Raw genomic sequence first — 113,392 nt, forward strand, 5'->3', positions numbered from 1 at the left:
TTTTGCGCCCATCCCGGCATTTTTTAGCTGCTTCTTTGCCCACCCTCCGGCTCGGCCCTCAACCCCCCGCCCGGCGGGGGGGGGGGGGGGCGGGGGGGGGCCCCGGCCCCCCCCCCGCGGCCCGCTTTCGTTCCGCTCCCCCGACACGCGGGGTGCTCTACAGCCGCTGGCCGCGCAGCAGGAACCATGCCGCCACGGCCGTGGCGAGCAGTACCGCCGCGCCCACGCCCGACGCGAGCGCCAGTCCCTCGACGAAGGCGCCCCGGGCCGAGGACAGCATGGCCTCGGCGGTGTCGGCCGGCAGTCCGGCCGCCGCCTCGACGGCGCCGCCGAGGGATTCACGCGCCGCCTCAGGGGTGCCCGCGGGACCGGCGAAGTCCCGGTAGACGCCGGTCACGATCGAGCCGAGCACGGCGATGCCGAGGGCCGCGCCGAGTTCGTACGCCGTCTCGGAGACCGCGGACGCCGCGCCCGCCTGCTCCTTGGGCACGCTGGAGAGGATCACGTCGGCGGTGACGGTGAACGAGAAGCCCGCGCCGATGCCGACGACCAGGAGCGCGGCGCCGATCAGCGGGTAGCCGGTGGACTCGCCGAGCAGGGTGAGCACCGCGAGCGCCGCGCCCACGGCGGCCAGACCGCCGGAGACGACCGCGCGCACCGAGAAGCGCCGGGCGACCGTGCCCGCGATCAGTCCCGCCGCGACCGCCCCGACCGCGGCCGGGATCTCGGCGAGCCCCGCCTCGAACGGCGCCCGGCCCTGCACGAGTTGCAGGTACTGCGAGAGGAAGAAGACCAGCCCGGACAGTCCGAGGATGGTCAGCAGGTCGGCCAGCACGGCCCCGGAGAACCCGCGGTGGCGGAACAGCCGCATGTCCAGCAGGGGTGCGGGCAGCGTGAGTTGGCGGCGCACGAAGCCGAGGAGTGCGGCGGCGCCCAGCAGGCCGACGCCCGACGACGTCCAGGTGGGCCCGTGCGTGGCGGCCTCCTTGACGGCGTACACGATGCCGATCATGCCGACCAGCGAGAGGACGACGCTGATCAGGTCCCAGGGACCCGGGTCGGGGTTGCGCGACTCGGGCAGCAGCTTGATGCCGACGAGGACGAGCACCGCCATCACGGGCAGGTTGATGAGGAAGACCGAGCCCCACCAGAAGTGTTCGAGCAGGAAACCGCCGACCACCGGGCCGACCGCGGTGCCGGCGGAGGCGGTGGCGCCCCAGATGCCGACGGCGAGACTGCGTTCGCGCGGGTCGTGGAAGAGGTTGCGGATCAGGGCGAGCGTGGCCGGCATCAGGGTCGCGCCCGCGACACCGAGGAGGGCCCGCGCCAGGATCATCATCTCCGGTGACGTGGCGTAGGCGTTGAGCACCGAGATCGCGCCGAACGCCGTGGCGCCGACGAGCAGCAGGCGCTTCCTGCCGATGCGGTCGCCGAGGCTGCCCATGGAGACGAGCAGGCCGGCGATGACGAAGGAGTAGACGTCGCCGATCCAGAGCAGCTGGGTGCCGGAGGGCTGCAGGTCCTCGCTGATGTAGGGCGTGGCGAGGCCGAGGACGGTCGCGTCGACGGCCACCAGCAGCACAGCGAGGACGAGGACGGAGAGGGCGAGCCAGCGCCTGGGGCGCCGCTCCACCTCCGCCGCGACGGTCCGCTGGTCGGTGCTGGTCATGGTTCCACTCTCCGTAGTGCGCCGCCGAGCAGCAGCTCGACGATCATGAATTGGAAGTCGTTGGCGGCCACCCGGCCGTCCATCACGGCCCAGGCACCCGAGCCGATCAGCCCGTAGAGGGCCTCGGTGAGCCAGGCGGGGGTGAGGTCGATGCGGAACTCGCCGCTGTCCTGGCCGCGCCGGAACAGCGCGGCGATGCGGGCGTCGAGCCGGGCCCAGCCCTCGTGCTGGGTGTCCCCCTCGAACAGCTGGTTCTCGGTGACCAGGAACGCCAGCAGGCCGGCCGCCGGCTCGATCTCCCGCACCAGCCGGCGTACGGCCTCGCTGGCGGGCCCCTCGTCCAGCCGGGCCGCGTCGAGCGCCGCCTCGCACTCCCGGATGCCCAGGTCCTCCAGCGCGCGGACCAGGGCGTCGCGCCCGGCGAACTGGCGGTGCAGCGTGGCACGGCTGATCCCGGCCGCCTTGGCGACCTCGTCCATGGTGGAGGTGGCTTTGCGGGTCAGCAGGGCTGCGGCGCTGCGGAGTACGTGGTCACGGTCGACGGCCATGAGACAAGGGTAGACCATATGAGACAACTTTGTCTCACTGGAGGCATGCGGAGCTCACCGTCGCGGGGTGCGGCGGTGAGTCCGGTGCTCAGTGCCAGGGCAGTTGGGCGCGGCGCTCCCAGTAGGCGTACGGGTCCTCGGCGAGCGCGTTCAGCCGGGCGGACTGTCCCTCGTCGAGGGTGACGACGGCCGCGTGCAGGTTGGAGGCGAGCTGGCCGGTGGTGGCCGCGCCGGACAGGACGACGTCGGCCCAGGGCCGGTGCAGCACGGCGGCGAGGGCGACGGCGTCGGCGGTCAGCCCCGTCTCCCGAGCGATGTCCTGGACCGCGCCCGGCGCGTGCGGGGCAGCCAGGCGCCCGTTCGCCATGCCCTCCTTGACGATCACGCCGAGCCCCGCGGCGTGCGCCTCGGCGAGCGCGGGCCCGGCCGAGGTCTCCAGCACGTTGTACGTGGCCTGGACGGTCCGGAAGAGGGGCTCGCCCTCCACCGTGACGGCGAGCGCGGCGCGGATGGCGTCGGCCTGGGCGGGCCCGCTGGTCGAGAACCCGACGGACAGGCCCCCGGCCGCGGCCTCGGCGAGCCGCGCGTGCAGTTCCTTGTCGGTGAGGGCCGGGCTGTCCGGGGTCACCGAGTGGATCTGGTAGAGGTCGAGGCGGTCGCCCAGCAGCGCGGCGGTCTCGGCGCGCTGCCTCTCGTAGGTGGCGAGCCCGTGGTCCTTGACCTCGTGCGCCTCGGCGTCGGTGCGCCAGCCGGCCGTGTAGGTGTAGCCCCACTTGCTGCCGACGACGACGTCGTCGACCTCGGGACGGGCGCGCAGCCAGTCGGCGAGGAACTCCTCGGAGCGGCCGTAGGAGCGGGCCGCGTCGAAGTAGCGCACGCCCTGGGCGTACGCGGCGTCCAGGAGTTCGTGGGTGCGCTCGCGCAGGGCGTCGACGCTGCGCTCCGCCGGCAGGTCGTCCTCGCGGCCGAGGTTGATGTAGCCGGGGCGGCCGACGGCGGCGAGGCCCAGGCCGATGTGGGCGGTGGGCGTGGTCGCCGAGGCGAGTCGGGCGAAGGGCATCGCGGGCTCCGTTGGGGTCGGCTCCTTGACGGCTTGCGACCAACGTAACCCGCGACGCCCTCGCGGACGCGGGGTGCTACTTCTTCGCGGTGGCCCAGGCGTGCTGCGCGGCCAGGTCCGCCTTGACCTCGGCGAGCTGTACGGCGACCGCGCTCGGCGCCGTGCCGCCGCGGCCGTTGCGGGAGGCCAGCGCCCCCGGCACGTTCAGGACACCGCGCACCTCCGGCGTCAGGTGCGGGGAGATCTTCGCGAACTGCTCGTCGGTGAGCCCGTCGAGCTCGACGCCGTCGGCCTCGGCGACCTTCACGCACTCGCCGGCGACCTCGTGCGCGACGCGGAACGGCACGCCCTGCCGCACCAGCCACTCGGCGATGTCGGTGGCCAGCGAGAAGCCGGCCGGGGCCAGTTCCTCCATGCGCTCGCGGTTGACGGTCAGCGTGGCCATCATGCCGGTGAAGGCGGGCAGCAGGACCTCCAGCTGGTCGCAGGAGTCGAAGACCGGCTCCTTGTCCTCCTGGAGGTCGCGGTTGTACGCCAGCGGCAGGGCCTTGAGCGTGGCCATCAGGCCCGTCAGGTTGCCGATGAGGCGGCCCGACTTGCCGCGCGCCAGCTCCGCGATGTCCGGGTTCTTCTTCTGCGGCATGATCGACGAGCCGGTGGAGAAGGCGTCGTGGAGGGTGACGAAGGAGAACTCCTTCGTGTTCCAGATGATGATCTCCTCGGCGATGCGGGAGAGGTTGACGCCGATCATCGCGGTGATGAAGGCGAACTCGGCGACGAAGTCCCGGGAGGCGGTGCCGTCGATGGAGTTGCCGGAGCTGCCGTGCTCGAAGCCGAGGTCCGCGGCGACCGCCTCGGGGTCCAGGCCGAGGGAGGAACCCGCGAGCGCGCCCGAACCGTACGGCGACACGGCGGTCCGCTCGTCCCACTGGCGCAGCCGCTCGGCGTCCCGGGACAGGGACTGCACGTGGGCGAGCACGTGGTGGGCGAACAGCACCGGCTGGGCGTGCTGGAGATGGGTGCGGCCGGGCATCGCCACGTCGGGGTGCGCCTCCGCGAGGCCGACCAGCGCGTCCTGGAGGTCGGCGATCAGGCCGCCGATGATCCGCGCGTGGTCGCGCAGGTACATCCGGAAGAGGGTCGCCACCTGGTCGTTGCGGGACCGGCCGGCGCGGAGCTTGCCGCCGAGGTCCGGGCCGAGGCGCTCCAGAAGGCCGCGTTCGAGGGCGGTGTGGACGTCCTCGTCGGCGATGGTTCCGACGAACTCGCCGGAGGCCACGTCCTGTTCGAGCCGGTCCAGTCCGTCCAGCATCCGTCCGAGCTCGTCGGCAGTGAGCAGGCCCGCCTTGTGGAGCACGCGCGCGTGGGCACGGGAACCGGCGATGTCGTAGGGCGCGAGCCGCCAGTCGAAGTGGACGGACGCGGACAGCTTCGCCAGGGCCTCGGCGGGACCGTCGGCGAAACGACCGCCCCAGAGCCGTACGTCACCGCTGTTGCTGCTCACTTGCTCTGCTCCTCAAGGCTGTGGGTGTGCCGCCGCCTCCCCGCGCGTGCGGGCGGGCGGTGGTCTTCACGCTGTCGGTCGGGCGAGGTCCCGCGTCGCGGCGAGCTTCGGCGACAGGGGTCTCCCGGTGCGCCGGCCGGGGGCGACGGTGGTGCCGGGGCCACCCGGGCGGGCGGTCGCGGCGCGCTCCGTCACGGTGTTCCCTTCGTCGCGCGAACCCTGTCATGCATGAGTATGCAGAACTCTGCATGATTCGTCAATCGAGCACCCGGGAGGGAGCCCGCGCCCTGGTGAACGACGCACCACGGTCTCTCGTATGCCTCATCGGGCGCAGGCGCCACGTTCACACCTCCCGTCGGCCGGGAAGACGGGGCTCCGGCGCCGACGGCTCCGCCACCGCCGCCGGATGCCACCGAGCCCCAGGGACCGGCTCCCTGGCCGCCCGCGCTCCCGACGGGCGCGGGCGCCGTGGCCGCCCCGTGCGCCGGCCGGGGCGGCCACGGAAGGGCCCGGCCCGCCACCACCGGCGCCGACGACCGCCGTTCGCACCCATCGGAGTCGACGCCCGCCACCACCCACGTCGGCACGTCACCGGCCCGAGCGGTCGCCTGACCCGCGGAAACGTAACCCTCAATTCCTTAGACAGGCAAAGGATCGTGCCCGATAATCGTTAGACATGGGAAAGACTTACGAACGCATAGACGGCAGACTGCGCACCTTCATCGAGGCGCAGCCCATCTTCTTCACCGCGACCGCGCCCCTGTCCGGGGACGGCACCGTCAACCTCTCGCCCAAGGGACTCACCGGCTCCTTCGCGGTGATCGACGAACTGACCGTCGCCTACCTGGACTTCGCCGGGAGCAACGCCGAGACCATCGCGCATCTGCGGGAGAACGGTCGCATCACCCTCATGTGGTGCGCCTTCCAGGGCCCGCCGAACATCGTGCGCGTGCACGGCCGGGGAGAGCCCGTCTTCCGCGACGACCCGCGCTTCCGGGAGCTGTTGGCGCACTTCCCGCACATCGACCCGGCGCAGCACGGCCTCCGCGCGGTCGTCGTGGTCACCGCCGCCCTGATCCGGGACACCTGCGGGTACGCCGTCCCCTTCATGTCGTACGACGAGGACCGTGATCTGCACGCCAAGCGCTTCGCCCGCGAGGACGACGCCTCGCTGGACGCGTACTTCCACAAGAAGGACCACGTGGCGACCAGCCTGGACGGCCTACCCGGGCTGCCGTTGCCGCTGCCCCCCACTACCGTCTGAGCCATGCGCCTCGCTGCCGCCGCACTCGCGTCCGCGTCCCTGTTCGCCCTGGCCCCGAGCGGCCCGCCCGCGCTTCCGGAGCTGATGGCGGACACCGGCGGCGGCAGCCAGCTCATCACCGCCCGGGCCGCCCGGACCTCCGCCACGACCGGCACCGTCATCTGGTGGGAGCGGCGCCGCGGGCGCTGGGTCGAGGCCGGTTCCGCGCCGGCCCGCTTCGGCGCCGCCGGGCTGACCGAGGGCGCCTCGCGTCGGCAGGGCACGAACACGACCCCCACCGGCCTGTACGACCTGCCGTACGCGTTCGGGATCGAGGCCGCGCCCGGCGGGACGGCCACCCCCTACCGCCGGGTCCACCGGAACTCGTGGTGGTGCCAGGACAACGACTCCCGCGCCTACAACCGCTGGACCGAGCCCCGCCCCTCCGACTGCCGGGCCGCGGAGTCCGAGCACCTGATCTCCTACCGGGACCAGTACGCGTACGCCTTCGTCATCGGCTTCAACTACGAGCGCCCGGTGCGGGGGCGGGGCGCCGGCATCTTCCTCCACGTCGACGGGCGCGGGGCGACGGCGGGCTGCGTGTCCGTGCCAGCGTCGGCGATGCGGCGGATCCTGCGGTGGGCGGACCCGGAGCGGGAACCGCACATCGCGATCGGGACGGCGGGCGGGGCGACCGCGATCACGCGGTACTAGCGAGCCGTTCGGACGCCCCCGCGGGTGTGCCACGCGCCGGTCCTCGTACCGGACCGGCCCCCGGCGCCGCAGTTGGGCGCGGGACCTCTGAACGGACCGCCGTCGTGGGCCGTATCTCTGGGCCAGGGGGCCACTCCCCTCGCCCCGTCCCCACGGAGGAACACGGAGGAACCGTGTCCACGATCGCCGGTGGTCGCGCCGCGCGGCGCCAGACCATGCGCCGTATCCGCCCTCGACGCTCGCCCGCCGTCCCGTTGCTGATCGCCGTCTGGGCCGGTGCGGCCGGGGTGATCTGGCTGTGGTGGAGCAACACCCCGTCCATCGCGGACGGCAGCGGGAAGGTGCTCAACGCCGGCCGGATCACCGGGCTGCTCGCCGGGTACCTGATGGCGCTCGTGGTGCTGCAGATGGCCCGGGTGCCCGCGCTGGAGCGCCGCGTCGGCTCGGACCGGGTCGCCCGGTGGCACGCGATGAGCGGCCGCTACACGCTCTGCCTGGTCGTCGCCCACCTGGTGCTGATCATGTACGGGTACGCGCTCCAGGCCGGCCGCACCTTCACCGGGGTCGTCCAGCAGACCGTCGACTCGGTCCAGCAGCTGCCGGACATGGGCAAGGCGGCGATCGGCACGGGCCTGCTGCTGTTCATCGGGCTCATCTCGATCGGTCCGGTACGGCGCAGGATCCCGTACGACCTCTGGTACCACGTGCACCTGCTCACGTACGCGGCCGTGTTCCTGACGTTCTGGCACCAGCTGTCCACCGGCAACGAGTTCGCCGTCGAGCCCACCGCGAAGACCGTCTGGTACGGGCTGTACGGGTCGGTGACCGCCCTGGTCCTCTGGTACCGCGTCTTGGTGCCGGTCCGGCTGAACCTGCGGCACCGGATGCGCGTCGAGGCGGTCATCGAGGAGACGCCCGGCATCGTGTCGGTGCTGATCCGGGGCCGCCGGCTGCACCGCATGGGCGCCGAGGCGGGGCAGTTCTTCCGCTGGCGCTTCCTCGCGCCCGGCATGCGGCTCAGCTCGCACCCGTACTCCCTGTCGGCGGCGCCGCGCCCGGACATGCTGCGGATCACCGTGAAGGCGATCGGCGACCACAGCGCGGCGCTGCGCGATCTGGAGCCCGGCACCCGCGTCTGGGCCGAGGGACCCTACGGGGCGCTGACGGCGGCCCGGCGCAGCCGCGGCAAGGTGCTGCTGGTCGCGGGCGGCGTGGGCATCACCCCGATGCGGGCGCTGTTCGAGACGCTGCCCGGCGCGGCCGGCGACCTGACGCTGCTGTACCGGGCCAACAGCACGCAGGACCTGGCCCTCTGGGACGAGCTCGCGGCGATCGCCGAGGAGCGCGGGGCGCGGCTGATGTACGCGGTGAACAGCCCCGACGGGGAGCGCCCGGACATCTCCGCGGAGACCCTGCGGCGCAAGCTGCCGGACATCGAACGCCACGACGTCTTCCTGTGCGGCCCGCCCGGCTTCGCGCAGCAGGTGTACGAGGCACTGCGCGGCGCGGGGGTCCCCGCCCGCCGTATCCATCACGAGTCGTTCGAGATGTGAGCGACGGGAGTCAGGAGCGATGAAGAAGAGCCACCCCATTCGGCGCGTCGTGCTCGCCACCGCCGCCACCGTGTCCGGGATCGTCCTGCTGCTGTCGCTGAAGCCCGCGTCCGATCCGGCCGCCGCGTCGGCGGGCGGGGCGCCCCAGCAGTCGGTGGCGGGGCAGGAGTCGCCGCAGGGCGGCAGCTCCCAGCAGTCGTCGCAGGCCCGTACGGTCACCGGCGCTGTCGCCAGCACCCAGTACGGGCCCGTGCAGGTACGCCTCACCCTCGCCGGCGGCAAGATCACCAAGGCCGAGGCCGTCCAGGCACCCAGCGGCGGACGCAGCACCCAGGTCACCGACGACGCCGTACCCCGCCTCAACCAACAGGCCGTCACCGCCGGAACCGCCGACATCGACACCGTCACCGGCGCCACCTACACCAGCGCCGGATACAAGCAGTCCCTCCAGTCCGCCCTGGACAAGGCCGGTGGCTGACACGGTGGCCGAGCCGGCACGGACCCCCGCCGTGGTGCGGCACGCGGAGGAGGTCATGGGGACCGTCTTCTCCTTCGACGTCCGCGGTGGGGAGCCCGCCGCCGTCGAGGCCGCGCTGCGCGAGGCCGTGGCCGGGCTGCACCGGGTGGACGAGCTGTTCAGCACGTACCGCGAGGACAGCCAGGTCTCCCGGCTGGCCCGCGGGGAGCTGACGGAGGCGCGGTGCGATCCGGTGGTCGCCGAGGTGCTGGAGCTGGGCGCCGAGGCCGAGCGCGCGAGCCACGGCTGGTTCAGCCTGCGGTACGAGGGACGGCTCGACCCGACGGGGATCGTCAAGGGCTGGGCCGCCGAACGGGCCGCCCGGTGTCTCGCGGGGGCCGGGGCGAGCGGGGTGAGCGTCAACGGCGGCGGGGACGTGCAACTGCTCGGCGTGCCCGGACCCGAGCGGTCCTGGCGGGTCGGCGTGTCGGACCCGCTGCGGCCGGGCGGGCTGGCGGCCGTGATCTCCGCCGCCGCCGCGGACGAACTGGCCGTCGCCACCTCCGGCACCGCCGAGCGCGGCGACCACATCGTCGATCCCCGGACCGGCCGGTCCGCGGTCACCGACCTGGTCGCCGTCACGGTCGTGGCACCCCGCCTGACCTGGGCGGACTGCTGGGCCACGGCGGCATTCGCGATGGGCTCGCGGGAGGGCCTCGGCTGGCTGGAGTCCCTGCCGGACGTGGAGGCGCTGCTCGTCACGGCGGGCGACGAGGTGCGCTGCACCAGCGGGCTGGCCGGGCGCCTCGGGTGATCCCGGCCCCGCCGCCTCCCGTTCCGGCCCGGCGGCTGTCGCGCGTCGCGTCCGCCGGCCCCTCTCCCCTGAGTGCGAGCGGCCGGCGGCCCCGGAGTCTCCCGGCCCGGGCTCGGGCAGACGCCCCGCGTCTACTGCCCTCGGCGGCGGCGCCAGTAGTCGCGCGCGCTCGCCGACTGGGCCCACATGGCGAAGGCCGCAACTCCTGGGACCGCGATGATGAGAAGACCGTAGGCCCACTGGTTCATGGCTCCCCCTCCGTTCCGGCTGAGGACACCGGCTTCCTCGTCCGGGACGAGCACGCACCTCTGCCGGCGGGGATCGCCGTCGAGCCCCGTGCGAGCAACTGCCCCCGCTCGCGCCGCCCACGCGGGGCACGGCCGCGTCGCGAAGGGGCCGCCGGGTCAGTGCCCGTTCTGGGCCAGCCGCAGCAGATGGTCCGCCAGGGCCTGCCCGCCGCTCGGCTCCCGGCTGATCAGCATCAGCGTGTCGTCGCCCGCGATGGTGCCGAGGATGTCGTGCAGTTCGGCCTGGTCGATGGCCGAGGCGAGGAACTGCGCGGCACCGGGCGGAGTCCGCAGGACCACGAGGTTCGCGGACGCCTCCGCGGAGATCAGCAGCTCGGCCGAGAGCCGCCGCATCCGCTCCTCCTTCGCCGACTCGCCCAGCGGCGCGCGCGGGGTGCGGAATCCGCCCTCGCTCGGTACCGCGTAGATGAGGTCGCCGTCGTTGTTGCGGATCTTGACCGCGTTCAGCTCGTCCAGGTCCCGGGAGAGCGTCGCCTGGGTGACGGTCAGCCCGTCGTCCGCGAGAAGCTTCGCCAACTGGCTCTGCGAGCGCACCGGTTGCCGGTTGAGGATGTCCACGATCCGGCGGTGGCGTGCGGTGCGGGTCTGCGGCACGGCGGGCCCCGCGTGCTCGTGCTCGTGCTCCTGCGCCTGACTCATCGTCGTCTCATTCTCCGGATCGTCCGTCCCCGTCGAGGGCGTCGAGGACACCGGGCAGGGCCCGGAGGAACGCGTCCACGTCGTCCTCGCCGAGGTTCAGCGGGGGCATCAGCCGTACGACATCGGGGGCGGGCGCGTTCACCAGGAGGCCGGCGTCCTGAGCCGCCTGCTGCGCCTGGGACGCGAGCGGCTCGGTGAGCACGATACCCAGCAGCAGGCCGGCGCCCCGGACGTGGTCGATCAACGGGTGCCCGAGGGACTCGATTCCGTCCCGGAGCCTCTCGCCCGCGCGCTTGACGTTCTCCAGCAGTCCCTCGGACTCGATGGTGTCGAGCACGGCGAGTCCGGCGGCGCACACGACGGGGTTGCCGCCGAAGGTCGTGCCGTGCTGACCGGGCTTCAGCAGCTCGGCCGCGCGGCCGAAGGCGACGGTCGCGCCGAGCGGCAGTCCGCCGCCGAGGCCCTTCGCGAGGGTGACGACGTCCGGCAGGACGCCCTCGTGGGCCTGGTAGGCGAACCAGGAGCCGGTGCGGCCGATGCCGGTCTGCACCTCGTCGAGGACCAGCAGGCTGCCGGTGGCGGCGGTGATGGCGCGGGCGGCCTTCAGATAGCCGGGGGGCGGCACGACGACGCCGTTCTCGCCCTGGATCGGCTCGATGATCACGAGCGCGGTGTCCTCGGTGACCGCTTCGGCCAGGGCCTGCGCGTCACCGTACGGCACGTGGGTGACGTCGCCGGGGAGCGGCAGGAACGGTTCCCGCTTGCCGGGCTGGCCGGTGAGGGCGAGCGCGCCCATGGTCCGGCCGTGGAAGCCGCCGTCCGTCGCGACCATGTGCGGACGCCCGGTCAGCCGGCCGATCTTGAAGGCGCCCTCGTTGGCCTCGGCGCCCGAGTTGCAGAAGTAGACGCGGCCCTCCCGCCCGAAGAGCTGGAGCAGCCGTTCGGCGAGCGCGACGGGCGGCTCGGCGACGAAGAGGTTGGAGACGTGGCCGAGGGCGGCGATCTGGGTGCTCACGGCCTCGACGACCGCCGGGTGGGCGTGCCCGAGCGCGTTGACCGCGATCCCGCCGACGAAGTCGAGGTACTGGTTGCCGTCGGCGTCCCACAGTTTGGTGCCCGCCCCGCGGACGAGGGGCAGGCGCGGGGTGCCGTAGTTGTCCATGAGCGCGCCCTGCCAGCGCTGTGTCAGGTCCTCGTTGGCGGTCATGCGGCGTCCCCCTCTTCCTCGTCCGGCACGACCATCGTGCCGATCCCCTCGTCGGTGAAGATCTCCAGCAGGATCGAGTGCTGGACCCGGCCGTCGATGACCCGGGCGGTGTTGACGCCGTTGCGTACGGCGTGCAGGCAGCCCTCCATCTTCGGCACCATGCCGCTGGCCAGCTCCGGGAGGAGTTTCTCCAGCTGGCTCGCGGTGAGCCGGCTGATCACCTCGTCGGAGTCCGGCCAGTCCTCGTAGAGGCCCTCGACGTCGGTCAGGACCATCAGGGTCTCGGCACCAAGAGCCGCAGCGAGTGCCGCAGCCGCCGTATCAGCATTGACGTTGTAGACATGTCCGTCGTCCTGGGAGCGGGCGATCGAGGAGACGACCGGGATCCGGCCGTCGGCGAGCAGTGCCTCGATCGCGCCCGTGTCGATCTCGGTGATCTCGCCGACCCGGCCGATGTCGACGGACTCACCGTCGATGCGCGGCCGGTGTCTGGTGGCGGTGATGGTGTGGGCGTCCTCGCCGGTCATCCCGACGGCGAACGGCCCGTGCTGGTTGAGCAGTCCGACCAGTTCGCGCTGCACCTGCCCGGCCAGCACCATGCGGACGACGTCCATCGCGTCCTCGGTGGTGACGCGCAGGCCCGCCTTGAACTCGCTGACGATGCCGTGCCGGTCGAGGGCGGCGCTGATCTGCGGTCCGCCGCCGTGCACGACGACGGGCTTGAGGCCGGCGTGCCGCAGGAACACCACGTCCTGGGCGAAGGCGGCCTTCAGCTCGTCGTCGATCATGGCGTTGCCGCCGAACTTGATGACGACGGTCCGGCCGTGGTGCCGGGTGAGCCAGGGCAGCGCCTCGATGAGGATCTGCGCCTTGGGCAGGGCGGTGTGCTTCCGCGTGGTGCTCATGAGGAGTACGCGCTGTTCTCGTGGACGTAGTCGGCGGTGAGGTCGTTGGTCCAGATGGTGGCGGTCGCGTCGCCCGCGGCGAGGTCGGCGACGACGTGCACCTCGCGGTAGCGCATGTCGACCAGTTCGCGGTCCTCGCCCACGCCGCCGTTCTTGCAGACCCACACGCCGTTGATGGCGACGTTCAGACGGTCCGGTTCGAAGGCGGCCCGGGTGGTGCCGATGGCGGACAGGACACGGCCCCAGTTGGGGTCCTCGCCGTGGATGGCGCACTTGAGGAGGTTGTTGCGGGCGATGGAGCGGCCCACCTCGACGGCGTCCTCCTCGCTCGCCGCGTTCACGACCTCGACCTTGATGTCCTTGCTGGCGCCCTCGGCGTCCCGGATCAGCTGCTGGCCGAGGTCGTCGCAGACCGCCCGTACGGCCTCCGCGAACTCCTCGTAGGCGGGCGTGACTTGGGCGGCGCCGGACGCGAGCAGCAGCACGGTGTCGTTGGTGGACATGCAGCCGTCGGAGTCGACCCGGTCGAAGGTGACCCGGGTGGCGTCGCGGAGCGCCCGGTCCAGGGTCGCGGTGTCCACGTCGGCGTCCGTGGTCAGGACGACGAGCATGGTGGCGAGGCCGGGGGCGAGCATGCCGGCGCCCTTGGCCATGCCGCCGACGGTCCAGCCGTCGCCCTGGCGCACCGAGGTCTTGTGGACGGTGTCGGTCGTCTTGATGGCGATGGCGGCCTTCTCACCGCCGTGCTCGGAGAGTTGGGCCGCGGCCAGCTCGACTCCCGGGAGGAGCTTGTCCATCGGCAGCAGCACGCCGATCAGACCGGTCGAGGCCACGGCGACCTCGCCCGCGTTCACGTCGAGCGTCTCGGCGACCTTCTCGGCGGTGGCGTGCGTGTCCTGGAAGCCCTGCGGTCCCGTACAGGCGTTGGCACCGCCGGAGTTGAGGACGACCGCGGAGACGAGTCCGCCCTTGAGGACCTGCTCGGACCAGAGGACCGGCGCGGCCTTCACGCGGTTGGAGGTGAAGACGCCCGCGGCGGCGAGGCGGGGCCCGTTGTTGACCACGAGGGCCAGGTCGGGGTTGCCGTTCTCCTTGATCCCGGCGGCGATGCCCGACGCCGTGAACCCTTGTGCTGCCGTGACGCTCACGGTGCGACTCCGATCGTGGAAAGACCCGTGTCCTCGGGAAGCCCGAGGGCGAGGTTCATGCTCTGGACGGCACCGCCCGCGGTGCCCTTGGTCAGGTTGTCGATGGCGCTGATCACGATGATCCGGTGCGCGGCGGCGTCGAACGCGACCTGGATCTGAACGGCGTTGGAACCGTGGACGGACGCCGTGGCGGGCCACTGCCCCTCGGGCAGCAGGTGCACGAACGGCTCGTCCGCGAACGCCTTCTCGTACGCGGCCCGTACGGACTCGGCGGTGACGCCGGGCAGGGCCTTGGCGCTGCACGTGGCGAGGATGCCGCGCGGCATCGGCGCGAGGGTCGGCGTGAAGGAGACCGAGACGGGCGAGCCCGCGGCCGCGCTCAGGTTCTGGATCATCTCGGGGGTGTGCCGGTGGCCGCCGCCGACGCCGTACGGCGACATGGAGCCCATGACCTCGCTGCCCAGCAGGTGCGCCTTGGGCGTCTTGCCGGCGCCGGAGGTGCCCGAGGCGGCGACGATCACGGCCTCGGTCTCGGCGAGCCCGGCCACGTACGCGGGGAAGAGCGCCAGCGAGACGGCCGTCGGGTAGCAGCCGGGCACCGCGATGCGCTTGGACCCCTCCAGCGCGGCGCGGGCACCCGGCAGTTCGGGGAGGCCGTACGGCCAGGTCCCGGCGTGCGCGGAGCCGTAGAAACGCTCCCAGTCCGCGGCGTCCTTGAGCCGGAAGTCGGCGCCCATGTCCACGACGAGGACGTCGGGACCGAGCCGCTCGGCGACGGCGGCGGACTGCCCGTGCGGCAGCGCGAGGAAGACGACGTCGTGGCCGGCGAGGACCTCGGGGGTGGTCTCCTGGAGGACGCGGTCGGCGAGGGGCAGCAGGTGCGGCTGCAGTGCGCCCAGGCGCTGGCCCGCGTTGGAGTTGCCGGTCAGAGCGCCGATCTCGATCCCGGGGTGGACCAGGAGCAGACGCAGCAGTTCCCCGCCCGCGTATCCGCTCGCTCCCGCCACTGCCGCACGTACCGCCATGAAACCCTCCTCTTGGATGGCATGACTATACGTTTCGCTGCACGTTTATGCAATCCGTTCCGGTGCACGCCGGCCGCGAGACGCACCGGGGCGCGGGAGCCGCCCGCCGGTTCCGCCAGCTCCCGTGGCACTGGGCGCCCGGTGGATTCCGTCGGCGATCACGCGCCGTATCTCGCACGCCTGCACGAGCCCGGCACCCTACGATCACCCGGGAGGGCAGCCGAAGGGGTGGAAATGCCGGAAGACGTGGGTGACGAAGACGGAGCGGCGGCGGCGGTGCGGTTGTCGCACGGTGTGCCGCTCGGGGACGCGCTCGCCGTCGCGGACCCCGGCGCCTGGCTCGCGCTGGACGCGGGAGTGCGCGCGCTGCCCCGTCACCGGTTGCGGCACCTGTCCTGGTGGAACCGGTCCGCGTCGCAGCTCTCCGGCCGGCCCGGGCTCGACGAGTCCCGGCTGGCTCTCGCCCTCTGCCACTGGGACGGGCGGGTCCGTCAGGAGGCGGTGCACCAGGCGGCCGGGTACCCCGGTCTGCTGCCCCTGGTCGTGATCCGCTGCGCCGACTGGGCGGCCCCGGTCCGCGAGGCCGCCCGGCGGCTGCTGCGCGAGGCGCTGGACCTGGACGCGGCCCTCGCCCTCGCACCGCTCGTCCTCCGTGTCGGTCGCCGCGACAGGGGTGCCTTCGGCGTCGACGTCCTCGGCGAGGCCCTGCGCCGGGCACCCCTGGATCGCCTCGAACCGCTCTTCGCCGACCACGACCGGGCCGTGCGGAGGTTCGCCTACGGGCCGGCCGTGGAGGGCCGGCTGATCGGCCCCGCCGAGCTGGCCCGCGTGGCGGCCGAGGACGAGGACACCGTGGTCCAGGATCTGTGCGCCTCGGCGGCGCTCACGGCCGTGGGGGACGAGGACGTGTACGAGGAGGTGCTGCTCCCCCTCTTGTCCGCGCGCAACCCGCGTACCCGCTCGGCCGGGGTCACCGCGCTGCGGCGGGCGGGGCGTCCGGCTGAGGCGGAGGCGTTCCTGGCTGACCGGTCGGCGCTGGTGCGTGCGTGCGCCCGCTACGTCGTACGGCAGCACGGAGGTGACCCGGCCGCCTGGTACCGGAAGCGGTGCGCGGCGCCGGAGGGTCTCGGTCCGCCGCCCGGTGCGGTCAGCGGGCTCGCCGAGTGCGGGGAGGGCGCGGACGCCGGCCTGCTGTGGCCGCTGCTCGCGCACCCGGCGGACGGGGTGCGGGCGCGGGCGGTGGCGGGGCTGCGGGCGCTGGACCGGGTGGACACGCACCGCTTGCGCCCGCTCCTCGACGACCCGGCCCCCGGGGTCGTCCGCGAGACGGCCGTCGCTTTGCTGCCCTACGTGGCGGAAATCCCCGCCGACCTGCTGCTGGAACGCACCGGTTCCGCATGGCCTCGGCACGTCCGCATCGGTGCGCTGCGACTGCTCGACGCGCTGGGCGGCCTCGCGGCGCTGCGGGCGGCGGTCGGTCTGCTGGAGGATCCGGACGAGACGGTACGCACCCGGGCCGGGCGGTCCGTACAGGGCTGGCGGCCGTCCGCGCACCTCCGGTTCCGTGACCCGGAGGTGGGCGAACTCCTGCAAAGAAGCCGCCACTTGATGAGCGAGGCCGCGCTCCGCCGCCGCAAGTGGGAGGCCGGGGTTGGCAGTTGAGTACGGCCACCGGGCGCACCAGGGCCGTCAGCCTCATCACCGGGTGACGCGGGAGACCGGCGGGGACGCGACCGCCGACGGCGCCTGCGGGGACCGAGACCTCTGAAGTCCCGTTCCGTCAAGGCCTGTCAGGCAGGGGCCGGGGGTTCCGCGCCGGGTCCCGCGTGCAGCCAGACCCGGAGGGGGCCGACGGGTTCGAAGCCGTGGCGGAGGGCGGCCGTGAGGTCGTCGCCGTGCTCGTAGCCGACCACCGGCAGGCCGGGATGCAGCCGGTGCAGCGCCTCCAGGACGAACGGCCAGGCCGCGTCCGGGCCGCCCTCCTCGGCGAAGACGTTGGAGACACCGACCACCTGCTCACTCCGGCCGGCCACCGCGCCGGCGGTCACCCGGCCGTCCGGTGAGACCCCGGCCAGCACGTGGACGGCGGGGTCGTCGAGGAGTCCGGGACGGAACACGTCCGCATGCCCGTCGCCGTCGTCCCAGGCCAGCGCCCAGGCGCGCAGGGTGGCCGGGTCGCGGACCACGTGCCACACGGGGCCCGCGACGGGCTCTGCCGGGGCCGTCGCCGGGCGGTGGATCCACTGCGCCTCGAACAGCACCCGGAAGCCCGCGGCGCCGAGGTCGAGGTCGGCGAAGGAGTCCTTGACGGAGGCGCCGGGCGCCGTGGTGTCGATCCGGGCCGTGAGCGCCTCCGGGTCGGCGCCCGGCACCAGGGTCACGGCATCCGGGTAGTACGGCGGCGTACGGGACGGTGAGGCCCACGCCTGTGCGGTGAACTCGCCCGCCAGGCCGTGCGCCCGGCTCATGGCCGCGCACCACTCGGCGTTGTTGCGGGCGGCGGACTCGGCGAGCAGCGGTTTCGGCATCGTCACAAGGGCGGATCCTCGCCCGTTCCGGCCGGACCCGTCCAAGGGTTTTCGGGGACGCCCGGGGTCCCGGGCTTGCCGGTTCACTGGCCGGGGCGACTGGCGGACGGCTTGCGGGTTCACTGTCCGGGGCCCTCGGCGTACGGGACCGGCCAGTTCAATGGCGGCGACGCTCGGCTTGCGGGGCTTGCGTGTTCACTGTCCAGGACACCCGGCGAACGGGACCGGCCGATTCTCTGGCCGGCGCCCTCGGCGTGCGGGACCGTCCGACCCTCTGGTCGGGACACCCGGCTTACGCGGCTTGCCAGTTCACTGTCCGGGCCCCGCGTGCGTCCCGGTGGCGTCCGAGATCACGGGCGCCCGGTGACCAGCCGCGTACGCCACGCCTCATGGCGGCCCCGTGCCCCGAACGCCGGGATCGTACGGCCCACGGTCCCGGCCCGCCGTCGGTGGCGGGCCGGGGCCGTGGGGTCAGGCGTCCAGGACGGCCAGGTCGACCTCGCGGAGGCGGTCCGGTTCCGCGATCACCTCGATCTCGGTGATCCCGCCGTCGGTGACCGTGAAGGCGAGCATGAGGCGAAGCCGTCCGAGCGGAGCCATCGCGAGGCCGACGCGTCCGCCGACCAGCGCCGGCTCGGTGGCCAGGGCGCGCTCCATGGCGGCCATCGCGCCCTTGGCCACGACCTGCGCGCCGCTGACGACGATCGGCTCCGGGCTGGGGATGACGGCCTTGTCGGCCCGGAGCACCACATCGGGGTGGAGCAGGCTGACCAGCGCGTCGAAGTCGCCGCCCCGGGTGGCGGCGAGGAACGCCCCGACCACTTCGCGCTGACGGGCGAGATCGGCCGCGGGAACCGTGCCGCCGCCCCTGACCCGGCGGCGCGCACGGCTGGCGAGCTGCCGCGTCGCGGCCGGCGAACGCTCGATCATCGGGGCGATCTCGTCGAAGGGCACGGAGAACATGTCGTGCAGCACGAAGGCGAGACGCTCGGCGGGCGCCAGTGTGTCGAGCACCACCAGCATCGCGAGCCCCACCGAGTCGGCCAGTTCCGCCTCCCGCACGGGGTCGCCCCCGGACTCCGGCTGGACGACCGGGTGCGCCACCTGCCCGTCGAGGGGGTCCTCGCGGCGGTGTTCACGCGACCGCAGCATGTTCAGGCAGACCCGGGCCACCACCGTGGTGAGCCATCCGCCGAAGTTCTCGACCTTCGTGACATCGGCGCGGCCGGCCCGCAGCCAGGCCTCCTGGAGGGCGTCGTCGGCCTCGCTGAGCGAGCCGAGCATCCGGTACGCCACCGACCGCAGATGGGAGCGCCGCTCCTCGAAGCGCTCCGTCAGCGATTCGTGTCCGTCCACCGTGTCACATTCCTTCGTCGCCGGGTGTCAGAGCAGTAGATCCGCACAGCGCAGTCGAAAGTACCGGGAGAACGGCTCCCGGACCGAACAGTTCAGGAGTTGCCATGACGACCTCCCCGATCCTGGTCACCGGCGGTACGGGCAACCTGGGGCGCCACGTCGTCCCGATGCTGAGGGCGGCCGGCCGCGAGGTACGGGTGCTGAACCGCAGCGGCGGCGCGTCCGGCGACGGCGTCGAGTACGTCGCCGTCGACCTGCTCACCGGCGAGGGCCTCGACGCGGCGCTCGCCGGGGTGGAGACCGTGCTGCACCTGGCGGGCGGCAACAAGGGCGACGACAAGGTGGCCCGGAACCTGGTGGGGGCCGCGCGGCGCGCCGGAGTGAAGCACCTCGTCCACATCTCGGTCATCGGGGCGGACACCGTGCCCCTGGGCTGGTTCAGGACCCAGCGGGCGGCCGAGACGGCGATCATGGACTCGGGTGTGCCGTGGACGATGCTGCGGGCGGCCCAGTTCCACGACCTCGTCCTCATGATGGCGGAGAAGATGGCGCGCATGCCGGTCGTGCCGGTGCCCGGCGGGCTGCGGTTGCAGCCCGTGGACTCGCGCGAGGTGGCGGCCCGGCTGGCGGAGCTGACGCTCGATCAGCCAGCCGGTCTGGTGCCCGACTTGGCGGGTCCGAAGGTGTACCCGCTCGGCGACCTGCTGCGCGGCTATCTTGGCGCGCGCGGCAAGCGCCGCCCGCTGATGCCGGTGCGGATGCCCGGGAAGGCGGGCCGGGCCTACCGCGCGGGCGAGAACCTCGCGCTGCGGGGCAACGACGTGGGCGAGCGGACCTGGGAGGCCTTCCTCGCCGAGCGAGTGGGCTGACACCGCGGGACCGGGCTCCGCGACGGGAACGCGAGCCACCTCGCCCCGGGACTGACGCGGACGCGCGCCTCTCCGGGCGGCACATACGCAGTCACCTCACCCCGGCCCGGGACCGACGGGAACGCACTCCACCCCGGCCCGCCGCCGTCTGGCGGCCGGCCGGCGCCCTGCCACCCGACGGCACCCGGAGGGCCACGCCGACTTCCACGGCTACCGCGTCCCGCCGAGTGGTTCGATGGCACGGACGTCGACCAGCACTTCGAACGGCAAGATAGGGAGGGGGCGGAAGCGCGGTAACAGGGGTTCACCCCCTCGCGCCGTGCCGCCGGTACGCGGGTCGGATGTGACGGAGAGCGGGACGGGATGGGCGAGTTCAGGCCGGTGGCCGACGTGCTGGCGTTTCTGGCCGGAAGCTGGCGGGTGGAGCGCCGGGTGGTGGACCTCGCGGCGGGCACCGAGGGACGGTTCACGGGCACGACGGTCTTCTCGCCCCTGGAGGACGGCGGGGACGGTCTCCTGCACCACGAGTCCGGCACCTTCGTGTGGCAGGGCACGCCCCGGCCCGCGGAGCGGACGCTGTGGTTCCTGCCCGGGGGCCGGGCGGGCACCGCGGACGTACGGTTCTCCGACGGACGCCCCTTCCACGACCTCGACCTGTCCACGGGCCGCCATGTCGCCGTCCATCCCTGCGCGGCGGATCACTACCGGGGCGAGTTCACGGTCGACGACGCCGGTCGCTGGCGCACGGTGTGGCGGGTGGGCGGCCCCGCCAAGGACCTCGTCCTGACCACCGACTACGTCCGGCCGGACCAGGACACCCTCGGCCAGGGCCACGGTCACTGACCCCGGGCTGCCGCGACCGGAGCTACGACACGTACGGCCGGCAGGGCTTCAGACGCGTTGCAGTCCGGACTCAAGACGCAGGTTCCATCGTCCGTTGTGCCCGGTCAGGGTGACCGTCGACAGGGGGCGGACGTCGATGTTCCAGTACGTCGCCGGCTGGGCCTTCAGGGCGTAGACGAGCGCGGCCCGCACCACCGAGGGTTCGGCGACTGCGACGATGCGGCTGCCGTCGTCGGCGGGCCGGGTATCGAGCCAGCCGCCCACCCGGGAGATGAAGGACATCAGGGACTCGCCGCCGTGCGGGGCGGAGCGCGGATCGGCGAGCCAGGAGTCGACTGCCTCGGGTTCGCGCGCCATCGCCTCGCCCAGGGTGAAGCCGCGCCAGCGCCCCATGTCGCAGTCCCGCAGCGCGAGCTGCACCAGCGGCGCGTAGCCGAGCGCGTCGCCGGTCGCCCTGCTGCGCGGGGTGGGCGAGCAGTAGCGCAGCTCCGCCGCGGCGAGCGGCACCAGCTCGTGCGCGGCACGCTGCACCTCGTCCCAGCCGGCCTGGTCCAGCGGCCGGTCGTCCTCGAAACGCTCGGCGAGCAGCGAGGAGCTGCGCGCGGCAGCGACGAAGGTGACCCGAAGATGCATGCGGCGATGGTGGAGTGCGAAAGTCCGCAGGTCAATAGGTGTAACTGAGGGTACTGACGAGAACACGCCACTCTCCCGGGGGCGGTCGGGGCGCCCTCGTGGAGCCACCTCGGCGCCCGGCACGGGTCCGCCGGCCGGAGGGGACCTACAGCACTTCGTCGCAGGCCGCCCGCAGCCGTCGTACGCCCTCGGCGATCTCGCCCGTGCCCGCGACGGCCGCGAAGCTCAACCGGACGTGTCCGGCGGGCGGTTCGGCGCTGAAGTAGGGACGACCGGGCGTCACAGCCACGCCCGCACGTAGGGCGCCCGCGACGAGCGCGGCCTCGTCCGCGCCGTCGGGCAGGCGCAGCCAGAGCTGGTAGCCGCCCAACGGGATGTGCGGCAGGGCGAGTTCGGGCAGGTGCAGGCGCAGCGCTGACGTCATGGTGTCCCGGCGGGTCTTCAACTCGGCGGAAACGGACCGCAGATGGCGGGGCCAGGCCGGGGAGCCCACGAGTTCCAGTGCCGCCTCCTGGAGGGGCCGCGGCACGAAGAAGGTGTCGACGACCTGAATCGCGCGCAGTCGCTCCAGGACCGGGCCGCGGGCGGCGAGCGCGCTCACCCGGAAGCTCGGCGAGGTCGCCTTGGTCAGCGAGCAGACGTGCACCACGACCCCGTCGGTGTCGTCGGCGGCGAGCGGTCGCGGCAGCGGTCCCGCGTCCTCGTGGACCAGCCGCCGCACGAAGTCGTCCTCGACGACGAACGCCCCCGCCGCGCGGGCGATGCGCAGCACCTCACCGCGGCGCTCCGGTGCGAGCACGGCGCCGGTCGGGTTCTGGAAGAGCGGCTGGCAGACGAAGACCCGGGCGCCGGTCGCCCGGAACGCGTCGGCCAGCAGCGCGGGCTGCACCCCGTCCCGGTCCACCGGCACCGGCACGGGTCGCAGGCCGGCGGCGCGGGCGATGGCGAGCATGCCCGGATACGTGGGCGATTCGACGAGGACGGGGGCGCCGGGCGGCGCGAGCGCGCGCAGGGCGGTGGTGAGGCCCGACTGGCCACCCGCGGTGATCAGGACCTCCGCCGCGGAGACGGCTCCGCCGATGCCCCGGGCGAACCACTCCCGCAGCTCGGTGAGGCCCTCGACGGGCGGTCGCGCCCATGCGCCGGGCCGCCGTCCCGCCCGTGACAGGGCCGCGCCCATGGCCCGCTCGGGCTGCAACGAGGGGTGGAGGTAGCCGCCGTTGAACTCGATCACGCCGGGCGGCGGCGCGGCCAGCGACACCAGCACGCCGGAGGCGTCCACGGTGCGCGGGACGAGTTCGGTGGCGGCGTCGGCGCTGAGCGACACGGTCTGCCAGGCGGTGTCCCCGCCGGCGGCGGGGGCGGTGCGCGGCTGCGCCCGGAAGGCCCCGGCTCCCGGCCGCGTGACCACCAGTCCCTCGGCGGCCAGCTGCGCCAGCGCCCGCGAGACGGTCACGGGACTGACCCGGAACCGCTCCACCAGGGCCCGGCTCGACGGCAGCTTTCCACCGGGAGAGTAGCGGTCGAGCTCGCTCCGCAGCCTGCTCGCCAGATCACCCACACTGCTACGCTCTTGCATGACAGCACAGGATAGCGCTACTGCCCCGACATCGATAGCGGTCAGCACCCCCGGCGACACCGAGACCGGCACACTCGGCGCAGCTCGCGGCGCGGGCCCGGAGCACCGGAGCACCACACCCGGCCACGGCGACGCTCGCGCCGACGCCCGCACCGGCACCTTGCTGGCCGCCCTCGGCGTGACGGCGTTCTCGCTCACCTTCCCCGCCACGGCCTGGGGCCTGGAGGGGTTCGGCCCCTGGTCACTGGTCGCCGTCCGCAGCGTCCTCGCGGCGCTGGTCGCGGGCGGCTGCCTGCTGGCGCTGCGGGTGCCGCCGCCCGGCCGCCGACACTGGGCGGGGCTCGCGGTCGTCGCCGGAGGCGTCGTGCTCGGGTTCCCGCTGCTGACGACGCTCGCGCTGGAGACGGCCACCACCTCGCACGCGGCCGTCGTGGTCGGACTGCTGCCGCTGACGACCGCGCTGCTCTCCGCGCTCCGCACCGGGGCGCGGCCCTCCCGCACCTTCTGGGCCGCCGCGCTCGCCGGGGCGGCCGCCGTGATCGCGTTCACCGTGCAGCAGAGCGGCGGCACCCTGACCGGCGCGGACGCGTACCTCTTCGGCGCGCTGCTGGTCTGCGCGGCCGGATACACCGAGGGGGGCCGGCTGGCCCGGCTGATGCCGGGCTGGCAGGTCATCGGCTGGGCGCTGGTCCTGTGCCTGCCGCTCTCCGTCCCCGGCGCCCTGGTCGCGCTGTCGTACGAACCCGTGCGGCTCACCGGGCACAGCGTGACCGGGCTGCTGTGGGTGGCGGCCGGTTCACAGTTCCTCGGGCTGGTCGTCTGGTACCGCGGCATGGCCGCCATCGGCGTCCCCAAGGCCAGCCAGTTGCAGCTGGCACAGCCGCTGCTCACACTGGTGTGGTCGGTGCTGCTCCTCGGCGAGCACCTCACACCGGCCGCGCCGCTGACGGCCGCGGCCGTCCTGGTCTGCATCGCGGTCACCCAGCGGACGCGGGGTTGACCGCCGCGCACGGGCCGGTCCAACCGGCCCCGACGGCCGTAGACTTGCGGCATGGACCGCTACTCCCGCACGTGACGAGGAGGCCCTCACATGCGTGCAACCGTGGGCGACCAGCTGGTGACGCACGGCAGGATCGTCGGCCAGCACGACAAGGTCGCAGAGATCACCGAGGTCATGGGTACGGAGGGCACCCCTCCCTACCGGGTGCGCTTCCAGGACGGGCACGAGGCAGTGATGTCCCCGGGACCCGACTCCGAGATCCGGCACAAGGACTCCATGAACTGACCGGCGGCGCGGCGCCGCGCCGGTCCGCTGCCGGCGCCTTCGGCGCCGGGCCGATCCGGTCCTGCGCCGGGCTCTCGACGTAGGTGCCGTTCCCGTCTGCGTCGCTTCCGCCGGCGCCGGACCGGCCGCTCCCGCGGCGCCGCCCGCATCGACCGTCACCGCGCCCGGGAGGCCCGGGCCCGGCCGCCGTCATGCCGGGATCCGCGGTCCCCCCACCCGCCGGACCTCCCTACCCCGGCGGCTCCGCCGGGCGCCCGTAGTGGTCGGCGACCACCCGGGCCATCGCGCCGATCCGGTCCACCGCCACCTCCTTCGCCGAGAAGAAGACGTGCCCGCGCACCTGCGGAAGCCCGGCGGCGAAGGCGAGGTGCCGGGACAGCTCGGCCGGGTCCTGCCAGGCGGCGGGCTGCGCCGGGTCACCGGCCTTGTAGAGCGCCTCCCCCATGTACAGCCGCACGCCGCTGCCCCTGACGACCTCCGCCCACCAGGGCACGAGCTTCGCGTAGTCGGCGGCGGCGAAGCCGATGTTCCAGTACACCTGCGGGCAGATGTAGTCGATCCAGCGCCTGCGCACCCAGCCGCGGGTGTCCGCGTACAGGTCGTCGTACGTCTGCACCCCGGCGCGGGTGTCCGAGCCGAGCGGGTCGGTCGCCGCGTTGCGCCAGACGGCGAAGGGGCTGATCCCGAACCGGGTCCCGGGCCGGACCCGCCGGATGCCGGCGGCCGTCTCCCGCACGAGCAGGTCGATGTTGTGGCGCCGCCAGGCCGCCCGGTCCGGGAAGCCCGCGCCGTGGGCCGCGTACGCCGCGTCGTCGTCGAAGACCTGGCCCGCGACCGGATAGGGGTAGAAGTAGTCGTCCCAGTGCACGGCGTCGACCGGGTACCGGCGCACCGCGTCGAGCATCGCGTCCTGCACGAACGCCCGGACCTCCGGCAGCCCGGGGTTGTAGTGGAGCCGGCCGCCGTACGGCACGACCCAGTCGGGGTGCAGCCGGGCCGGATGCGAGGCGACGAGCCGCGACGGGTCGGTGTGGTTGGCGATCCGGTACGGGTTGAACCAGGCGTGCAGTTCGAGCCCGCGCGCGTGCGCCTCGGCGACCGCCGTACCGAGCGGGTCCCAGCCGGGGTCCCGGCCCTGGACGCCGGTGAGGTACTGCGACCACGGCTCGTACGTCGAGGGCCACAACGCGTCGGCGGTCGGGCGCACTTGGAGGATCACGGCGTTGAGGCGGCGGCTCACCGCCGTGTCGAGGTGGGTGAGGAGTTCGGCGCGCTGCTCGGCGGCGGTGAGGCCGGCCCGGGAGGGCCAGTCGCGGTTGGCGACCGTCGCCAGCCACATGCCGCGCATCTCGCACGCGGCCCGCGCCTCCGCGCCGGGACCGGCGGTGTCCCGCGCGCGGGGGACGGCTCCGGCGTCCCCGGCCGCCGGCAGACCCGCCAGTGTTGCCCACGCGGCCACCGCGAACGCCCGGCGTGACACCCGTCCCATCCGTCCACCCCCATACGCTGCGGATCCGCTCGGTCACGGATCGTCCCGGCGCCCAGCATGCCCGACCCGGACGATCGATCACCGGGACTTCCGGAGTAACGTGCTCGATCGGAGCAGGCACCGAACAACGGGGGTCCTGCGGGCCCGATGATCAGCGAAAGGGACGATGTGACCGACATCGAACGCGTCGGAGTGGTGGGCTGCGGCCAGATGGGGGCGGGCATCGCCGAGGTGTGCGCCCGTGCCGGCCTTGACGTCAAGGTCGCCGAGACCACCGGCGAGGCGTTGGAGATTGGCCGTACCCGCCTTTTCAACTCCCTCTCCAAGGCGGCCGACCGCGGAAAGATCTCCGCGGAGGAGCTGCAGGCGACCCAGGACCGGCTCACCTTCACCACCGACCTCGGCGAGTTCGCCGACCGTGACCTCGTGATCGAGGCCGTCGTCGAGAACGAGCAGGTCAAGACCGAGATCTTCCAGATCCTCGACCAGGTGGTGACCCGGCAGGACGCGATCCTCGCCTCCAACACCTCCTCGATCCCGCTGGTGAAGCTGGCGGTCGCCACCTCGCGTCCCGACCAGGTCATCGGCATCCACTTCTTCAACCCGGCTCCGGTGCAGCAGCTCGTCGAGCTGATCCCGGCGCTGACCACCTCCGAGGGGACGCTCAGCCGGGCGCAGGCGCTCGTCGAGAAGGCCCTCGGCAAGCACGCGATCCGCGCCCAGGACCGCTCGGGCTTCGTGGTCAACGCGCTGCTGATCCCGTACCTGCTGTCGGCGATCCGGATGTTCGAGTCGGGCATCGCGAGCCGCGAGGACATCGACAACGGCATGGAGCTGGGCTGCGCCCACCCGATGGGCCCGCTGAAGCTGTCCGACCTGATCGGCCTGGACACGGTGGCCTCGGTCGCGTACTCGATGTACGAGGAGTACAAGGAGCCGCTGTACGCCGCTCCCCCGCTGCTCCAGCGCATGGTCGACGCGGGCCGCCTCGGCCGCAAGACGGGCTCCGGGTTCTACACGTACTCCTGAGTCCGGCACCCGGACCTCGGCCGCCGTCGCCTGCGGCCCGTCCGCCGGCCGGACGGCGAGCGCCCGAACCGGCCACGTACGTCCCCGTATTCGGTCACGGCGGCCTGATGACTGCGGCCGTCGACCGCTTTCGGCCACGCTCCGTGACATAGGGGCGTCCGCGGGCCCGGCTCTCTTCCGAGGGCCGGGCCCGTTCCATTCACACACCGTGTGCGCGCCGGGCCCGCATATGCCCCTCGCACACGCTCCCCACGCACCCACCAGGCGAGTTGACTTTCCGTGCACATGTAAGGGATGTGATGACTACGGAAAGGAGCGGTTCTGTGACCGTCGACCCCGAGCATCCCGTGGTCCAAGGGGAACTCGCAGAGTTACGGCGCCGTCTCGACGTGGCACACGCGCGCGTCGAGGGAGGGCTGGCTCTGCTCAGCCACCGCGTCGAACAGACCGCCAAGGAGCTCGACGACCTGAGCGCACGGGTCGTCGCTCTGGAACACACCCGCTGGCCCTTGCCCGCGGTGGCGGCCGTCACGGCCGTGGGCGCCCTCGTCGTGGCGATCTGGCAGGCTCTCGGGCACTAGCCGTCCAGGGCCCGTCCAGGACGCCGGGGGCGATCAGGGCAAGGCGTCCTGCCCGAGCCTGAGGTGGTGCAGGAGAAGCAGCGCGGCTGCCATGTTGGCGGCCGGGACCTCGCCGCGGGCGACCATGTCCGGGACGAGTTTCAAGGGAACCCATTCCCGGCGGTCCGACTCGAAGTCGTCCACGGGATGCCCGATGTACGCGCCTTCGTCCGCCCAGTAGATGTGGTGCCTGGCGTCGGTGAGCCCGTTGCAGGGCTCGACGGTCATCAGCGGGCGCAGGGGTCCCGGCCGCCAGCCGGTCTCCTCCTCCAGTTCGCGGGCCGCCGCGACGGCGATGTCCTCGCCGTCCTCGACGACCCCCGCCGCCAGTTCCCATCCCCAGCTGTCGGTGATGAACCGGTGCCGCCACAGCAGCAGGACCTCGTTGGCCTCGTTCACCACCGTGGCCACCGCCACCGGCCGCAGCCGTATCAGGAAGTGATCGAGATGCCGGCCGTCCGGCAGCTCGACATCTGCGAGATTGACGCTGAACCAGCGGTTTACATACACAGTTTGTTCGTTTCGTTTCGTCCACTGCACGGTTCTGCCACCTTCCGCCGAGTAGATGGCAATATCGCAGCAGGAGCGTCGTGGTAGCAGGCTCACGGCGGTCCGCTCGCAGCGCAGCGGCAGGCTCGGTGGTGCGCACGGGGACGGACGCACGGCCGCCCCGGCTCGGTGGGGTGCTCCCCGGTGATCTCTCCCGCGGACGCGAAGACGGGTCCGCCCGGGTCCTCTACAGCGGTACGCGCAGCGCCCCGTCGATGAGCTCGGCGGCTTCGGACGTACCCGCGCAACCGCTGGTCACCAGGTGTTCGCGTACCGCCCTCAGTCTGTCGCGCAGTCGCTGCGACTCCATCCCCCGCGCCTGCTCCGCCATCTGGACGGCGGTCGCGACCGCCTTGTCCGCGTTCCCCTGGCGCAGCTCGATCTGGCTGAGCATGGCGAGGCGGTGCACCCGGCCCCGGTCGTGCGCCGGTGTGTCCACCGCCGCCGCCGCGTGCTCGGCCGCCGCCACCAGGTCCCCGAGGCTGAGCAGCGCCTCCGCCACCTGTACGTTCACCAGGCCCGGCTGGACATAGCCGGTCTCGTCCGGCTCGTAGCCCCGCCGGATGCGCTCGGCCGCCTGCTCGGCACGCCGGATGCAGGACAACGCGCTGCTGCCGTCGCCGAGATGGGCGTACGCCTTGGCCTGCATCGCGTAGAGGTCGGAGGCGAGGGCCGGGGTGATGTGCCGGCCCGCGGCACGCAGCGCGGCCTCGGCGAAGGCGACGGACTGCCGGTACTCCCGCATGAACAGCGACTGGTTGACGAGCAGCGCTATGACGTAGGCCCCAAGCCCCCTGTCCCCGCTGGCCTTCGCCAGGCGCAGTGCCTGGTGGAAGTAGCGCTGGGCCAGTCCGTGCGCGTCGGAGTCGTAGGCGCAGATGCCCGCGATGGCGACCAACCCGCCGGTGGCGCGGTGGAGTTGGCGGCCGGTCTCGTCGGTGTAGCTGCCGCGCAGCAGGGGCGCGGTCTCGGAGTTGAGGAAGCCGACGATCCGGGTGCGCGTCGCGATCCCGCCCGCCTTGCGGTACATCTGCTCGTAGTGCGCGCGGGCCGCCCGGAGCATCTCGATGTCGGCCATCTTGACGCGATGGCGGCCGCCCCGGGAGACGTCGACGTCCTCGGGCGGGTTCTCCCACTCCCACACGGGCATCACGGCGGGCGTGCCGGTGACGGCCGGGGCGCCGAGGATGTGCGGACGCTGCTGCTCGTCGGAGCGCCACAGTGCCGTGGCCCGCTCGACGAAACCGGAGAGCGAGGTGCCGTGCGGCACGGAGGGCTCACCCGGTACGCCGAGGCCGATGTCGTCGAGGGTGACCGGCCGGTGCAGGCGCCCCGCGAGTACCTCGCAGATCAGGTCCGGTACCTGGCCGCGCGGGCGCTGCCCCTTCAACCACCGCGCCACAGCGGTGTGTTCGTAGCGCAGGGCGAGGCCGCGCGCCCGGCCCGCCTGGTTCACGTGCGCGGCCAGTCCCGCGTGCGAGATCCCCGCCTCGTCGAGGATCGCGTCGAGCAGGGTGTTGGGCTGCATGGAGGCCCTCCGGTGGCTCGGTGCCGACAGCGTAGTGCGGTCGGCTTCACACGGGGTGTGAAGGGAATGCCCGAATCCGCGGAGTACACGCGCTGTCGCGGAGCGTTTCGGGCCGGTTGACTGAAATGCCTCGCAAGAGGCCGGTCGGGCCGCCGGCTCCCCCTCGTACAGTGCGGCGGCCCGGCTCCCGCGCCGTCCGCCCGGCCGCCTGCCCGACACTCCGTGGCGGGGCGGACGGCGCGCCGACCTCACACGACGGGGTGCGCGCGCTGCCCCACGCGCTCGCCGCGCGGCTGGACGGGCCGGCGGGCGTTGCGGAGCACGAGCAGGGCGACGTCGTCGGCGGGGGTGCCGCCGGTGTGGCGCAGCAGCCGGGAGAAGACGGTGCTGAGGACGGTCTGGGGTGAGAGGGGGTGCGTACGGAGGGATTCGGTGAGCGCGGCGGACAGCGAGAAGAACCGGCCACGGGTGTCCCGCGCGTCCTCGACCCCGTCCGTGTGCAGGACGAGCGCCTCCTCGGGCAGGAGACGGCCGTGCCGGACCGGCGCCAGATCGGCGGGGAGCGGGAACGGGCCGAGCGGTGGCAGGGGTTCACCGCACGAGAGCGGCTCGACACGGGCGGGCCCGCCGACCGGCCCCGAGTCGCCGCGCAGGAGATACGGCCAGGGATGACCGCAGTTGAGGACGCTCATCTCGCCGTCGCAGCCGATCTCCAGGAGCAGCACGGTGACGAACTCCTCGGCGACCGGGTTGTCCGGTTCCGCGCCGACGGCGGGGTGTTCGGCCCGCGCCCGCTCCCGCAGGTGCCGGGCCAGGGCGCGGTCGAGCCGGGTCAGCACCCGGGCGAGGTCCGGTTCGTCGTACGCGGCCTCGCGGAAGCTGCCGAGGACGGCGGCGACGGTGGCGATGGCGGCGAGGCCGTGCCCGCGGACGTCGCCGATCACGGCCCGCACCCCGTACTCGGTGGCGACCACCTCGTACAGGTCCCCGCCGACCACGGCGCCGCGGTCGGCGGAGAGCTGGGCCACGGCGATGTCGAGGCCGCCGATCCGCGGTGGCAGCGGACGCAGCAGGACGCTCTGCGCGGCCCCGGCCACCTTGCGGATCTGCCGGAGTTCCCGCAGCAGCGTCTGCCGGACGTGGACGATGAGCCCGGTGCCGACCGCGAAGAACACGGCGCTGGTGACGATGCGGGCACCGAGCCCGTTCTGCTGGGCCAGCGGGCAGGCCAGTTTGTACGTGATGGCGCCGGCGCCCCACAGGGTCGGAAGCCCCAGCGACAGGGCGCGGCGGAGGGGCTGCCGGTCGGCCCGGCGCACCGCGCGGGCGAGCCGCCTCCGTAACACTCCCCCGTGGCCGCCGGACTGGACGGCCGCCCCGGCAGACGGCCGGAAACGCCTGCGAGGCCACACCCTGCGGACAGCCCCAGCCTTGGTACGGATCATGCCGACGGCCCCCCATCAGGCCCTGACTGCGCAGAATGGCCCGCGACGTCCGCCGACGCCTCCTGGGCCGGTCCGATTCTGTCGACCGCATGCCCCGAACGGACCAGATCGCCCGGAGTTGTCACCCGAACGAGTGAGGGGCACATCCGGCAATCCGGACGTGCCCCTCATTCGTCACCTCAGGGGTCACCTCAGGCGACCCGGGACGCTCACGCCCCGCGCAGCACCGCCCCGGTGCGGTCCGCCGCCAGGGCGACGGCCGCGTCACGGGCCGCGGAGGCCTCGTCGACGGTCAGGGTGCGGTCGGCGGCCCGGAAGCGCAGCGCGTAGGCCAGGGACTTCTTGCCCTCGCCGAGCTGCTCGCTCTCGTAGACGTCGAACAGCCGGATGGACTCGAGGAGTTCACCGGCGCCGTCACGCAGCGCCGCCTCCACGTCCGCGTGCGGGACGAACTTGTCGACGACCAGCGCGACGTCCTGGGTGGCGACCGGGAACGCCGAGATGTGCGGGCCCTTCGGCAGGCCCGCGCTCGCCTGCTCCAGCGCGTCCAGGTCGAGCTCCGCCGCGCAGGTGCGCGCGGGCAGCCCCAGCGCCTTGACGACCCGGGGGTGCAACTCACCGGCGTGGCCGATGACGCGCTCGGCGCCGTCGATCACCACGGCGAGCTCGGCGCAGCGGCCCGGGTGCCACGGCCCGTACTGACCGGTGCGCACGAGCAGTTCGGTGCCCGACTCCCGTGCCAGCGTGCGCGCCGCCTCGATCGCGTCGGCCCAGTCGGCCGGCCGGCCCTTGCCCCACCAGCCGGCCTGCTCGCGGGCGCCCGCGAGGACGACGGCGGCGTGCCGGGGCTGGACGGGGAGCGCGGCGGTCAGCGACGCGATCTCCTCGTCGGTGGGACGGCGGTCGACGGGCAGCCGGACCGCGATGCGCTGCTCCTCGCGCGGCTGGAAGACCAGGCCGGTCTCGAACAGCGCGAGGTCGTGGCTGCCCCGGCCGTCGTTGCGGCGCAGGGCCGCGAGCAGGCCCGGCAGCAGCGTCGTACGGAGGGCGGGCTCCTCGTCGGAGAGCGGGTTGGCCAGCTTGACGACCCGGCGCTTAGGGTCGTCGGCCTCCAGTCCGAGCTGGTCGAAGACGTGCTCGCCGAGGAACGGGTAGTTCAGCGCCTCGACGTAACCGGCGCCGGCCAGCGCGCGGCCGAACCGGCGGTGCAGCCGCTGCCGGTCGGTCAGGCCCCGGCCCACGGGGGGCTTGGGCAGGGTGGAGGGCAGGTTCTCGTAGCCCTCCAGCCGGATGACCTCTTCGGCCAGGTCGTTCGGGTCCGTGAGGTCGGGCCGCCACGAGGGCACGGTGACGATCAGCTCGTCCTGCCCGTACACGTCGCAGCCGACCTCCTGGAGGCGGCGTACGACGGTCTCGCGGCCGTACTCGACACCCGCGACCCGGTCCGGGTGGTTCGCCGGGAGGGTGATGGTGTGCGGCGCGGAGGGCGCGACGACCTGGGTGACCCCGGCGTCGGCGGTGCCGCCGGCGAGGAGGACCAGCAGGTCGACGGTGCGCTGGGCGGCGGCCGCGGCGGCCTCCGGGTCGACCCCGCGCTCGAAGCGCCGGGACGCCTCGGACGCCAGCTTGTGCCGGCGCGCGGTGCGGGCGATCGAGATCGCGTCGAAGTGCGCGGCCTCGACGACGACCTCGGTGGTGGTGCCCTCGGTGTCGTCGATCTCGGTGTCGGCACCGCCCATGACACCCGCGAGGCCGATCGGCCCGCGGTCGTCGGTGATGACGAGGTCACCGGAGTCGAGCGTGCGCTGCACGCCGTCGAGCGTGGTGAGCTTCTCGCCCTGCTCGGCCCGGCGCACGCCGATCGCGCCCTGGACACGGGAGCGGTCGTACGCGTGCAGGGGCTGGCCGAGCTCCAGCATCACGTAGTTGGTGATGTCGACGGCGAGCGAGATCGGGCGCATGCCAGCCTTCTGCAGACGGCGCTGCAGCCAGATCGGGGAGCGCGCCTCGGGGTCGAGGCCGGTGACGGTGCGGGCGGTGAAGCGGTCGCAGCCCTGCGGGTCCGAGACGCGCACCGGGTGGCCGAAGGCGTTCGGGGCCGGCACGTCGAGCAGCGCCGGGTCGCGCAGCGGCAGGCCGTACGCGATGGCGGCCTCGCGGGCCACTCCGCGCATCGACAGGCAGTAGCCGCGGTCGGGCGTGACGGCGATGTCGAGGACCTCGTCGACGAGTTCGAGCAGCTCGACGGCGTCGGTACCGGGCTCGTACTCCGGCGGCAGCACGATGATGCCGTGCGAACCGTCGTCGCCCATGCCCAGCTCGTCGCCCGAGCAGATCATGCCGTGCGAGGTGCGGCCGTAGGTCTTGCGCGCGGCGATCGCGAAGTCGCCGGGCAGGACGGCGCCGGGCAGCACCACGACGACCTTGTCGCCGACGGAGAAGTTACGGGCGCCGCAGACGATCTCCTGGGGCTCACCGGTGCCGTTGGCCTGGCCGACGTCGACGGTGCAGAAGCGGATGGGCTTCTTGAAGCCCTCCAGCTCCTCGATGGTCAGCACCTGGCCGACGACGAGGGGGCCCTTGAGGTCGGCGCCGAGCCGCTCGACCCTCTCGACCTCCAGGCCGGCGGCGACGAGCTTGGCCTGCACGTCGCGGCCGGTCTCGGTGGCCGGCAGGTCGACGTACTCCCGCAGCCAGGAAAGCGGGACCCGCATCAGATCTCCATCCCGAACGGCCGGGTGAACCGGACGTCACCCTCGACCATGTCTCGCATGTCTTCGACGTTGTGGCGGAACATCAGCATCCGCTCGATGCCGAACCCGAAGGCGAATCCGCTGTACTTCTCCGGGTCCACGCCGCAGGCGACGAGGACGCGCGGGTTGACCATGCCGCAGCCGCCGAGCTCGATCCAGCCCTCGCTGGAGCAGGTGCGGCAGGGCCGGTCGGGGTTGCCGACGGACGCGCCCCGGCAGACGTAGCAGAGCATGTCCATCTCGGCGGACGGCTCGGTGAAGGGGAAGTAGTTCGGGCGCAGCCGGGTCTTCATGTCGGCGCCGAAGAGCGACTGGACCATGTGGTCCAGGGTCCCCTTGAGGTCGGCCATGGTCAGGCCCTCGTCCACGGCCAGCAGCTCGATCTGGTGGAAGACCGGGGTGTGCGTGGCGTCCAGCTCGTCCGTGCGGTACACGCGGCCGGGGCACACGACGTAGACGGGGGGCTCACGGTCGAGCATGGCGCGGGCCTGCACCGGCGAGGTGTGCGTCCGCAGCACGACACCGGACTCGTCGCCCGAGCCGCCCGCGGGGCCCTGGACGAAGAAGGTGTCCTGCATCTGCCGGGCCGGGTGGTCGGGCGTGAAGTTCAGGGCGTCGAAGTTGAACCACTCCGCCTCGACCTCGGGGCCCTCCGCGATCTCGTATCCCATGGACACGAAGACGTCCGCGACCCGCTCCATGAACGTGGTCAGCGGGTGGCGCGCGCCCGCCGGTACGCGGTCGTACGGCAGCGTGACGTCCACCGCCTCCTCGACCAGGACCCGGGTGTCGCGCTCGGCCTCCAGCTCGGTCTGGCGGGCGGCGAGCGCCTTGCTCACGGCGCCGCGGGCCTGGCCGACGCGCTTGCCGGCCTCGGCCTTGGCGTGCGGGGGCAGAGCGCCGATCTCGCGGTTGGCGAGGGCCAGCGGCGAGGTGCCGCCGGTGTGGGCGACCTTGGCCTCCTGGAGCGCGTCGAGGTCGCCGGCGGCCGCGAAGGCGGCGAGCGCCTCGTCCCGCATGCGCTCGATCTCTTCCGGTTTCAAGGCCTCGACCTCTACAGGGTCGTACGACTTATTCGGTGCCGACATCTCTTCCCGTGCTTCCGGTTGGCTGGCGGATGGTCCCCGTCCCGACTCGGGGGACGCATCGTCCCTGAAACGGGGACGCAAAGGTGCCAAAGGCCGAGTCTAACGGGGGTGGGAGCCTCGCCCCGACTGGGCGTCCGGGCGGGCTCGGGTACGACGGCGCCCGTGGGGCCCGCTCGGCGCTACAGGAGGTACGCCGGGGTGCCCACGGGCAACGTAAATCGGAACTCGGCGCCGCCGCCGGGGGCGCGGCCGACCGTGATGGTGCCGCCGTGGGCCTCGACGATGCCCTTGACGATGTAGAGCCCGAGCCCGGTGCCGCCGCGCTTGCTGCCCCGCCAGAAGCGGGTGAAGACGCGGTTCATGGACTCCTCCGGGATGCCGGTGCCCTCGTCGCTCACGGTGACCGACGTGGCTGCGTTCGCCGTGCCGTCGTCGTCCGCGCGGTCGCGCGGGGACGCCGAGGGCGTGACGTCGATGGTGACGGTTCCCTCGCCGTGGCGCACCGCATTTTCCAGGAGGTTGCTCAGCACCTGGTCGACCTTGTCGGGGTCCGCCCACAGCTCGGGGAGCGGATGCTCGATCCGCAGCAGGAAGCGGTCGGCGGGCTGGCCCGCGGCGACGTACGCCTGGATGTGGCGGCCGACGGCGGCGCCGATGTCGACGGGCTGGCGGCGCACCTCCAGGCGCCCGGAGTCGATGCGGGAGATGTCGAGCAGCTCGGCGATGAGCCGGGTGACGCGGTCCGCGTCGGCGTCGACGGTCTCCAGCATCAGCTTCTTCTGGTCGTCGGTGAAGCGCTCCCACTTGGCGAGCAGGGTCGCGGTGAACCCCTTGACGGAGGTGAGAGGCGAGCGCAGTTCGTGGGCGACTGTGGCGATCAGCTCGGCGTGGCTGCGCTCGGTGCGGCGGCGGGCCTCGGTGTCGCGCAGGGAGACGATCACGCGGCGGACGGGACCGGTGGGCCGGGTGCGCACGTAGCGGGCGGAGACGAGCACCTCGCGGCCGCCGGGCAGCAGCAGGTTCCGCTCGGGCTGGCCGACCCGGATCGCGAGGCCGCCGTACGGGTCGGTGAGCTGCCACCAGCGGCGGCCTTCGAGGTCCTCCAGCGGGAGCGCCCGCTCCAGCCGGCGCCCGAGGGCCTCGGCGGCGGGCACCGCGGTGATCCGGGCGGCCGCGGCGTTGAAGCAGATCACGCGGCCGTGCTCGTCGGCGACGACGAGTCCGTCCGGCAGGTCGTCCGGGTCGATGCCCGGCTCGGCTCCGAGTTCGGCGAGATCACCGTGCCGGGCCGCGGGCGTGCCCCGCACGTCCCGTGCCCCCGGTGCTCTCCTCGTGCCGACACCCATCCCCGTACCCCACCTCTCGTCTGGCGCAGTGGGCCCCCGAGCCCGTCACCCTACTAGCTCTCGGTGACGGAGCGGCACCCTCCGGAGGCGCGCTGTGCACGGGCGGACGCGTAGAGACATACGGCGGCGGCGGTCGCGAGGTTCAGGCTCTCGGCCTTTCCGTGGATCGGGACGCGCACGACGGCGTCCGTGAGCGCGCGGGTCTCCTCCGGGAGCCCCCAGGCCTCGTTGCCGAAGACCCAGGCGGTGGGTCCGCCCATGGTGCCCTTGTCCAGCTCGTCGTCGAGGTCGTCCTGCCCGGCCCCGTCGGCGGCGAGGATGCGCACCCCGGCGTCCCTGAGTCCCTGGACGGCCCGCTCCACGGGCACGCCCACCGCGACGGGCAGGTGGAACAGCGAGCCGACCGAGGCCCGTACGGCCTTGGGGTTGTAGAGGTCGACGGAGGCGTCGGTGAGCACGACGGCCTCGGCGCCGGCCGCGTCGGCGCAGCGCAGGACGGTCCCGGCGTTGCCCGGGTCGCGGACGTGGGCCAGGACGGCGACGAGCTTCGGCCGGGCCGCGAGGATGTCCTCGAAGGGGGTGTCCAGGAACCGGCAGACGCCGACGAGCCCCTGCGGGGTGACGGTGGTGGAGATGTCCGCGATCACGTCCTCGTCGGCGAGGTGCACCCGGGCGCCCGCGGCCCGGGCGTCGCCGACGATGTCGGCGTACCGCTCGGCCGCCTCGACGGTGGCGAAGAGCTCCACGAGGGTGGCGTCGCCGCCGGCCCGGTGCGCGGCCGCCTCGCGCACGGCCTGCGGTCCCTCGGCGAGGAACAGCCGGTCCTTGCCCCGGAAGTTCCGCCTGGCCAGCCGCCGGGCGGCGGACACGCGCGGCGAGCGCGGGGAGATCGTCTCGGGGGCGGCGGGCATGGGTTCACCTTCGGGGTTCACGGCACGACAGGGAGGGTGGCGGAGTCTCACCGGCACGGCGGGTCCGCCTGCCCGGGACAGCCGAGGCGTCGTCCCGGCGCGGGGGCGGTGCGGGGCTGTGCGCCCGGGGCGCGGGGCTCCGGACGCAAGCGGACCCGCAGGCCGTGACGGCCTGCGGGTCCGATGCACTACCGGTTCGAGCCGGCGTCGAGCGTCAGGCGGCCTTCGGCGCGTTGACGTCCGAGGGAAGCGCCTTCTGGGCGACCTCGACGAGCGCGGCGAACGCGTTGGCGTCGTTGACGGCCAGCTCCGCGAGGATCTTGCGGTCCACCTCGATGTTGGCGGCCTTCAGACCCTGGATGAAGCGGTTGTAGGTGATGCCGTTGGCGCGGGCAGCGGCGTTGATGCGCTGGATCCACAGCTGACGGAAGTCGCCCTTGCGCTTCTTGCGGTCGTTGTAGTTGTAGACCAGCGAGTGGGTGACCTGCTCCTTGGCCTTGCGGTACAGGCGCGAACGCTGACCGCGGTAGCCGGAGGCCGCCTCGAGGATCGCCCGGCGCTTCTTGTGGGCGTTGACTGCCCGCTTGACGCGTGCCACTTGTTTAACTCCTTGTAGCGGGGCCGTGGATGTGGTCACACGGCCCGAAATCGATGGGGTCCCGGTCCAGACGTACGGCGCGTGGGCGCCGCCGCGTCACTTGCCGAGAAGCTTCTTGATCTTCTTGGCGTCGCCCGGGGCCATCTCGGCGTTGCCGGTGAGGCGGCGCGTCAGGCGCGACGACTTGTGCTCGAGCAGGTGGCGCTTGCCGGCACGCTCGCGGAGCACCTTGCCGGAGCCGGTGATCTTGAAGCGCTTGCTGGCACCGCTGTGCGACTTGTTCTTCGGCATAGCGCCGTTCTCTCCTCGTCAGTGGCGTTCCGGTGCCCGGTCGTGAAACCGGGCACGTCGGAACGTCATGTGTATGGGTTGGCATCCCTGGACCGCGTCCCGGGGCTCCCGGACTCTCGTCCTGGGGGCTCCGGGGCCGTCGCCCCGGGGATCAGGCCTCGGCGGACGCCTCGGCCGGTGCCTCGGCGGTCTCGGCGCCGGCGGTGGTGTCCTCACCGTCGGCGTCGCTCTCCGCGGCGTTCTGCGACTTGCCCGGGTTGGCCTTCGCTTCCGCCTTGCGAGCCGCCTGGGCCTCACGGGCCTCGGCCATCGCCTCGGTCTTCTTCTTGTGCGGACCGAGAACCATGATCATGTTTCGGCCGTCCTGCTTCGGGCTCGACTCGACGAACCCGAGGTCCTCGACGTCCGAAGCGAGACGCTGCAGCAGTCGGTAGCCGAGCTCCGGCCGGGACTGCTCGCGACCACGGAACATGATCGTGATCTTGACCTTGTCGCCCTGCTTGAGGAACCGGACGACGTGACCCTTCTTCGTGTCATAGTCGTGCGGGTCGATCTTCGGCCGGAGCTTCATCTCCTTGATGACCGTGTGCGCCTGGTTCTTGCGCGCCTCACGGGCCTTCATGGCCGACTCGTACTTGAACTTCCCGTAGTCCATGAGCTTGCAGACGGGCGGGCGAGCTGTCGCCGCCACCTCGACCAGGTCGAGGTCGTACTCCTGAGCAAGCTCAAGGGCCTTGGCAAGCGGAACAATCCCGACCTGCTCGCCGCTAGGACCGACAAGTCGCACTTCGGGAACGCGAATCCGGTCGTTGATGCGGGGCTCGGCGCTGATGGATCCTCCTCGGTAGCACCACACGGCGGTCTGGCGGACAGCCGCGTATGTCTCTGATGACACTTCGACCAACCGCCGTGGGGCATGAAAAATGCCCCGGACGGGACACAGGCGGGGCTCCAAGGGTTACCGGAGCACCGCCGCGGTCGACCGCGGGGCGCACTTCGGGCGACTCCATCGTCCGTACGGAACGATGGGGACCGCCTGACCGGGTGACCCGCCGTCCCGGAGGACAGTCGGGTGGGAGATCGGAGCCTCCACTTGTGGGCCGGAGCACAGGAGTGTCCGACCGGTCGTTACACAAGGTTAGCAGCTTCGGCCGGGCGCGGCTAACCGAGGCGGTCCGGGCCGCCCGCCGCGGCATCGGCGGGCGCCGGAGCGGGCGGGACGGGGCTGGGTGGGGAACCGCGCCGCCGTGGACCTATCGTGGGTGCCATGAGTGACACCCCTCCCCAGAACCCCGACTTCGACACCATGACCCGCGACATCGCCGAGGTCCCCGCGGTCGAGGTGATCGTGACGGTCGCCGTCAACCTGATGAGCGCCGCCGCCGTGAAGCTCGGTCTGACGGAGGAGGGCGAGGAGCACAAGGACCTGGACGAGGCCCGCAAGCTGGTGCACGCGCTGGCCGGGCTGCTCGACGCGAGCACCACCGAGATCAGCTCCTTCCACGCGGCTCCGCTGCGCGACGGCCTGAAGTCGCTCCAGCTGGCGTTCCGCGAGGCCTCCCTCGTCCCGGACGAGCCGGGACAGGGCCCGGGCGAGAAGTACACGGGCCCGGTCTACGGCTGACTCACACCTCGCGTACGTACAGGGGCTCGCCCGGCGGCGTCGCCTCGGCCGGCAGCAGTGCCAGGTCGAGGCCGCGCACCAGGCGGGCCCTCAGTGTCTCGTCGCCCGCCAGCCGCCCGGCGATCGCGCGGACGGCCTCGGCGGGCGCCGCGGACGGGTCGAGGACCAGGGCGAGGGTGCCGTCCGCCCGGCCCGGGCCGAGATGGGCGCGGAGCACGGCGGGCTCGGCCGCGAGGGCCGTCCGCACGGCCTCGGCGACGGCCGGGTCGCGCAGGGGGTCCGTGCTGGTCCGTCCCTCGGCGAGCGCGAGCAGCGCGGGGCCGGTCAGCTCGTAGGGCACCGGCCCGGCCAGGTCCAGCAGCAGTGTGTCCGCCTTCTCGTGCGCCGCGGCCTGCAGGGCCTGGTGCAGCGGTACGGCGACGGGGCGTGCCTGCGGGTCCCAGCGGGCGAGGGATTCCGTGGAGGTGAACGCGGGCAGGGCCGTGCGGTTGCCGGCCTTCAGGGTCGGCACCGCCATGTCGCTGGTCTTCTCGTGGCGCAGTCCGTTCTCGTCCTCCTCCACCTCGCCGAGGACGGCGACGACGGGCACCAGCAGCCGGGCGCCCTTGAGTGCCTCCAGGACCGGGGACTCCGCGCCGCGGTCCTCCGCCCAGGCCGCGAGTGCCGCGCTGAGCCGGGGATCGGCGGAGCCGTCGTCGTCGGGGAAGCCGGAGTCGGGAATGTTCTTGTTCGCCACGGTCACCGACCCTATCGGTGGGCCGCCGGCGCGCTTCCGCGGCCCTGGAAACCCGGTGTTCACACCCCTCACCGGTTTCTCAGGATTCCCTTACACACATCTGACGTCCCGCTGACGGTACGCACAGTCGGCGCGGCCAGCATCGCGGGCATGAGGTCTCCCCGCTCCCGCCCTCGTGCCCGTGCGCCCCGGCGCGTCCTGCTGTACGCCGCGGTGGCCTCCGCCGTGGTCGTCGGCGCCACGGGGGCCGGGACCGCCTACGTGAAGGCCGGGGCGCACGCGGGCACCGGCGCCGTATCGTCCCCGGCGGTGGCCCCGGCGTCGGCGGCGGCCGGTGAGGAGGCGTCGGTGGAACCCGTGGCGGAGCCCTCCGCGGACCGGGACGCGCTGCTGGCCGCGGCCATGCGGGCGGTGAGCGTCGAGGAGGGTGCCGACGTGTCGGTGGCCGTGCTGGACCTGGAGTCCGGTGAGAGCGCGGCGTACCGGGACGGCACCTTCGACACGGCCAGCATCGTGAAGGTGGACATCCTGGCGGCGCTGCTGCTCCAAGTCCAGGACGCCGGACGGCGGTTGACCCCGACGGAGCGGGCGTACGCCGCCGCGATGATCGAGCACAGCGACAACGCGTCCGCGACGGCGCTGTGGGACGCGATCGGCGGAGCGGCCGGGCTGGACGCGGCGAACGAGCGCCTCGGGCTGACCGGGACGACGGGCGGGGACGGCGGGCTGTGGGGGCTGACCCGGACCACGGCGGCCGACCAACTCGTACTGCTCCGGCAGGTGTTCGGGGACGACTCGGAGCTGAGTGACGCGTCGCGGACGTATCTCCGGAAGCTGATGGGCTCGATAGCCGTCGGCCAGGACTGGGGTGTCTCGGCGGCCGCCTCCTCCACCTCCGGGTCGGGCTGGGCGCTCAAGAACGGGTGGCTGCCGCGTGGTTCGACGGGGCGATGGGACATCAACAGCATCGGGCGGATCACAGCCGGCGGGCAGGAGTACCTGGTGGCGGTGCTGTCGGACGGCAACACCACGAAGGAGAAGGGCGTTTCGCTGGTCGAGGCCGCGGCGAAGGCGGCGGTCTCGGCGCTCCGGGAGACGGGCGCGTAGCGCGTACGGTGTCCGCTCGGGCCCTAGGGTCTGTCGTTTGGATCAGGTCGGCCGTGACGGACGGTTCGTCCCGGCCGACCCGAGCGGGGTCTGGTGCGTGCAGCTGCAAGGCGGAGGAGGGAGTCGAAGCGATGGGGGTCCCCCCGCTCGAGCGGAGCCGAGAGTGGGGGAGTCGGCGACCGACGACAACGCCGCAGATGTGCGTGCCAGACCCCGCGACACCGACCTGATCCAAACGACAGGCCCTAGGAGTCGTACCCGTGGGTGGTCCTGCGGCCGCGCCACAGGACGACCGCGGCGGCGAGCAGCACCGCGCCGAGGCCGCCGGCGAGCGGTCCCGCCCAGCCGGAGGAGTCGTCGTCCTCGGCGGCGTCGGGGCCCGGGCCGAAGTACCGCTGTCCGTACGCCGCCGAGCGCAGCCCCTCCGGTTTCAGCCGGCCGCCGGCCTCGATGGCGGCGGCGGGGTCGATGAAGCCGAAGCCGCGGGAGTCGTCGCGGCCGCCGTCGGGCGCGTTGCGGGCGGTGTCCTCCAGGAGCTGCTTGATCTGGGCGGGGGCGAGCCCGGGATGGGCGGCCTTGACCAGCGCGGCGGCTCCGGAGACGAACGCCGAGGCGGCGCTGGTGCCCCAGCCCTCGTAGTACCTGTCGTCGGGGTCCGCGATCACGACGTCGACGCCGGGGGCGCTGACGGTGGCGTACCAGCGGCGGGTGGAGAACGGGGCGCGGGTGCCGACCCGGTCGACGGCGGTGGCCGCGATCACGCCGGGGTAGGCGGCCGGGTACGAGATGTGGTCGCCCTTCTCGCCGCCGTTTCCGGCCGAGGCCACCACCACGGCGCCCTTCTTCAGCGCGTACTGCACCGCCTCGTCCTCGGCGGGTTCGGGGTGGGCGGACTTGGAGTCGTCGCCGAGGGAGAGGTTGATGACGTCGGCGCCGTGGTCGGCGGCCCAGCGGATGCCCTCGGCGAGGGCGTTGCCGCGGGTGTTGCGGGCCTTGCCGCGGGCGGAGTCGCCGTCTTCGAGGATGACGCGGACGGGGAGGATCTTCGCCTCGGGGGCGATGCCCATCACGCCGTCGCCGTTGCCCGCGCCGTGTCCGTGGCCGGCGATGATGCCGGCCATGGCGGTGCCGTGCCGGGCCCAGGCCCGGTCGCCGCGGCGGGCGCCGAAGCCGACCATGTCCTTGCCCGTGAGCACGTTGCCCGCCAGATCCGGGTGCCGGGCGTCGACGCCGGTGTCGAGGACGGCGACGGTGATCCCGGCGCCCCTGGTCGTGCGCCAGGCCTGCTCGGTGTGCAGGGCGTCGAGGGCCCACTGCTGGGCCCGTATGCCGTCGGCGTGGGCGCCGGTGGACGGCAGCAGGGCCAGCGAGCCGGCGAGGAGCAGGGTGAGGAGGCGGCCGGAGGCGCGGTTCACGACGGCCTCCTGGTGACCGTGGTGACCTTCTTGCGCAGGGCGCGCTCGACGCGGTCGGCGAGGCCCTGCGCCTCGTGGCCGAGGCCGGCCTGGGCGGGGGCCGTGGTGGCCCCGGACCGGGTGGCGTCGGGCGCGGGCTGCGGGGTGGCGACGGTGCGGCCGTCGGCGAATCCGGAGACCGCGTAGACGACGACGGGGGCGTCGGTGAGCACCGACACCGTCCAGGAGGCGCGCTGCCGGTCGCCGAAGCCCTCGGCCGGGGTGCCCTTCGCGGCGTACGGGCGGGGCATCAGGTCGGTGCGCCGGTCCAGGCGCTCCCGCCGGAAGCGGTTCTCCAGGGAGGTCATGCCCGCGGCGTCGGCCTTCGTGAACAGCAGCCCGACGGTGGTGACGTGGCTGCGGGTGGCGTCCGTGTAGGTGGCGCGCAGGAGCCGCAGGCAGCCGACGGGGGCGAGGGCCTTGCGCAGCAGCGGGTCGAAGGCGTCCTTGCAGCCGCTGTCGGGGGCGACGGCTATCCGGGTCCACGTGCGGTCGGCGCCGCCGGGTCCCGCGCCGTCGCCGTCGACGGTGGGCGGGAAGAGCGCGTCGACGGGGATGCCGTGCCAGAGGTTCCCGGCGGCCGCGAACGCGCCCGGCGATCCGGCCTCCGCAGCGCTGTCCCCGGTCAGCCAGCTCCCGGTCGCGGCACCGCCGATGAGCCCGAGCCCGAGGACGACGCAGGCGAGGGCCGTGAGGGTCCGGGGCCGAGTGCGGCCCTGCGGGCGCGCGGTGTCGTCGTACGTCTCGGGCTCCCCGAACGACACGTGGGGGCGCCCCTGCGCGGGGTCCGGACGGCGGGCGGCGGGAACGGCCCCGGACGGGGCGGTGCCGTCGCCGGGCCCCTGGTCGCGCAGGGGACGCAGGCGCCGGGTGGTCTCGCCGGGGGCGTCCTCGGGTACGGCGGTACGCCGGGGCGGCGCGGCGGGGGCCGCCGGCATGCCGTTCCGGCGGAGGCGGGGGTCGCTCCCGGCGGCGGCCGAGGGGGGTGCGTCGGGGAAGCGTGCGGAGGCCGGCGGAGGGGGCGGGGTGGTCGGGGTGCCGGTCGACGCGGTCTCCGGACGGCTCCGCGGCGCCCGCGGTCCGTCGGCGGAGGCGGGCCGACGGGCGGCGGTGTCTCCCGCGGACGTCCTCCCGGAGGCGGGCGCCCGGTACGGGGACCCCGGGGCGGGCGCCGGGCGCCTGCCGGGACCGGACGGGTCTCCCGGCGCGGGCGCGGGTCGGTGGCCCGGCCCGGGTCCGGACGGGTCTCCGGGGGCGGGGGCGGGCCGGTGGCCCGGCTCGGCGGTCCCGCCCGAGGCGGGTGCCGGGGTGCGGGGACGGTAGGGAGGCGGGGGCGGGGTCGCCGCCGTGCCGGGGCGGCGCGGGGCGCCGGGGCGGGAGGAGGGCATCGGCGGGACGGCGGAGTCCGCGCCGGGCGTCGGCGCCGGGGTGTCGTCCGCGGTGAAGTCCTCGCCGGGAGGCGCCGGCGGACGGGGCGGCGACGGCGGGCGCGGCGGAATGGACGCGCGGCGCGCTTCCGTGCTCATGCACCCCCCGTTCCTCGTCCCGGGCCATCGGCCCGCGGCGGAGATCGTGCGGGTCGCTTCACACGTGCCGGGAGGAGCCCGTCCGGCACGGTCAGGCATACCCGTGCGGACGCACCGTCACCCCGGCCGCGACCGGCCCGGGCAAGGCCGTTCCTCCCTGCGTGCGCGTCACTCTACGGGTTGACGCGGGCCCGGCGGGAACCAGTCCGCAGGCCCGGGGCATCTGCCCGGAACGTCCCCCTACCCTGCGGTAATCCTGTCTGGCAGGCTTCCTGCATGACCGTCCGCGCCGCAGACCGGGCCCGCTACGACCGGGCCACCGCTCACCTCGACGCCCCCGTCGCGATCGTGGACCTGGAGGCCTTCGACGCGAACGCCGACGACCTCGTCCGCCGGGCGGCGGGCAAACCGATCCGTGTCGCCAGCAAGTCCGTGCGCTGCCGCGGCCTCCTCGAACGGGTCCTGGCACGGGACGGATTCGCGGGCCTCATGTCGTTCACGCTGGCCGAGTCCCTGTGGCTCGCGCGCTCCGGCTTCGACGACGTCCTGCTCGCCTACCCCTCGGCCGACCGGAAGGGCTACGCCGAACTGGCGGGCGATCCGAAGCTCGCGGCGGCCGTCACCGTCATGGTCGACGACCCCGCACAGCTCGACCTGATCGACGCCGCGCGGCAGGGCGGCACCGAAGTCGTCCGGGTCTGCCTGGAGTTGGACACCTCGTTCAAGCTGCTCGGCGGCCGGGTCCGGGTCGGGGCACGCCGCTCGCCGCTGTACTCGGCCGCCCAGGTCGCCGAGATGGCCCGCGCGGTGGTCCGGCGGCCCGGCTTCGAGCTCGTGGGGATCATGGCGTACGAGGGGCACATCGCCGGGGTCGGCGACTCGCTCGCCGGGCGGCCGGTGCGGTCGCGCGCCATCCGGCTCATGCAGGCCGCGGCCCGCAGGGAACTCGCGGAGCGGCGCGCCGACGTGGTGCGGGCGGTGCGGGCCGTCGCGCCCGGCCTGGAGTTCGTCAACGGCGGCGGCACGGGCAGCGTGCAGCACACCGCGGCCGAGGACGCGGTGACCGAGATCGCGGCGGGGTCGGGACTGTACGTGCCGCGTCTCTTCGACAACTACACGTCGTTCAGCGGTCGTCCGGCCGCCCTGTTCGCGCAGCCGGTGGTCCGCAGGCCGGGCGTCGGGATCGTCACGGTGCTGGGCGGCGGCTATCCGGCGTCGGGTGCCCCCGGCGCCGACCGGCTGCCGGTCCCGTACCTGCCCGAGGGGCTGCGGTACGACCCCCAGGAGGGACCCGGCGAGGTGCAGACGCCTCTGCTGGGCTCGCCCGCGGACGATCTGCTCATCGGCGACAAGGTGTGGTTCCGGCACGCAAAGGCCGGCGAACTGTGCGAGCGGTTCGCGGAGTTGCACCTCGTGGAGGGCGACTCCGTGACGGCGACCGTCCCGACGTACCGCGGGGAAGGGCAGACCTTCCTCTGACCTGACGCGACTTGGTGATGTGACTAGGCGTCATGTGACTTGGCGTGATGTGACTTGGCGTGATCTGGGCCCGGGCGCACCCCCGGCTCGGACCGGCTCTGTCCGGCACGGCCAGGGCTGGTCAACTCGGCGTACCCAACGGGCACTTGACTAGACCCGCCGAGCCCTACCGGCCCGGTCCGATGCTGCTGCCCACTCCCCCGCCGGTGTCCGCGTCCCCGACCGGCCGGATTCCCCTGGTGATCTCGTCCATGTCGGAGACGGGCGGTCCCTCGTCCCCGGCGTCGAAGGCGAAGCGGACGATGACCGGCGACTGGGAGCCGGTGCTGGAGGGGAAGGCCAGCGACTCCACGTAGCCGCCGGGGCCCACGCCGGTCCTGACCCGCCAGCGCACGAAGTACCCGGCCCGGCCCGCGACGGCGACCGAACCGGCCTTCACCAGCTCGTGCGACGTGATGCCGCGGAACGGGCGCTTGTCCAACTGGTCGCGGTCGTAGGCGTTGTTCGCCGCTTCCTCGATGTCGTTCTCCGCGAGCGCCTTGGGCGACTTCTCGTCGTTGGAGGTGACCGTGCGCGAGACGACGCGGCCGTGCCGGCACAGACCGGGGTCGCCGGGGCAGTCGTAGGTGCCCGGGGTGGTCATGACGACGTCGTCCTCGGACACGTTCTCGGCCTTCACCCAGCCGTCCACCAACGGCAGGGTGATGCCGTTGAGTTCGTCCACGACGACGGTCGGGTCACCGGCCGTGCTCGCGGAAGGGCTCGGGGAGGTGCCGGTGGGGGCGGGGGTGGGCGAGGCGCTGCCCGGCGCGGTCCTGCTCTGCGTCCCGCCGCCGTCGTCGTCCCGGCCGAGGAGCACGGCGCCCGTCACGATCGAGGCGACCAGGACGGCCCCCGCCGCCGTGAGCGCGACGACCCGGCCACGGCGCGAGCCGCCGCCCGGGGCCGGCAGCGGCCGGGCGAGCGCCTCGGGGAGGGCCTCCGGCTGACGCCGGTGGTCGGTCCACGCGGTCCCGTCCCACCAGCGCTCGGTGAGCGGGTAGGACGGGTCGCGGTACCAGCCGGGCGGGGGCGTCATGCTCATCCCGGCACTCTAGGACGTGACGCGGACACCGGTACACGGGGCTCAGTGGACGGTGTCCTCCTGGTCGGGCACGACCGAGCCGTCGTCCCGCAGGACGGGTCCGCGGCTGCCGTCCGGCCCGTTGTACGCGCTCGTCGAGCACGGGTAGGGGTCCGGCTTCGGCGGAAGGGGGTCGATGAACATCGGGTTCACCACCCAGCGCCCGTCGGCGTCGTCGTACGCCCGGCACATGACCTCGCTCTTGTTGCGGTTGAGGACGAGGTGCGCGCCGGTGGCGTCGCCGACGAAGGTGACGTCGGTGTCGGCGTCCCCGCCGGCGACGGCCGGGCGGTGCCGCCGGTCCTGGCGCTCCCAGGCCGCGGCGCCCTCGACGCCGTAGATCTCCTGGTTGATCCAGCAGCGCTTGCCGTCGATGTACGGGATGGCCTCGCCCCGGTTCTCCGGTACGTCGCCGCAGCCCTGGTTCCAGGTGGTGATCCGCCCGTGCCGGTCGAGGACGGACCGGATGGCGATGGTGTGCCGAGCGTCGACGCCGACGCCGCGCGACCAGACCTCGGTGACGGGTTCGGAGCCGGCGGAGACGATGTAGACGTCGAATCCGGCGCGGCGCAGGGTGCGGATCAGGTCGCGCTGCTGGTCGTAGTAGCGGACGTAGGCCGGGACGGTGTGGGTGCCCAGGGTGCGGGTCGCGCCGACGGGTGCCGCGAGCGCCTCGGCGCGGGCCCTGCGGGCGTACGAGGAGAGTTCGGCGACGGTGTGCCCGGCGAACAGCTGGGGCACCCAGGCGTACTGGGGCACGGTGCGCCGGTGGTTCCAGTGCCCGGCGAAGGCGGCGGCGCCGCTCATGGTCCTGCCGCCCTCGCGGATCTCCAGGATCTCGTCGGTGCAGCGGGGCCGGGTGGAGGTCGGCAGGGGCGCGCCCACCGGCACGTCGGTGCCGCAGGCCTCGGTGAGGGCGCTGTCGGCCGCGTCGGTGAGCCACGCGCTGGTGTCGTGCCAGCTCTCCGGGCGCAGGATCCGGTCGTGCCGCAGGGCCCAGGAGATGGTGGCGTCGGTGACGTCGTTCTTGGTGACCGTGTTGTCCCAGTCGAAGGCGGCGACGGGGTGGCCGCCCCGCCCGGCGCAGCTGCCCCGCTCGTCGACGACCTGCTGGAGGTGGGCGCGGTTGTCGCCGTACCAGGGCAGGTGCCGGGAGAGCTGCGGGCAGGCGGGACGCGGGTCGGCCGGTGCCGCGCCGGCGGCGGGCGCTGCCGCCAGCGCGGCGGCCGCGACCATGGTCCACGCGAGGACGTGTCGGTATCGCATGGAATGTGGACCGTACACCGGCCGGGCGGCCCGGTCAGAGAGGCGTGACGTACGCGCCCGAGATACCGCCGTCGACCAGGAAGTCGGTGGCGTTCACGAAGGAGGAGTCGTCGCTGGCGAGGAACGCGACCGCCGCGGCGATCTCGTCCGCCTCGGCGAAGCGTCCGACGGGGATGTGCACGAGCCGGCGCGCGGCCCGCTCCGGGTCCTTCGCGAACAACTCCTGCAGCAGAGGGGTGTTGACCGGGCCTGGGCACAGGGCGTTCACCCGGATGCCCTCGCGGGCGAACTGCACGCCCAGTTCGCGGGACATGGCGAGGACGCCGCCCTTGGACGCGGTGTAGGAGATCTGCGAGGTGGCCGCGCCCATCCGGGCCACGAAGGACGCCGTGTTGATGATGGAGCCCTTGCCCTGGCGGCGCATGTAGGGGATGGCCGCCTTGCAGCAGAGGTAGACGGAGGTGAGGTTGACCTCCTGGACCCGCTTCCAGGCCTCCAGGCCGGTCTCCAGGATGGAGTCGTCGTCCGGCGGGGAGATGCCCGCGTTGTTGAAGGCGATGTCGACCGAGCCGTAGGTGTCGAACGCGGCCCGGAACAGCGCCTCCACCTCGTCGGGGTCGGTGACGTCGGTCTTCACGAAGATCCCGCCGGTCTCCTCGGCGGCCGCCTTGCCGCGGGTCTCGTCGACGTCGCCGCAGACGACGTGGGCGCCCTCGGAGGCGAGCCGGCGCGCGGTGGCGAGTCCGATGCCGCTGCCGGCGCCGGTGACGACGGCGGTACGGCCGACGAGACGGCGGCAGACGGGTGCGTCAGTCGATGCGGTCACTGTGCGGGGCCCTCCGTGCTGATGAAGACGTTCTTCGTCTCGGTGAAGGCGGTGAGGGCGTCGGGGCCGAGTTCACGGCCGATCCCCGACTGCTTGAAACCGCCGAAGGGAGTCCAGTAGCGGACGCTGGAGTGGGAGTTGACGGACAGATTGCCGGCGCGGACGGCCTGCGAGACGCGCAGCGCCCGTCCGACGTCCCGCGTCCAGACGGAGCCCGCCAGGCCGTAGTCGGTGGCGTTGGCGAGGCGTACCGCGTCGACCTCGTCCTCGAAGGGCAGGACGACGGCGACCGGTCCGAAGACCTCCTCGACGGCCACCCGGGCGTCCGCGGCCACGCCGGTGAGGACGGTCGGCGGGAACCAGAAGCCGGGGCCCTCGGGCGCCTTGCCACGGATGCCGGGGGCGTCGGCGGGGACGTAGGAGCGCACGCGGTCCAGCTGCGTCCGGGAGATCAGCGGGCCCATCGCGGTCTGCTCGTCGGCCGGGTCGCCGACGGTCACGGATTCGACGGCTGGGGCGAGGAGTTCGAGGAACCGGTCGTACACGGAGCGCTGCACGAGGATGCGGGTGCGGGCGCAGCAGTCCTGGCCGGAGTTGTCGAGGAAGGACATGGGAGCGGCGGCCGCGGCGGCCTCGATGTCGGCGTCGGCGAAGACGATGTTGGGGCTCTTGCCGCCGAGTTCGAGGGTGACGCGCTTGAGGCGGGCGGCTCCCTTGGCCAGCACCTGTTTGCCCACGGCCGTCGACCCGGTGAAGACGACCTTGGCGACGCCCGGGTGCTCGACGAGTGCGTTGCCCGCGACCGGGCCCCTGCCGGGGAGGACCTGGAAGAGATGCTCGGGCAGGCCCGCCTCCAGGGCGAGTTCGGCGAGCCGCAGGGCGGTGAGGGGGGTGGTCTCGGCGGGCTTGAGGACGACCGCGTTGCCCGCCGCGAGCGCGGGAGCCGTGCCCCAGGCGGCGATCGGCATCGGGAAGTTCCACGGCGCGATGACCGCGACGACGCCGAGCGGTTCGAGGATCGTGACGTCCAGGCCGCCGGGCACCGGGATCTGACGGCCGGTCAGCCGCTCCACTCCCCCGGCCGCGTAGTCGAGGAGGTCGCGGACGTTGCCCGCCTCCCAGCGGGCGTTGCCGATGACGTGACCGGCCTCGCGGACCTCCAGCCGGGCCAGTTCCTCGAGACGGCCGTCGACGACCGCCGCGAACCGGCGCAGGAGGCGCGCCCGTTCGCCCGGCGCTAGGGCCGCCCAGCGGGTCTGGGCGCGGGTGGCCCGCGCGACGGCCGCGTCGACGTCCTCGGCGGTGGCGGCCGGGACGGTGGCGACGACCTCGGCGGTCGCGGGGTTCAGGACCTTCAGCGTGTCGCCGGCGCCGTGGCCCGCGTGCTGGTCGGACGTGTGGGACAAGGCGGGCCTCACATGCGTTCGAAGGAGCGGCGCAGCTCCCAGTCGGTCACCGCGGCGTCGAAGGCGTCCAGCTCGACCCGCGCCATGTTGCGGTAGTGCGCGACGACCTCGTCGCCGAAGGCGGCGCGGGCGATGGGGCTGTTCTCCCAGAGCTCGGCGGCCTCGCGCAGGGTGGTGGGGACATGGTCGTAGTCGGCCGCGTACGCGTTGCCCGCGCAGGGCTCCGGCAGCTCCAGTTCGTGCTCGACGCCGTACAGGCCGGCCGCGACGAGTCCGGCGACGGCCAGGTGCGGGTTGACGTCCCCGCCGGGCAGCCGGTTCTCGAAGCGCAGCGAGCGGCCGTGACCGACGACGCGCAGGGCGCAGGTGCGGTTGTCGTGGCCCCAGGCGACGGCGGTCGGCGCGAAGGAGCCGGGCTGGAACCGCTTGTACGAGTTGATGTTGGGGGCGTAGAGCAGCGAGAAGTCCCGGAGCGCGGCGAGCTGGCCGGCGAGGAAGTGCCGCATGAGGGGCGACATCCCGCCGGGCCCGTCGCCCGCCATGGCGTTGGCGCCGTCCTGGTCGGCGAGCGAGAGGTGGATGTGGCAGGAGTTGCCCTCGCGCTCGTTGTACTTGGCCATGAAGGTGAGGGAGACGCCTTCCTGGGCGGCGATCTCCTTGGCCCCGGTCTTGTAGACGGCGTGCTGGTCGCAGGTGACGAGCGCCTCGTCGTACCGGAAGACGATCTCGTGCTGGCCTGGATTGCACTCGCCCTTGGCGGACTCGACGGTCAGCCCGGCGGCCTGCATCTCGTTGCGGATGCGGCGCAGCAGGGGTTCGATGCGGCCGGTGCCGAGGACCGAGTAGTCGATGTTGTACTGGTTGGCGGGTGTCAGTCCCCGGTAGTGCGCGTCCCAGGCCTGCTCGTAGGTGTCCTTGAAGACGATGAACTCCAGCTCCGTGCCGACCTGGGCCGTGTAGCCGAGTCCGGCCAGCCGCTCCAGCTGGCGGCGCAGGATCTGGCGCGGTGCCGCGACCACCGGGGAGCCGTCCTCCCAGGCGAGGTCCGCGATGAGCAGGGCGGTTCCCTCGTTCCAGGGGACCCGGCGCAGGGTGCCGAGGTCCGGGTGCATGGCGAAGTCGCCGTAGCCCCGGTCCCAGGAGGACATGCCGTAGCCCTCGACCGTGTTCATCTCGGTGTCGACGGCGAGCAGGTAGTTGCAGCCCTCGGTGCCGTGCTCCAGGACCTCGTCGAGGAAGAAGCGGGCGGCGAACCGCTTGCCCTGGAGCCGCCCCTGCATGTCGGGGAAGGCCAGGACGACCGTGTCGATCTCACCGCCCGCGACGAGGGCGTGCAGCTCCTCGACGGCGAGCGGGGGTGTGCGGTCTGCCACGGGAAGGGCCTCCTTCGGTCAGCCGGAAGCCATAAGGTATTGCGGAGAACCATTGCTTGGGAAGGGGGCACGACCGGATGCCGCAGACGGATTCCGGCGGTGACGCGGGGGGGTTCGCGGACCGGCTGACGCCGGTGCTGCGGCCGGTGCGGGCGGGCAACGGCTTCGAGGAGGCGCTCGAACAGATCCTCCAGGTCGTCCGGCTCGGCCTGGTGCCCGGCGGCGAGCGGCTGCCGGCCGAGCGGGAGCTGGCGGAGCGGCTGGGCATCAGCCGGGTGACGCTGCGCGAGGTGCTGAAGGTGCTCCAGGACGAGGGGCTGGTCGAGTCGAGGCGCGGCCGGTACGGCGGCACGTTCGTACGGGCGCGCGCCGACGCGGCCGGCGAGGACGAGCTGCGCCGCCGCAGCCGGGCGGTCGACATCGAGGACGTGCTGCGCTTCCGGGAGGTCCTTGAGGTGGGCGCGGCCGGGCTGTGCGCGACTCACGGCCTCACCGCGGAGCAGGCGGCCCGGCTGCGCGGGGCGCTGGCGGGCACGCACGACGCCCCGCTGGCGGAGTACCGGCGGCTGGACACCCTGCTGCACCTCACGCTCGCCGAGCTGTCCGGTTCCCCCTCGCTCACGGCCCGGTACGCGGCCGTACGGGCGAGTCTCAACGACCTGCTCGACTGCATCCCCCTGCTGGTGCGCAACCTTGAGCACTCGCAGCGCCAGCACATCGCCCTGGTCGAGGCCGTGCTGGACGGGGACGCGGACGCGGCCCGGGAGATCATGCGCGAGCACTGCGCGGGGACGGCAGCCCTGCTGCGCGGCTTCCTCACGTGATCCACCGGAACCCCGCCAGGACTTGCTTTACCTCCGTCCGTCCCGCAAAGGTATGAACGTGCTCCATTGAATCCCGGAGCATGCGTCCCCTCCGCGCGGGAAGGCCCCGCCGCACCACGGCACGAGGAGAGCAGCGTGGGCAGACCGCTGATCGGCGTGAGTACGTACTACGAGACCGGCGTGCGCTGGGGCGTGTGGACGCTCGACGCCGTACTGCTGCCGGACGGCTATCCGCGTCTGGTGCGGCAGGCGGGCGGGCTCGCCGTCATGCTGCCGCCGGACGATCCGGCCTACGCCGCGCAGACCGTCGCCCGTCTGGACGGGGTGGTCGTGGCGGGCGGCCCGGACGTCGACCCCGCGCGCTACGGCGCCGAGCGCTCCCCGCTCACGGGGCCGCCCGCGCCTGCCCGGGACGCCTGGGAACTCGCCCTGATCGAGGCCGCGTTGGCGTCCGGGACCCCTTTGCTGGGGATCTGCCGGGGGATGCAGCTGCTGAACGTCGCCCTCGGCGGCACCCTCGTGCAGCACCTGGAAGGGCACGTGAAGGACGTCGGCGTCTTCGGGGAGCACGAGGTGCGGCCCGTGCCCGGGACGCGCTACGCGGACGCCGTACCCGAGCCCGCTTCCGTACCGGCCTACCACCACCAGGCGGTGGAGCGCCTCGCCGAGGGCCTGATCGCCTCGGCCCACGCGGACGACGGGACGATCGAGGCGGTCGAACTCCCCGGCGGTTCCTGGGCGCTCGGGGTGCAGTGGCACCCGGAGATGGGCGAGGACCCCCGCGTGATGCGGGCCCTGGTGCGGGCCGCGTCCGCGTGAGCGACGGGCGCCGAGCCGGACCGTCCGCGACGCCCGAGACGGCCGGTGGCGCCACCCCTGACGAGGAAGGACGCCACGGCCGTTTCCGTGCTGCGGCGGACGCGGCCCGTCAGGCGCGTCCGCTCGCCCTGCCGCCAGCGCGCCCCGTGCGCCACGGCCCGGACGGCGGCGAGCACCGGCGCGGCGAGCACGACGCCGCCCCCGGGGCCACCGGCAGCCGGTCCGACGGGAGCTTCGTGGGGCCGGGGACGCCGCTCGGCGGTCCTTGGGCGGCGGGGCTCCGGAGACCCCCTAGGCGCGGCTCCGGGTCAGGGTCAGCAGGTCCCTCGCCGGGCCCGTCGGGCGGTGGCCCGTGGGCCAGACCGCGCGCAGCGACCGGTGCAGCCGCACGTCGGCCAGCGGGATGCCGACCAGGCGGTGGGAGGACAGCTCCTCGCCGAGGGCGAGTTCGCTCAGCACAGCCGGGCCCGCGCCGCTCACCGCCGCCGCCTTGACCGCCGTGGTCGAGGACAGTTCGAGCAGCGGCAGGGCCAGCCCGCCCAGCGCCGCGTCGAGGACCTGGCGGGTGCCCGAGCCCTTCTCACGGAGGATGAGAGGCGTCGCCGCCAGCTCCGACGCCGCGAGCGGGGCACGCCGCCGCGCCCAGGGATGGCTCGGCGCGACCACCACGATGAGGTCGTCGTGCGCGATGACCACCGAGTCCAGCCCGGCCGGAGCCGCCAGCCCCTCCACGAACCCGAGGTCGGCCTCGTCGGCCAGCAGCCGTTCGGCGACCGCCGCCGAGTTGCCCGCGAGCAGCGACACCGCCGTGTCCGGACGCTGGGCGCGCAGCGCGATCAGCCAGCCCGGCAGCAGGTACTCGGCGATCGTCATGCTCGCCGCCACCCGCAGCCGCGAGTCACGCCGGCCCCGCAGCGCCTGCGCGCCCGCGTCGAACGCCTCCGCCGCCTCGACGATCCGCCGCGCCCAGTCGGTGACCAGCACCCCGGCGTCGGTCAGGCGCGAGCCGCGCGGCGAGCGGTCCACCAGGGCGACGCCGAGCTGCCGCTCCATGGATCGGATCCGGCTGCTGGCGGCCGGCTGCGTGATGCCCACCTCACGGGCGGCCCGCCCGAGGCTGCCCAGCCGCGCCACGGCCAGCAGCAGCTCCAGCGCGCCGAGGTCGGGCACCCGGTGCGCGATGCCGGCCGCTTGCGCCGTCCCGCCCGCCGGCTGCGGCTCCTCAGCCATCTCCACCACGCCCACGCTCCTCGCCCATAAACCCAGCTTATGCCCTCATAGACGCATAGTCCCTGGTGGGGGGCCGGTCCCGGCGGCACCGTGGACCCATGGTCACCGCAGCCCAGCCCCTCGCGCTCCTCCCCGCCGCCGAGTCCCGCCGCCCGCGGGCGGTCGCCGTCCGGCACCTCGGGCCGAACTGGTACGCGTGCGTGATGGGGACGGCGATCGTGGCCACGGCGGGCGCGGGGCTCCCCGGGGACGTCCCCGGACTGCGGACCGCCTGCACGGGTGTCTGGGCGCTCTCGCTGATCGCGCTCGCCGTCCTGCTCGGCGCCCGGGCCCTGCACTGGGTCCACCACCGCGACCAGGCTCGCGCGCACCTCCTCGACCCCGCGATGGCGCCGTTCTACGGCTGCCTGGCGATGGCCCTGGTCGCGGTGGGCGGCGGCGCGCTCGTCGTCGGCGAGGACTGGATCGGCACCGGCGCGGCGCTCGCCCTGGACGCCGTGCTGTTCACCGCCGGTACGGCCGTCGGTCTGGCCGCGGCCGTGGCGGTGCCGTACCTGATGGTGACCCGGCACCGGGCCGCCCCCGGCACGGCCACACCGGTGTGGCTGCTGCCCGTCGTCGCGCCGATGGTGTCTGCCGCCGCGGGCCCGCTCCTCGTGCCCCACCTGCCGCCCGGGCAGGCCCGGGAGAGCCTCCTGTTCGCCTGCGTCGCGATGTTCGGCCTGAGCCTGCTGGCCACCGCCCTGCTGCTCCCGCTGGTCTTCGCCCGCCTGCTGTCCGCCGGGCCGCTCCCGCTCGCCCTGACCCCGACCCTGTTCCTGGTCCTCGGCCCGCTCGGCCAGTCCACGACCGCCGCCGACAAGTTCGCCCGGTACGCCCCCGGTGCCGTCCCCGTCCCGTACGAGCGGGGCCTCGGGGTCCTCGCGGTGCTGTACGGCGTCCCGGTCATGGGCTTCGCCCTGCTCTGGCTGTGCCTGGCCGGCGCGATGGTGCTGCGGGCGCGGCGCCGGGGCATGCGGTTCACCATGACCTGGTGGGCGTTCACCTTCCCGGTGGGGACGTGCGTCACGGGCGCCGAGGGGCTCGCCCGGCGCACCGGGCTGGTCGCGTTCGACGCCCTCGCCGTCGCCCTGTACGCGCTGCTCGTGGCGGCCTGGGCGGTGGCGGCCGTCCGGACGGGCCGCGGGCTGGTCAGCGGCGAGCTGCTCGCAGCGCCTCGCCGATGACCCGCGGGGCCTCGGCCAGCGAGGGCCCGTACCAGGTGAGATGGCGCCCGCTGACGAGCGCGCAGGGCGTCCCCGCGAACGCCTCGGGCCCGTCCTCGGCCGTGAAGCGGTAGGGCTCGTCCGGCAGCACCACGAGGTCGGGGTCCGCCTCCCGCAGCTCCTCCAGAGGGACACGCGGATAGCGCTCCGCGTGCGCCGCGTACAGGTGGTCCACGCCCAGCCGGGCCAGCACGTCCCCGGCGAAGGTGTCCCGGCCCAGCACCATCCAGGGTCGCCGCCAGACGGGCACGACGGCCGTCGTACGGCGTGCCGGGCCGCCGGACGAGGCGAGCGGCCCGGGCAGGTCCGGCTCCGACCACGCCGCCTCCGCCTGGTCGAGCCATCGCGGGCGCCCCTTCGCCCCGCAGGCCCGCAGCACGCGGTCCAGTTCACGGAAGGCGCCGGGCACGTCGCGTACCTCGGTGACCAGGACCTCGACTCCGGCGGCGCGCAGGGCGGCGAGGTCGGGCTCGCGGTTCTCCTCCTCGTTGGCGACGACCAGGTCGGGGGCGAGCCGGCGGACCGCGTCGACGTCGGGGTTCTTGGTGCCCCCGATCCGGGCGACGTCGAGGCCCGCCGGGTGCGTGCACCAGTCGGTGGCGCCGACGAGGGCGCCGGGCAGCGTCTCGGCGACGGCCTCCGTGAGCGAGGGCACGAGCGAGACCACGCGGGTCACCGCGCCCCGGGACCCGGTCATGACAGGCGTCTCCTCACAGGGTTCCGCGGACGGCGGAAGAACGGACGGACGGGCCGGGTCAACGGCCGCCGAAGGCGTGCCGGTCCTCCAGCGGGTCGATGTGGTCGGCGACGGCCACGACGACGACCCGCGTGTCCGGCACGGTCGCCCGCCACCGGTGCCGCACGCCGCCCGTCAGGTACAGGGTGTCGCCGCGTCCGAGACGGTGCGCCCGCCCCTCCGCCTCGACCTCCACGGCCCCGTCCGCGACGTACATCAACTGGTCGTTGCGATGCTGGAGTTCGCGGCCCGCGTCGTGGTCGCCGGTGAACTCCGTGGCGTGCAACTGGTGGTGACCGCGCACCAGGGGGCGCACATGGGCTTCGGGAGTGAGTTCGGCACCGTCGGCGCGCACGACGTCGACACTGCACGCCGGGTCGGCGGCGGCGAGCAGTTCACCCGCGGTGGTGTCCAGGGCGCCGGCCACCCGCTCCAGGCTGCGCCTGCTGGGCCTGGCCCGCTCGTTCTCGACCTGGCTGAGGAAGGGCACCGACAGGCCGCTGCGCTCGGCCACGACGGCGAGGGTGAGCTCCAGTGCCCGGCGCCGCCGCCGGACGGCCGCGCCCACCCGCAGGGGCTGTTCTTTGTGGTCGCCCATAGCTCCGGCTCCCTCCTACGCTCGTCGGTCCACCGCTTCCGGCCGATTCTCACCGTGCTGCTTCTGATGAGTTGTCTGCACCCTACGCATGTTCGGCAAACCGTTTCACGCGGCCGTCACATCGCCGTCATGCCGGGGGACGCCCGGGGTCACAGTTCGCGCCAATAGAGGAGCTGTCCCGACTCACCCGGCGCCGCCCCCTCCTGAGGGACGAAAACGCTGACCAGCAGCGCCGGGCGGCCCCTCGGACCTGTGAGCAGGGTCGCCGAGGGGTTGGCGAAGGCGCGGCTGCCGCCGTGGGTGCGCGGGCTGAGCCGGCCGGCCCGTCCGGTGGCGGGATCGTAGGCGTACGTCCGCCAGCTCCCGAAGTCACCGCGGTGGCGCTGGCCCTCGATCAGGACGAGGACGGCGCCGTCGAGCCGGAACCGGGAGCGGTCCCCTATGTTGCCGCCGGTCCCCCAGGACTCCAGGGCGCGGTCGAGCCGCTGGTCGGGACGGGCCCGCCAGGAGGTGAAGTCCGTGAGCACGGCGCTCAGTTGACGGTCGGTGTCGCACGCCGCGCGGTAGTGGCCGGTCAGCCGGCCCGTGCCGCCGCGCACCGAGGTGACGTCCGGCGTGCCCTCGGCGCAGCGGGACAGGGTGCGCGGCGCGTCGAACGACCGGTCGAAGTCACCGGCCGGCAGCGCCGCTCGGGTCCGGTAGCCGCGTACCGCTATGTGGTTGTCCGGATCTTTTTCGTAGGCGAGGACGTAGCCGCCACGGTCGTCGGGAGCGAGGGGGGCTGGCTCGTCCCGGCGCCGAAGTCGTGCCGGCGGGTCCAGGTGCGCAGGTCGGCCGAGGTGGCGAGCGCCGCGTGGAACCGGCCGTCGGCGAGGGCGGTGTGGTAGACGGCGAGGTATCCGCCGCCGGGTGCCTGCACGATCTGCGCGGCGTCCATCGTGCGGCCCGTGCCGTCCCGGGTGCCGTAGGTGTGGCCGTCCGAGTCGCGCACGTCCCCGGCCAGTTCCACGAACCGTGAGGCCGCCCCGGACACGGCCCGCGCGCCGGTGTGGGGCAGCGGGCCGAGCAGCAGCACGACGGCCGCCGGTACCGCGAGGAGGGCGGCGAGCGGCGCGGACCTGGGCGGACGTGCGGTCACGGCGGGCTTCTCACAGGGGCGGGCGTACGGGCGGAGTCGAGCGTACGGAGACTCCCGCGCCCCGGGAACGCCGTGAGGGGTGGGCTTCGCCACACGCACGGGACCGTGCGGCGAAACCCACCCCTCACCACCGGCCGGAGCCGGGCGCGGAGCTCGCGACTACTGCGGCGCCATCCGCTCCACCATGTCCGGGTGCTCCTTCAGCCACGCGGCGACGGCATCCTCCTCGTGCCCCTGGCCGCGGTCCTTGATCTCCGCCTCCAGGCTGCCGAGTTCGTCCTCGCTCATCCTGAAGTCCTTGATCCACTTCGTGAGCTGCGGATACCGCGCGGGGAACTTCTCGCTGGAGATGGTGCGGATCGTGTTGCCCTCGCCGAAGAGCTTCTTGTCGTCCTTCAGCTTGGTGAGGCCGTACTCGCTGTAGGCCCAGTGCGGGGACCACAGGACGACGGCGACGGGCTCCTTCTTGGCGTACGCGCGCTTCAGCTCGGCCAGCATCGCGGGCGTGGAGCCGTCGACGACCTTGTACTCCTTGTCCAGGCCGTAGCCGGGCAGGACCTTCTTCTTGAGGAGGTTCATCTCGCCGGTGCCCGGCTCGATGCCGATGATCTTCCCGTCGAAGGTGCCCGCCTTGCCCTTGAGGTCCTCCAGGGACTTCACGCCCTTGACGTAGGAGGGCACGGCGACCTCCAGCGACGTGGGCTCGTACCAGGTGCCCAGGTCCTTCAGGTCGTCCTTGTGCTTGTCCCAGTAGTTCTTCTGCGCGTAGGGCAGCCACGCGTCGAAGTTGACGTCCAGGTCACCGCTCGCGAGGCCGGTGTAGACCGGGCCGACGTCCATCTGCTTGAGGTTCAGCGTGTAGCCGCGCCGGGCCAGGACGTTCTTCCAGAGGTAGGTGACGGCGACGTCCTCGTCCCAGGGGAACCAGGCGACGTTGACCGCGCGCTTCGCCTCGGCCGGGGCGTCGGACGCGCTCTTGACCGGGGCCAGCTTGTCGACGACACCGGGGTTCCGCTTCAGCCAGGCGCGGACGGCGTCCTGCTGCCTGCCCTTGCCCGCCTTGTTGATCTCCGCCTCGAGACCGGTGAGCTGCTTCTCGGTCATCCGGAAGTTCTTGAGCCACTTGGCGACGACCGGGTCGTCCTGGGCGAAGCCCTTGCGCGCGAGGGTGTGCACCCCGTCGCCCTTGCCCCAGGCGCCCTCGGGGTCCTTGAGCTTCTTCAGCCGGTAGTCGCTGTACGCCCAGTGCGGCGACCACAGGGTGACGACGACCGGCTTCTTCTTGGCGTAGGCGCGCTTCAGCTCGGCCAGCATCGCCGGCGTGGAGCTGTCGACGACCTTGTACTCCTTGTCGAGCCCGTACTCCTTGAGCACCTTGCTCTTGAGCAGGCCCATCATCCCGGCGCTGGACTCGATGCCGGTGATCTTGCCGCCGAACTCGTCCGCCCGGCCCTTGAGGTCGGCCAGCGAGTCGACGTCCTTCATGTACGCGGGCACGCTCAGCTCCAGCGACGTCGGGCCGTACCAGGAGCCCAGGTCGTCGAGCTGCTTCCCGTACTTCTTCCAGTACTCCGCGTGCGTGGTCGGCAGCCAGGAGTCGGTCTGGAAGTCGATGTCGCCCTGCGCGAGGGAGGTGTAGAGCGGTCCCGCGTCGAACTGCTTGGTGTCGACGTCGTACCCGCGCTTCTCCAGGATCTCCTTCCACAGGAAGGTGGAGGCGACGCCCTCGTCCCAGGGGATGTAGCCGATGGTGATCTTCTTGCCCTGCCCGACGTTCTTGCCGTCGGAGGCGGCGGTGGTGCTGTCCCCGGACCCGCCGAAGACGCCCATGCCGCCCGCGACCAGCGCGAGCACGACCATACCGACGACGGCGACGGCCGGGCGCGGGCGGTAGGACCAGACGGTGAGTCCTCGCGCGGCGCGCAGCTTGGCGGCGGCGCGGCGGCCGAGCGGCGAGACCTGGGTGCCCAGGGCGCTCGTCATGCGGTCCAGGTAGATGGCGAGGATGACGATGGCGACACCGGCCTCGGAGCCGAGGCCCACGTTCAGCTGGCCGATGGCCTCGTTGACGTCGCCGCCGAGACCGCCGGTGCCGACCATGCCGGCGATGGCGGCCATGGACAGGCCCAGCATGATGACCTGGTTGACGCCGGCCATGACGGTGGGCAGCGCCAGGGGCAGCTGGATGCGCAGCAGGGTGTTGCCGGGTGTGGTGCCGAACGCGTCGGCGGCCTCGACCAGTTCCTTGTCGACCTGGCGGATGCCGAGCTCCGTCATCCGCACGCCGGGTGCCAGCGCGAAGATCAGGGTGGCCACGATGCCCGCGGGGGCGCCGGTGCCGAAGAAGAGGATCGCCGGGATGAGGTAGATCATCGCGGGCAGCGTCTGCATGAAGTCGAGGACCGGCCGGACCAGTCCGCTGACCCGGTCGGAACGCGCCGCCCAGATACCCACGGGCACGGAGATCACCAGCGCGATGAGCGTCGCCACGAGGACGAGCGACAGCGTCACCATCGCGTCCTCCCACAGTTCGAGGGAGTCGATGAAGGCGAAGCCCACGAAGGTGAGGACACCGGCGGAGGTCCCGCGCAGCCAGAAGGCGATCACGGCGAAGATGCCGGCGAGGAGCAGCGGTTCGGGGGCCTGGAGGACGGCGTCGATGCCGTCGAAGGCGCCCAGGAAGACGGTCTTGAGGAAGTCGAACAGCCACGACATGTGGTTCAGCAGCCAGTCGACCGCGTCGTTGACCCAGTCGCCGAAGGGGATCCTAGGCACCGGCCGTCACCACCTGGACGCCGGTGCCGCCCGGGGCGCCGCAGGACGCGGGCTCACCCTGCTGGTCGCCGAGGAAGCCGACGAGCCGCTGCCGGGGCACGACCCCGACCAGTCCGCGCTCGCCGTCGAGCACCGCGACCGGGTGCGACAGCCGGGCGCTGATCGCGCACAGCTCGGTGAACGAGGTGTCGGGCGTGGCGGTCTCGCAGGAGCAGTCCGCCTCGTCGCCGCGTACGTCCGTGTCCATCACCGATTCCGCGGTGAGCACCCGGGAGCGGTCGACGTCCTGGGTGAAGGAGGCGACGTAGTCGTTCGCGGGGCGCACCAGGATGTCCTCGGCGGTGCCGGTCTGGACGATGCGGCCGTCGCGCATCACGGCGATCCGGTCGCCCAGTCGCATGGCCTCGTTGAGGTCGTGCGTGATGAAGACGATGGTCTTCTTGAGCTTCTTCTGCAGTTCGGTCAGCTGGTCCTGCATGTCACGCCGGATCAGCGGGTCGAGCGCGCTGAAGGACTCGTCCATCAGCAGCAGATCGGCGTCGGTGGCGAGCGCGCGGGCCAGACCCACACGCTGCTGCATGCCGCCGGACAGCTCGTCGGGCCAGGAGTCCTCCCAGCCGGCGAGGCCGACCATCTCGAGCGCCTGCGCGGCGCGCTCCCTGCGTTCGGCGCCCGGCACGCCCTGGACCTCCAGGCCGTAGGCGGCGTTCTCGCGGACGCTGCGGTGCGGGAAGAGCGCGAAGTGCTGGAAGACCATGCTGATCTTCTTCGAACGGACCTCGCGCAGGGCCCGCGGGCTCAGCCCCGTCAGGTCCTGGCCGTCGAAGCGCACGTGTCCGGAGGTCGGCTCCAGCAACCCGTTGAGCATGCGCAGCAGCGTGGACTTGCCCGACCCGGACAGGCCCATGACCACGAAGATCTGGCCCGGTTCCACCGTGAACGAGGCGTCGATGACGGCGGCGGTGGCGCCGTCCTCACGCAGTTCCTCGCGGTCGGCTCCCGAACGGAGCCGTTCCACCGCGTCTTCGGGTCGTCTGCCGAACACCTTGTACAGATGTTCCGCTTCTAGCCTGGATGCCACGGGCGCCTCTCATGTCGAACCACGACGGCCCGCCTCCCCCGCCGGCGGGCCGTGGAGCGAGGCGGATTCCGTCCGCTCGACCGGATGGCATTCGTCAGCAGTTGTTGAACATACGACCGGCTTCGCTCCGGCCCGGCACCTGCCCTTGCTTATGCGGACCAAACGCCGGAGTGGTTCAGTTCACAGGGCGTACACGTTTCCCGTGTAGGGCGCCCGCCGGACACCGGGCTCCGCACGGCCGGTGACTGTCGGTGGCGTACGGCATGATGCGGAGGGTGACCAGACGCCTGATGCTGCTCGACACCGCCTCCCTGTACTTCCGGGCCTACTTCGGGGTCCCCGACTCGGTGAAGGCACCGGACGGCACCCCGGTGAACGCCGTGCGCGGACTCCTCGATTTCATCGACCGCCTGGTCAAGGACCACCGGCCGGACGACCTCGTGGCCTGCATGGACGCCGACTGGCGCCCCCAGTGGCGGGTCGACCTCATCCCCTCCTACAAGGCGCACCGCGTGGCCGAGGAGCGCGCGCTCGGCCCGGACGAGGAGGAGGTGCCGGACACCCTGTCGCCGCAGGTGCCCGTCATCGAGGCCGTGCTCGACGCGCTCGGCATCGCCCGCGTGGGCGTCGAGGGGTACGAGGCGGACGACGTGATCGGCACCTTCGCCGGGCGCGCCACGGGCCCGGTCGACATCGTCACCGGCGACCGCGACCTGTACCAACTGGTCGACGACGAGCGGGGGATCCGCGTCCTGTACCCGCTCAAGGGCGTCGCCTCGCTCCAGCTCACCGACGAGGCGTGGCTGCGCGAGAAGTACGGGGTCGACGGCGCCGGGTACGTGGATCTGGCGCTGCTGCGCGGCGACCCCAGCGACGGGCTGCCGGGCGTCCCCGGCATCGGGGAGAAGACGGCCGCGAAGCTGCTCGCCGAGTTCGGGGACCTGGCCGGCATCATGGCCGCGGTCGACGACCCGAAGTCCCGGCTGACGCCGTCGCAGCGCCGCCGCCTGGACGAGGCGCGGCCCTACGTGGAGGTGGCGCCCAAGGTCGTGCGGGTCGCCGGGGACGTCCCCCTGCCGGACGTCGACACCGCGCTGCCGCACGCGCCGCGCGATCCGTCCGCTGTGGCGGCGCTGGCCTCGCGCTGGAGTCTGGGTGGATCCCTGCAGCGGCTGCTCGCGACACTTCAGGAGTGAGGTGTTAACTGGGGGCAGATGCTAACTTAGGTAAGCCTAAGCACCGACTGGGAGGCCGTCATGGCAGAGCGTCCGGCACGCAGGACCCCAAAACCCCACTCCGCGCGTGTCGTGCGGACCGAGCGCCTGACCCCGCACATGCAGCGGGTCGTGCTCGGCGGCGACGGCCTCGCCGACTTCACCGTCGGCAGTTGCACCGACCACTACGTGAAGCTCCTCTTCGGGGCCGAGGGCGTCACCTACCCCGAGCCGTTCGACATCGAGCGGATCCGCGCGGAGTTCCCGCGCGAACAGTGGCCCGTCACCCGGACGTACACGGTGCGCCACTGGAACGCCGAACAGCGCGAGCTGACCCTCGACTTCGTGGTGCACGGCGACGAGGGGCTGGCCGGCCCCTGGGCGCTGCGCGTCCAACCCGGTGAACCGGTACGGTTCCTGGGCCCCGGCGGTGCCTACGCCCCGGACGCGAGCGCCGACTGGCACCTGCTGGCCGGCGACGAGAGCGCGCTGCCCGCCATCGCGGCCGCGCTGGAGTCCCTGGCCGACGGGGCCGAGGTCCGGGCCTTCGTGGAGGTCTCCGGCCCCGAGGAGGAGCAGAAGATCGACTCGGACGCGGAGATCGTCTGGCTGCACCGCGGTGACCGGCCGGTCGGCGCGGCCCTGGTGGAGGCTGTGCGCGCCCTGGAGTTCCCGCAGGGCCGCCTCCATGCCTTCGTGCACGGTGAGGCGGGCTTCGTGAAGGAGCTGCGCCGGCTGCTGCGCGTCGAGCTGGAGATCCCGCGCGAGGACCTGTCCATCTCCGGGTACTGGCGGCTCGGCCACAACGAGGACGGCTGGCAGGCATCGAAGCGGGAGTGGAACGCGCGGGTGGAGGCGGAGCAGGAGGGGGCCTCCTCCTGACCCGACCGCGGGGCGGGACACCGGCCCCGGCGCTCGTCCCGGTCTCCGGGCACGGCACTCGTCCCGGTCCCCGGGCACGGCATCGGTCGGGCGAAGGACACCGGGTCCCCCGCTTCGGACACCGGGACCCGGCACGCGTCCCGGTCCCCCGGTACGGCATCGGCCGGCCGGAGCACACCGAGTCCCTCGCCTCGGACCCCGGGGCCCGGCTCGGACCCCGGGGCCCCTGAGGCTCACGTCCGTCGGGGGCGGCGTCCGCGCCGCCTCGTACGATTGACCGCGATGAGACGCAAGCCCCGGATCCCGCCCTCCCCCCTGCCGCAGCGCGCGGGGGTGGACCCCGTGCGGATCAGGCTTCCCCAGGGCGGCGGCTGGGCCACCGTGCGCGAGCACCTGGTGGAGCGGCTCGCGGCCGGGGACGGGGTGATCGACGCGATGCTCGGCGACGGGCTGATCGTCGGGGCGGACGGGCGGCCCCTGCGCCCCGACACCGCCTATGTGCCGGGGATGTTCGTGTGGTTCCACCGCGACCTCCCCGACGAGGAGCCGGTGCCGTTCGCCGTCGAGGTCGTCCACCGGGACGAGCACATCGTGGTGGCCGACAAACCTCACTTCCTCGCCACCACCCCGCGCGGCAGCCACGTCGCCGAGACCGTCCTGGCCCGGCTGCGGCGGGACCTGGGCATCCCCGCGCTCGGTGCCGCACACCGCCTGGACCGGCTGACGGCCGGCCTGGTGCTCTTCACCGTGCGCCCCGAGGAGCGCGGCGCCTACCAGACGCTCTTCCGCGACCGGCTGGTCAGCAAGGAGTACGAGGCGGTGGCCCCGTACTCCCCCGGCCTGGAACTGCCGCGCACCGTCCGCAGCCGGATCGTCAAGGAACGCGGTGTGCTCGCCGCCCGCGAGGTCGAGGGCGAGCCGAACGCCGAGAGCCGGATCGAGCTGCTGGAGCACCGCTCCGGTCTCGGCCGCTACCGGCTCCTCCCCCGCACCGGGCAGACCCATCAGCTGCGCCTGCACATGAGCTCGTCGGGTGTGCCGATCCTCGGCGACCCGCTCTATCCGGTGGTGACCGGTCCCGTCCCGGCCGGGGACTTCCGGCGCCCGCTCCAACTACTGGCGCGGGCGCTGGAGTTCACCGATCCGGTCACGGGCCACGATCACCGGTTCACCAGCGACCGGGTGCTCGGCGCCTGGTCCACCCCCGACGACTGGGCTCAGTAGCCGCGCCACCAGCGCAGGAACCGCTGCCAGGCGCCGAGCTGGTGCGCCGGGTCCCGCTGCTCCGGCCGCGCGGTCGGCGCCGCCTCGGGTACGGGGGCGGGCGCCTCCTGCTGCGGCTGCGGCGGCGCGGTCGTGACGTGCCAGCCCGGCCGGGGCGCCGGCACCGGATGCGCGGCGGGACGCTGCTGCACGTCCTGCTGCGCCTTGGGCTCGAACCGCACCGGGAGTTCCACCAGGTGCCGCGAGGAGATCGCGGACGTCCAGCGCAACTCGTGCTCCTCGCACGCCAGTTGCACGTCCGGCAACCGCATCAGCAGCGCGTCGACGCCGGTGTCGGCGATGGCACGGCCGATGTCCTGACCCGGGCACTCGTGTGGCCCGCCGCCGAACGCGAGGTGGGAGCGGTTGCCCTGCATGTTCGCCGAGAGGTCGGGGCGCACGTGGGGATCGACGTTGCCGGGGGCGATACCGAAGAGCAGTCCGTCGCCCTTGCGGATGCGCTGGCCGCCCAGTTCCGTCTCCTGCTTGGCGAAGTAGGCGAACACCGTGCTGAACGGCGGCTCGTCCCACAGGGACTGCTCGACCGCCTCGGGCACCGTCATCTGGCCGCCGCTGAGCTGCGCGCGGAAACGCGGGTCGGTGAGGACCATGCGCAGCACGTTCGCGATGAGGTTCGCCGTGGCCTCGTAGGCGGCGATGAGGACGAGACGCAGGTGCTGGCCGATCTCGTCGTCGCTGAGGCGCGCCGGGTGGTTGATGAGGTGGCTGGCGAAGTCCTCCTCGGGCCTGGCCCGGCGGCGCGCGGTGAGCCGCGTCAGCGCGCCCATGACGTACTCGTTGCTCGCGATGGCCGTCTCGGTGCCCTTGAGCATGTCGCGGGCGGCCTGCACCATGCGCTCGTTGTACTCCTCCGGCATGCCGAGGATGTCGCACATCACGGCCATCGGGAGGTGCTCGGCGAACTGGCTGACCAGGTCGGCGCTGCCGCGCTCGCAGAACTCGTTGACGAGCTGCTGGGTCGAGCGGTTGATGGTACGGCGGATGCCGCGGTGGTCGATGGTCGACATGGCGCCGGTGACCGCGCCGCGCAGCCGCAGGTGTTCGTCGCCCTCGACGTGGGAGCAGATCGGCTGCCAGGTGATGTGCGGGGCGAGCGGGTGGTCGGGGCCCGCCGTGCCGTTCCGGACGGCGGTCCACAGGCGGCTGTCGCGCGCGTACTGCGAGGGGGTGCGCACCATGTGCAGGTTCTCGCTGTGGCCGAGCACCACCCAGATGGGCACGTCGTTGTGCAGCAACGCGGGTGCCACCGCGCCGTGCTCGGCGCGAAGCTTCTCGTACAGCGCCGACAGGTCCTCCGCCTCGGGGCCGTACAGCCGGCGCAGTCCGCCGGGGCCCGTTCCGTGGGCGGGGCAGCCGGGCGGCGGGCCGAGAGCGGGGTCGTCCATACCGGTAAGGGAGTGGGATTCAGACGTCACGGTGGTGGCTCCGAGGCTGAAGTGGGGCTGTTGTCAGGGGGGTTGGCGGATGCGGGCGCAAGGCGGCTACACGGACGTCGACGTCATCGTCAGCGAGTGCAGGAAGCGCATCAGCGTCATCAGGACGTCGCGGCTGGAGGCGCGGCGCCGGGCGTCGCACTTCACGATGGGGATCTCCTCGGACAGGTCGAGCGCCGTCCGCAGGTCGTCGACGGGGTAGCGCGGCGCGTCCGGGAAGTCGTTTATGGCGATGACGAACGGCACGCCTCGCTCCTCCAGGCGGCCGATGACGTCGAAGCTGACCTCCAGCCGCCGGGTGTCGACCAGCACGACCGCGCCGAGGGCGCCCTCGAACAGGCCGTTCCACAGGAACCAGAAGCGTTCCTGGCCGGGCGTGCCGAACAGGTACAGCACCAGTTGTTCCGTGATGCTGATGCGCCCGAAGTCCATGGCGACGGTGGTGGCCGTCTTGGTCTCCGAGCCGTAGTTGTCGTCGACTCCGATGCCGGCCTGCGTCATGGTCTCCTCGGTGGTCAGCGGCCTGATCTCGCTGACGGAGCCCACCATGGTCGTCTTGCCGACTCCGAAGCCGCCCACGATCACGACCTTCACGGCGGCCTGCGCCGTGTGCGGCAGATGGTCCTCGGTGCGAGGGCCCGTGATGGTGTCAGAGCTTTTGAAGTCCATGCATCACCGCTTCGAGGAGGGAACGGTCGGGGAGCGCCGAACGGACGATCGGGGCGCGCGCCTGTACCAGTTCGGCCGCCAGCAGCTCGGTGAGCAGGACGGTCACCACGCTGAACGGCAGATTCAGATAGGCCGAGATCTCGGCCACGGACAGGGGGGCCGTGCAGAGCCGGAGCAGCGCCGACTGTTCGGGCTGGGAGTTGGGCGGGGGCGCGTCGGCGTTCGCCACGATGAGCGTCACCAGGTCGAGCGCGGCCCGCTCACCGCCCTCGCCACCGCCCGTGAGCACGTACAGCCGCTCCGGGATCTTCTCGTCCTGGGCCGCTTTGACGGGCTCCGGAGGCTCTTCCTTGGGGTGGCGCCGCCGGCGTTGCGGAGGAGTCATACGGTCTGCCCGTTGCGCCTGGGCGGACTCGTCAGATGTGCTCCGATCCGTACGACGAGGTCACGCATGCGGTTGCTCATCAGCCCGGCGTCCACGGTCTGGTCGGCCAGTACCGCGAGATAGGCGTTGGCTCCGGCCGACATGAGGTAGAAGTAGCCGCCGTCGATCTCGATGATGACCATGCGCATCCGGCCGTCGCTGTCGGGGATCTCCCCGGCGACGGCTCCGGCCAGGCTCTGGAGCCCCGCGCAGGCCGCGGCCAGGCGGTCGGCGGCGTCCGGGTCGCCGCCGTAGCGGGCGATGCGCAGGCCGTCGGCGGAGAGCACCACGATCTGCTGGGTGCCCGGGACGCCGTCGGAGAGCTCCTTGAGCATCCAGTCGAAGTTGGCTCGCTGCTGGATCACTTGAGGTCCCCCTCGTCGTCGGCCTCGACACGGGCCGGCTGGTTGGTCGTGGCCGCGGCGGCCTGGTCGGGGTCACCGCCCTTGAGTCCGTTCATGAACGCCTCGACCCACAGGCCCGGTTCGGGCTCCTTCTTCTCCGGGGCGGGCTCGGGTGCCCAGGCGGGCGCCGAGGCCCTGGCCGCCTCGGCCGCGGCCTCCGCGGCCCTGGCCTCGGCGACCCGCTGGCTGAACGAGACCTTGACGCGGCTGCGGCGCTGCGGGAGCCCGTTGGGCGCCCACTCGGTGACCTCGGGGGCGTCGTCCTCCATGGCTGCGTCCAGCGGTGCGGGGACGCGGGGTCCGGTGGTCGGGCGGCGCTTCTTGGGCTTGCGGGCGGGTCCCTCGACGCCGCCGGTGTCCATGCGGGGTACGGCGGCGGCACCGATGCCGTGGGCGAGTCCGGGGGCGTCCCCGGTGGTGAGCATGTCGCGCGGCACGACGAGGACGGCGCGGACGCCGCCGTACGCGGACTGCCGGAGCGAGATCTGCATGTTGTACATCTGGGAGAGGCGTCCGACGACGGCCATGCCGAGGCGCGGGGTCTCCCCGAGGTCGTTCAGGTCGATGCCGGCCTGGGCCATCCGGAGCATGTTCTCCGCCCGGCCGCGGGCCTCCTCGCTGAGGCTGACGCCGCCGTCCTCGATCTCGATGGCGATGCCGGTCTGCACCTCCACGGCGGTGACGTGCACCTTGGTCTGCGGGGGCGAGTAGCGCGTGGCGTTGTCGAGGAGTTCGGCGCAGGCGTGGATGAGCGGCTCGACGGAGACGCCGTTGATGGCCACCTCCGCGATCGAGTGGAGCTCGATGCGGCGGTACTCCAGGATCCGGGACATCGCGCCGCGCAGCACGCTGAACAGCGGTACGGGCTTGGGCCACTGGCGTCCGGGACGGCCACCGCCGAGCACCGCGATGGAGTCGGCGAGGCGGCCGATCAGGGCGGTGCCGTGGTCGATGCGGAGCAGGTCGTCGAAGACCTCGGGGTTGCGCCCGTGGTCCTCCTCCATCTCGCGCAGTTCCTTGGCCTGCTGGTGGACGATGGCCTGGACGCGCCGGGCGATGTTGACGAAGGCGCGCTGGGCGGAGTCGCGCAGTGCCGTCTCGTGGTCCACGATGTCGAGCACGGTCCGGACCAAGTCACGCTGGGACTCGGGGAGTTCACGGTAGGCCGGGTCGGCGTCGACGAAGGTGCGCATCACCCCCGAGGGTGATTCTCCGCTGCGCAGCCGGTGCAGCGCGGTCGGCAGGAGCTCGGTGCCGAGGTGCACGATCTCCTGGTCGTGGCCGGCGATGCGCTGCTCCAGGAGCGCGGTCCGGTGCGCGAGGTCGGCGCGCAGCGCGCGGGCGACGCGGCCGCGGCGTACCGCTTCGGCGCCGGTCGCGATCACCAGGAGCGTGGCCACTGCGCCGCACCAGCCGACGGCCGTCCGGGCCGGCTCCGTCACCAGGGCGACGGCGGCCCCGGAGAGCGCGGCCATCAGTATGGCCGGCAGCAACAGCACGCGCGCGTAGGGAAGTTCACGGCCACCGGGAGGCGATTGAACACTCACCATGTATGCCCTCTGAGACAAATCGGCTGGGGGTTTGGGGGGATTGTCGGGACCTTCGGAACCTTTGGGAACAAGCGCACGATTACATCCCAACTCGGTGCGCTGCGGGCGAGCTTAGTCCGACCGGATCATCGCCGTGTCATATTCAGCAAGCCCCTGAATTCGCCCGTGCAACAGGAGTACTCTCGGCTCCATTTACACGCTCAGGTTCCGCTCGCACACGTTGCGTGACCGCGTACGAGCATGCGAAAACCCCGCCGAGGTCCGGCCGTTCCCCTCGGCACGGCCCCCGCCCGCGAAGGGTGACCCCGGGCGTCACGCCCCGGAAAGACGGAAGCGCCGCCCCTCGCGGGGACGGCGCTCCGGACGGCGGGGACGATGACGGGCTAGCCCACCGAGGAGTAGGCGACGACCCCGCGGAGCAGTCCGTCGACCGCCTTGCGGGCGTTCTTGGCGACCGTCGAACTCTGCCCGGACACCGGGGCGGCGGCCGAGATCTGGCCCAGCACGTCGATGACCTGCTTGCACCAGCGCACGAAGTCCCCGGCGGGCATCTCGGCCTCGCGCAGCACCTCGTCCAGCCCCTTGCCGGACGCCCACTGATAGGCCGCCCAGGCGAAGCCGAGGTCCGGCTCACGCTGGCCGACGCCCTCGGTCTGCCTGATCCGGAAGTCCTCCTCCAGACCGTCGAGACGGCCCCAGATGCGGACCATCTCGCCGAGCGCCGCCTTGGCCTTGCCGGACGGCACCTTCGGCGCCATGGCGTCGTCGCCGACCCGGGACTCGTACACCAACGCGGAGACACACGCGGCCAGTTCGGCCGGGCCGAGATCCTCCCAGACACCGGCACGCAGGCATTCACTGGCGAGCAGGTCGAGTTCGCCGTAGAGCCGGGCGAGCCGCTTGCCGTGCTCCGTGACCTCGTCGCCCCGCAGGTAGTCCAGCTCGGTCAGCAGCGCGACGATCCGGTCGAAGGTCCGGGCGATGGTGTTCGTCCGGCCCTCGATACGGCGCTCCAGCTGCGAGGTGTCGCGCAGCAGGCGGTGGTAGCGCTCGGCCCAACGGGCGTGGTCCTCGCGGTCGCTGCACCCGTGGCAGGGGTGCGCCCGCAGCGCCGTGCGCAGCCGGGCGATCTCCCGGTCGTCGGCCGCCGCGGAGCGCTTCTTGTGCAGCCGGTCCGGGACGATGTGCCCCGCCTTGGTGCGCAGCGCGGAGGCGAGATCCCGGCGCGACTGCGGGGAACGCGCGTTGAAGGACTTCGGGATCCGCATCCGCTCCAGCGCCTCCACGGGCACCGGGAAGTCGATCGAGGCCAGCCGCTTGACCTGACGCTCGGCGGTGAGCACCAGCGGGCGCGGCCCGTCGACGTGCTCGAAGCCCCGGTGGCCGTTGGACCGCCCGGCGGGCAGACCCGGGTCCAGCACGAGGGCGAGACCCGCGTACTTGCCCGTCGGCACGTGGATGACGTCGCCCGGCTTGAGCTTCTCCAGGGCGACGGCGGCCTCGGCCCGGCGCTGGGCGGCGCCCTGCTTGGCGAGCTCGGTCTCGCGGTCCTTGAGCTCCCGGCGCAGCCGCGCGTACTCCTCGAAGTCCCCGAGGTGGCAGGTCATGGACTCCTTGTAGCCCTCCAGCCCCTCCTCGTTGCGCTGCACCTGCCGGGAGATGCCGACGACCGACTTGTCGGCCTGGAACTGGGCGAACGAGGTCTCCAGCAGCTCACGCGAGCGGTGCCGGCCGAACTGCTCGACCAGGTTCACCGCCATGTTGTACGACGGCTTGAAGCTGGAGCGCAGCGGATACGTGCGCGTGCCGGCGAGTCCCGCCAGGTGCTCGGGGCTGCTGCCGCGCTGCCACAGCACGACCGCGTGGCCCTCGACATCGATGCCGCGGCGTCCGGCGCGGCCGGTCAGCTGCGTGTACTCACCGGGGGTGATGTCCGCGTGCTGCTCGCCGTTCCATTTGACCAGCTTCTCCAGCACCACCGAGCGGGCCGGCATGTTGATCCCGAGCGCGAGGGTCTCCGTGGCGAAGACGGCCTTGACCAGGCCGCGCACGAAGAGTTCCTCGACGACCTCCTTGAAGGTCGGGAGCATGCCCGCGTGGTGGGCCGCGATGCCCCGCTCCAGGCCCTCCAGCCACTCGTAGTAGCCGAGGACGTGCAGGTCCTCCGTGGGGATGGACGCGGTGCGCTCCTCGACGAGTTCGCGCACCCTGGCCCGGGCCTCGTCGTCGTTCAGCCGCAGGCCCGCGTACAGGCACTGCTGGACGGCGGCCTCGCAGGCCGCGCGGCTGAAGATGAACGTGATGGCGGGGAGCAGCCCCTCCGCGTCGAGCCGCTCGATGACCTCGGGGCGGCTCGGCGTCCACACCCGCGAGCGCTGCCTGCGCTCGCGCTCCCGGTCGGCCTCGCGCATGGCGCGGCCCCGCTTGCGGTCCTGGTACGACGGACGGCTCGCCTCCATGCGCGCCAGGCGCGTGAGGTCGGGGTTGACGGCCTTCTTGTGGCCCTCCCCCTCCTCGAAGAGGTCGTACATCCGCCGCCCGGCCAGCACGTGCTGGAAGAGCGGGACGGGCCGGTGCTCGGAGACGATCACCTGGGTGTCGCCGCGCACCGTGTCCAGCCAGTCGCCGAACTCCTCGGCGTTCGACACGGTCGCCGAGAGCGACACCAGCGTCACCGACTCGGGAAGGTGGATGATCACCTCTTCCCAGACGGCGCCGCGGAAGCGGTCGGAGAGGTAGTGCACCTCGTCCATGACGACGTACCCGAGGCCGCGCAGGGTCTGCGAGCCCGCGTAGAGCATGTTGCGCAGCACCTCGGTGGTCATCACGACCACCGGGGCGTCGGAGTTCACGCTGTTGTCGCCGGTCAGGAGCCCGACCTTGTCCGCGCCGTACCGGCGGGCGAGGTCGGCGTACTTCTGGTTGGAGAGCGCTTTGATGGGGGTCGTGTAGAAGCACTTCTTGCCCTGCTGGAGGGCGAGGTGGACGGCGAACTCGCCGACGATCGTCTTGCCCGAGCCCGTGGGCGCGGCCACGAGCACACCCTTGCCCGCTTCGAGCGCCTGGCAGGCCTCGATCTGGAAGGGGTCGAGGCCGAAGTCGTACATCTCGCGGAAGGAGGCGAGCGCGGTGGCCTGCTCGGCAGCGCGCTTCCGTGCTGCCGCGTACCGCTCGGCCGGTGAGAGGTCCTCTGTCATCGTGCTTTCGAGACTACCGGCCCCCACTGACAACAGGACGATCATTATCCGGATCCGCTGTCCGCGAACCCGGATCCGCGCAGCTCAGCAGGTCAGGGCACGGCCACGCGAACCGCTCCGGGCACGCACTTGGCGGTCAGCGGCAGCGGTCCGAGCGGCTCCCCGTCGGCGTACCCGGTGACGCCCTCGGCCACGAGCTCGACCCTGGCAGCGCGGTGGACGGTGACCACGGGATGGCCGAGGTGCGTGCCCTTGTAGACCTTCGGGAACACCCTGAGCAGGGTCGTGCGGCTGCAGTCCCCGACGACGGTGACGTCGAACAGCCCGTCGCCGAGGTCCGCGTCGGCGCAGATCCGCATGCCGCCGCCGTACGACGACCCGTTGCCGACGGCCACCAGGGTCGCCTCGATCTCCCGGGTCTCCCCGCCGTCCAGGGTGATCCGGTACGGGAACGGCTTGAAGGAGGCCAGCTCCGCGAGCATCGCGAGGTCGTACTTGAGGCGGCCCGCCGGCCGACGCATGCGGTTGCCGCGGTCGTTGACCCGGGAGTCGAAGCCGGAGGCGAGGACGGTTCCGAACCAGGTGCCGCCGACGCGTCCCAGGTCGACGTCGCGCAGCCGGGAGCCCTTGAGGGCGTCGGCGATCTGCCGTCCGGCGGCCGCCGGGTCGCGCAGCGGCAGTCCGAGGGCGCGCGCGAAGTCGTTGCCGGTGCCGACGGCCACCAGCCCCAGCGGCGTACGGGTCCCTGCGACGGCCTGCAGGGCCAGGTTCGCCATGCCGTCACCGCCGACGGCCACCAGGGCGCCGGTGCCCTCCGCGACGGCGGCACGCGCGCGTGCGAGCGCGTCCCCGGCGTCCTGCCCGAGGACGGTACGCACCTGGAAGCCCGCCGCCCGCAACGCCGAAGCGGCCGGCAGCGCCGCACGGGCGCCCCGGCCGCGGCCCGCGGTGGGGTTGACGACAAGGGTGATCTCGCTGGTCACGCCCCGACCTTACGAGTCCCGGGCCCTCGTCAGGTCACGTCGTCATAACCGTTGACCCGGTCCGTCGTCGCCTGCTCGGGCAGGGTCCGTCCGGCCGACACGGGCTCGATGGCACCGATGTCCTCGGGAGTGAGGTCCAGTTCCGAGGCCTCGTCGTCGGCGGGCTCCAGGGAGGCCCTGAGGCGCCTGCGACGGTCGTTCAGCAGCGAGAAGGCGACGGCGCCGAAGTAGAGGATCCAGATCGGTCCGGCAAGCGCCAGCATGGTGAGCGGGTCCGTGCTGGGCGTGGCGATGGCGGCGAACACCGTGATGCCCATGATCATGCCGCGCCACCAGCCGAGCATCCGCTTGCCGGTGATCGCCCCGGTGAGGTTCAGGAAGATCAGCAGCAGGGGCAGCTCGAAGGAGAGACCGAAGACGAGCACCATGCGCGTGACGAGGTCGAGCAGGTCGTCCAGCGGCAGGAGGTTGGACGCGCCGTCCGGGGTGAAGTCGAGCAGCACCTTCGCCGTGGTGGGCAGCACACGGTAGGCGAAGTACGCGCCGCCCAGGAAGAGCGGGACTCCCGAGCCGACGAAGGCGTAGGCATACTTCTTCTCGTGCCGGTGCAGGCCGGGGGCGACGAAGCCCCACAGCTGATACAGCCAGACCGGCGACGCCAGGACGACACCCGCCATCAGCGAGACCTTCAGCGCCAGCGTGAAGGGCGTGAGGAGTCCGTTGATGGTGATCTGCGCACACGGCTCCGCCGACGCCTTGGCCAGCTGCTCGAAGGTCTGCTCACACCCGACCGAGTCGAGGATCGGCCGGGTGATGAGATTGACGATGTCGTTGTAGAAGAAGGCGGCGACGACCGTGACGGCGACGATGGCCAGCATCGCCTTCGCGAGCCGGTTGCGGAGCTCACGAAGGTGTTCCGCGAGGGGCATCCGCCCCTCGGGATCCTTCTCCTTCTTGCGGGCAGACTTGAGCAACCCACGTCCTCATCTCGTGCGGCGGGCCGGAGCTCTCCGGCCCTACGTCAGCGCTTGGTCGTGTCCGTCGGCTCGGCCACCGGGCGCGAGCTCGTCACGTCGCCGGGCGCGGCCTGGATGGTGCGCTGAGAGGGGGACTGCTCGTCCGTGTTCGGCGGGCCCGCGGGGGTTGAGGAGTCCTGGCCCTCCGACTTCATGGCCTTGGCCTCGCTCTTGAGGATGCGAGCGGACTTGCCGAGGGAGCGCGCCATGTCCGGAAGCTTCTTCGCGCCGAACAGCAGGATGATGACGACGAGGATGAGAATGATCTCGGGGGCTCCGAGCCTTCCGAACATAAGTCTTTACCTTCTCACCGAGGCGGCATGGAATGGGTGCTGTTCGAGCAGTCGGACGTCTGTCCGGCCGTCGTGCTGTCAGCGATCGTAACGCTCAGGGGTGAACGCGGGGCAATCCCTGTGCGTACTCCCAGTTCGCGACCCGCGCCTCGTATCCGGGCCACAACGAGCAGCGTACCCGGCCGCACCCGGAGGTCGACAGGCCGGAAGCCGCTGGAGCCGCCGGGACCGCGCGACTCACAGGGCGTCCACCGAGCGCGCGGTGGTCACGGCGGCGCGCTTCAGGTCCTCCGCGGCCCGGCCGACGCGCTGGGCGGAGTCGGCCACCTGCCGCCCCAGGCGCTCCGCCTCGACGAAGACGCGGACGGCCAGCACGCCGAGCACGGCGATTCCCAGGAAACCCAGAGCGATAGCGAACATCGGCCAGAACATGTCGTCGACCCTAGCCCCTGCGTCTCAGATCCTGGAGTGCAGACGCAGCGTCCGCACCCCGCCGCCGGTGAGCAGCTCGATGATCCGCTCGCCGGCGGGCTTGCGCACGGCCTCCCCGCACTCGGGGCAGGTGAAGGAGTAGAAGGTGGTGCGGCTGCTGGCTCCGATGGCCAGCCGGAGCGCGGCCGCCGACAGCTCGAAGCGGCCCCGGCAGTCGGGGCAGGCGGCTCTGAACAGCACGGGCGCAACTCTCGTCATCCCGGCGAATGCCGAGGACACCGACATGTCACGTGAACCAGAGATCGCCGACGTGCTCAAAGCCCCTGCTCCTGCCTGTCGTACAGCCCGTCCTGAACTCCATGGGGCCCGGCCTGCCCGGCGGCCGCCCGCGGTGCGAGGGCCTCGCGCGGCGCGGGCTCGTCGTACGCGGCGAGCGCCTCGCGGGCCGCGCGGCGGGCGCTGTCCGCGAGGTCCTGCGGCGAGACGATCCGGCCGTCGCCCCCGAGCCGCAGGGCGAGGCGGCGCAGCGAGGCCGGGTCGGGGGCGCGCAGCGTGATCCGCAGTCCGCCGTCGGGCAGTTCCTCGGCGCTGTCGTGCGGGTAGTACTCGGCGACCCAGCGTCCGCCGGGTCCGACCTCGATCACCACCTCGGGGTCCTCGGCGGCGGGCTGCACCAGGCCCTCGGAGAGGTCCCGCAGCTCGATCTCGGGCGGCGCGGACGGCTCGTCCAGGATGCGGATCTCGGCGACCCGGTCCAGCCGGAAGGTGCGGCGCGCCTCGGAGCGCCGGCACCACGCCTCGACGTAGGTGTGGCCGACGCTGACCAGGCGGATGGGGTCGATCTCGCGCTCGGAGAGCTCGTCGCGGGCGGGCGAGTAGTAGCGGATCCACAGCCGGCGCCGCTCGGAGATGGCCCGGTCGACGTCCGCGAAGACGCCGCCCTCGGACTCGAAGGTGACGGAGAGGCGGGAGCTGGCGCCCGCCGCCTCGCCCGCCGCGGCCTCGACCTTGGCGGTGGCCCGCAGCAGTGCCTGCCGGTCCCCTTCGCGCAGGCCGGGCAGCGTGGAGACGGCGCGGGCGGCCACGAGCAGGGCGGTCGCCTCGTCGGCGGCCAGCCGCAGCGGTTCGGCCGCCTCGGCGCCGAGGGCGGCGGGGTTGTGCCACCAGATGCGGTCGCCGTCGGTGTCGATGTCGAGGAGGTCGCCGCCGCGGAAGCTGGTGCCGCACAGCGGCAGCACGTCGAGGTCGGAGATCAGCTCGTCCTCGCTGATCCCGAAGGCGCGGGCGACATCGCTGACCCGCGCGCCGGGACGCTCGCGCAGATACGTCACCAGCGACAGCATCCGCCGGGTCTGGTCGATGGCGTTCGCCGGCCTGGCCGGTTTGCCTGCCACGTTCTTCGTGTCCCCCTCAGCCCTTGGCCACGGCGCGCAGCCGGTCCACCACGTCGGCCCGCAGCTCCGCGGGCTCCAGGACCACGACGTCCGGCCCGAACTCCACGAGCCAGGCGTCCAGGCCGTGCCCGTACGGAATCTCCAACTCGTCCCAGCCGTCTCCGAGTTCCCGTACGGAGACGGCCTTGGCGCGCAGCGGGTAGCCGGCGCCGGCGCGCAGCCGGATCAGGGCGGAGCGGTCGGCGTTCTCCCCGGCCCAGCTCGCGACCGTCACGCGCACGGTGACGACGTCGGGGACCTCGGCGGTGAACTTCCCGGAGCGGGTGCGCACCTTGCCGGTGATCCGCGAGAGCCGGAAGACGCGCTCGGCGCCGCGGTCGCGGTCCCAGCCGGCCAGGTACCAGTGACCGCGCCAGCACTCCAGGGCCCACGGTTCGACGGTGCGGGGCTCGGGGCGGGCGGCGGTGGCCTTGCGGTAGTCGAAGGCGACCGGGCGGCGGTCGCGGCAGGCCAGCATCAGCGGTTCGAAGGCGGCCTCGTGCACGGGGATGTGCGGTTCGAGGGCGCCGTGGGCCTCGTAGGGGTCGACGTCCTCGGGCAGTCCGGCGGCGCGGAGCTTCTGCAGCGCGCCGCTCGCCGCGCCGGCCAGACGGGCCTGCTGCCAGACCTTGGCGAGGAGGCCCAGGGCGGCGGCCTCCTCGGCGTCCAGGGTGATGGGCGGCAGGCTGTTGCTGTCGCGGCGGGCGAGATAGCCGATCTCTCCGTCTAGGTTCTCGACGGTCTCGATGACCAGCCCGAGTTCGCGCAGGTCGTCCTTGTCACGCTCGAACATGCGGTTGAAGGAGTCGTCCGACCCGGCTTCGAGGTAGGCCTCGATGGACTCGCGCAGCTCGCGCTTGCTGAGCGGCCGCCGCGTCCCGAGCAGACACAGCGCCAGGTTCATCAGCCGCTCGGCCTTGGCAATGGCCATCGACGCCCTTCCTATGGTGCTTCCGACCGATGACCGTACCGCTCCGGAGTGTCGCGGCAAAAGCCGAGGGCCCATGCCGGACAGGCATGGGCCCAGGTGATCGGGTCCGGTCGGAACTCGATCACACGGTGTACGAAGATCGGACCGCGATCCGATTCCTAGGATGATCGGACCCGGTTCGGTTCATACGGCGGCTCAGACCGAGACGAGGTCGCAGACGAAGATCAGCGTCTCGCCCGGGGCGATCCGGCCGCCGGCGCCGCGGTCGCCGTACGCGAGGTGCGCCGGGATGGTGAGCTGGCGACGGCCGCCGACCTTCATGCCCTGCACGCCCTGGTCCCAGCCGGAGATGACCTGGCCGACACCGAGCTGGAACTGCAGCGGGGTGCCGCGGTTCCAGGACGCGTCGAACTCCTCGCCGGTGGAGAAGGCCACGCCCACGTAGTGGACCTTGACCGTGTCGCCGGCCTTGGCGACCGGTCCGTCGCCCTCCCAGATGTCCTTGATCTCGAGGTCCGCCGGGGGCTCGCCGCCCGGGAAGTCGATCTCGGGCTTCTCGATGCTCACTTCATTGCTCCTTGATACGCGGCATGGTCCCGGACGGTGTCAGTGACACCGCGGTCAGACCGTACCGAGGATATCCACTACGAAGACCAGGGTGTTCTTGGCCAGCTCGCTCTGCGGGTTGCCGCCGTAGGCCAGGTCCGGCGGGATGACCAGCAGGACGCGGTCGCCGACGTTCTTCCCGACGAGCCCCTTGTCCCAGCCCTGCACCACGGAGCCGGTGCCGATCTGGAAGGCGGTGGCGCCGCCGTGGTTCCAGGAGGAGTCGAACGTCTTGCCGTCCTCCCACTTGACGCCGGTGTACTGCGCGATCAGGCCCTGGCCGGCCTCGACCTTCGGGCCGCTGCCCTTGATGAGCACCTGCTCCTTGAGGTCCTTCGGAGCCTTGGTGTTCTTCGGGATGGTGATGACCGCCGGCTTCTGCGAGGGGGCCTTCACCACCGGCATACCCGGCTCGGGAGCGGCCTGCTCGCCCTTGACCTCGGCCTTGGAGTCGACGGTGGCGGCACCGACCGCGTCGACCACCCAGATGAGGACGTCCTTCTTGGCGATGCCGGAGGACGTGTTGAGGTTCTCGCCGATCAGGTCGCCCGCGGTGCCCTGCACCAGGACGCGGCTGCCCTGCTTCTCACCCTCGACGGCGTCGAGCACCTTGGCCGGCAGCTGCTGGCTCTGCTGGCCGATCCGCTCCACGGCCTGCTGGCGCGGCCCCTTGCCGGTGCTCGCCGCGGTCCAGGTGCCGCCGAGTTCCTTGGCGCCGTCCCACTTCTCGACGGTCCAGTCCAGCCGGACGAAGTCCGACTTCTTGATCTCCTTGCCGTCGCCCTTGACCACGGTCTTGGTCACCGTCTTCTCCGACGGGTCGCCCTCGGGCACGGAGATCTTGGGCTTCTGCCCGACCTTCCCCGAGACCGAGGCGACTCCTCCGGCGGAGCCGCCGTTGTCGTCACCGTCCGAACCGCACGCGGCGGTGAACAGCAGGGCGGGTACGGCCAGCAGCGCGACGGCGCGGCGCTTCACGTTGTAGTTCATCAGTCCAACTGGGGATCGGAGGCGGGGCAATGGCCGCCACTCTACGGCGTACGCACAACGCTGCACGGATTGTCGCGACACGCGCGGGTGCCCGGATCGGGTGACGACCCGGGCACCCGCACCGCCGCGAAGGCGAGCGGCTCCCCCGTGCCCCTAACGCGCCGACAGCGCGCGGAGCTTGCCGCGGAACTCGGCGCGGTCCATCCGCGCGGCCGGGCCGCCGTCGTGCGCGCCGCCCGCGTACGTGGCGTCGACGACCGAGCCACCCGTCGCGCGGTAGACGAAGTTGGGCGTCATGGCCGGGCTCGTCTCGGAGTCGACGGCCGCGTACTCCGTGCCGAAGACCACCAGCGAGGTGCCGACCGCGAAGGTCTTCTTCGCCGGCGCCTCCTCGACCTCGTAGCGGACCCCGTCGGCCGTGCCGCCCATCGAGCGGACGACGACCTCGGCGCCCTTCTTCAGAGCCCCCTTGTGGACCCGGTCCACGCGGACGACCACCGGCGTGTAGACGACCTCGAACGTCGAGCCGTCGTCGAGCACGTCGGTGGCGTGCACGTCGGCGCGCCGCTTCACGACCGTGCCCTCGAAGACGTTCTCGTTCTGCGGGAAGCCGATCGCCGCGGCGGGACTGCTGTCCACGGCGTACGGGTGCCCTTCGACGACGCGCACCTTCTTCTCCCCGGCGCCGCCCGCCCGCTCACCCGGGTCCGCGGCCGAGGAGCACGCGGTGGCGCCGAGTACGAGGACGACGAGAGCTGCGGAGGCGCGGGCGAGGGCGCGCGGCCTTGCTGTGCGTACTGCGGTCATGTCTGTTTCCCCCGGTCAGTAGATGGCTTTGACGCCGGCTATGTCGTCGCTGTTGAGCCCGCGCCGGGTGCCGGTGTTGATGGTCGTCATCACCGACTTCTTCTCGGCGGCCGTGTACGCGGAGCCGTCGGGGCAGTGCGCGGGCCACGGGTGGGCGAGCCCGGTGAAGTGCCCCACCTCGTGCACGGCGACGGTCTGCACGTCGGCCTTGTTCTGGCCGATGTTCTGGCTGGCGTTCACCCAGTGGAAGCGGTTGGAGAGGTAGAGCGTCCCGCCGTTGTGGGTGCCGCCCGACCGCTGGGCCGCCGCGTAGCCGGGCGCGCTGCCCATGAGACTCGTGTAGCTGTACGAGGCGCGGAAGGCGTAGATCTGCCATCCGGCGGTGTACGTCGGCGCGTTGTAGCGCAGGTTGGAGCCGCTGCGGTTCCACTGCAGCAGACCGCCCTTGAGTCCGTTCCTCAGCCCGCTGGGGAACGTGGTGTTGGCGGCGATCGACCACGGGTTGGCGGTGCTGTTCCACTTCGTCATACCGGAGCGGCAGTACGCCGCGGCCGGCGAGGCGCTCATGCCCACGAGCGCGGTGGCGACGACGGCCCCCGCCGTGGCGAGAACGGCCGCCTCACGTCCCTTTGTCCTGACCCAGCGCAAGATGTACCCCCTGTTTTGTGTCCGACCGGCTGGTCATGGCCATGTCGGTGGAGGCAGTAAAACAACGGGCCGGGCTGGGGTCTTCTGCATTTCCGCCGAAACCGCCCGCACGGTGAAAGCGGGATCGGCCGCGGTACGGCATGTCGCTCGCGGACGACCATTCGCACGTGATAGCGAATCACGGTACGGCGTCGCCGCGGAGAGGGCGATTGAGGACGTTTTGTCGTCACCGTCGGGCGAGCGGGTTCAGGAATCAACCATTCCGGACAGCCGCGCCCTTCTCGGGACATCGTGACATGTCTCACCCCGCCGTCCGCCCGCGCCTCTCACGTCCAGGGCGGGGCGGACACGGGAAACGCCCGATGCCCGGCGGCATCACTGCCTCCGGGCATCGGGCGTCATCGGGCGCTGGGCCGCCGGCTCACATGCCGGCGATCAGCTTCTCCACGCGGTCGTCGACGGAGCGGAACGGGTCCTTGCACAGCACGGTGCGCTGCGCCTGGTCGTTGAGCTTGAGGTGGACCCAGTCGACCGTGAAGTCGCGGCGCTGCTCCTGGGCGCGCCGGATGAAGTCGCCGCGCAGCCTCGCGCGCGTGGTCTGCGGCGGCACGGACTTGCCCTCGAAGATCTTCAAGTCGTTGCAGATCCGGGCGGCTTGCCCCTTCTTCTCCAGCAGGTAGTACAGGCCCCGGCGCCGGTGGATGTCGTGGTAGGCGAGGTCTATCTGGGCGACCCGCGGGTGCGACATCGTCATGTTGTGCTTGGCCCGGTACCGCTCGATGAGCTTGTACTTCATGACCCAGTCGATCTCGGTGCCGATCCGGTCGAGGTCCTCGGCCTCGATCGCGTCCAGCGTGCGGCCCCAGAGCTCCAGGACCTGCTCGACGGTGCCGGTGCGGATGCCGCGGCGCTCGCAGAAGTCCACGGCCTTCTCGAAGTACTCCCGCTGCACCTCGAGGGCGGAGGCCTCGCGACCGCTGGCGAGGCGCACCTTGCGGCGGCCCGTGATGTCGTGGCTGACCTCGCGGATCGCCCGGATCGGGTTCTCCAGGGTCAGGTCGCGCATCACCGTGCCCGCCTCGATCATGCGCAGCACGAGGTCGGTGGCACCGACCTTCAGGAGCATGGTGGTCTCGGACATGTTCGAGTCGCCGACGATGACGTGCAGCCGGCGGTAGCGCTCGGCGTCCGCGTGCGGCTCGTCGCGGGTGTTGATGATGGGCCGGGAGCGGGTCGTCGCGGAGCTGACGCCCTCCCAGATGTGCTCGGCACGCTGGCTGACGCAGTACACGGCGCCGCGGGGTGTCTGCAGCACCTTGCCGGCGCCGCACAGCAGCTGCCGCGTGACGAGGAACGGAATGAGGATGTCCGCGAGTCGGGAGAACTCCCCGTGCCGGGCCACAAGGTAGTTCTCGTGGCACCCGTAGGAGTTGCCCGCCGAGTCGGTGTTGTTCTTGAACAGATAGACGTCGCCCGCGATTCCTTCCTCGTGCAGGCGGCGTTCGGCGTCGACGAGGAGTCCTTCGAGAATGCGCTCGCCGGCCTTGTCGTGGGTGACCAGCTCGGTCACGTTGTCACATTCGGGTGTGGCGTATTCCGGATGTGATCCCACGTCGAGATAAAGGCGGGCACCGTTCCGCAGAAAGACATTGCTGCTGCGGCCCCATGACACGACACGGCGGAAGAGGTACCGCGCCACCTCGTCGGGAGACAGGCGCCGCTGTCCCCTGAACGTACACGTGACGCCGTACTCGTTCTCCAGCCCGAAAATGCGGCGGTCCATGACTGAACATTACGCCCGATCCCCTGTGCTGAAACGGGGTTCGACGGCACGGTTTGGATCATTTTCCGATGAGACCGCAACGACCGCGCCCGCGGCGGGAGCTGCGAGGACCCGCCCGGTGGCCATGAGGACCAGCAACGACACGGCTCCCGCGGCGCCCGGCACGGCGAAGCCCCAGAAGGCTCCGCCCCACTGGACGACCGGTCCGGCGAGGCCCGTTCCGACCGACGCGCCGACCGTGAACGTGGTCACCAGCCAGGAGAACGCCTCGGTGACCGTGCCGCGCGGGGCGTGCCGGTCGACGATGATGAACGCGCAGGCGATGCAGGGGGCGAGGAACACGCCGGACAGGGCCGTCAGCGCCGTCATGGCGACCGCGCCGGGCACCAGCATCAGCGGCAGGTAACACACGGCCAGCAGGGCCACCAGCCAGCGCAGTCGGCGCTCCGGCGCACCCGCCCACTGACGCGCGCCGTACACGGTGCCGCCGACCAGCGCGCCGAGGCCGAGCGCCGCCATCAGCCAGCCGTACACGGCGTCGCCGCCGTGGTCGTCGGCGTAGGAGACCGCGGCCACCGTGATGGAGCCGAGGGCCATGCCGATGAACAGGAACGCACCGAGCAGCGCCAGCAGCCCCGGTGAGCGCAGCGCGCCCAGCCAGTGGGCCTCGCGCGGGGCCGAACGCCACGCGCGCGAGGGCGGCGAGAGGACCACGGAGAGGGCGCCGAGGACGCCTATGACGCTCAGGACGAGCAGGGCGGCCTGCGCGGACCACAGCGACACGCAGAGAGTCACGAGCAACGGCCCGACGGTGAACATGACTTCCTGCGCGACGGCGTCCATGGCGTACGCCGTGTGCACCTGTTCCTCCTTGCGCAGGACGCTGGGCCACAGGGCACGCAGGCCGCCCTCCAGCGGAGGCGTGAAGAGTCCGGCGACGGCCATCGAGGCGTACGCGAGGGGCAGCGGGTCCGTGCCCGCGAAGGCGAACACGGACATGCCGAGGGCCGAGACGAGCGCGGCGGGCAACTGGACGCGCGGCTGCCCGTACAGGTCAACCAGGCGGCCGAGCAGCGGCTGGCCCACCGCGTTGGCGACCCCGTAGACCGCGGCCAGCGCCCCGGCCAGGCTGTAGGTGCCGCCCTCCGCGCGGATGAAGAGCACGACGGCGATCGCGGCGGTGGCGTTCGGCAGCCGCCCCACCAGCGTGCCGGTGAGGAGCCGCGCGGCGTGCCTCGCCCTGAGGATCTCCAGGTATCCCGCGGCCATGTCGCCTTCTCTCCCAAGCACCGAGGCCGTCCGCGCCTCAAGTTTTACGTATAACTTCGTCTCCCATACGTACCATGTGCCCAGTCCGCGAGTCCAGCAGAGAGACAGGTCGACCGGTGGCACCAGGTAGTACGCGCCCCACGAGCCGGGACGTCGCCCAGGCCGCCGGGGTCTCCCAGGCGGCCGTCTCCCTGGTGCTCGGCGACAAGTGGCGCGGCCGGGTCTCCGCGGCGACGGCCGACCGCGTCAGGGAGGCCGCCCGCGAACTCGGCTACCGGCCCAACCTCGCCGCCCGCAACCTGCGCCTCGGCCGCACCCGGACCGTCCTCCTCGTGGTGCCCGCCCTGACCACCGAGTTCTTCGCCGGCGTCTACACCGGAGCCGCCCGGGTCGCCGCCCAGCACGGCTTCGGCGTGGTCCTGTACCCCTCCCCCGAGGGCATCGGCCCCGCCCGCGACCCCTTCGGCTCCGCCCCCGCCGCCCTGGACGGCGTCCTCGCCTCCTCCATGGCCGCCGACGCCCTCACCGCCATCCGCGGCGACCAGCTCCCCCTGGTCATGCTCGACAGCGACCCCGCGGGCAGCCTGGGCGCGGCCACCGTCAACCTCGACATCGCCGACGGCGTGCGGCAGATCGCCGAGCACCTGCTGGCCCTCGGCCACCGGCGCGTCCTGCACCTGGCGGCCGACATCGCCTCCTGGACGTTCGAGGTCAGGGCGCGGGAACTGGCCGCACGCCTCGCCGAGGTCCCCGGCACTCAGCTGCGGACCGCCCGGGCGCCCATCTCGATGGAGGACGCCGTGGCCGCCGCGGGAGCCGCTCTCGGCGCTCCCGGACCTCGGCCCACCGCGATCGTCTGCGACGACGACAAGCTGGCCGCGGGCGCCTACAAGGCGGTACGGCGGCTCGGCCTGCGCGTCCCGGACGACATCTCGGTCACCGGCCTGGACGACCTGGCGCTCGCCACCGCCATCGATCCCGAGCTGACCACCGTGCGGCTGGACGCCGAGCTGTTCGGCGAACGCGGCATGGCGGCCCTCCTCGCGGTCCTGGAGGGCCGCACACCCGAGGGCGGCGACATCCCCGTCCAACTGGTCGTACGGGGCTCCACGGCCCCGCCCCCGGACTGACGGCCCCCGCCCCCGGGCAGGCCGTGCCGCAGACGCGACGTGCCCCGGCCGAATGCGGCCGGGGCACGTGGAGCGAGGGTTACCGACGAGGTCACTCCTCGTCGTCGGGGTCCTCGGCCTCGGTGGCGGTGGACGCGCCGCCCGCCTCCAGCAGGCGGCCGAGCTGACGCCCGGTGATCCGCTTGAACTTTCGCTGCTGCGGACGCGTACGGTCCAGCACCGCGACCTCCAGGCGCTCCGCGGGGATCTCCCGCTCACCGCCGTTCGGCTCGCGGGACAGGGACTGCACCGCCAGCTTGAGCGCCTCGGCGAGCGACATGCCGTCCTGGTGGCGCTGGTCCAGATAGCTGCTGATCTGCTCGGCGTTGCCGCCGACCGCGACCGAGCCGTGCTCGTCCACGATCGATCCGTCGTGCGGCAGCCGGTAGATCTGGTCGCCCTCGGGGGTCTCCCCGACCTCGGCGACCACCAGCTCCACCTCGTACGGCTTCTCGGCGGCGGAGGAGAAGATCGTGCCCAGCGTCTGGGCGTAGACGTTGGCGAGACCGCGGGCGGTCACGTCGTCCCGGTCGTACGTGTATCCGCGCAGGTCGGCGTAGCGGACACCGCCGATGCGCAGGTTCTCGTACTCGTTGTACTTGCCGGCGGCGGCGAAGCCGATCCGGTCGTAGATCTCGCTGAACTTGTGCAGCGCGCGGGAGGGGTTCTCGCCGACGAAGACGATGCCGTCGGCGTACTGCAGCACGACCAGGCTGCGGCCACGGGCGATGCCCTTGCGGGCGTACTCCGCCCGGTCGGCCATCGCCTGCTGGGGTGAGACATAGAACGGCGTCGACACCGGTTATCCGTCCCTTTCTGTCGAAGTCACAGGGTCACCTTGGTAACGGAGAGCGGTGTCAGAGCAGCGCGGCCCGCGGGCCGTCGGGCTGCTCGAGGCGCCGCTCCAGGATCGCGCGGGCGATCTCGGAGGACTCCGGCTCGGTGAGCCTGCGGAATCCTTCGTCGGTGATCACGGTGACGATCGGGTAGATCCGGCGGGCGACATCGGGACCGCCTGTCGCCGAGTCGTCGTCGGCGGCGTCGTAGAGCGCCTGGACGACCAGGGTCGTGGCCTGCTCCTCGGTCAGGTCGTCGCGGTAGAGCTTCTTCATGGCGCCACGCGCGAAGATCGAGCCGGAGCCGGTGGCGGCGAAGCCGTGCTCCTCGGAGCGGCCGCCGGTGACGTCGTAGGAGAAGATGCGGCCGCGCTCGCGGTCCACGTCGTAGCCCGCGAAGAGCGGGACGACGGCGAGGCCCTGCATGGCCATGCCGAGGTTGGAACGGATCATCGTGGAGAGGCGGTTCGCCTTGCCCTCCAGGGAGAGCGTGGCACCCTCCACCTTCTCGAAGTGCTCCAGCTCCAGCTGGAACAGCTTCACCATCTCGACGGCAAGACCCGCGGTGCCGGCGATGCCCACCGCCGAGTACTCGTCGGCCGGGAAGACCTTCTCGATGTCGCGCTGCGCGATGACGTTGCCCATGGTGGCCCGCCGGTCACCGGCGAGGACCACGCCGCCGGGGAACGTGACGGCGACGATAGTGGTGCCGTGCGGCGCCTCGATCACGCCCTGAGTGGGCGGCAGCTGCCGGTTGCCCGGAAGCATGGCCGGCTGATGCTCGGACAGGAAGTCCATGAAGGACGACGACCCGGGCGTCAGGAAGGCAGCCGGTAGACGCCCGGTGCTACGAGTGTTGGCTTCCACGCGATTCCTTCCACGTAAGCAGCAGCCCGTCTTATGGCATCGGGCCGATCCTTGAACTGCCCCAGTGCGGCGTTGCAGCTGAAGCACAGTACGCCTCGGACCCTACCCGTGCTGTGGCAGTGATCAACATGCTCGGCCGGGGCTACGAGGCAGATGCAGCAGAGACCATGTTGCTCCGCGACCATTGCTTCCAACTCAGCTGGAGTCAGGCCGTACTTGCGCTGGAAGTAACTGACCCGGTTGCGCTCCGCACGGCACCCCCGGCAGTAGCTCGACCAGCCATCCGAAGAGGACTTGTTGCGTTCCCATTCCGAATGCGGCTTCACCTCGGTGCACTGCGGGCAGCGCTTGTGCCCTCTCGGTACCGGCACCTTCACACGCACCGACCTGCCCTTGGCCTCCTGGCGCTGCCGGTAGTACTCGGCAGAGCACTCCCGGCAGTACGCCTGAAGACCGTCGCGCATGGATCGGTTGCCAGCGAACCTCGCCCGCGGCAAGTACTGCTTGCACCGCGAACAGCGCCGCAACTCCGGACCTGCGGTCAACTCCAGCCCTCCGCACTCACCTTCGTTTCGAAGGTGAAAGTCGCCTACTCCCCGCCCTTCTGAACGAATGACCTCACGAAATCCTCAGCATTCTCTTCGAGCACATCATCGATTTCGTCCAGCACGGAGTCCACGTCGTCGCTCAGCTTCTCCTGGCGCTCCTTGAGGTCCTCGGAGCCCTGCGCTTCCTGCGTCTGCTCCTCGGCCTCCTCGGTGGAACGCGTGGCCTTCTGCTGCCCGCCGCCGGTGTCCTTGGTCGCCATAACCCTCACCCCGCTCGGTTCGACGTTCTTGATCAGACCCTACAAGCAGGGTCCGACATCGGCCCCGCAGTTGCTACAACGTCCCGGAGCCACCTCGATGATTCCCGGACGGCGCCTGTTTCCACCCCGCCCGAGCCGCTCGGGCCCGGCGGGGGCACCTGGCCCGCTCAGCGCCCCGAAAGGACCCTGACCAGGTCTTCCGCCGTACGGCAGCGGTCCAGGAGCTCCTTGACGTGATTACGCGTTCCGCGAAGCGGCTCCAGGGTTGGGACGCGCTGGAGCGAGTCCCGGCCGGGCAGATCGAAGATCACCGAGTCCCAGGAGGCCGCCGCGACGTCGTCCGCGTACTGCTCAAGGCAGCGCCCGCGGAAGTACGCCCGGGTGTCCTCCGGAGGCTTGGTGCGGGCCCGCTCGACGTCCGTCTCGTCCAGGAGGCGCTTCATGCGGCCCCGGGCCGCCAGACGGTTGTAGAGGCCCTTGTCGGGCCGTACGTCGGCGTACTGGAGGTCGACCAGGTGCAGCCGGGCCGCGTCCCAGTCGAGGTCGTCCCGGCGCCGGTACCCCTCCATGAGCTCCCGCTTGGCGACCCAGTCGAGCTCCCCGGAGAGGCTCATCGGGTCGTTCTCCAGGCGATTCAGGGTGTCCTCCCAGCGCGCCAGGACATCCTTGGTCTGGTCGTCCGCGTCGGCGCCGAAGCGCTCCTCCACGTATTTACGGGACAGCTCGAAGTACTCCATCTGGAGTTGTACGGCGGTGAGTGTCCGGCCGCTGCGGAGCGTGACCAGGCGCTTGAGCGTCGGGTCGTGCGAGACCTGGTGCAGCGTGCGGACGGGCTGGTCGACCGCCAGGTCGACGGCGATGAAGCCGTCCTCGATCATCGAGAGGACCAGGGCCGTCGTGCCGAGCTTGAGATAGGTCGAGATCTCGGACAGGTTCGCGTCGCCGATGATCACGTGCAGGCGGCGGTACTTCTCCGCGTCCGCGTGCGGCTCGTCGCGCGTGTTGATGATGGGCCGCTTGAGGGTCGTCTCCAGACCCACCTCGACCTCGAAGTAGTCGGCGCGCTGACTCAGCTGGAAGCCGTGCTCGTGGCCGTCCTGGCCGATGCCGACGCGGCCGGCGCCGGTGACCACCTGCCGGGAGACGAAGAAGGGCGTGAGGTGCCGCACGATGTCCGAGAAGGGGGTCTCCCGCTTCATCAGGTAGTTCTCGTGCGTGCCGTAGGAGGCACCCTTGTTGTCCGTGTTGTTCTTGTAGAGGTGGATGGGCTGGGCGCCGGGCAGCTGCGCCGCGCGCTCCGCGGCCTCCGCCATGATGCGCTCGCCGGCCTTGTCCCACAGGACGGCGTCCCACGGGTTGGTGACCTCGGGGGCGCTGTACTCCGGGTGTGCGTGGTCCACGTACAGCCGCGCGCCGTTGGTCAGGATGACGTTGGCCAGACCGATGTCCTCGTCGGTGAGCTGGCTGGAGTCGGCGGTCTCACGGGCGAGGTCGAAGCCTCGCGCGTCCCGCAGCGGATTCTCCTCCTCGAAGTCCCACCGGGCGCGGCGCGCCCGGTGCATCGCCGCCGCGTACGCGTTGACGATCTGGGATGAGGTGAGCATGGCATTGGCGTTGGGGTGGCCGGGGACGGAGATTCCGTACTCCGTCTCAATGCCCATTACTCGCCGTACGGTCATGCGGCCCTCCTTGCCCGGCGGCGCCCTCGGTCGGGGGCGCTGCTCAAGTACCGCTGGTGCTCCGGTGCGTGCGCGGTGCCCGTCCCCGCATCACGCGACTCGGCGGTACGAAAGAGCCTAGAACGCCTTTGCGCTGGTGGGGAGATCATTTGCGTCATTGCCTTGCTCCGGCATGGCCTGAAAAACAGTCGGCTGCGGATACCCGCGAAGGGCACCCGCAGCCGCCCTGTCTTTTACAGGTACTGACCGGTGTTCGCCACCGTGTCGATGGAGCGCCCGGTGTCCGCTCCCTGCTTTCCGGTGACGAGGGTGCGGATGTAGACGATCCTTTCACCCTTCTTACCGGAGATGCGGGCCCAGTCGTCCGGGTTGGTGGTGTTCGGCAGGTCCTCGTTCTCCTTGAACTCGTCCACGCATGCCTGGAGGAGATGGGAGACCCGAAGGCCCTTCTGGTTCGCGTCGAGGAAGTCCTTGATGGCTGCCTTCTTCGCGCGGCCCACGATGTTCTCGATCATGGCGCCGGAATTGAAGTCCTTGAAGTACAGGACTTCCTTGTCGCCGTTGGCGTAGGTGACCTCGAGGAAGCGGTTCTCCTCGGATTCGGCGTACATCTGCTCCACGGCGGTCTGGATCATTCCGTGGACCGTGGCCTCCCGGTCGCCGCCGTGCTCACCGAGGTCGTCGGAGTGCAGCGGGAGCCGCGAGGTGAGGTACTTCGCGAAGATGTCCTTGGCGGCCTGGGCGTCCGGACGTTCGATCTTGATCTTCACGTCGAGCCGGCCGGGGCGCAGGATCGCGGGGTCGATCATGTCCTCGCGGTTCGAGGCGCCGATCACGACCACGTTCTCCAGGCCCTCCACACCGTCGATCTCGGCGAGCAGCTGGGGGACGATGGTGTTCTCCACGTCCGAGCTGACACCGGAGCCACGGGTGCGGAAGAGGGACTCCATCTCGTCGAAGAAGACGATGACGGGGGTGCCCTCGCTGGCCTTCTCACGCGCACGCTGGAAGACGAGGCGGATCTGCCGCTCGGTCTCGCCGACGTACTTGTTCAGGAGCTCGGGGCCCTTGATGTTGAGGAAGAAGCTCTTGCCCGTGGCCTGTCCGGTCACCTCGGCGACCTTCTTGGCCAGCGAGTTGGCGACGGCCTTGGCGATGAGCGTCTTGCCGCATCCGGGGGGCCCGTACAGCAGCACACCCTTGGGTGGCCGCAGTTCGTGCTCCTTGAAGAGGTCGGGGTAGAGGTACGGGAGCTCGACCGCGTCGCGGATCAGTTCGATCTGGTTTCCCAGGCCGCCGATCTGCTCGTAGCCGATGTCAGGGACCTCTTCGAGGACGAGTTCCTCGACCTCGCTCTTCGGTACGACCTCGTAGACGTAGCCGGACCTGGGTTCGAGCAGCAGGGCGTCGCCGGGACGGATGGTGACGTCCAGCAGCGGCTCGGCGAGCCGTACCACCCGTTCCTCGTCGGTGTGCCCCACCACCAGAGCGCGCTCGCCGTCCTCGAGGATCTCCTTGAGGGTGACGATGTCGCCGACGCTCTCGTACTCCATGGCCTCGACCACGTTGAGGGCTTCGTTCAGCATCAGTTCCTGGCCGCGACGGAGCTCTTCGAGCTCCACGCTCGGGCTGACGTTCACCCGGAGCTTGCGGCCCCCGGTGAAGATGTCCGCCGTGCCGTCCTCGTTCGCCGTGAGGAAGACACCGAAGCCTGCCGGCGGCTGGGCCAGCCGGTCGACCTCCTCCTTGAGGGCCACGATCTGGTCGCGGGCCTCACGGAGCGTGTTGGCGAGCCGCTCGTTCTGCGCGGACACGCCGGCCAGGTTGGTCTGCAGCTCGACGATCCGCTCTTCGAGAATCCTCGTGTGCCGCGGAGAGTCGGCGAGCTTGCGTCGCAGGACGGCGATCTCCTGCTCAAGGTAGGCAATCTGCCCGGCGGGGTCATCGGACCCTCTTCCCGGGCGGATGCCGCGGTTCATGTCGTCGTCGTGGGCTGCCACGGTCCTCACCTCCTCCAAGGGGAGCTGGACGCTTCCAGACCCTACCTGGGTGGGTGTCGATTGAAACCCCTAGATCACAAAGACTGTCGAGGTGTGTCCGATCTTCACCCTTGCGCTCTCCCTCACGCCAGGGGAATACCCACCCAACATGATTGGGAAGCGGACGGAGGTAGGGTCGAAGTGTTCAACACCCGTCAGAGCTGGCCCGACTTGCCGACGTTTCGGACCGCTCGACGCAGGAAACGGCAGGAGAAATGACCGTGCAGCAGGAGGCAGAAGTCGACGGCGAGGCGCTCGAGGTCTGGATCGACCAGGATCTCTGTACCGGCGACGGCATCTGCGCCCAGTACGCGCCCGAGGTCTTCGAGCTGGACATCGACGGTCTGGCCTACGTGAAGAGCGCGGACGACGAGCTGCTCCAGGCGCCGGGCGCGACAACCCCCGTGCCGCTGACGCTGCTGCGCGACGTGGCCGACTCCGCCAAGGAGTGCCCGGGCGACTGCATCCACGTCCGGCGCGTTTCGGACAGGGTCGAGGTCTACGGGCCGGACGCCGGGTGACCTGAGGTCACCCGCTGTCACCGCCTCGTCCGGTTCCTCACACGCTCCGTGCCTCGGAGGGCGTGGACCGGACGAACGTGCCGTCCTTCCACTGCCACTTGGCGCGGTCCTTCACGTCCGGGCAGCAACTCGGCACGGCGGACGAGGAGTAGCCGAGCAGGGTCGCCGTGACGGTTCGGTCGCGCAGCGCGAATTCCGAGACGCTCAGCCGGTCCTGGGGTTCGACCAGCGTGGCCACCACTCGCGGCTTGTCGGCGCCCTCGCCCTGGGTGAGCACGTAGACACCGTTCGGCGGGGTTCCCGAGCCGGCGTCGCAGCGCACCACGGCCACGGTCTCCGGGCGGCCGTCCCCGTCGAGGTCCCCGGACGCCTTCTTCTGTACCAGGACCTTCGCGGTCCCGCACTCGATGGGGAAGGCGACCGCCGCGGGATCCGGGGGCGCCACGGCGGCCGGGGCGGCCTTCGCGTCGGTGCCCGCGGCCTGGGCCGCCGTCGCCGAGTCGGGCTGCAGGACCGAGGACAGCGCGACGACTCCCGCGAGGGCGGTGGCCGTGGCGAGCCAGTGGATGGGGCTGGTGTGGGTGTGTGCCAGTTCCGGGACGGCGGATTGCTGCACTCGGAGCGTCTCCTGTGAAGGCTGTACCGGTGGGGGGTGGCTGCATGGTGCCACACGTCACAGTGAGGCGGAACCGCGGGGTGGGTACTCGTGCGGGTCGGTCAACGGAAAAGCGCTGTGGCCGAGTTCCCGGGCGTTCCCGGGAACTCGGCCACAGTCGTGGTGCGTTGGACAGCCGGCACGCGGCCGCCGGTTCAGCGGCCGGAGCCGCCGTCGGCGTTCGGTCCCGCGTAGTCGTCGCCGTAGGCGCCCTTGGCGGGGCGGCGGCGGCGCATGGGCGGCTCGACGCCGTCCGCGAGGCGGCGGGCGGTGAGCAGGAAGCCGGTGTGGCCGATCATCCGGTGGTCCGGGCGGACGGCCAGGCCCTCGATGTGCCAGTTGCGGATCATCGTCTCCCACGCGGTCGGCTCGTTGAAGCAGCCGATCTCGCGGATGGACTCGACGGTGCGCGCGAGCTGCGTGGTGGTGGCCACGTAGCAGCACAGGATGCCGCCCGGGACGAGCGCCTTGGAGACGGCCTCCAGGCACTCCCAGGGGGCGAGCATGTCGAGGATGACCCGGTCGACGTCGGTGTCGCTCAGGTTGTCCTGGAGGTCGCCGACGGTGAGCTGCCAGGCGGGGTGCGGGCCGCCGAAGTAGCGCTCCACGTTCTGCCGGGCGATGTCGGCGAAGTCCTCGCGGCGCTCGTAGGAGTGCAGCATGCCCTGGTCGCCGATGGCGCGCAGCAGGAAGCTGCTGAGGGAGCCGGAGCCCACTCCCGCCTCCACGACGCGCGCGCCGGGGAAGATGTCGGCGAAGGACAGGATCTGCCCCGCGTCCTTGGGGTAGACCACGGCGGCGCCGCGGGGCATGGACAGGACGTAGTCGGGGAGCAGGGGGCGCAGCGCGAGATAGGCGACGTTCCCCGTGGTGCGGACAACGCTGCCCTCGGGAGCGCCGATCAGCTCGTCGTGGGGGAAGGAACCCTTGTGGGTGTGGAAGTTCTTCCCGGCCTCGAGCGTGAACGTGTAGTGGCGGCCCTTGGGGTCGGTCAGCTGAACCTGGTCCCCGACCTTGAAGGGCCCGCGCCTGCGGGCGGCACCGGTCGGTTCGGACATGTGACCAGCCTACCGGTCCCGAAGAGGGCCGCGGACCACCCGTGGGGCGCCCGGCGGAGGGCCCCGCGGCTCCCCCGGACCGGCCGGCCGGGGTGATCGCTACGAGGGCCGTGCCATCGCCTTGACGAAGGCCCGCTCCACGTCGGCGGCCGACAGGACGCCGTAGATCTCGCCGGAGTCCTCCACCACCAGGTATTCGGTGGCGGGGGTGGCGCGCAGGACGTCGAGGAGTTCCTCGCCCGCGAGCTCGGCCGAGACGCGCATGCCCTCGGTGAGGTCCTGGGCCAGCCCGCTGACCGCGACCCAGGGGCGGCGGTGCTCCGGTACGCCGACGATGGCGGCCTCGCGGACCAGTGAGAGGGGTTCGCCGTCGGGGTCGACGACGACGAGCGCGCGGGCTCCGGCCTCGTTGGCGCGGCGCAGGGCCTCGGAGAGGGGCGTGCTGGTCTCGACCGGGACCGCGCGCCGGGTGAGCGAGCGGGCGCGCAGCTCGGGCAGGTGCTCGCGCAGCCGCGCCATCCGCAGGCTGTTGCCGGCGCCGGTCCAGATGATCGCGGCGAGGATCGCGGCGAGCAGGGCGTCCATGACGGTGTCCATGCCGCCGATGTCCTCGGGCGCGTCACCGAGGGCGCCGGACTGGGTGAGCAGGGGCAGCCCGATCAGTACGGAGACGGCGAGCGCGCGGCCGACCCAGGCGGCGGCGACGGTGCCGCTCATCGGCCGGCCGGTGATCTTCCAGACGACGGCACGCAGCATCCGGCCGCCGTCGAGGGGCAGACCGGGCAGCAGGTTGAAGGCGGCGACGATCAGGTTGGAGATCATCAGGCCGGCCAGCAGGACCCCGGGGACGGTGCCGGGTTCGACGCCCTGGAGGGCGAGGTAGAAGAGGCCCGCCAGGACCAGGGAGAGCAGGGGTCCGACGAAGGCCAGCACGAACTCCCGGCCGGGTGTCTCGGACTCCTTCTCGATCTCCGAGACACCGCCGAAGAACTGGAGCTGGATCCGGCGCACCGGCAGCTTGAAGCGCAGGGCGGCGACCGTGTGGGCCAGCTCGTGCACGAGTACGGAGGCGTAGAAGGCGACGGCGAAGAAGAGGGACACCAGGTAGCGCAGGTTGCCCAGCTCGGGCAGCACCCGGTCGAGCTGTCCGCCGAACACCCAGGTGATGAGCGCGGCCACGAGGAACCAGCTGGGGGCGACGTAGACCGGCACGCCGAAGGGCCGCCCCATGAGCAGCCCGCCACCGGGTTCCTTGGCCCGGCGCGGGGGCCGTGCCTTGCGTCCCGACGCGGCCGGGGTCCGGTGCCCCGCCGCTCCGGACGGCCCGGCCGGGTCCTGCGGGTCCGCCGGGTGGGAGTGCGCGGGAGTCCGGTGACCGGCGGCTCCGTGCGGCCCGGCGTGCGGGTCCGCGTGGGAGTCGTCCCCGGAAGCCTTATCGCCGTGCGCGGCCAGGGTCCGGTGGCCGGCGGCTCCGTGCGGCCCGGGGGCGGCGTCCGGGGCCTGCGCGGGCGGCTGGGGGTTCGCTGCCGTCGGCTGCCCGGTCGGGCGCTGCGGGGCCTCGTCGGCGGGACTCGGTGACACCTGCTCGCCGTGCGCGGCCGGGGTCCGGGGGCTCGCGGCTCCCCGGGGTCCGGGCGCGGTGTCCGGGGACTGCGCGGGCGGCTGGGGGTTCGCTGCCGTCGGTTGCCCGGCCGGGCGCTGCGGGGCCTCGTCGGCGGGACTCGGTGACACCTGCTCGCCGTGCGCGGCCGGGGTTCGGGGGCTCGCGGCTCCCCGGGACCCGGGCGCGGTGTCCGGGGCCTGCGAGGGTCGCTCGGGGTTCGTCGCCGGTGGCTGTCCGGCCGGGCGTCGCGGGGGCGTGCGGGCGGCGTCCGCCTGAGGCTCGGGGTCGCTCGGGCTCGGCTCGGGGGTGTCCGTCGGCGTCTCGTCGGCGGGCCCTGCCGGGCCGGGGGCGTCCGGGGGTGTGGCGTGCCGTTCCGTCGCGGGGTGCCCGGTGCCGGTGGCCTCGGGTGCCGACGGTTCCGCGTGACGCTCGGGCGCCTCGTCTTTGCCGGACCGCGGCTGCCCGCTCCCGCCGCTCTCGTCCACGATGTCCCCTTGTTCGAAGCGTCTCCCCACTCCCGATCATGCAGGGCGGGAGGGTCTCCGGTCGATGGTATGCGGCCGTAGCGGCGTGTTCCGCCCCGGCACCCCCTCTGTTTTCCGTGCCGTCGGAGGAGCGGCGGCTGGGTCGGTGTCGGTGCCGGGCCGTATGGTCTGTCGTCATGGACACCAGCACCGAGGACGCGGCGGAGACCGTCGCGGCCGGCACCGCGCAGGCCCCCGCCGAGAGTCCCGGCCGGGCCGGGCCGCGGGAGGCCGCCGCGTCCGTCACGACCTCGGTGACGTCCGGGCCGCCGGCGCCGTCCGGCGCCGGTCCGGCCGAGGGTGTGCCGGCCCAGGCCGTCGAGCCGGCCGTCGTCGCGACGGAGCCGGCCGCCGCCGAGCCGGTCGTGGCGGTCACGGCCGTGCCGCCCGCGTCGCTGTCGCCCTCGCGCGCGGGCGACTTCATGCAGTGTCCGCTGCTCTACCGCTTCCGGGTGATCGACAAGCTCCCCGAGAAGCCGAGCGAGGCGGCCACGCGCGGCACCCTGGTGCACGCGGTGCTGGAGCGCCTCTTCGACGCACCGGCCACGGAGCGCACCGCCCCGCGCGCCAAGTCGCTGATCCCCGGTCAGTGGGACCGGCTGCGCGAGACCAGGCCGGAGGTCGTGGAGCTGTTCGCGGACGACCCCGAGGGCGAGCGGCTGGCACGCTGGCTCGGCGAGGCGGAGCGGCTGGTGGAGCGCTGGTTCACGCTGGAGGACCCGACCCGGCTCGAACCGGCCGAGCGCGAGCTGTTCGTCGAGGCGAGTCTGGACTCCGGGCTCAGGCTGCGCGGCATCATCGACCGGGTGGACGTGGCGCCCACGGGCGAGGTCCGGATCGTCGACTACAAGACCGGCAAGGCGCCCCGGCCGGAGTACGCCGAAGGCGCCCTGTTCCAGATGAAGTTCTACGCCCTGGTCGTCTGGCGGCTGAAGGGCGTCGTCCCGCGGCGGCTCCAGCTCGTCTACCTGGGCAGCGGTGACGTGCTGACGTACGACCCGGTCGTCGCGGACCTGGAGCGCGTCGAACGCAAGCTGCTCGCGCTGTGGGAGGCGATCCGGGAGGCCACCGAGACGGGCGACTGGCGGCCGCGGCCGACCAAGCTCTGCGGCTGGTGCGACCACCGGGCGGTGTGCCCGGAGTTCGGCGGCACTCCCCCGCCGTACCCGCTCCCCGTCAGGGCGCCCGAGTCCGGTGGAACCGAGCAGGGCAGAATGGGGCCGGACTAGCGAAGGAGACTTACGTGGCCATCCGCGTCCTACTGGTCGACGACCAGCCGCTGCTGCGTACCGGCTTCCGGATGATCCTGGAGGCGGAGCAGGACCTCGCGGTCGTCGGCGAGGCCGGAGACGGCCTCCAGGCACTCGACCAGGTACGTGCCCTGCAGCCCGATGTGGTTCTGATGGACATCCGTATGCCGCGGATGGACGGGGTCGAGGCGACCCGGCAGATCACCGGCCCCGGCCGGGACGGTCCGGCGAAGGTGCTCGTCCTGACCACCTTCGACCTCGACGAGTACGTGGTGGAGGCGCTGCGCGCCGGCGCCAGCGGTTTCCTCCTCAAGGACGCGCCGGCCAACGAGCTGGTGCAGGCGATCCGGGTCGTGGCGGCGGGCGAGGCGATGCTCGCGCCGAGCATCACGCGCCGGCTGCTCGACAAGTACGCGGGTCATCTGCCGTCCGGCGACGAGCCGGTGCCGGACACCCTGCACACGCTGACCGAGCGGGAGGTCGAGGTGCTGAAGCTGGTGGCGCGCGGCCTGTCGAACGCGGAGATCGCGGCCGACCTGTTCGTCAGCGAGACCACCGTCAAGACGCATGTGGGACACGTCCTGACCAAGCTGGGCCTGCGCGACCGGGTGCAGGCCGCGGTGTACGCGTACGAGAGCGGGCTGGTGCGCCCCGGCGCCCAGCAGTAGCCCGCGCCGTCCGTGCCCGGCGGGCTCTGCGGACACGGACATGCGTCAGGGGCGCCCCCCTTCCGGTGGGAAGGGGGGCGCCCCTGACGTATGTCGTGCTCAGCTCTTGCTGATCTCCCAGAAGCGGAAGACGGTCGAGGCGTCGAGGCAGTTCTCGAGACCGTAGACGTTCTCGCGCACCACCGCGTACTGCTTGGCCTGCCACACCGGGATGACCGGGATCTGGTCGGCCACGATGTTCTGGACCCGGCCGTAGTCGGTGTCGGTCGAGGCGCGGTCGCTCTGCGCGGCGATCCTGGGCAGGAGCCGCGAAGTGATCGTGCTGTTGGTGTAGTTGTTGCTCAGCACGTTGCCGTCGCCGAAGAACGGGGCGGTGAAGTTGTCGGGGTCCGGGTAGTCCGGCACCCAGCCCTTCACGTACACGCCGTACTTGCCCTTTGCGATGTCCTTCTCGTAGCGGCCGAAGGCGACCGACTTCACGCTCGCGTCGAACAGTCCGCTCGCGTTGAGCTGCTTGGCGATCGCCCTGAACTCGTTGTCGGTGGCCGGGCCGTAGCGCGACGGGGTCGACCAGAGGGTCAGCTTCACCTTGCCGGTGACGCCCTCCTGCTGGAGCGCCGCTTGCGCCTTGGCCTTCGAAGGACGGGCGCCGTAGGTGTTGAAGAACGCCGTGTCGTGCCCGGCGATGCCGGCCGGGATGATCGAGTACAGCGGGGTCGCCGTGTCCTGGTAGACCTCGTTGACCAGGGCCTCGCGGTCGAGCAGGTAGGCGATGGCCTTGCGTACGCCGAGCTTGCCGGCGACCGGGTCGTCCATGTTGAAGACGAGGTGCTGCACCTCGGCGCTGCTGCCCTCGACGACGTCGACGCCCTTGCCGGTGGAGGTGTGGTTGTCCAGGTCCGCGATGTCGTTCGCGGCGAGGCCGCGGTAGGCGACGTCGACGCGGTCGGCGAGCAGCGCGTTCTTCAGGGCGGGCTGGTCGCCGTGGAAGAACTTCAGGGTCACGCCGGCGTTGTGGGCCTCGGCGGGTCCCCGGTAGTCCTCGTTCACCGAGAAGACGGCCTGGTCCTTGTCGAAGGACTCCAGCTTGTACGGGCCCGAGCCGACCGCCTGGCCGTCGGTGCGCAGTCCGTCGGCGGAGTACTGCCGGTGGTCCACGATCGAGCCGGCGCCCGAGGCGATCTTGCTCGGGAAGGTGGCGTCGGCGTACTTGAGCTTGAAGACGACGGTCTTGGCGTCCGGCGTGGTCACCTCGTCGAGCATGGGGAACATGATCGCGGGGCCGGTGGCGTCGTTGATCTTCAGCATGCGGTCGAAGGAGAACTTGACGTCCTTCGAGGTGAGCGGGTCACCGTTGCTGAACTTCAGGCCGTCGTTCAGGGTGCAGGTGTAGACCTTCGTGCCGGTGTCCGTGAAGGCGCACTCCTCGGCGGCCTCGGGCTCGGGCTCGGTACCGCCCTTGGGGAAGCTCAGCAACGACTGGAAGACGTTGTTGAACAGCAGCCACGACCCGGGGTCGTAGCCTGCGGCGGGGTCGGTGGCGAGGACGTCGTCGGACATCCCCACGACCACGGAGGAGCCGGTGCCGCCGGAGTCGCCGGTGTCCGAGCCGCAGCCGGTCAACAGACCGGCGGCCAGCCCCGTCACGACGGACAGGACCGGCCACTGGTTACGCATGTTCACGTGCAAGTGCCTTGTCATTGGATCTGAAGGGCCCGGGACCCGAGGAGGGTCCCGGGCCGGGGGAGGCCGGCGGGCTGCTCAGAGGCCGCGGCCGAGCTCCCAGAGCTGCAGGGTCGAGGAGGAGTTGATGGCCCACTCGGCGCCCGTGATGTCGTCGCGTGCGGCGATGTACTGCTTGCCCTGCCACAGCGGCAGCAGCGGTACGTCGGCGGCGACGATGTCCTGGATCTCCGAGATGCTCTTCGACGCGCTGAGCCGGTCCGCCTCGCGACGGGACTCGGGGATCAGCGTGTTGCGGATCTCGCCGTTCGCGTAGGGCGAGCCGAGGGTGTTGTCCTTGTCGAGGAACGGCGCGAGGTAGTTGTCGGCGTCGGGGAAGTCGGGGAACCAGCCCATGCCGTAGATGTCGTACTTGCCGGCCATCTCGGCGGGACGGAACTTGTCCCAGGCCTCGCCCTTGATGTCGACGTCGAACAGCCCGCTGGCGTTGAGCTGCCGCTTCAGGACCTCGAACTCCGACTTGGTGGCCGTGCCGTAGTGGTCGGTCGTGTAGTGGAGGGTGACCTTCACCGGGGTGGTGATTCCGGCCTTGTTGAGGAAGCCCTTGGCCTTGGCGGTGTTCGGCTCGCCGTACTCGTTGAAGAACGAGTTGCTGTGGCCCGTGATGGTGGCGGGGACCATCGAGAAGAGCGGCTCGGCCTGGGTGCCGTACACCTTGGAGACGAGCTCACCGCGGTTGACGAGCTGGGCCACGGCCTGCCGGACGGCCTTCGACTTGACCGAGGAGGCGGCGGTGTTGAAGCCGAGGTAGCGGATCTCCAGACCCGGCACCTCCACCAGGTCGATGTCGCCGTCGTCCTTGGAGAGCTGCTGGATCTGCTTCGGCGTCATGGAGCGGGTCATGACGTCGATGTCACCCTTGTCGAGGGCGGTGCCCATCTCGTCGGCGCTCGTGAAGGAGCGCATCTCGACCTTGTCGTTCTTCGGCTCCAGGAGCCCCTTGTAGTGGGGGTTCTTGGTGAAGACGGCCTTGACGAGCTCGTTGTCCTTGACCTCGGACTCGACGGTGTACGGGCCGGAGCCGTCCACCTGGAAGCCGTCGCGCAGCTTGCCCTTCTCGTAGTCGTCGGGGTTGACGATGCCGGCGACCGGGGTCGACAGCTTGAAGGGGAAGGTGGCGTCCGCCGTCTTGAGGTGGAAGATCACCTCGCGGTCGCCCTGGGTCTCGACCGTGTCGACGGTGGACAGCAGGGCGAACACCCCGCTGTCGGCCTTGAGGGACAGCGCGCGGTCGATGGAGAACTTCACGTCCTTCGCGGTGACGGGGTCACCGTTGGAGAACTTGAGGTCCTTGCGCAGGGTGCAGACGTACCGCTCGTTGCCGGCGTCGGTGAAGCCGCACTTGTCGGCCGCCTCGGGCTGGGGCTCACCGTCGCCACGCGGCTGCGCCATGAGGGTCTGGACGGTCTGGCGAAGGATGTTCCAGGTGCCGACGTCGTACGCGTATGCCGGGTCGAGCGGCGCGGGGGCGTCACTCGTGACGGTGAACCGGTCCGTGGTGCCGACGACGATCGCGTCGCCCCCCTTGCTGCCGCTGTCGGACCCACCGCAGCCGGCGAGCACGGGGCCGAGCAGGCCGACGATCGCCGGCAGCACCAAAGTCTTGCGGTTCATGCTCGAGTTTCTCCAGAGCTGTCGAGTCCGTGTACCCGGCATGCAGGGGTGGTGCTGCGGATCACGGGGAGTTGTGGCGAGGTTCTCGCGACGAGATTAGTCCGCACCTGCGGGGCGTCTCACAGGTACGGGAGCCACCCTCCCATCACGCTGCGAAACCGGGCGCGGACGCACCGAAAACCCGACAGGGGAAGGAACCGCGCAGTGTTCCACCAATCAGGACACAAGGGCACACGGACCACCCCCGAAAAGGGGGACTAAGCACACCGCGTCCGTGATGTCGACCCCGATACTCGTGACGAACGTCACAGTGTCAACTCGGCTGACAGGTACCGGAATTCGGCCATCCGACCTGGTTCTGAATTGTCCGGGCGGTCATTCGACGATTTTCCGCGTTTGCCGTTCCGCACGCTGGGTGAAGCTCTAGCGCTTTTCCGTCATCAGGCCGTGCAGAAATCGGAGATCGACGTCTTCGAGAGAGGACACGACGGTGCGGCGCGGAGCGGGCGCGATGGGTGACACCGAGGGCACGACGACCACGTGGCAGCCCGCCGCCTCGGCCGACGCGACGCCGGTCGCGGTGTCCTCGACGACCGCGCACCGGGCCGGATCGGCGTCGAGCCCGGCGGCCGCCAGCAGGTACGGGTCGGGGAACGGCTTGGTCCGCTCGACCTCGTCGCCCGCGATCGTCAGGCTGAAGTACTGGGGACCCAGGGCGGTCAGCACCCGGTCGATGATGCGCCGGTGGGAGGCGGAGACCAGCGCGGTGGGGATCCCGTGCGCGGCCAGCTCGGCGAGCAGCCGGGCCGCCCCCGGCATCAGCGGGAGCGCCTGTCCGATGCGGCTCTCGAAGCCGTCGTTGAGCAGGACGCTCAGCTCGGGCAGGGTGATGTCGGCGCCGGTGGCCTCGATGAGGAAGCCGGCGCTGCGGGTCATGGGGCCGCCGACCACGACGTGGCGCCAGGAGTCGTCGAGCGTGTGGCCGAGGGACTTGAAGACCTCGACCTCGACGTCCCACCAGAAGCCCTCGGTGTCCACCAGGGTGCCGTCCATGTCGAGGAGCACGGCCTGCAGCGCTGAGCCTTCGGCCGTACGGGTACCGAGCGCGGAAACCGTACTGGTCATCCGGGCGCACCTCCTTGAGGGACGATCAGGCCGGCTGCCCTTTTCGACGAAGGGGCAACCGGCCTGCGGTGGACCGACCAGTGTACGACTTGTCCGACCGGAATGCCTCGGTGTGCCCTCGGGCGTGCCTCGCGTCACGCCGGAGCCCGCCCCGCGAGGGGGCGGGCCCGGGGACGGCTCAGCGTGCGTTGAAGTACTTCGCCTCGGGGTGGTGGATCACGATGGCGTCCGTGGACTGCTCCGGGTGGAGCTGGAACTCCTCGGAGAGGTGGACGCCGATGCGCTCCGGCCGCAGCAGCTCGGCGATCTTGGCGCGGTCCTCCAGGTTCGGGCAGGCGCCGTAGCCGAGGGAGAAGCGGGCGCCGCGGTACTTGAGGTCGAACATGTCCTCGACGGCGGCGGGGTCCTCTCCCCCGAAGCCGAGTTCGCCGCGGACGCGCGCGTGCCAGTACTCGGCCAGCGCCTCCGCCAACTGCACGGACAGGCCGTGCAGTTCGAGGTAGTCGCGGTAGGAGTTGGCCTCGAAGAGCTTGGCGGTCTCCTCGCCGATGCGGGAGCCGACGGTGACGACCTGGAGGCCGACGACGTCCGTCTCGCCGGATTCCTCGGGCCGGAAGAAGTCGGCGAGGCACAGGCGGCGGCCCCGGCGCTGGCGGGGGAAGGTGAAGCGGGTGCGCTCGTTGCCCTGCTCGTCCAGGAGGATCAGGTCGTCGTCCTTGGACACGCACGGGAAGTAGCCGTAGACGACGGCCGCCTCCAGCAGGTTGCCGGTCTGGAGCTGGTCCAGCAGGCCGCGCAGCCGGGGCCGGCCCTCGGTCTCGACGAGCTCCTCGTAGGTCGGCCCGTCGCCGGTGCGGGCCTGCTTGAGACCCCACTGGCCCTTGAACAGGGCGCCCTCGTCCAGCCAGGAGGCGTACTCCTTGAGCTGGATGCCCTTGATGACGCGGGAGCCCCAGAACGGCGGCTCGGGCACGGGGTTGTCGACGGCGACGTCGGAGCGGACGTGGCCCTCCTCGGGCCGTTCCTCGGTGACGATCTCGGCCGTCGGGCGCACCCGGCGCTGCTTCAGCTCGGGGAGGGCCGCGCCGGGCACCCCGCGCTTGACGGCGATCAGGGCGTCCATCAGGCGCAGGCCCTCGAAGGCGTCGCGGGCGTAGCGGACCTCGCCCTCGTAGATCTCGTGCAGGTCCTGCTCGACGTACGCCCGGGTGAGGGCGGCGCCGCCGAGGATGACGGGGTAGTCGGCGGCCAGCTTGCGCTGGTTCAGCTCCTCCAGGTTCTCCTTCATGATCACCGTGGACTTGACCAGGAGGCCGGACATGCCGATGACGTCGGCGCGGTGCTCCTGGGCGGCCTCCAGGATGGCGGAGACGGGCTGCTTGATGCCGAGGTTGACGACCGTGTAGCCGTTGTTGGAGAGGATGATGTCGACGAGGTTCTTGCCGATGTCGTGGACGTCGCCGCGCACGGTGGCCAGCACGATGGTGCCCTTGCCCTCGTCGTCGGTCTTCTCCATGTGCGGCTCCAGATAGGCCACCGCCGTCTTCATGACCTCGGCGGACTGGAGCACGAAGGGCAGCTGCATCTGGCCGGAGCCGAACAGTTCGCCGACGACCTTCATGCCGTCGAGCAGCGTCTCGTTGACGATGTCGAGGGCCGGGCGCTCGGTGAGCGCTTCGTCCAGGTCCTTCTCCAGGCCGTTCTTCTCGCCGTCGATGATGCGCCGCTTGAGCCGCTCGTCCAGGGGCAGGGCGGCCAGTTCCTCGGCCCGTCCCGCCTTCAGGGACTTGGTGGTGGCGCCCTCGAACAGCGCCATCAGCTTCTGCAGCGGGTCGTAGCCCTCGCGGCGCCGGTCGTGGATCAGGTCGAGGGCGGTGGTGACCTGCTCCTCGTCGAAGCGGGCGATCGGCAGGATCTTGCTCGCGTGCACGATCGCCGAGTCGAGGCCCGCCTTGACGCACTCGTCGAGGAAGACCGAGTTCAGCAGGACGCGCGCGGCCGGGTTGAGGCCGAAGGAGATGTTCGACAGTCCGAGGGTGGTCTGCACGTCCGGGCGGCGGCGCTTGAGCTCGCGGATCGCCTCGATCGTCGCGATGCCGTCCTTGCGGGACTCCTCCTGACCGGTGCAGATCGTGAAGGTCAGACAGTCGATGAGGATGTCCGACTCGTGGACGCCCCAGTTCGTCGTGAGGTCCTCGATCAGCCGCTCGGCGATGGCGACCTTGGTCTCGACGGTGCGGGCCTGGCCCTCCTCGTCGATGGTCAGCGCGATCAGCGCGGCGCCGTGCTCCCGGGCGAGCGCGGTGACCTTCGCGAAGCGCGACTCGGGGCCGTCGCCGTCCTCGTAGTTGACCGAGTTGATGACGGCGCGTCCGCCGAGCTTCTCCAGGCCCGCGCGCAGCACGTCGACCTCGGTGGAGTCGAGGACGATCGGCAGGGTGGAGGCGGTGGCGAAGCGGCCGGCCAGTTCCTCCATGTCGGCGACGCCGTCGCGGCCCACGTAGTCGACGCAGAGGTCGAGCATGTGGGCGCCCTCGCGGATCTGGTCGCGGGCCATCTCCACGCAGTCGTCCCAGCGGCCCTCCAGCATGGCCTCGCGGAACTTCTTGGAGCCGTTGGCGTTGGTGCGCTCGCCGATCGCCATGTACGCGGTGTCCTGGCGGAACGGCACGGTCTGGTAGAGCGAGGCGGCGCCGGGCTCGGGGTGCGGGTCGCGGGGGGTCGGGGACAGCTCGCGGACCCGCTCGACGACCTGGCGCAGGTGTTCCGGGGTGGTGCCGCAGCAGCCGCCGACGAGCGAGAGGCCGTACTCGCGGACGAAGGTCTCCTGGGCGTCGGCCAGCTCGGGGGCGGACAGCGGGTAGTGCGCGCCGTCCTTGCCGAGGACGGGCAGGCCGGCGTTCGGCATGCAGGACAGCGGGATGCGCGAGTGGCGGGCCAGGTAGCGCAGGTGCTCGCTCATCTCGGCGGGGCCGGTGGCGCAGTTCAGGCCGATCATGTCGATGCCGAGCGGCTCCAGGGCGGTCAGCGCGGCGCCGATCTCCGAGCCGAGCAGCATGGTGCCGGTGGTCTCGACGGTGACGGAGACGATGAGCGGCAGGTCGAGGCCGGTGGCGTCCAGGGCGCGGCGGGCGCCGAGGACGGCGGCCTTGGTCTGGAGGAGGTCCTGGGTCGTCTCCACCAGGAGGGCGTCCGCGCCGCCCGCGATCATGCCCTCGGCGTTCCGCTGGTAGGCGTCGCGCAGGAGGGTGTACGGGGCGTGGCCGAGGGTCGGCAGCTTGGTGCCGGGGCCCATGGAGCCGAGCACCCACCGCTGCTGCCCGCTGGAGGCGGTGAACTCGTCGGCGACCTCGCGGGCGATGCGGGCACCGGCCTCGGACAGCTCGAAGACGCGCTCGGGGATGTCGTACTCGCCGAGCGCGGAGTGGTTGGCTCCGAAGGTGTTCGTCTCGACGCAGTCGACGCCCACGGCGAAGTACGCCTCGTGGACGGAGCGGACGATGTCGGGCCGGGTGAGGTTCAGGATCTCGTTGCAGCCTTCGAGGTTCTCGAAGTCCTCGAGCGTCGGTTCCTGGGCCTGGAGCATGGTGCCCATGGCGCCGTCGGCGACCACGACACGGGTCGCGAGCGCCCGGCGGAGGGCGTCGGTGCGGGTCCGGCTCCCGGAGGCTGCGGACGAAAGGGACGGGTTAGGCGACGAGGCCATGAAGGGTGCTCCCTGGAGTGCGACGGCTGTCGGCTTTGCGCTTCCCATGGAAGGCGCACGCCGTCAGGGTAGCCCGGAGCGCCACGCCGTGGACGGGGCGTCCACGGGCCGGACGGGTGTGGCGGGCACGAAGGGCCGGTGGGGGGCGGTGCGGCCGGGTCCGGGCGGGGTGTCCTGCCGGGCGTGGCAGGGGGGCGTGCTCAGATGAGACGCGCGATGTCCGCCGGGTATTGGCGGGAGGTCGGTGACGACCGGTAGTGTTCGACATTGCCGAACGGCGGTAGCGCACAGGCCCGTCGGCGGCCGAAGGGGACGGAGGGCAGCACGGCGATGGCACGGAACATCCAGTCGCTCGAGCGGGCGGCCGCGATGCTGCGCCTGCTCGCGGGCGGTGAGCGGCGGCTCGGCCTGTCGGACATCGCTACCTCGCTGGGCCTCGCCAAGGGTACGGCCCACGGCATATTGCGGACCCTGCAGCACGAGGGCTTCGTCGAGCAGGAGCCCGCGTCCGGGCGGTACCAGCTGGGCGCCGAGCTGCTGAGGCTGGGAACGACCTACCTCGACGTGCACGAGCTGCGGGCGCGCGCCCTGGTGTGGACGGACGACCTGGCCCGCTCCAGCGGCGAGAGCGTGTACCTGGGGGTGCTGCACCAGCAGGGCGTGCTGATCGTGCACCACGTCTTCCGGCCGGACGACAGCCGGCAGGTGCTGGAGGTGGGAGCCATGCAGCCCTTGCACTCCACGGCACTCGGCAAGGTCCTCGCGGCCTACGACCCGGTGGCGCACAGCGAGGTCCTGGAGGCCGAGCGCAAGACGTTCACGCCCCGGACCATAAGCGAGCCGGAGGCGTTCGAGGGCGTCCTCGACCTGACGCGCGCGCGGGGCTACGCGGACGACGTGGAGGAGACCTGGACCGGCGTCGCCTCGGTGGCCGCGCCGATCCACAACCAGCGGCGCATGCCGGTGGGCGCCGTGGGGATCACCGGGGCCGTCGAGCGCATCCGCAAGGACGGGGAACTGCGCCCCGAGCTGATCGCGGCGGTGCGGGACTGCGCCCGCGCCGTGTCGCGCGATCTGGGCGCCGGGCGGTTCTGAGGGCCGCAGCCGTACGAGACGAGGCCGGGACGCCAGAGGGCGTCCCGGCCTTCGTCGTGCCGCCTCCAAAGGGCCCCGCGAGGCACGTGGACGGCGCCCGCCCGGGGTCGCCCCGGACCGATAGTCCGCAGCGATCAATAACGATCGTGTTTTCGATAACAGAACCCTTGACGACCTGCTGAGGGCGGAGCAAGACTCCCGTCCATCGGTCGGCATTGTCGAACACCTACCGGCAATAAGCGTTAAGGTGTGGCAGTGCCAAGGGCCGATATCGCTCTCACTCCCCGAGAGCACGAACCACCGGAGGGACCCGGGGTTCGGCTTCCCCTGGACGAAGGACAAAGGAGTCGCGGGTGTCCAGCTCCGACATCTTCATCGGCGAAACCATCGGTACCGCCGTACTCATACTGCTCGGCGGTGGCGTGTGCGCCGCCGTCACGCTGAAGCGCTCGAAGGCTCTCAACGCCGGCTGGCTCGCGATCACCTTCGGGTGGGGCTTCGCGGTCCTGACCGCGGCCTACCTCGCGGGCGGCGTCTCCGGCGCCCATCTCAACCCGGCGGTCACGATCGGCCTCGCCATCGAGGGCGGCACCAAGTGGAGCGACGTACCGCTCTACCTCGGCTCCCAGCTCCTCGGCGCCATGATCGGCGCGGTGCTGGTGTGGATCACGTACTACGGACAGTTCCAGGCCCACCTCACGGACCCGGAGATCCTGGCCCAGCAGCCGGCCGAGGAGGCGCTGGTCGACCAGAAGGCGGCCCCCGCCGCCGGTCCGGTGCTCGGCATCTTCTCCACCGGCCCCGAGATCCGCAACGTCGCGCAGAACCTGGCCACGGAGATCATCGCCACCGTCGTCCTGGTCCTGGCCATCCTGACCCAGGGCCTCAACGACAACGGCAACGGACTGGGCGTCCTCGGCGCCCTGGTGACCTCGTTCGTGGTGGTCGGCATCGGCCTCTCGCTCGGCGGCCCGACGGGCTACGCGATCAACCCGGTCCGCGACCTCGGCCCCCGGGTCGTCCACGCCCTGCTGCCGCTGCCCAACAAGGGCGGGTCGGACTGGGGCTACGCCTGGATCCCCGTGGTAGGACCGCTGATCGGCGGCGCCGTCGCGGGCGGCCTCTACAACCTGGCCTTCAAGTGAGCCTCCGCCCCACCGCCGCCGACCGCGGACCGAGTACGCCACCCGAGACCTCCTGGAGCACACTGTGACCGACGCACACACCGCCGGCCCCTTCATCGCCGCGATCGACCAGGGCACCACGTCGAGCCGCTGCATCGTCTTCGACCGGGACGGCCGCATCGTCTCCGTCGACCAGAAGGAGCACGAGCAGATCTTCCCGAAGCCGGGCTGGGTGGAGCACAACGCCACCGAGATCTGGGAGAACGTCGAGGAGGTCGTCGCCGGAGCCATCGCGAAGGCCGGCATCACCCGCGACGACATCAAGGCCATCGGCATCACCAACCAGCGTGAGACCACGCTGCTGTGGGACAAGAACACCGGCGAGCCCGTCCACAACGCGCTCGTCTGGCAGGACACCCGCACCGACGCCCTCTGCAAGGAGCTCGGCCGCAACGTCGGGCAGGACCGCTTCCGCCGCGAGACCGGCCTGCCGCTGGCCTCGTACTTCGCCGGTCCGAAGGCCCGGTGGCTGCTGGACAACGTCGAGGGCCTGCGCGAGCGCGCCGAGGCCGGGGACATCCTCTTCGGCACGATGGACAGCTGGGTCATCTGGAACCTGACGGGCGGTGTGAACGGCGGCCGGCATGTCACCGACGTCACCAACGCCTCCCGCACCATGCTGATGAACCTGCACACCATGCAGTGGGACGCGAAGATCGCCGAGTCGATCGGTGTCCCGCTGGCGATGCTGCCCGAGATCCGTTCCTCCGCCGAGGTGTACGGCGAGATCACCGGCGGCAAGCTCGGCGACCTCCTCGGCGGCATCCCCGTCGCGTCCGCGCTCGGCGACCAGCAGGCGGCCCTCTTCGGCCAGACCTGTTTCTCCGAGGGCGAGGCCAAGTCCACCTACGGCACCGGCACCTTCATGCTGATGAACACCGGTGACAAGATCATCAACTCGTACAGCGGGCTGCTGACCACGGTGGGCTACCGGATCGGCGACCAGGACCCGGTCTACGCCCTGGAGGGCTCGATCGCGGTCACCGGTTCGCTGGTGCAGTGGATGCGCGACCAGATGGGCCTGATCAAGTCGGCCGCCGAGATCGAGACGCTCGCGTCGTCGGTCGAGGACAACGGCGGCGCCTACTTCGTGCCGGCCTTCTCCGGCCTGTTCGCCCCGTACTGGCGCCCCGACGCCCGCGGTGTGATCGCCGGCCTGACCCGCTACGTCACCAAGGCGCACATCGCGCGCGCCGTCCTGGAGGCCACCGCCTGGCAGACCCGCGAGATCAGCGACGCCATGACCAAGGACTCGGGCGTCGAGCTCGCGGCCCTCAAGGTCGACGGCGGCATGACCTCCAACAACCTGCTGATGCAGACCCTGGCCGACGTCCTCGACGCACCCGTGGTGCGCCCGATGGTCGCCGAGACCACCTGCCTCGGCGCCGCCTACGCCGCCGGTCTCGCCGTCGGCTTCTGGTCCAACACCGAGGACCTGCGCGCCAACTGGCGCCGGGCCGCGGAGTGGACCCCCAACATGGCCGCGGAGACCCGCGACCGCGAGTACAAGAGCTGGCTCAAGGCCGTGGAGCGGTCCATGGGCTGGCTCGACGATGGAAACACTGGCGAGGAGTAAGACCCGCATGAGTACCCAGACCACCCTGCAGTCCGTGCCTGCCCTCGGTACGCACCCGGCCTCCGGCTCCGCCCCGAGCCGCGCCGAGACCCGGGAGCAGCTCTCCAAGGCAACGTACGACCTTCTCGTCATCGGCGGCGGCATCCTGGGCATCTCCACCGCCTGGCACGCCGCGCAGTCCGGGCTGCGGGTGGCTCTGGTCGACGCCGGCGACTTCGCCGGTGCCACGTCCTCCGCCTCCTCCAAGCTCCTCCACGGCGGTCTGCGCTACCTGCAGACCGGCGCGGTGAAGCTGGTGGCGGAGAACCACTTCGAGCGCCGTGCGGTCTCACGTCAGGTGGCTCCCCACCTGGCGAACCCGCTGACCTTCTACCTCCCCGTGTACAAGGGCGGCCCGCACGGCGCCGCGAAGCTCGGCGCGGGCGTGTTCGCGTACTCGGCGCTGTCCGCCTTCGGCGACGGCGTCGGGCACCTGCTCTCCCCCGCCAAGGCCCAGCAGGACGTCCCGGAGCTGCGCACCGAGAACCTGAAGGCCGTGGCCGTGTACGGCGACGACCAGATGAACGACGCCCGCATGGCGCTGATGACGGTCCGCGCGGCCGTCGAGTCCGGCGCCGTCGTGCTCAACCACGCCGAGGTCACCGGCCTGCGCTTCACCCGGGGCCGGGTCACCGGCGCGGACCTCAAGGACCGGACGACCGGGGACGAGTTCGGCGTCGACGCCCGGCTCGTGCTCAACGCGACCGGCCCCTGGGTCGACCACCTGCGCCGGATGGAGGACCCGAACGCGGCGCCGTCCATCCGCCTGTCGAAGGGCGCGCACCTGGTCCTCAAGCGCACCTCCCCCTGGAAGGCCGCGCTCGCCACCCCGATCGACAAGTACCGCATCACCTTCGCCCTCCCCTGGGAGGACATGCTGCTGCTCGGCACGACCGACGAGGAGTACGAGGGCGACCCCGGCGAGGTCGCGGTCACCGAGAAGGACATAGCCCAGATCCTGGACGAGGCCGCGTTCTCCGTCCGGGACCAGCAGCTCTCCCGTGACCTGATCACGTACTCCTTCGCGGGTCTGCGGGTGCTGCCGGGCGGTCCCGGCGACACCTCGAAGGCCAAGCGCGAGACGGTCGTCACGGAGGGCCGCGGCGGCATGCTGTCCGTCGCGGGCGGCAAGTGGACCACCTTCCGCCACATCGGCCGTACGGTCATGCAGAAGCTGGAGTCGCTGCCGGGTCACCCGCTCGGCGAGGACTTCGAGCCGATCAAGGAGCTGCCGAAGAAGCTGCCGCTGCCGGGTGTCGCCAACCCCCGTGCCGTGGCGCACCGGCTCCTGGTCGACAACCCGGCTCCGGGCCCGCGCATGGCCGCGGACACCGCCCGGCACCTGGCCACCCACTACGGCTCGCTGGCCTTCGACATCGCCCGCCTGGCGAACGAGAACCCGGCGCTCGGCCGGCGCGTCCACCCGGACGCCCCGGAGATCTGGGCCCAGGTCGTCTACGCCCGGGACAACGAGTGGGCCGAGACGGCGGACGACGTGCTGCGCCGCCGTACGACGCTGACGATCCGCGGCCTGGCGACGGACGAGATCCGCGCCGGGGTGCAGGACCTGCTCGACAAGAAGTAGGCGCCCCCGCGGGGACGAGGGGCGGCTCCCACGGGGGGAGCCGCCCCTTCCGCGTGCCCGGGGCCCGTCCTCCGACGCTGCCATGCCCCATACACACCGCCGCAACGTGCCGGGACCAGAGTGGAAGACCGGGTCCCGCGCGGCGGACGGAGACGGGCCCGACGGACTCGGGAGACGGGCATGGGTTCACTGATTCTCGGTGTCGCGCTGGACGGCCGCGGTTCGCATCCCGCGGCGCCCGGCGGGCCGCCCACGGTCGAGGAGTTCGTACGGCTGGTACGGCGCTCGGAGGCGGCGCTGCTGGACTTCGTGACCGTGGAGGACGGGCCCGGGCGGCTCGACTCCGCCCTGCTGCTCGCCGTCGCGGCGCGCGAGACCTCACGCATCGGCCTGGTGCCGCTCGGCCCCACGCTGGGGCAGCCCGCCGCCTACGCGGCCCGGTTCGCCACGCTCGACGTGCTCAGCCACGGCCGGGCGGGCGTCCGCCCCCGCATCGCCGCGGACGACGTCGAGCACGACCGGATCCTCGCGATCCTCGGGACACCCGACGGCGACCGCCAGGTGGCCGGACTCTTCGAGCGCGCGGCCGAGTTCCTGGGCCGGGTGGCCGGTGCCTGGGACGGCGCCGACGCGCCGACGGTCTCTCCGCAGGGCCGTCCGCCGCTCATCTCGCTCGCCCACGACACCGTCCCGTACCGCTTCGCGGCCCGCCGCAGCGACGTCGTCCTCGTCACGCCCGCCGACACCGCGGCCCTGCGGGCGACACGCGCCGAGGTCGACCGGCTCGCCGCCGAGGAGGGCCGGACCCTCAAGGTCCTCGCCGACCTGAACGCGGTCCTCGCGCCCACCCGGGCCCGGGCGGCCGAGCGGCTCGCCGGTCTGGAGGAAGCGGCCGGCGCGCCCTTCACCTCGGACGCGGCCGTGTTCCACGGGACGCCGGAGGAACTGGCGGACCTTGTCGAGGAGTGGCACCGCGAGGGCGGTGCCGACGGTGTCCGCGTCCGTCCGGCGGTGCTGCCCGACGACCTGCACGCCCTCGTGGACGGGGTGGCACCCGAGCTGATCCGGCGCGGGCTGCTGCGTTCGGCGTACGAGACCCGCACCCTGCGCGGCCACCTCGGCCTCGCCACCGCCACCCCGGAGGGCACCCCGTGAAATTCCAGGTCCTGTCCATCATCGGCCACGCCCCGCATCCACTGACCGGCGAACTCCCTCCCGCGGCCGACCGGTTGGCCCAGGTCGTCGAGGTCGGCACGGCGGCCGAGCGGCTCGGCTTCGACGCGTACGCGGTCGGCGAGCGGCACGCCGGTCCGTTCCTGTCCTCCGCCCCGACCGTCGTCCTCGGCGCGCTGGCCGCCCGCACCAGCCGCATCAGGCTGCTCACCGGGGTCACCGTCGTGGCCGTCCTCGACCCGGTGCGGGTCGCCGAGGACTACGCCACGCTCGACCAGCTCTCGCGCGGACGTGTCGAGCTGGTGATCGGCAAGGGCGCCGAGGCAGGCCACTTCGGCCTCTTCGGGCTCGACGAGGAACGGCAGTGGGACCTCCAGAAGGAGAAGTACGAGTTGCTGCGCCGCCTGTGGCGCGAGGAGGACGTCGACTGGGAGGGCGAGTTCAGACCGGCACTGAAGGGCGTGACCACGGTGCCGCGTCCCTACGACGGGCCGCCGCGTGTCTGGCACGGCTCGGCCACCTCCCTCAACTCCCCCGAACTGGCCGCCCTGCACGGCGATCCGCTGTTCACGGCCAACGCCGTGCAGCCCCGCGCCGCCTACGCCCGGCTGATCGAGCACTACCGGGAGCGGTTCGAGGCGCATGGGCACGATCCGGCGAACGCCCGGGTGGCGGCGGGCTCGGGCGGACTGCTGATCGCGGACACC

Annotated in this window: 102 protein-coding genes (1 of these 102 running past the window's edge); 31 read left to right on the forward strand and 71 right to left on the reverse strand. The window is 72.2% G+C overall.

The window, feature by feature from the left end; all coding sequences use genetic code 11:
- Positions 1–157: 157 nt before the first annotated feature.
- The 4 genes from ACZ4VA_RS15415 to argH form a co-directional block, all read right to left on the reverse strand.
- The gene (locus ACZ4VA_RS15415) at positions 158–1,669 is read right to left on the reverse strand and encodes an MFS transporter (protein WP_356175367.1); all 1,512 of its coding nucleotides are present in this window, start codon (positions 1,667–1,669) and stop codon (positions 158–160) included.
- Entirely contained in the window at positions 1,666–2,217 is a 552-nt protein-coding gene (locus ACZ4VA_RS15420) for a TetR/AcrR family transcriptional regulator (RefSeq protein ID WP_356175364.1), read from the reverse strand. The genes ACZ4VA_RS15415 and ACZ4VA_RS15420 overlap by 4 nt, the downstream gene beginning before the upstream one ends.
- Before the next feature lie 88 nt (positions 2,218–2,305).
- Positions 2,306–3,277, reverse strand: coding sequence for an aldo/keto reductase (locus tag ACZ4VA_RS15425; protein ID WP_468081644.1), 972 nt, complete (start codon positions 3,275–3,277; stop codon positions 2,306–2,308).
- Between the two features lie 76 nt (positions 3,278–3,353).
- Positions 3,354–4,781 carry an argininosuccinate lyase gene (gene argH, locus ACZ4VA_RS15430; RefSeq protein ID WP_355794211.1) on the reverse strand — a complete coding sequence of 476 codons (1,428 nt, stop codon included), beginning with the start codon at positions 4,779–4,781 and terminating at the stop codon, positions 3,354–3,356.
- A gap of 676 nt (positions 4,782–5,457) precedes the next feature.
- Here argH and ACZ4VA_RS15435 point away from each other — a divergent pair.
- The 5 genes from ACZ4VA_RS15435 (at position 5,458) to ACZ4VA_RS15455 (ending at position 9,562) form a co-directional block, all read left to right on the forward strand.
- A complete protein-coding gene (locus ACZ4VA_RS15435) occupies positions 5,458–6,045 on the forward strand; it encodes a pyridoxamine 5'-phosphate oxidase family protein (RefSeq protein ID WP_356175358.1) in 588 nt (195 codons plus the stop codon).
- Positions 6,046–6,048: 3 nt separating this feature from the next.
- Positions 6,049–6,738: a L,D-transpeptidase family protein gene (locus ACZ4VA_RS15440; protein WP_468081647.1), complete on the forward strand. Its 690-nt coding sequence runs from the start codon at positions 6,049–6,051 to the stop codon at positions 6,736–6,738.
- 215 nt (positions 6,739–6,953) lie between these two features.
- Positions 6,954–8,291 (forward strand): ferredoxin reductase family protein, encoded by a 1,338-nt coding sequence (locus tag ACZ4VA_RS15445; RefSeq protein ID WP_355790659.1) that lies wholly within the window; start codon positions 6,954–6,956, stop codon positions 8,289–8,291.
- A gap of 19 nt (positions 8,292–8,310) precedes the next feature.
- Entirely contained in the window at positions 8,311–8,769 is a 459-nt protein-coding gene (locus ACZ4VA_RS15450; RefSeq protein WP_468081649.1) for an FMN-binding protein, read from the forward strand.
- Entirely contained in the window at positions 8,762–9,562 is an 801-nt protein-coding gene (locus tag ACZ4VA_RS15455) for an FAD:protein FMN transferase (RefSeq protein WP_389391074.1), read from the forward strand. Before ACZ4VA_RS15450 ends, ACZ4VA_RS15455 begins: the two co-directional genes overlap by 8 nt.
- A gap of 404 nt (positions 9,563–9,966) precedes the next feature.
- Here the strand turns inward: ACZ4VA_RS15455 and ACZ4VA_RS15460 are convergent, their stop codons facing one another.
- The 5 genes from ACZ4VA_RS15460 to argC are packed head-to-tail and all read right to left on the reverse strand — an operon-like array spanning position 9,967 to position 14,794.
- Entirely contained in the window at positions 9,967–10,509 is a 543-nt protein-coding gene (locus ACZ4VA_RS15460) for an arginine repressor (protein WP_389391073.1), read from the reverse strand.
- A gap of 7 nt (positions 10,510–10,516) precedes the next feature.
- Positions 10,517–11,716 carry an acetylornithine transaminase gene (locus ACZ4VA_RS15465; RefSeq protein WP_356175344.1) on the reverse strand — a complete coding sequence of 400 codons (1,200 nt, stop codon included), beginning with the start codon at positions 11,714–11,716 and terminating at the stop codon, positions 10,517–10,519.
- On the reverse strand, positions 11,713–12,621 hold the full coding sequence (argB, locus tag ACZ4VA_RS15470) for an acetylglutamate kinase (protein ID WP_356244466.1): 909 nt from the start codon (positions 12,619–12,621) through the stop codon (positions 11,713–11,715). Before argB ends, ACZ4VA_RS15465 begins: the two co-directional genes overlap by 4 nt.
- Complete coding sequence (gene argJ / locus ACZ4VA_RS15475; protein WP_356175341.1) at positions 12,618–13,769, reverse strand: bifunctional glutamate N-acetyltransferase/amino-acid acetyltransferase ArgJ; 1,152 nt, start codon at positions 13,767–13,769, stop codon at positions 12,618–12,620. The genes argB and argJ overlap by 4 nt, the downstream gene beginning before the upstream one ends.
- A complete protein-coding gene (gene argC / locus ACZ4VA_RS15480) occupies positions 13,766–14,794 on the reverse strand; it encodes an N-acetyl-gamma-glutamyl-phosphate reductase (protein WP_355788735.1) in 1,029 nt (342 codons plus the stop codon). Before argC ends, argJ begins: the two co-directional genes overlap by 4 nt.
- A gap of 234 nt (positions 14,795–15,028) precedes the next feature.
- Here argC and ACZ4VA_RS15485 point away from each other — a divergent pair, with 234 nt between their 5' ends.
- Entirely contained in the window at positions 15,029–16,456 is a 1,428-nt protein-coding gene (locus ACZ4VA_RS15485; RefSeq protein ID WP_356244471.1) for a hypothetical protein, read from the forward strand.
- A 128-nt stretch (positions 16,457–16,584) separates the two neighbouring features.
- Here ACZ4VA_RS15485 and ACZ4VA_RS15490 read toward each other — a convergent pair whose 3' ends face one another.
- Together ACZ4VA_RS15490 and ACZ4VA_RS15495 are read right to left on the reverse strand one after the other, a co-directional pair.
- Entirely contained in the window at positions 16,585–17,322 is a 738-nt protein-coding gene (locus ACZ4VA_RS15490; protein ID WP_355786730.1) for a hypothetical protein, read from the reverse strand.
- A 471-nt stretch (positions 17,323–17,793) separates the two neighbouring features.
- On the reverse strand, positions 17,794–18,678 hold the full coding sequence (locus ACZ4VA_RS15495; protein WP_468081654.1) for a sigma-70 family RNA polymerase sigma factor: 885 nt from the start codon (positions 18,676–18,678) through the stop codon (positions 17,794–17,796).
- Between the two features lie 104 nt (positions 18,679–18,782).
- Between ACZ4VA_RS15495 and ACZ4VA_RS15500 the strand changes: the two genes are divergently transcribed.
- A complete protein-coding gene (locus ACZ4VA_RS15500) occupies positions 18,783–19,547 on the forward strand; it encodes an SDR family oxidoreductase (protein WP_355789243.1) in 765 nt (254 codons plus the stop codon).
- 363 nt (positions 19,548–19,910) lie between these two features.
- Complete coding sequence (locus ACZ4VA_RS15505; RefSeq protein ID WP_355789246.1) at positions 19,911–20,390, forward strand: DUF6314 family protein; 480 nt, start codon at positions 19,911–19,913, stop codon at positions 20,388–20,390.
- 48 nt (positions 20,391–20,438) lie between these two features.
- Here the strand turns inward: ACZ4VA_RS15505 and ACZ4VA_RS15510 are convergent, their stop codons facing one another.
- Positions 20,439–21,023, reverse strand: a complete 585-nt coding sequence (locus tag ACZ4VA_RS15510; protein ID WP_355789248.1) for a histidine phosphatase family protein — start codon at positions 21,021–21,023, stop codon at positions 20,439–20,441.
- Between the two features lie 145 nt (positions 21,024–21,168).
- Positions 21,169–22,602: an aminotransferase-like domain-containing protein gene (locus ACZ4VA_RS15515; RefSeq protein WP_355789251.1), complete on the reverse strand. Its 1,434-nt coding sequence runs from the start codon at positions 22,600–22,602 to the stop codon at positions 21,169–21,171.
- Here ACZ4VA_RS15515 and ACZ4VA_RS15520 point away from each other — a divergent pair.
- Entirely contained in the window at positions 22,601–23,602 is a 1,002-nt protein-coding gene (locus ACZ4VA_RS15520; RefSeq protein WP_356244473.1) for a DMT family transporter, read from the forward strand. The two genes, ACZ4VA_RS15515 and ACZ4VA_RS15520, sit on opposite strands and share 2 nt — an antisense overlap.
- A 90-nt stretch (positions 23,603–23,692) precedes the next feature.
- Positions 23,693–23,887 carry a DUF1918 domain-containing protein gene (locus ACZ4VA_RS15525; protein ID WP_356175321.1) on the forward strand — a complete coding sequence of 65 codons (195 nt, stop codon included), beginning with the start codon at positions 23,693–23,695 and terminating at the stop codon, positions 23,885–23,887.
- 229 nt (positions 23,888–24,116) lie between these two features.
- On the opposite strand, the gene ACZ4VA_RS15530 is transcribed toward ACZ4VA_RS15525, so the two are convergent.
- Positions 24,117–25,376, reverse strand: coding sequence for a glycoside hydrolase family 10-like protein (locus ACZ4VA_RS15530; protein ID WP_355785232.1), 1,260 nt, complete (start codon positions 25,374–25,376; stop codon positions 24,117–24,119).
- A gap of 147 nt (positions 25,377–25,523) precedes the next feature.
- On the opposite strand from ACZ4VA_RS15530, the gene ACZ4VA_RS15535 reads away from it, so the two are divergent.
- A complete protein-coding gene (locus tag ACZ4VA_RS15535; RefSeq protein WP_355785238.1) occupies positions 25,524–26,405 on the forward strand; it encodes a 3-hydroxybutyryl-CoA dehydrogenase in 882 nt (293 codons plus the stop codon).
- Between the two features lie 323 nt (positions 26,406–26,728).
- Positions 26,729–26,986: a hypothetical protein gene (locus tag ACZ4VA_RS15540; RefSeq protein ID WP_355785241.1), complete on the forward strand. Its 258-nt coding sequence runs from the start codon at positions 26,729–26,731 to the stop codon at positions 26,984–26,986.
- A 33-nt stretch (positions 26,987–27,019) separates the two neighbouring features.
- On the opposite strand, the gene ACZ4VA_RS15545 is transcribed toward ACZ4VA_RS15540, so the two are convergent.
- The 10 genes from ACZ4VA_RS15545 to infC all read right to left on the reverse strand — a co-directional run bounded on the left by ACZ4VA_RS15545 (position 27,020) and on the right by infC (position 38,390).
- Positions 27,020–27,565 carry an NUDIX hydrolase gene (locus ACZ4VA_RS15545; RefSeq protein ID WP_468081659.1) on the reverse strand — a complete coding sequence of 182 codons (546 nt, stop codon included), beginning with the start codon at positions 27,563–27,565 and terminating at the stop codon, positions 27,020–27,022.
- Between the two features lie 196 nt (positions 27,566–27,761).
- Complete coding sequence (locus tag ACZ4VA_RS15550) at positions 27,762–29,102, reverse strand: transcriptional regulator (protein ID WP_355785246.1); 1,341 nt, start codon at positions 29,100–29,102, stop codon at positions 27,762–27,764.
- A gap of 248 nt (positions 29,103–29,350) precedes the next feature.
- Complete coding sequence (locus tag ACZ4VA_RS15555; protein ID WP_452924258.1) at positions 29,351–30,421, reverse strand: PP2C family protein-serine/threonine phosphatase; 1,071 nt, start codon at positions 30,419–30,421, stop codon at positions 29,351–29,353.
- Positions 30,422–30,756: 335 nt separating this feature from the next.
- Positions 30,757–33,261 carry a phenylalanine--tRNA ligase subunit beta gene (gene pheT / locus ACZ4VA_RS15560; protein WP_468081661.1) on the reverse strand — a complete coding sequence of 835 codons (2,505 nt, stop codon included), beginning with the start codon at positions 33,259–33,261 and terminating at the stop codon, positions 30,757–30,759.
- A complete protein-coding gene (gene pheS / locus ACZ4VA_RS15565) occupies positions 33,261–34,388 on the reverse strand; it encodes a phenylalanine--tRNA ligase subunit alpha (RefSeq protein WP_356175307.1) in 1,128 nt (375 codons plus the stop codon). The genes pheT and pheS overlap by 1 nt, the downstream gene beginning before the upstream one ends.
- 179 nt (positions 34,389–34,567) lie before the next feature.
- Complete coding sequence (locus ACZ4VA_RS15570; RefSeq protein ID WP_356175304.1) at positions 34,568–35,734, reverse strand: sensor histidine kinase; 1,167 nt, start codon at positions 35,732–35,734, stop codon at positions 34,568–34,570.
- Positions 35,735–35,787: 53 nt separating this feature from the next.
- The gene (locus tag ACZ4VA_RS15575; protein WP_356175301.1) at positions 35,788–36,645 is read right to left on the reverse strand and encodes a TrmH family RNA methyltransferase; all 858 of its coding nucleotides are present in this window, start codon (positions 36,643–36,645) and stop codon (positions 35,788–35,790) included.
- Between the two features lie 214 nt (positions 36,646–36,859).
- Entirely contained in the window at positions 36,860–37,243 is a 384-nt protein-coding gene (gene rplT / locus ACZ4VA_RS15580; protein WP_030356289.1) for a 50S ribosomal protein L20, read from the reverse strand.
- 96 nt (positions 37,244–37,339) lie between these two features.
- A complete protein-coding gene (gene rpmI, locus ACZ4VA_RS15585) occupies positions 37,340–37,534 on the reverse strand; it encodes a 50S ribosomal protein L35 (RefSeq protein WP_003947156.1) in 195 nt (64 codons plus the stop codon).
- A 151-nt stretch (positions 37,535–37,685) separates the two neighbouring features.
- On the reverse strand, positions 37,686–38,390 hold the full coding sequence (gene infC, locus ACZ4VA_RS15590; RefSeq protein WP_355794573.1) for a translation initiation factor IF-3: 705 nt from the start codon (positions 38,388–38,390) through the stop codon (positions 37,686–37,688).
- 411 nt (positions 38,391–38,801) lie between these two features.
- Between infC and ACZ4VA_RS15595 the strand changes: the two genes are divergently transcribed.
- Positions 38,802–39,158 (forward strand): DUF1844 domain-containing protein, encoded by a 357-nt coding sequence (locus tag ACZ4VA_RS15595; protein ID WP_356175298.1) that lies wholly within the window; start codon positions 38,802–38,804, stop codon positions 39,156–39,158.
- Position 39,159: 1 nt separating this feature from the next.
- On the opposite strand, the gene ACZ4VA_RS15600 is transcribed toward ACZ4VA_RS15595, so the two are convergent.
- On the reverse strand, positions 39,160–39,894 hold the full coding sequence (locus tag ACZ4VA_RS15600) for an SseB family protein (protein ID WP_389390983.1): 735 nt from the start codon (positions 39,892–39,894) through the stop codon (positions 39,160–39,162).
- A gap of 150 nt (positions 39,895–40,044) precedes the next feature.
- Here ACZ4VA_RS15600 and ACZ4VA_RS15605 point away from each other — a divergent pair, with 150 nt between their 5' ends.
- On the forward strand, positions 40,045–41,001 hold the full coding sequence (locus ACZ4VA_RS15605) for a serine hydrolase (RefSeq protein ID WP_388906279.1): 957 nt from the start codon (positions 40,045–40,047) through the stop codon (positions 40,999–41,001).
- A gap of 245 nt (positions 41,002–41,246) precedes the next feature.
- On the opposite strand, the gene mycP is transcribed toward ACZ4VA_RS15605, so the two are convergent.
- Together mycP and ACZ4VA_RS15615 are read right to left on the reverse strand one after the other, a co-directional pair.
- Positions 41,247–42,416, reverse strand: a complete 1,170-nt coding sequence (gene mycP / locus ACZ4VA_RS15610; RefSeq protein WP_402386177.1) for a type VII secretion-associated serine protease mycosin — start codon at positions 42,414–42,416, stop codon at positions 41,247–41,249.
- Entirely contained in the window at positions 42,413–43,393 is a 981-nt protein-coding gene (locus ACZ4VA_RS15615) for a hypothetical protein (protein WP_468081666.1), read from the reverse strand. The genes mycP and ACZ4VA_RS15615 overlap by 4 nt, the downstream gene beginning before the upstream one ends.
- Positions 43,394–44,257: 864 nt before the next feature.
- Between ACZ4VA_RS15615 and ACZ4VA_RS15620 the strand changes: the two genes are divergently transcribed.
- Positions 44,258–45,460, forward strand: a complete 1,203-nt coding sequence (locus ACZ4VA_RS15620) for an amino acid deaminase/aldolase (RefSeq protein WP_356172614.1) — start codon at positions 44,258–44,260, stop codon at positions 45,458–45,460.
- A gap of 166 nt (positions 45,461–45,626) precedes the next feature.
- Here ACZ4VA_RS15620 and ACZ4VA_RS15625 read toward each other — a convergent pair whose 3' ends face one another.
- Genes ACZ4VA_RS15625 through ACZ4VA_RS15645 form a run of 5 tightly spaced genes read right to left on the reverse strand, consistent with a single transcriptional unit; the run spans position 45,627 to position 51,454 of the window.
- The gene (locus ACZ4VA_RS15625) at positions 45,627–46,544 is read right to left on the reverse strand and encodes a DUF2510 domain-containing protein (RefSeq protein WP_452923542.1); all 918 of its coding nucleotides are present in this window, start codon (positions 46,542–46,544) and stop codon (positions 45,627–45,629) included.
- A gap of 42 nt (positions 46,545–46,586) precedes the next feature.
- The gene (locus ACZ4VA_RS15630) at positions 46,587–47,849 is read right to left on the reverse strand and encodes an HAD family hydrolase (protein WP_356244281.1); all 1,263 of its coding nucleotides are present in this window, start codon (positions 47,847–47,849) and stop codon (positions 46,587–46,589) included.
- A gap of 34 nt (positions 47,850–47,883) precedes the next feature.
- Positions 47,884–48,675, reverse strand: a complete 792-nt coding sequence (locus tag ACZ4VA_RS15635; protein ID WP_356244278.1) for a 3-oxoacyl-ACP reductase — start codon at positions 48,673–48,675, stop codon at positions 47,884–47,886.
- Positions 48,672–50,081: an aldehyde dehydrogenase family protein gene (locus tag ACZ4VA_RS15640; protein ID WP_355786105.1), complete on the reverse strand. Its 1,410-nt coding sequence runs from the start codon at positions 50,079–50,081 to the stop codon at positions 48,672–48,674. Before ACZ4VA_RS15640 ends, ACZ4VA_RS15635 begins: the two co-directional genes overlap by 4 nt.
- A gap of 8 nt (positions 50,082–50,089) precedes the next feature.
- Positions 50,090–51,454 (reverse strand): glutamine synthetase family protein, encoded by a 1,365-nt coding sequence (locus tag ACZ4VA_RS15645; protein WP_355786107.1) that lies wholly within the window; start codon positions 51,452–51,454, stop codon positions 50,090–50,092.
- Between the two features lie 77 nt (positions 51,455–51,531).
- Between ACZ4VA_RS15645 and ACZ4VA_RS15650 the strand changes: the two genes are divergently transcribed.
- Positions 51,532–52,278, forward strand: a complete 747-nt coding sequence (locus ACZ4VA_RS15650) for a FadR/GntR family transcriptional regulator (RefSeq protein ID WP_355786110.1) — start codon at positions 51,532–51,534, stop codon at positions 52,276–52,278.
- A gap of 135 nt (positions 52,279–52,413) precedes the next feature.
- Positions 52,414–53,097: a gamma-glutamyl-gamma-aminobutyrate hydrolase family protein gene (locus ACZ4VA_RS15655; protein ID WP_468081671.1), complete on the forward strand. Its 684-nt coding sequence runs from the start codon at positions 52,414–52,416 to the stop codon at positions 53,095–53,097.
- Between the two features lie 291 nt (positions 53,098–53,388).
- Here ACZ4VA_RS15655 and ACZ4VA_RS15660 read toward each other — a convergent pair whose 3' ends face one another.
- Entirely contained in the window at positions 53,389–54,327 is a 939-nt protein-coding gene (locus ACZ4VA_RS15660) for a LysR family transcriptional regulator (RefSeq protein WP_468081829.1), read from the reverse strand.
- 98 nt (positions 54,328–54,425) lie between these two features.
- Here ACZ4VA_RS15660 and ACZ4VA_RS15665 point away from each other — a divergent pair, with 98 nt between their 5' ends.
- A complete protein-coding gene (locus tag ACZ4VA_RS15665; protein ID WP_356172596.1) occupies positions 54,426–55,553 on the forward strand; it encodes a TDT family transporter in 1,128 nt (375 codons plus the stop codon).
- On the opposite strand, the gene ACZ4VA_RS15670 is transcribed toward ACZ4VA_RS15665, so the two are convergent.
- From ACZ4VA_RS15670 to ACZ4VA_RS15695, 6 genes are all read right to left on the reverse strand, one after another.
- Positions 55,519–56,289 (reverse strand): helical backbone metal receptor, encoded by a 771-nt coding sequence (locus tag ACZ4VA_RS15670; protein ID WP_356172593.1) that lies wholly within the window; start codon positions 56,287–56,289, stop codon positions 55,519–55,521. The genes ACZ4VA_RS15665 and ACZ4VA_RS15670 overlap by 35 nt on opposite strands.
- A gap of 58 nt (positions 56,290–56,347) precedes the next feature.
- The gene (locus ACZ4VA_RS15675) at positions 56,348–56,926 is read right to left on the reverse strand and encodes a helix-turn-helix domain-containing protein (RefSeq protein WP_356172590.1); all 579 of its coding nucleotides are present in this window, start codon (positions 56,924–56,926) and stop codon (positions 56,348–56,350) included.
- A 149-nt stretch (positions 56,927–57,075) separates the two neighbouring features.
- A complete protein-coding gene (locus ACZ4VA_RS15680; protein ID WP_468081674.1) occupies positions 57,076–57,525 on the reverse strand; it encodes a hypothetical protein in 450 nt (149 codons plus the stop codon).
- 113 nt (positions 57,526–57,638) lie between these two features.
- Positions 57,639–58,064 (reverse strand): hypothetical protein, encoded by a 426-nt coding sequence (locus ACZ4VA_RS15685; protein ID WP_468081676.1) that lies wholly within the window; start codon positions 58,062–58,064, stop codon positions 57,639–57,641.
- Between the two features lie 159 nt (positions 58,065–58,223).
- Complete coding sequence (locus ACZ4VA_RS15690; RefSeq protein WP_468081678.1) at positions 58,224–60,839, reverse strand: ABC transporter permease/substrate binding protein; 2,616 nt, start codon at positions 60,837–60,839, stop codon at positions 58,224–58,226.
- Positions 60,832–61,920: a quaternary amine ABC transporter ATP-binding protein gene (locus ACZ4VA_RS15695; protein ID WP_355782022.1), complete on the reverse strand. Its 1,089-nt coding sequence runs from the start codon at positions 61,918–61,920 to the stop codon at positions 60,832–60,834. Before ACZ4VA_RS15695 ends, ACZ4VA_RS15690 begins: the two co-directional genes overlap by 8 nt.
- Before the next feature lie 266 nt (positions 61,921–62,186).
- On the opposite strand from ACZ4VA_RS15695, the gene ACZ4VA_RS15700 reads away from it, so the two are divergent.
- The 3 genes from ACZ4VA_RS15700 (at position 62,187) to ACZ4VA_RS15710 (ending at position 65,240) form a co-directional block, all read left to right on the forward strand.
- Entirely contained in the window at positions 62,187–63,116 is a 930-nt protein-coding gene (locus tag ACZ4VA_RS15700) for a 5'-3' exonuclease (RefSeq protein ID WP_356172621.1), read from the forward strand.
- A gap of 60 nt (positions 63,117–63,176) precedes the next feature.
- Positions 63,177–64,016 (forward strand): siderophore-interacting protein, encoded by an 840-nt coding sequence (locus tag ACZ4VA_RS15705; RefSeq protein WP_355782024.1) that lies wholly within the window; start codon positions 63,177–63,179, stop codon positions 64,014–64,016.
- A 282-nt stretch (positions 64,017–64,298) separates the two neighbouring features.
- Positions 64,299–65,240 carry an RluA family pseudouridine synthase gene (locus tag ACZ4VA_RS15710; RefSeq protein WP_355782027.1) on the forward strand — a complete coding sequence of 314 codons (942 nt, stop codon included), beginning with the start codon at positions 64,299–64,301 and terminating at the stop codon, positions 65,238–65,240.
- Here the strand turns inward: ACZ4VA_RS15710 and ACZ4VA_RS15715 are convergent.
- From ACZ4VA_RS15715 to ACZ4VA_RS15805, 19 genes are all read right to left on the reverse strand, one after another.
- A complete protein-coding gene (locus ACZ4VA_RS15715) occupies positions 65,234–66,685 on the reverse strand; it encodes a cytochrome P450 (RefSeq protein ID WP_356172578.1) in 1,452 nt (483 codons plus the stop codon). The two genes, ACZ4VA_RS15710 and ACZ4VA_RS15715, sit on opposite strands and share 7 nt — an antisense overlap.
- A gap of 96 nt (positions 66,686–66,781) precedes the next feature.
- Positions 66,782–67,402 (reverse strand): GTP-binding protein, encoded by a 621-nt coding sequence (locus ACZ4VA_RS15720; RefSeq protein ID WP_355782033.1) that lies wholly within the window; start codon positions 67,400–67,402, stop codon positions 66,782–66,784.
- Positions 67,383–67,787 carry a DUF742 domain-containing protein gene (locus tag ACZ4VA_RS15725; protein WP_356244263.1) on the reverse strand — a complete coding sequence of 135 codons (405 nt, stop codon included), beginning with the start codon at positions 67,785–67,787 and terminating at the stop codon, positions 67,383–67,385. Before ACZ4VA_RS15725 ends, ACZ4VA_RS15720 begins: the two co-directional genes overlap by 20 nt.
- Positions 67,784–68,191 (reverse strand): roadblock/LC7 domain-containing protein, encoded by a 408-nt coding sequence (locus ACZ4VA_RS15730; protein ID WP_355782039.1) that lies wholly within the window; start codon positions 68,189–68,191, stop codon positions 67,784–67,786. The genes ACZ4VA_RS15725 and ACZ4VA_RS15730 overlap by 4 nt, the downstream gene beginning before the upstream one ends.
- Positions 68,188–69,780, reverse strand: a complete 1,593-nt coding sequence (locus ACZ4VA_RS15735; RefSeq protein WP_356172573.1) for an ATP-binding protein — start codon at positions 69,778–69,780, stop codon at positions 68,188–68,190. The genes ACZ4VA_RS15730 and ACZ4VA_RS15735 overlap by 4 nt, the downstream gene beginning before the upstream one ends.
- A 383-nt stretch (positions 69,781–70,163) precedes the next feature.
- Entirely contained in the window at positions 70,164–73,022 is a 2,859-nt protein-coding gene (locus tag ACZ4VA_RS15740; RefSeq protein ID WP_355791263.1) for a DEAD/DEAH box helicase, read from the reverse strand.
- Between the two features lie 47 nt (positions 73,023–73,069).
- Positions 73,070–73,960 (reverse strand): diacylglycerol kinase, encoded by an 891-nt coding sequence (locus tag ACZ4VA_RS15745; protein WP_356172569.1) that lies wholly within the window; start codon positions 73,958–73,960, stop codon positions 73,070–73,072.
- A gap of 29 nt (positions 73,961–73,989) precedes the next feature.
- On the reverse strand, positions 73,990–74,934 hold the full coding sequence (gene tatC / locus ACZ4VA_RS15750; protein ID WP_355794844.1) for a twin-arginine translocase subunit TatC: 945 nt from the start codon (positions 74,932–74,934) through the stop codon (positions 73,990–73,992).
- Positions 74,935–74,981: 47 nt separating this feature from the next.
- On the reverse strand, positions 74,982–75,269 hold the full coding sequence (gene tatA, locus ACZ4VA_RS15755; RefSeq protein WP_355794843.1) for a Sec-independent protein translocase subunit TatA: 288 nt from the start codon (positions 75,267–75,269) through the stop codon (positions 74,982–74,984).
- A gap of 237 nt (positions 75,270–75,506) precedes the next feature.
- Entirely contained in the window at positions 75,507–75,701 is a 195-nt protein-coding gene (locus ACZ4VA_RS15760; protein WP_468081686.1) for a hypothetical protein, read from the reverse strand.
- Positions 75,702–75,725: 24 nt separating this feature from the next.
- Entirely contained in the window at positions 75,726–75,986 is a 261-nt protein-coding gene (locus ACZ4VA_RS15765; RefSeq protein ID WP_356244254.1) for a hypothetical protein, read from the reverse strand.
- A 29-nt stretch (positions 75,987–76,015) separates the two neighbouring features.
- Positions 76,016–77,095, reverse strand: coding sequence for a helix-turn-helix transcriptional regulator (locus ACZ4VA_RS15770; RefSeq protein WP_356172560.1), 1,080 nt, complete (start codon positions 77,093–77,095; stop codon positions 76,016–76,018).
- A gap of 16 nt (positions 77,096–77,111) precedes the next feature.
- On the reverse strand, positions 77,112–78,065 hold the full coding sequence (locus ACZ4VA_RS15775; RefSeq protein WP_355792908.1) for a helix-turn-helix transcriptional regulator: 954 nt from the start codon (positions 78,063–78,065) through the stop codon (positions 77,112–77,114).
- Positions 78,066–78,260: 195 nt separating this feature from the next.
- Complete coding sequence (locus ACZ4VA_RS15780; protein ID WP_121404199.1) at positions 78,261–78,632, reverse strand: FKBP-type peptidyl-prolyl cis-trans isomerase; 372 nt, start codon at positions 78,630–78,632, stop codon at positions 78,261–78,263.
- 54 nt (positions 78,633–78,686) lie between these two features.
- Complete coding sequence (locus tag ACZ4VA_RS15785) at positions 78,687–79,661, reverse strand: FKBP-type peptidyl-prolyl cis-trans isomerase (RefSeq protein WP_356172557.1); 975 nt, start codon at positions 79,659–79,661, stop codon at positions 78,687–78,689.
- Positions 79,662–79,814: 153 nt separating this feature from the next.
- On the reverse strand, positions 79,815–80,468 hold the full coding sequence (locus tag ACZ4VA_RS15790; RefSeq protein ID WP_356172554.1) for a hypothetical protein: 654 nt from the start codon (positions 80,466–80,468) through the stop codon (positions 79,815–79,817).
- A 15-nt stretch (positions 80,469–80,483) separates the two neighbouring features.
- The gene (locus tag ACZ4VA_RS15795; protein ID WP_356244247.1) at positions 80,484–81,116 is read right to left on the reverse strand and encodes a matrixin family metalloprotease; all 633 of its coding nucleotides are present in this window, start codon (positions 81,114–81,116) and stop codon (positions 80,484–80,486) included.
- Between the two features lie 421 nt (positions 81,117–81,537).
- A complete protein-coding gene (gene pafA, locus ACZ4VA_RS15800) occupies positions 81,538–82,899 on the reverse strand; it encodes a Pup--protein ligase (RefSeq protein ID WP_121404192.1) in 1,362 nt (453 codons plus the stop codon).
- Between the two features lie 9 nt (positions 82,900–82,908).
- Positions 82,909–84,168, reverse strand: coding sequence for an MFS transporter (locus ACZ4VA_RS15805; protein ID WP_468081691.1), 1,260 nt, complete (start codon positions 84,166–84,168; stop codon positions 82,909–82,911).
- A 116-nt stretch (positions 84,169–84,284) separates the two neighbouring features.
- Between ACZ4VA_RS15805 and ACZ4VA_RS15810 the strand changes: the two genes are divergently transcribed.
- Complete coding sequence (locus ACZ4VA_RS15810; protein WP_356172549.1) at positions 84,285–85,298, forward strand: LacI family DNA-binding transcriptional regulator; 1,014 nt, start codon at positions 84,285–84,287, stop codon at positions 85,296–85,298.
- 91 nt (positions 85,299–85,389) lie between these two features.
- Here ACZ4VA_RS15810 and prcA read toward each other — a convergent pair whose 3' ends face one another.
- The 6 genes from prcA to arc form a co-directional block, all read right to left on the reverse strand.
- A complete protein-coding gene (gene prcA, locus ACZ4VA_RS15815) occupies positions 85,390–86,136 on the reverse strand; it encodes a proteasome subunit alpha (protein ID WP_355785177.1) in 747 nt (248 codons plus the stop codon).
- Between the two features lie 58 nt (positions 86,137–86,194).
- On the reverse strand, positions 86,195–87,040 hold the full coding sequence (prcB, locus tag ACZ4VA_RS15820) for a proteasome subunit beta (RefSeq protein ID WP_355785174.1): 846 nt from the start codon (positions 87,038–87,040) through the stop codon (positions 86,195–86,197).
- A complete protein-coding gene (locus tag ACZ4VA_RS15825; protein ID WP_468081694.1) occupies positions 86,992–87,504 on the reverse strand; it encodes an endonuclease VII domain-containing protein in 513 nt (170 codons plus the stop codon). The genes prcB and ACZ4VA_RS15825 overlap by 49 nt, the downstream gene beginning before the upstream one ends.
- Before the next feature lie 125 nt (positions 87,505–87,629).
- The gene (locus ACZ4VA_RS15830) at positions 87,630–87,848 is read right to left on the reverse strand and encodes a ubiquitin-like protein Pup (protein ID WP_358854624.1); all 219 of its coding nucleotides are present in this window, start codon (positions 87,846–87,848) and stop codon (positions 87,630–87,632) included.
- A gap of 167 nt (positions 87,849–88,015) precedes the next feature.
- Positions 88,016–89,527 (reverse strand): depupylase/deamidase Dop, encoded by a 1,512-nt coding sequence (gene dop, locus ACZ4VA_RS15835; protein WP_355785166.1) that lies wholly within the window; start codon positions 89,525–89,527, stop codon positions 88,016–88,018.
- 233 nt (positions 89,528–89,760) lie between these two features.
- Positions 89,761–91,527, reverse strand: a complete 1,767-nt coding sequence (arc, locus tag ACZ4VA_RS15840; RefSeq protein ID WP_121404178.1) for a proteasome ATPase — start codon at positions 91,525–91,527, stop codon at positions 89,761–89,763.
- Between the two features lie 254 nt (positions 91,528–91,781).
- On the opposite strand from arc, the gene ACZ4VA_RS15845 reads away from it, so the two are divergent.
- The gene (locus ACZ4VA_RS15845) at positions 91,782–92,087 is read left to right on the forward strand and encodes a ferredoxin (protein ID WP_355785164.1); all 306 of its coding nucleotides are present in this window, start codon (positions 91,782–91,784) and stop codon (positions 92,085–92,087) included.
- 37 nt (positions 92,088–92,124) lie between these two features.
- Here ACZ4VA_RS15845 and ACZ4VA_RS15850 read toward each other — a convergent pair whose 3' ends face one another.
- The 3 genes from ACZ4VA_RS15850 to ACZ4VA_RS15860 form a co-directional block, all read right to left on the reverse strand.
- Positions 92,125–92,703, reverse strand: a complete 579-nt coding sequence (locus ACZ4VA_RS15850) for a hypothetical protein (RefSeq protein WP_389390968.1) — start codon at positions 92,701–92,703, stop codon at positions 92,125–92,127.
- A 194-nt stretch (positions 92,704–92,897) separates the two neighbouring features.
- Positions 92,898–93,800 carry a tRNA (adenine-N1)-methyltransferase gene (locus ACZ4VA_RS15855; protein WP_355790974.1) on the reverse strand — a complete coding sequence of 301 codons (903 nt, stop codon included), beginning with the start codon at positions 93,798–93,800 and terminating at the stop codon, positions 92,898–92,900.
- 99 nt (positions 93,801–93,899) lie between these two features.
- Positions 93,900–95,888, reverse strand: coding sequence for a site-2 protease family protein (locus tag ACZ4VA_RS15860; RefSeq protein WP_468081699.1), 1,989 nt, complete (start codon positions 95,886–95,888; stop codon positions 93,900–93,902).
- Positions 95,889–96,064: 176 nt separating this feature from the next.
- On the opposite strand from ACZ4VA_RS15860, the gene ACZ4VA_RS15865 reads away from it, so the two are divergent.
- A complete protein-coding gene (locus ACZ4VA_RS15865; RefSeq protein ID WP_388906328.1) occupies positions 96,065–97,156 on the forward strand; it encodes a RecB family exonuclease in 1,092 nt (363 codons plus the stop codon).
- Positions 97,157–97,170: 14 nt separating this feature from the next.
- Positions 97,171–97,845 carry a response regulator gene (locus tag ACZ4VA_RS15870; RefSeq protein ID WP_121416646.1) on the forward strand — a complete coding sequence of 225 codons (675 nt, stop codon included), beginning with the start codon at positions 97,171–97,173 and terminating at the stop codon, positions 97,843–97,845.
- A 99-nt stretch (positions 97,846–97,944) separates the two neighbouring features.
- Here ACZ4VA_RS15870 and ACZ4VA_RS15875 read toward each other — a convergent pair whose 3' ends face one another.
- From ACZ4VA_RS15875 to metH, 4 genes are all read right to left on the reverse strand, one after another.
- Positions 97,945–99,528, reverse strand: a complete 1,584-nt coding sequence (locus ACZ4VA_RS15875; RefSeq protein WP_356172529.1) for an ABC transporter substrate-binding protein — start codon at positions 99,526–99,528, stop codon at positions 97,945–97,947.
- Positions 99,529–99,606: 78 nt separating this feature from the next.
- Positions 99,607–101,202 (reverse strand): ABC transporter substrate-binding protein, encoded by a 1,596-nt coding sequence (locus ACZ4VA_RS15880; protein WP_356172526.1) that lies wholly within the window; start codon positions 101,200–101,202, stop codon positions 99,607–99,609.
- A gap of 423 nt (positions 101,203–101,625) precedes the next feature.
- Positions 101,626–102,327 carry an HAD family hydrolase gene (locus ACZ4VA_RS15885; protein ID WP_468081703.1) on the reverse strand — a complete coding sequence of 234 codons (702 nt, stop codon included), beginning with the start codon at positions 102,325–102,327 and terminating at the stop codon, positions 101,626–101,628.
- A gap of 178 nt (positions 102,328–102,505) precedes the next feature.
- A complete protein-coding gene (gene metH / locus ACZ4VA_RS15890) occupies positions 102,506–106,033 on the reverse strand; it encodes a methionine synthase (protein WP_468081705.1) in 3,528 nt (1,175 codons plus the stop codon).
- Between the two features lie 330 nt (positions 106,034–106,363).
- On the opposite strand from metH, the gene ACZ4VA_RS15895 reads away from it, so the two are divergent.
- From ACZ4VA_RS15895 to ACZ4VA_RS15920, 6 genes are all read left to right on the forward strand, one after another.
- Positions 106,364–107,128, forward strand: coding sequence for an IclR family transcriptional regulator (locus tag ACZ4VA_RS15895; RefSeq protein ID WP_356172523.1), 765 nt, complete (start codon positions 106,364–106,366; stop codon positions 107,126–107,128).
- Between the two features lie 353 nt (positions 107,129–107,481).
- Positions 107,482–108,273 (forward strand): MIP/aquaporin family protein, encoded by a 792-nt coding sequence (locus ACZ4VA_RS15900; protein WP_355780545.1) that lies wholly within the window; start codon positions 107,482–107,484, stop codon positions 108,271–108,273.
- Between the two features lie 64 nt (positions 108,274–108,337).
- Complete coding sequence (gene glpK / locus ACZ4VA_RS15905) at positions 108,338–109,888, forward strand: glycerol kinase GlpK (RefSeq protein WP_356172520.1); 1,551 nt, start codon at positions 108,338–108,340, stop codon at positions 109,886–109,888.
- A 7-nt stretch (positions 109,889–109,895) separates the two neighbouring features.
- Positions 109,896–111,512, forward strand: a complete 1,617-nt coding sequence (locus ACZ4VA_RS15910; protein ID WP_356172517.1) for a glycerol-3-phosphate dehydrogenase/oxidase — start codon at positions 109,896–109,898, stop codon at positions 111,510–111,512.
- 180 nt (positions 111,513–111,692) lie between these two features.
- Positions 111,693–112,667 carry an LLM class flavin-dependent oxidoreductase gene (locus tag ACZ4VA_RS15915; protein WP_356172515.1) on the forward strand — a complete coding sequence of 325 codons (975 nt, stop codon included), beginning with the start codon at positions 111,693–111,695 and terminating at the stop codon, positions 112,665–112,667.
- On the forward strand, positions 112,664–113,392 hold the 5' portion of the coding sequence (locus tag ACZ4VA_RS15920; protein ID WP_356172512.1) for an LLM class flavin-dependent oxidoreductase. The gene runs 366 nt beyond the window's last position; only the first 729 of its 1,095 coding nucleotides appear in the window; its start codon is at positions 112,664–112,666; its stop codon lies off the right edge, out of view. The genes ACZ4VA_RS15915 and ACZ4VA_RS15920 overlap by 4 nt, the downstream gene beginning before the upstream one ends.

The sequence above is a fragment of the Streptomyces sp. NPDC028308 genome, assembly GCF_055565855.1.

What these genes read in the sequence shown, in the direction of transcription:
- ACZ4VA_RS15415 (WP_356175367.1), bottom strand. Translation starts at nt 1,669, where the DNA reads ATGACCAGCACCGACCAGCGGACCGTCGCGGCGGAGGTGGAGCGGCGC.
- ACZ4VA_RS15420 (WP_356175364.1), bottom strand. Translation starts at nt 2,217, where the DNA reads ATGGCCGTCGACCGTGACCACGTACTCCGCAGCGCCGCAGCCCTGCTG.
- ACZ4VA_RS15425 (WP_468081644.1), bottom strand. Translation starts at nt 3,277, where the DNA reads ATGCCCTTCGCCCGACTCGCCTCGGCGACCACGCCCACCGCCCACATC.
- ACZ4VA_RS15435 (WP_356175358.1), top strand. Translation starts at nt 5,458, where the DNA reads ATGGGAAAGACTTACGAACGCATAGACGGCAGACTGCGCACCTTCATC.
- ACZ4VA_RS15440 (WP_468081647.1), top strand. Translation starts at nt 6,049, where the DNA reads ATGCGCCTCGCTGCCGCCGCACTCGCGTCCGCGTCCCTGTTCGCCCTG.
- ACZ4VA_RS15445 (WP_355790659.1), top strand. Translation starts at nt 6,954, where the DNA reads ATGCGCCGTATCCGCCCTCGACGCTCGCCCGCCGTCCCGTTGCTGATC.
- ACZ4VA_RS15450 (WP_468081649.1), top strand. Translation starts at nt 8,311, where the DNA reads ATGAAGAAGAGCCACCCCATTCGGCGCGTCGTGCTCGCCACCGCCGCC.
- ACZ4VA_RS15460 (WP_389391073.1), bottom strand. Translation starts at nt 10,509, where the DNA reads ATGAGTCAGGCGCAGGAGCACGAGCACGAGCACGCGGGGCCCGCCGTG.
- ACZ4VA_RS15465 (WP_356175344.1), bottom strand. Translation starts at nt 11,716, where the DNA reads ATGACCGCCAACGAGGACCTGACACAGCGCTGGCAGGGCGCGCTCATG.
- argB (WP_356244466.1), bottom strand. Translation starts at nt 12,621, where the DNA reads ATGAGCACCACGCGGAAGCACACCGCCCTGCCCAAGGCGCAGATCCTC.
- argC (WP_355788735.1), bottom strand. Translation starts at nt 14,794, where the DNA reads ATGGCGGTACGTGCGGCAGTGGCGGGAGCGAGCGGATACGCGGGCGGG.
- ACZ4VA_RS15485 (WP_356244471.1), top strand. Translation starts at nt 15,029, where the DNA reads ATGCCGGAAGACGTGGGTGACGAAGACGGAGCGGCGGCGGCGGTGCGG.
- ACZ4VA_RS15490 (WP_355786730.1), bottom strand. Translation starts at nt 17,322, where the DNA reads ATGCCGAAACCGCTGCTCGCCGAGTCCGCCGCCCGCAACAACGCCGAG.
- ACZ4VA_RS15500 (WP_355789243.1), top strand. Translation starts at nt 18,783, where the DNA reads ATGACGACCTCCCCGATCCTGGTCACCGGCGGTACGGGCAACCTGGGG.
- ACZ4VA_RS15505 (WP_355789246.1), top strand. Translation starts at nt 19,911, where the DNA reads ATGGGCGAGTTCAGGCCGGTGGCCGACGTGCTGGCGTTTCTGGCCGGA.
- ACZ4VA_RS15510 (WP_355789248.1), bottom strand. Translation starts at nt 21,023, where the DNA reads ATGCATCTTCGGGTCACCTTCGTCGCTGCCGCGCGCAGCTCCTCGCTG.
- ACZ4VA_RS15520 (WP_356244473.1), top strand. Translation starts at nt 22,601, where the DNA reads ATGACAGCACAGGATAGCGCTACTGCCCCGACATCGATAGCGGTCAGC.
- ACZ4VA_RS15515 (WP_355789251.1), bottom strand. Translation starts at nt 22,602, where the DNA reads ATGCAAGAGCGTAGCAGTGTGGGTGATCTGGCGAGCAGGCTGCGGAGC.
- ACZ4VA_RS15525 (WP_356175321.1), top strand. Translation starts at nt 23,693, where the DNA reads ATGCGTGCAACCGTGGGCGACCAGCTGGTGACGCACGGCAGGATCGTC.
- ACZ4VA_RS15530 (WP_355785232.1), bottom strand. Translation starts at nt 25,376, where the DNA reads ATGGGACGGGTGTCACGCCGGGCGTTCGCGGTGGCCGCGTGGGCAACA.
- ACZ4VA_RS15535 (WP_355785238.1), top strand. Translation starts at nt 25,524, where the DNA reads ATGATCAGCGAAAGGGACGATGTGACCGACATCGAACGCGTCGGAGTG.
- ACZ4VA_RS15550 (WP_355785246.1), bottom strand. Translation starts at nt 29,102, where the DNA reads ATGCAGCCCAACACCCTGCTCGACGCGATCCTCGACGAGGCGGGGATC.
- pheT (WP_468081661.1), bottom strand. Translation starts at nt 33,261, where the DNA reads ATGCGGGTCCCGCTTTCCTGGCTGCGGGAGTACGTCGACCTGCCGGCC.
- pheS (WP_356175307.1), bottom strand. Translation starts at nt 34,388, where the DNA reads ATGTCGGCACCGAATAAGTCGTACGACCCTGTAGAGGTCGAGGCCTTG.
- ACZ4VA_RS15570 (WP_356175304.1), bottom strand. Translation starts at nt 35,734, where the DNA reads ATGGGTGTCGGCACGAGGAGAGCACCGGGGGCACGGGACGTGCGGGGC.
- ACZ4VA_RS15575 (WP_356175301.1), bottom strand. Translation starts at nt 36,645, where the DNA reads ATGCCCGCCGCCCCCGAGACGATCTCCCCGCGCTCGCCGCGCGTGTCC.
- rpmI (WP_003947156.1), bottom strand. Translation starts at nt 37,534, where the DNA reads ATGCCGAAGAACAAGTCGCACAGCGGTGCCAGCAAGCGCTTCAAGATC.
- ACZ4VA_RS15595 (WP_356175298.1), top strand. Translation starts at nt 38,802, where the DNA reads ATGAGTGACACCCCTCCCCAGAACCCCGACTTCGACACCATGACCCGC.
- ACZ4VA_RS15605 (WP_388906279.1), top strand. Translation starts at nt 40,045, where the DNA reads ATGAGGTCTCCCCGCTCCCGCCCTCGTGCCCGTGCGCCCCGGCGCGTC.
- ACZ4VA_RS15615 (WP_468081666.1), bottom strand. Translation starts at nt 43,393, where the DNA reads ATGCCGGCGGCCCCCGCCGCGCCGCCCCGGCGTACCGCCGTACCCGAG.
- ACZ4VA_RS15620 (WP_356172614.1), top strand. Translation starts at nt 44,258, where the DNA reads ATGACCGTCCGCGCCGCAGACCGGGCCCGCTACGACCGGGCCACCGCT.
- ACZ4VA_RS15625 (WP_452923542.1), bottom strand. Translation starts at nt 46,544, where the DNA reads ATGAGCATGACGCCCCCGCCCGGCTGGTACCGCGACCCGTCCTACCCG.
- ACZ4VA_RS15630 (WP_356244281.1), bottom strand. Translation starts at nt 47,849, where the DNA reads ATGCGATACCGACACGTCCTCGCGTGGACCATGGTCGCGGCCGCCGCG.
- ACZ4VA_RS15650 (WP_355786110.1), top strand. Translation starts at nt 51,532, where the DNA reads ATGCCGCAGACGGATTCCGGCGGTGACGCGGGGGGGTTCGCGGACCGG.
- ACZ4VA_RS15660 (WP_468081829.1), bottom strand. Translation starts at nt 54,327, where the DNA reads ATGGCTGAGGAGCCGCAGCCGGCGGGCGGGACGGCGCAAGCGGCCGGC.
- ACZ4VA_RS15665 (WP_356172596.1), top strand. Translation starts at nt 54,426, where the DNA reads ATGGTCACCGCAGCCCAGCCCCTCGCGCTCCTCCCCGCCGCCGAGTCC.
- ACZ4VA_RS15670 (WP_356172593.1), bottom strand. Translation starts at nt 56,289, where the DNA reads ATGACCGGGTCCCGGGGCGCGGTGACCCGCGTGGTCTCGCTCGTGCCC.
- ACZ4VA_RS15675 (WP_356172590.1), bottom strand. Translation starts at nt 56,926, where the DNA reads ATGGGCGACCACAAAGAACAGCCCCTGCGGGTGGGCGCGGCCGTCCGG.
- ACZ4VA_RS15700 (WP_356172621.1), top strand. Translation starts at nt 62,187, where the DNA reads ATGCGGAGGGTGACCAGACGCCTGATGCTGCTCGACACCGCCTCCCTG.
- ACZ4VA_RS15705 (WP_355782024.1), top strand. Translation starts at nt 63,177, where the DNA reads ATGGCAGAGCGTCCGGCACGCAGGACCCCAAAACCCCACTCCGCGCGT.
- ACZ4VA_RS15710 (WP_355782027.1), top strand. Translation starts at nt 64,299, where the DNA reads ATGAGACGCAAGCCCCGGATCCCGCCCTCCCCCCTGCCGCAGCGCGCG.
- ACZ4VA_RS15715 (WP_356172578.1), bottom strand. Translation starts at nt 66,685, where the DNA reads ATGGACGACCCCGCTCTCGGCCCGCCGCCCGGCTGCCCCGCCCACGGA.
- ACZ4VA_RS15720 (WP_355782033.1), bottom strand. Translation starts at nt 67,402, where the DNA reads ATGGACTTCAAAAGCTCTGACACCATCACGGGCCCTCGCACCGAGGAC.
- ACZ4VA_RS15725 (WP_356244263.1), bottom strand. Translation starts at nt 67,787, where the DNA reads ATGACTCCTCCGCAACGCCGGCGGCGCCACCCCAAGGAAGAGCCTCCG.
- ACZ4VA_RS15735 (WP_356172573.1), bottom strand. Translation starts at nt 69,780, where the DNA reads ATGGTGAGTGTTCAATCGCCTCCCGGTGGCCGTGAACTTCCCTACGCG.
- ACZ4VA_RS15740 (WP_355791263.1), bottom strand. Translation starts at nt 73,022, where the DNA reads ATGATCGTCCTGTTGTCAGTGGGGGCCGGTAGTCTCGAAAGCACGATG.
- tatA (WP_355794843.1), bottom strand. Translation starts at nt 75,269, where the DNA reads ATGTTCGGAAGGCTCGGAGCCCCCGAGATCATTCTCATCCTCGTCGTC.
- ACZ4VA_RS15760 (WP_468081686.1), bottom strand. Translation starts at nt 75,701, where the DNA reads ATGTTCTGGCCGATGTTCGCTATCGCTCTGGGTTTCCTGGGAATCGCC.
- ACZ4VA_RS15765 (WP_356244254.1), bottom strand. Translation starts at nt 75,986, where the DNA reads ATGTCGGTGTCCTCGGCATTCGCCGGGATGACGAGAGTTGCGCCCGTG.
- ACZ4VA_RS15775 (WP_355792908.1), bottom strand. Translation starts at nt 78,065, where the DNA reads ATGGCCATTGCCAAGGCCGAGCGGCTGATGAACCTGGCGCTGTGTCTG.
- ACZ4VA_RS15785 (WP_356172557.1), bottom strand. Translation starts at nt 79,661, where the DNA reads ATGAACTACAACGTGAAGCGCCGCGCCGTCGCGCTGCTGGCCGTACCC.
- ACZ4VA_RS15790 (WP_356172554.1), bottom strand. Translation starts at nt 80,468, where the DNA reads ATGACCGCAGTACGCACAGCAAGGCCGCGCGCCCTCGCCCGCGCCTCC.
- pafA (WP_121404192.1), bottom strand. Translation starts at nt 82,899, where the DNA reads ATGGACCGCCGCATTTTCGGGCTGGAGAACGAGTACGGCGTCACGTGT.
- ACZ4VA_RS15805 (WP_468081691.1), bottom strand. Translation starts at nt 84,168, where the DNA reads ATGGCCGCGGGATACCTGGAGATCCTCAGGGCGAGGCACGCCGCGCGG.
- ACZ4VA_RS15825 (WP_468081694.1), bottom strand. Translation starts at nt 87,504, where the DNA reads ATGCGCGACGGTCTTCAGGCGTACTGCCGGGAGTGCTCTGCCGAGTAC.
- ACZ4VA_RS15830 (WP_358854624.1), bottom strand. Translation starts at nt 87,848, where the DNA reads ATGGCGACCAAGGACACCGGCGGCGGGCAGCAGAAGGCCACGCGTTCC.
- dop (WP_355785166.1), bottom strand. Translation starts at nt 89,527, where the DNA reads ATGACCGTACGGCGAGTAATGGGCATTGAGACGGAGTACGGAATCTCC.
- ACZ4VA_RS15845 (WP_355785164.1), top strand. Translation starts at nt 91,782, where the DNA reads ATGACCGTGCAGCAGGAGGCAGAAGTCGACGGCGAGGCGCTCGAGGTC.
- ACZ4VA_RS15855 (WP_355790974.1), bottom strand. Translation starts at nt 93,800, where the DNA reads ATGTCCGAACCGACCGGTGCCGCCCGCAGGCGCGGGCCCTTCAAGGTC.
- ACZ4VA_RS15865 (WP_388906328.1), top strand. Translation starts at nt 96,065, where the DNA reads ATGGACACCAGCACCGAGGACGCGGCGGAGACCGTCGCGGCCGGCACC.
- ACZ4VA_RS15880 (WP_356172526.1), bottom strand. Translation starts at nt 101,202, where the DNA reads ATGAACCGCAAGACTTTGGTGCTGCCGGCGATCGTCGGCCTGCTCGGC.
- ACZ4VA_RS15885 (WP_468081703.1), bottom strand. Translation starts at nt 102,327, where the DNA reads ATGACCAGTACGGTTTCCGCGCTCGGTACCCGTACGGCCGAAGGCTCA.
- metH (WP_468081705.1), bottom strand. Translation starts at nt 106,033, where the DNA reads ATGGCCTCGTCGCCTAACCCGTCCCTTTCGTCCGCAGCCTCCGGGAGC.
- ACZ4VA_RS15895 (WP_356172523.1), top strand. Translation starts at nt 106,364, where the DNA reads ATGGCACGGAACATCCAGTCGCTCGAGCGGGCGGCCGCGATGCTGCGC.
- ACZ4VA_RS15910 (WP_356172517.1), top strand. Translation starts at nt 109,896, where the DNA reads ATGAGTACCCAGACCACCCTGCAGTCCGTGCCTGCCCTCGGTACGCAC.
- ACZ4VA_RS15915 (WP_356172515.1), top strand. Translation starts at nt 111,693, where the DNA reads ATGGGTTCACTGATTCTCGGTGTCGCGCTGGACGGCCGCGGTTCGCAT.